The sequence below is a fragment of the Burkholderia sp. ABCPW 11 genome (genome assembly GCF_001523445.1).
In the GTDB taxonomy this organism is placed as follows: Bacteria; Pseudomonadota; Gammaproteobacteria; order Burkholderiales; family Burkholderiaceae; genus Burkholderia.
Genome location: NZ_LOVM01000033.1, coordinates 115343 through 229425 on the forward strand (window position 1 = coordinate 115343; position 114083 = coordinate 229425).

The 114083-nt window shown below is 67.7% G+C and carries 104 protein-coding genes, 1 tRNA gene and 1 riboswitch (2 of these 106 running past the window's edge); of the genes, 46 read left to right on the plus strand and 59 right to left on the minus strand.

Going from position 1 to position 114083, the window contains the following annotated elements; all coding sequences use genetic code 11:
* The 3 genes from WS61_RS15195 to WS61_RS15205 all read left to right on the plus strand — a co-directional run.
* A protein-coding gene (locus WS61_RS15195) for a catalase (RefSeq protein ID WP_059501187.1) crosses the window boundary here: on the plus strand, positions 1–2 show a 2-nt sliver of it. The gene continues 1534 nt to the left of window position 1, outside the view; only 2 of the gene's 1536 nt are visible here; its start codon lies beyond the left edge, outside the window; its stop codon straddles the left edge of the window (only 2 of its three bases are visible, at positions 1–2).
* A 77-nt stretch (positions 3–79) separates the two neighbouring features.
* Positions 80–691 (plus strand): ankyrin repeat domain-containing protein, encoded by a 612-nt coding sequence (locus WS61_RS15200; protein WP_059501188.1) that lies wholly within the window; start codon positions 80–82, stop codon positions 689–691.
* Positions 692–772: 81 nt separating this feature from the next.
* Complete coding sequence (locus tag WS61_RS15205) at positions 773–1243, plus strand: VirK family protein (protein WP_059501189.1); 471 nt, start codon at positions 773–775, stop codon at positions 1241–1243.
* 51 nt (positions 1244–1294) lie between these two features.
* Here the strand turns inward: WS61_RS15205 and WS61_RS35400 are convergent, their stop codons facing one another.
* Positions 1295–1519, minus strand: a complete 225-nt coding sequence (locus tag WS61_RS35400) for a hypothetical protein (RefSeq protein WP_059501190.1) — start codon at positions 1517–1519, stop codon at positions 1295–1297.
* 268 nt (positions 1520–1787) lie between these two features.
* Here WS61_RS35400 and WS61_RS15215 point away from each other — a divergent pair, with 268 nt between their 5' ends.
* The 5 genes from WS61_RS15215 (at position 1788) to WS61_RS15235 (ending at position 8959) form a co-directional block, all read left to right on the plus strand.
* Complete coding sequence (locus WS61_RS15215; RefSeq protein WP_034205219.1) at positions 1788–2945, plus strand: efflux RND transporter periplasmic adaptor subunit; 1158 nt, start codon at positions 1788–1790, stop codon at positions 2943–2945.
* 20 nt (positions 2946–2965) lie between these two features.
* Positions 2966–6109: an efflux RND transporter permease subunit gene (locus WS61_RS15220; protein WP_059501191.1), complete on the plus strand. Its 3144-nt coding sequence runs from the start codon at positions 2966–2968 to the stop codon at positions 6107–6109.
* A 4-nt stretch (positions 6110–6113) separates the two neighbouring features.
* A complete protein-coding gene (locus tag WS61_RS15225) occupies positions 6114–7544 on the plus strand; it encodes an efflux transporter outer membrane subunit (RefSeq protein WP_059501192.1) in 1431 nt (476 codons plus the stop codon).
* Between the two features lie 102 nt (positions 7545–7646).
* Positions 7647–8339, plus strand: coding sequence for a response regulator (locus tag WS61_RS15230; RefSeq protein WP_059501193.1), 693 nt, complete (start codon positions 7647–7649; stop codon positions 8337–8339).
* 62 nt (positions 8340–8401) lie between these two features.
* Entirely contained in the window at positions 8402–8959 is a 558-nt protein-coding gene (locus tag WS61_RS15235) for a histidine kinase (protein WP_257127270.1), read from the plus strand.
* 143 nt (positions 8960–9102) lie between these two features.
* On the opposite strand, the gene WS61_RS34870 is transcribed toward WS61_RS15235, so the two are convergent.
* Positions 9103–9525, minus strand: a complete 423-nt coding sequence (locus WS61_RS34870; RefSeq protein ID WP_157692736.1) for a hypothetical protein — start codon at positions 9523–9525, stop codon at positions 9103–9105.
* Positions 9526–9590: 65 nt separating this feature from the next.
* Between WS61_RS34870 and WS61_RS15240 the strand changes: the two genes are divergently transcribed.
* On the plus strand, positions 9591–11426 hold the full coding sequence (locus WS61_RS15240; protein WP_059501195.1) for a protease pro-enzyme activation domain-containing protein: 1836 nt from the start codon (positions 9591–9593) through the stop codon (positions 11424–11426).
* A gap of 142 nt (positions 11427–11568) precedes the next feature.
* Here WS61_RS15240 and WS61_RS15245 read toward each other — a convergent pair whose 3' ends face one another.
* Positions 11569–12219: a pyridoxamine 5'-phosphate oxidase family protein gene (locus WS61_RS15245; protein WP_059501196.1), complete on the minus strand. Its 651-nt coding sequence runs from the start codon at positions 12217–12219 to the stop codon at positions 11569–11571.
* Between the two features lie 236 nt (positions 12220–12455).
* Here WS61_RS15245 and WS61_RS15250 point away from each other — a divergent pair, with 236 nt between their 5' ends.
* The gene (locus WS61_RS15250; RefSeq protein WP_059501197.1) at positions 12456–13952 is read left to right on the plus strand and encodes a PLP-dependent aminotransferase family protein; all 1497 of its coding nucleotides are present in this window, start codon (positions 12456–12458) and stop codon (positions 13950–13952) included.
* 7 nt (positions 13953–13959) lie between these two features.
* Here WS61_RS15250 and WS61_RS15255 read toward each other — a convergent pair whose 3' ends face one another.
* The 7 genes from WS61_RS15255 to WS61_RS15285 form a co-directional block, all read right to left on the minus strand.
* On the minus strand, positions 13960–15510 hold the full coding sequence (locus tag WS61_RS15255; RefSeq protein WP_059501198.1) for a phospholipase D family protein: 1551 nt from the start codon (positions 15508–15510) through the stop codon (positions 13960–13962).
* A 315-nt stretch (positions 15511–15825) separates the two neighbouring features.
* Positions 15826–15904, minus strand: a tRNA-Ile gene (locus WS61_RS15260).
* A 138-nt stretch (positions 15905–16042) separates the two neighbouring features.
* Complete coding sequence (rpoD, locus tag WS61_RS15265; protein WP_082720396.1) at positions 16043–18460, minus strand: RNA polymerase sigma factor RpoD; 2418 nt, start codon at positions 18458–18460, stop codon at positions 16043–16045.
* A gap of 88 nt (positions 18461–18548) precedes the next feature.
* Entirely contained in the window at positions 18549–20426 is a 1878-nt protein-coding gene (dnaG, locus tag WS61_RS15270; protein ID WP_059501200.1) for a DNA primase, read from the minus strand.
* A gap of 70 nt (positions 20427–20496) precedes the next feature.
* A complete protein-coding gene (locus WS61_RS15275; RefSeq protein WP_059501201.1) occupies positions 20497–20943 on the minus strand; it encodes a GatB/YqeY domain-containing protein in 447 nt (148 codons plus the stop codon).
* Positions 20944–21137: 194 nt separating this feature from the next.
* On the minus strand, positions 21138–21350 hold the full coding sequence (rpsU, locus tag WS61_RS15280) for a 30S ribosomal protein S21 (protein ID WP_006479415.1): 213 nt from the start codon (positions 21348–21350) through the stop codon (positions 21138–21140).
* 104 nt (positions 21351–21454) lie between these two features.
* The gene (locus tag WS61_RS15285; protein WP_257127272.1) at positions 21455–22684 is read right to left on the minus strand and encodes an NAD(P)/FAD-dependent oxidoreductase; all 1230 of its coding nucleotides are present in this window, start codon (positions 22682–22684) and stop codon (positions 21455–21457) included.
* Positions 22685–22805: 121 nt separating this feature from the next.
* Between WS61_RS15285 and tsaD the strand changes: the two genes are divergently transcribed.
* Positions 22806–23846 (plus strand): tRNA (adenosine(37)-N6)-threonylcarbamoyltransferase complex transferase subunit TsaD, encoded by a 1041-nt coding sequence (gene tsaD, locus WS61_RS15290; RefSeq protein WP_059501203.1) that lies wholly within the window; start codon positions 22806–22808, stop codon positions 23844–23846.
* 91 nt (positions 23847–23937) lie between these two features.
* On the opposite strand, the gene folE2 is transcribed toward tsaD, so the two are convergent.
* From folE2 to WS61_RS15310, 4 genes are all read right to left on the minus strand, one after another.
* Positions 23938–24747 (minus strand): GTP cyclohydrolase FolE2, encoded by an 810-nt coding sequence (folE2, locus tag WS61_RS15295; RefSeq protein ID WP_006479422.1) that lies wholly within the window; start codon positions 24745–24747, stop codon positions 23938–23940.
* 155 nt (positions 24748–24902) lie between these two features.
* Positions 24903–26807 carry a 1-deoxy-D-xylulose-5-phosphate synthase gene (gene dxs / locus WS61_RS15300; protein WP_059501204.1) on the minus strand — a complete coding sequence of 635 codons (1905 nt, stop codon included), beginning with the start codon at positions 26805–26807 and terminating at the stop codon, positions 24903–24905.
* An 81-nt stretch (positions 26808–26888) separates the two neighbouring features.
* On the minus strand, positions 26889–27773 hold the full coding sequence (locus WS61_RS15305; protein ID WP_059501205.1) for a polyprenyl synthetase family protein: 885 nt from the start codon (positions 27771–27773) through the stop codon (positions 26889–26891).
* Positions 27770–28063 (minus strand): exodeoxyribonuclease VII small subunit, encoded by a 294-nt coding sequence (locus WS61_RS15310; RefSeq protein WP_006479428.1) that lies wholly within the window; start codon positions 28061–28063, stop codon positions 27770–27772. The genes WS61_RS15305 and WS61_RS15310 overlap by 4 nt, the downstream gene beginning before the upstream one ends.
* A 270-nt stretch (positions 28064–28333) precedes the next feature.
* Between WS61_RS15310 and WS61_RS15315 the strand changes: the two genes are divergently transcribed.
* Complete coding sequence (locus WS61_RS15315; protein WP_059501206.1) at positions 28334–29440, plus strand: aromatic ring-hydroxylating dioxygenase subunit alpha; 1107 nt, start codon at positions 28334–28336, stop codon at positions 29438–29440.
* Positions 29441–29556: 116 nt separating this feature from the next.
* Positions 29557–30426, plus strand: coding sequence for a sulfurtransferase (locus WS61_RS15320; RefSeq protein WP_059501207.1), 870 nt, complete (start codon positions 29557–29559; stop codon positions 30424–30426).
* 84 nt (positions 30427–30510) lie between these two features.
* On the opposite strand, the gene WS61_RS15325 is transcribed toward WS61_RS15320, so the two are convergent.
* The 3 genes from WS61_RS15325 to polA all read right to left on the minus strand — a co-directional run bounded on the left by WS61_RS15325 (position 30511) and on the right by polA (position 36121).
* A complete protein-coding gene (locus tag WS61_RS15325) occupies positions 30511–31386 on the minus strand; it encodes a dienelactone hydrolase family protein (RefSeq protein WP_059501208.1) in 876 nt (291 codons plus the stop codon).
* A gap of 368 nt (positions 31387–31754) precedes the next feature.
* Positions 31755–33089 carry an NAD(P)/FAD-dependent oxidoreductase gene (locus tag WS61_RS15330; RefSeq protein ID WP_059501209.1) on the minus strand — a complete coding sequence of 445 codons (1335 nt, stop codon included), beginning with the start codon at positions 33087–33089 and terminating at the stop codon, positions 31755–31757.
* A 278-nt stretch (positions 33090–33367) separates the two neighbouring features.
* On the minus strand, positions 33368–36121 hold the full coding sequence (gene polA / locus WS61_RS15335) for a DNA polymerase I (protein WP_059501210.1): 2754 nt from the start codon (positions 36119–36121) through the stop codon (positions 33368–33370).
* Position 36122: 1 nt separating this feature from the next.
* On the opposite strand from polA, the gene WS61_RS15340 reads away from it, so the two are divergent.
* Positions 36123–36881: a TIGR00730 family Rossman fold protein gene (locus tag WS61_RS15340; RefSeq protein ID WP_059501211.1), complete on the plus strand. Its 759-nt coding sequence runs from the start codon at positions 36123–36125 to the stop codon at positions 36879–36881.
* Positions 36882–37261: 380 nt separating this feature from the next.
* Complete coding sequence (locus WS61_RS15345) at positions 37262–37552, plus strand: hypothetical protein (protein WP_059501212.1); 291 nt, start codon at positions 37262–37264, stop codon at positions 37550–37552.
* Positions 37553–37666: 114 nt separating this feature from the next.
* Here the strand turns inward: WS61_RS15345 and WS61_RS15350 are convergent, their stop codons facing one another.
* Positions 37667–39193 (minus strand): AMP nucleosidase, encoded by a 1527-nt coding sequence (locus WS61_RS15350; RefSeq protein WP_034205241.1) that lies wholly within the window; start codon positions 39191–39193, stop codon positions 37667–37669.
* 129 nt (positions 39194–39322) lie between these two features.
* Between WS61_RS15350 and WS61_RS15355 the strand changes: the two genes are divergently transcribed.
* From WS61_RS15355 to WS61_RS15375, 5 genes are all read left to right on the plus strand, one after another.
* Positions 39323–39718 (plus strand): hypothetical protein, encoded by a 396-nt coding sequence (locus WS61_RS15355; protein WP_059501213.1) that lies wholly within the window; start codon positions 39323–39325, stop codon positions 39716–39718.
* 98 nt (positions 39719–39816) lie between these two features.
* Positions 39817–40815 (plus strand): homoserine kinase, encoded by a 999-nt coding sequence (locus tag WS61_RS15360; RefSeq protein ID WP_059501214.1) that lies wholly within the window; start codon positions 39817–39819, stop codon positions 40813–40815.
* Positions 40806–41615, plus strand: a complete 810-nt coding sequence (locus WS61_RS15365) for a BPSS1780 family membrane protein (RefSeq protein ID WP_059501215.1) — start codon at positions 40806–40808, stop codon at positions 41613–41615. The genes WS61_RS15360 and WS61_RS15365 overlap by 10 nt, the downstream gene beginning before the upstream one ends.
* A 192-nt stretch (positions 41616–41807) precedes the next feature.
* Entirely contained in the window at positions 41808–42260 is a 453-nt protein-coding gene (locus tag WS61_RS15370) for a MarR family winged helix-turn-helix transcriptional regulator (protein WP_059501216.1), read from the plus strand.
* A gap of 156 nt (positions 42261–42416) precedes the next feature.
* A complete protein-coding gene (locus tag WS61_RS15375) occupies positions 42417–42836 on the plus strand; it encodes an organic hydroperoxide resistance protein (protein WP_048988685.1) in 420 nt (139 codons plus the stop codon).
* Between the two features lie 109 nt (positions 42837–42945).
* Here the strand turns inward: WS61_RS15375 and WS61_RS33475 are convergent, their stop codons facing one another.
* Complete coding sequence (locus WS61_RS33475; protein ID WP_080747669.1) at positions 42946–43122, minus strand: DUF3563 family protein; 177 nt, start codon at positions 43120–43122, stop codon at positions 42946–42948.
* Positions 43123–43196: 74 nt separating this feature from the next.
* Positions 43197–44306, minus strand: coding sequence for a PHB depolymerase family esterase (locus WS61_RS15380; RefSeq protein ID WP_059501217.1), 1110 nt, complete (start codon positions 44304–44306; stop codon positions 43197–43199).
* Positions 44307–44565: 259 nt separating this feature from the next.
* On the opposite strand from WS61_RS15380, the gene WS61_RS15385 reads away from it, so the two are divergent.
* From WS61_RS15385 to WS61_RS15400, 4 genes are all read left to right on the plus strand, one after another.
* On the plus strand, positions 44566–45264 hold the full coding sequence (locus tag WS61_RS15385; RefSeq protein ID WP_059501218.1) for a phosphatase PAP2 family protein: 699 nt from the start codon (positions 44566–44568) through the stop codon (positions 45262–45264).
* A gap of 117 nt (positions 45265–45381) precedes the next feature.
* Positions 45382–46176, plus strand: a complete 795-nt coding sequence (gene modA, locus WS61_RS15390; protein WP_059501219.1) for a molybdate ABC transporter substrate-binding protein — start codon at positions 45382–45384, stop codon at positions 46174–46176.
* 10 nt (positions 46177–46186) lie between these two features.
* Positions 46187–46864, plus strand: coding sequence for a molybdate ABC transporter permease subunit (gene modB / locus WS61_RS15395; protein WP_059501220.1), 678 nt, complete (start codon positions 46187–46189; stop codon positions 46862–46864).
* 64 nt (positions 46865–46928) lie between these two features.
* Complete coding sequence (locus tag WS61_RS15400; RefSeq protein ID WP_059501221.1) at positions 46929–47630, plus strand: sulfate/molybdate ABC transporter ATP-binding protein; 702 nt, start codon at positions 46929–46931, stop codon at positions 47628–47630.
* Positions 47631–47795: 165 nt separating this feature from the next.
* Here WS61_RS15400 and WS61_RS15405 read toward each other — a convergent pair whose 3' ends face one another.
* The 3 genes from WS61_RS15405 to WS61_RS15415 all read right to left on the minus strand — a co-directional run bounded on the left by WS61_RS15405 (position 47796) and on the right by WS61_RS15415 (position 50825).
* A complete protein-coding gene (locus WS61_RS15405) occupies positions 47796–48632 on the minus strand; it encodes a TOBE domain-containing protein (RefSeq protein ID WP_059501383.1) in 837 nt (278 codons plus the stop codon).
* Positions 48633–48685: 53 nt separating this feature from the next.
* Positions 48686–50302, minus strand: a complete 1617-nt coding sequence (locus tag WS61_RS15410; RefSeq protein ID WP_059501222.1) for a CHAD domain-containing protein — start codon at positions 50300–50302, stop codon at positions 48686–48688.
* A 139-nt stretch (positions 50303–50441) separates the two neighbouring features.
* Complete coding sequence (locus WS61_RS15415; protein ID WP_034205254.1) at positions 50442–50825, minus strand: tautomerase family protein; 384 nt, start codon at positions 50823–50825, stop codon at positions 50442–50444.
* A 113-nt stretch (positions 50826–50938) separates the two neighbouring features.
* On the opposite strand from WS61_RS15415, the gene WS61_RS15420 reads away from it, so the two are divergent.
* The 5 genes from WS61_RS15420 to WS61_RS15440 all read left to right on the plus strand — a co-directional run bounded on the left by WS61_RS15420 (position 50939) and on the right by WS61_RS15440 (position 55639).
* Complete coding sequence (locus tag WS61_RS15420; protein WP_059501223.1) at positions 50939–51796, plus strand: LysR family transcriptional regulator; 858 nt, start codon at positions 50939–50941, stop codon at positions 51794–51796.
* Positions 51797–51838: 42 nt separating this feature from the next.
* Complete coding sequence (locus WS61_RS15425; RefSeq protein WP_059501385.1) at positions 51839–52762, plus strand: DMT family transporter; 924 nt, start codon at positions 51839–51841, stop codon at positions 52760–52762.
* Between the two features lie 67 nt (positions 52763–52829).
* Positions 52830–53609, plus strand: a complete 780-nt coding sequence (locus WS61_RS15430; protein WP_059501224.1) for a sensor histidine kinase KdpD — start codon at positions 52830–52832, stop codon at positions 53607–53609.
* A 76-nt stretch (positions 53610–53685) separates the two neighbouring features.
* Positions 53686–55029 carry a hemolysin family protein gene (locus WS61_RS15435; RefSeq protein WP_059501225.1) on the plus strand — a complete coding sequence of 448 codons (1344 nt, stop codon included), beginning with the start codon at positions 53686–53688 and terminating at the stop codon, positions 55027–55029.
* Positions 55030–55054: 25 nt separating this feature from the next.
* Complete coding sequence (locus WS61_RS15440) at positions 55055–55639, plus strand: thiamine phosphate synthase (RefSeq protein WP_059501226.1); 585 nt, start codon at positions 55055–55057, stop codon at positions 55637–55639.
* Positions 55640–55707: 68 nt separating this feature from the next.
* On the opposite strand, the gene WS61_RS15445 is transcribed toward WS61_RS15440, so the two are convergent.
* Positions 55708–57360, minus strand: coding sequence for a DUF3459 domain-containing protein (locus WS61_RS15445; protein WP_059501387.1), 1653 nt, complete (start codon positions 57358–57360; stop codon positions 55708–55710).
* A gap of 301 nt (positions 57361–57661) precedes the next feature.
* On the opposite strand from WS61_RS15445, the gene WS61_RS15450 reads away from it, so the two are divergent.
* Together WS61_RS15450 and WS61_RS15455 are read left to right on the plus strand one after the other, a co-directional pair.
* Entirely contained in the window at positions 57662–58369 is a 708-nt protein-coding gene (locus tag WS61_RS15450; RefSeq protein ID WP_059501227.1) for a class I SAM-dependent methyltransferase, read from the plus strand.
* A gap of 94 nt (positions 58370–58463) precedes the next feature.
* Positions 58464–59132, plus strand: a complete 669-nt coding sequence (locus WS61_RS15455) for a glutathione S-transferase (protein ID WP_059501228.1) — start codon at positions 58464–58466, stop codon at positions 59130–59132.
* Positions 59133–59138: 6 nt separating this feature from the next.
* Here WS61_RS15455 and WS61_RS15460 read toward each other — a convergent pair whose 3' ends face one another.
* A complete protein-coding gene (locus tag WS61_RS15460) occupies positions 59139–59792 on the minus strand; it encodes a DUF1345 domain-containing protein (protein ID WP_059501229.1) in 654 nt (217 codons plus the stop codon).
* Positions 59793–59914: 122 nt separating this feature from the next.
* Here WS61_RS15460 and WS61_RS15465 point away from each other — a divergent pair, with 122 nt between their 5' ends.
* Positions 59915–60646: a metallophosphoesterase gene (locus WS61_RS15465; protein ID WP_059501230.1), complete on the plus strand. Its 732-nt coding sequence runs from the start codon at positions 59915–59917 to the stop codon at positions 60644–60646.
* Positions 60647–60665: 19 nt separating this feature from the next.
* Here the strand turns inward: WS61_RS15465 and WS61_RS15470 are convergent, their stop codons facing one another.
* Complete coding sequence (locus WS61_RS15470; RefSeq protein ID WP_059501231.1) at positions 60666–61367, minus strand: RES family NAD+ phosphorylase; 702 nt, start codon at positions 61365–61367, stop codon at positions 60666–60668.
* Positions 61364–61783, minus strand: coding sequence for an MbcA/ParS/Xre antitoxin family protein (locus WS61_RS15475; RefSeq protein ID WP_059501232.1), 420 nt, complete (start codon positions 61781–61783; stop codon positions 61364–61366). The genes WS61_RS15470 and WS61_RS15475 overlap by 4 nt, the downstream gene beginning before the upstream one ends.
* Before the next feature lie 235 nt (positions 61784–62018).
* On the opposite strand from WS61_RS15475, the gene WS61_RS15480 reads away from it, so the two are divergent.
* Positions 62019–62801: an ABC transporter substrate-binding protein gene (locus tag WS61_RS15480; RefSeq protein WP_059501389.1), complete on the plus strand. Its 783-nt coding sequence runs from the start codon at positions 62019–62021 to the stop codon at positions 62799–62801.
* Between the two features lie 242 nt (positions 62802–63043).
* Here WS61_RS15480 and WS61_RS33480 read toward each other — a convergent pair whose 3' ends face one another.
* The 3 genes from WS61_RS33480 to WS61_RS15490 form a co-directional block, all read right to left on the minus strand.
* Entirely contained in the window at positions 63044–63292 is a 249-nt protein-coding gene (locus WS61_RS33480; RefSeq protein WP_080747670.1) for a hypothetical protein, read from the minus strand.
* Positions 63293–64050: 758 nt separating this feature from the next.
* Positions 64051–65523, minus strand: a complete 1473-nt coding sequence (locus tag WS61_RS15485) for a sigma-54 dependent transcriptional regulator (protein WP_059501233.1) — start codon at positions 65521–65523, stop codon at positions 64051–64053.
* A 476-nt stretch (positions 65524–65999) separates the two neighbouring features.
* Positions 66000–66917 carry a metal-dependent hydrolase gene (locus WS61_RS15490; protein WP_034205266.1) on the minus strand — a complete coding sequence of 306 codons (918 nt, stop codon included), beginning with the start codon at positions 66915–66917 and terminating at the stop codon, positions 66000–66002.
* Positions 66918–67498: 581 nt separating this feature from the next.
* On the opposite strand from WS61_RS15490, the gene WS61_RS15495 reads away from it, so the two are divergent.
* Together WS61_RS15495 and WS61_RS15500 are read left to right on the plus strand one after the other, a co-directional pair.
* Positions 67499–67840 carry an FKBP-type peptidyl-prolyl cis-trans isomerase gene (locus WS61_RS15495; RefSeq protein WP_059501234.1) on the plus strand — a complete coding sequence of 114 codons (342 nt, stop codon included), beginning with the start codon at positions 67499–67501 and terminating at the stop codon, positions 67838–67840.
* 26 nt (positions 67841–67866) lie between these two features.
* Complete coding sequence (locus WS61_RS15500) at positions 67867–68640, plus strand: AraC family transcriptional regulator (RefSeq protein WP_059501235.1); 774 nt, start codon at positions 67867–67869, stop codon at positions 68638–68640.
* Positions 68641–69104: 464 nt separating this feature from the next.
* Here WS61_RS15500 and WS61_RS15505 read toward each other — a convergent pair whose 3' ends face one another.
* A complete protein-coding gene (locus WS61_RS15505; RefSeq protein ID WP_059501236.1) occupies positions 69105–69575 on the minus strand; it encodes a helix-turn-helix domain-containing protein in 471 nt (156 codons plus the stop codon).
* 155 nt (positions 69576–69730) lie between these two features.
* On the opposite strand from WS61_RS15505, the gene WS61_RS15510 reads away from it, so the two are divergent.
* Positions 69731–70966: an MFS transporter gene (locus WS61_RS15510; RefSeq protein ID WP_059501237.1), complete on the plus strand. Its 1236-nt coding sequence runs from the start codon at positions 69731–69733 to the stop codon at positions 70964–70966.
* A gap of 62 nt (positions 70967–71028) precedes the next feature.
* On the opposite strand, the gene WS61_RS15515 is transcribed toward WS61_RS15510, so the two are convergent.
* The 10 genes from WS61_RS15515 to WS61_RS15560 form a co-directional block, all read right to left on the minus strand.
* Positions 71029–72195: a glycosyltransferase family 4 protein gene (locus tag WS61_RS15515; RefSeq protein WP_059501391.1), complete on the minus strand. Its 1167-nt coding sequence runs from the start codon at positions 72193–72195 to the stop codon at positions 71029–71031.
* Entirely contained in the window at positions 72195–73379 is a 1185-nt protein-coding gene (locus WS61_RS15520; protein WP_059501238.1) for a glycosyltransferase family 4 protein, read from the minus strand. Before WS61_RS15520 ends, WS61_RS15515 begins: the two co-directional genes overlap by 1 nt.
* Positions 73376–74842, minus strand: a complete 1467-nt coding sequence (locus WS61_RS15525) for an O-antigen ligase (protein ID WP_059501239.1) — start codon at positions 74840–74842, stop codon at positions 73376–73378. The genes WS61_RS15520 and WS61_RS15525 overlap by 4 nt, the downstream gene beginning before the upstream one ends.
* 10 nt (positions 74843–74852) lie before the next feature.
* Positions 74853–75998, minus strand: coding sequence for a glycosyltransferase family 4 protein (locus WS61_RS15530; RefSeq protein WP_059501240.1), 1146 nt, complete (start codon positions 75996–75998; stop codon positions 74853–74855).
* Positions 75999–76041: 43 nt separating this feature from the next.
* On the minus strand, positions 76042–77001 hold the full coding sequence (locus WS61_RS15535) for a glycosyltransferase family 2 protein (RefSeq protein ID WP_059501241.1): 960 nt from the start codon (positions 76999–77001) through the stop codon (positions 76042–76044).
* Between the two features lie 62 nt (positions 77002–77063).
* On the minus strand, positions 77064–79289 hold the full coding sequence (locus WS61_RS15540; protein ID WP_059501242.1) for a polysaccharide biosynthesis tyrosine autokinase: 2226 nt from the start codon (positions 79287–79289) through the stop codon (positions 77064–77066).
* A 50-nt stretch (positions 79290–79339) separates the two neighbouring features.
* Positions 79340–80518 (minus strand): polysaccharide biosynthesis/export family protein, encoded by a 1179-nt coding sequence (locus WS61_RS15545; RefSeq protein WP_059501244.1) that lies wholly within the window; start codon positions 80516–80518, stop codon positions 79340–79342.
* Positions 80512–80955, minus strand: a complete 444-nt coding sequence (locus WS61_RS15550) for a low molecular weight protein-tyrosine-phosphatase (RefSeq protein ID WP_059501246.1) — start codon at positions 80953–80955, stop codon at positions 80512–80514. The genes WS61_RS15545 and WS61_RS15550 overlap by 7 nt, the downstream gene beginning before the upstream one ends.
* Before the next feature lie 30 nt (positions 80956–80985).
* Complete coding sequence (locus WS61_RS15555) at positions 80986–82398, minus strand: UDP-glucose/GDP-mannose dehydrogenase family protein (RefSeq protein ID WP_059501249.1); 1413 nt, start codon at positions 82396–82398, stop codon at positions 80986–80988.
* Positions 82399–82472: 74 nt separating this feature from the next.
* Entirely contained in the window at positions 82473–83846 is a 1374-nt protein-coding gene (locus WS61_RS15560; protein WP_059501393.1) for an undecaprenyl-phosphate glucose phosphotransferase, read from the minus strand.
* Positions 83847–84277: 431 nt separating this feature from the next.
* Between WS61_RS15560 and WS61_RS15565 the strand changes: the two genes are divergently transcribed.
* The gene (locus WS61_RS15565) at positions 84278–85813 is read left to right on the plus strand and encodes a mannose-1-phosphate guanylyltransferase/mannose-6-phosphate isomerase (protein ID WP_059501251.1); all 1536 of its coding nucleotides are present in this window, start codon (positions 84278–84280) and stop codon (positions 85811–85813) included.
* Between the two features lie 141 nt (positions 85814–85954).
* Here WS61_RS15565 and WS61_RS15570 read toward each other — a convergent pair whose 3' ends face one another.
* From WS61_RS15570 to WS61_RS15605, 8 genes are all read right to left on the minus strand, one after another.
* Positions 85955–86896: a transposase gene (locus WS61_RS15570; RefSeq protein ID WP_059501253.1), complete on the minus strand. Its 942-nt coding sequence runs from the start codon at positions 86894–86896 to the stop codon at positions 85955–85957.
* A gap of 717 nt (positions 86897–87613) precedes the next feature.
* Positions 87614–88195 carry a DUF3501 family protein gene (locus tag WS61_RS15575; RefSeq protein ID WP_059501255.1) on the minus strand — a complete coding sequence of 194 codons (582 nt, stop codon included), beginning with the start codon at positions 88193–88195 and terminating at the stop codon, positions 87614–87616.
* 26 nt (positions 88196–88221) lie between these two features.
* Positions 88222–89559, minus strand: a complete 1338-nt coding sequence (locus tag WS61_RS15580) for a heterodisulfide reductase-related iron-sulfur binding cluster (RefSeq protein WP_059501257.1) — start codon at positions 89557–89559, stop codon at positions 88222–88224.
* Positions 89560–89670: 111 nt separating this feature from the next.
* Entirely contained in the window at positions 89671–90093 is a 423-nt protein-coding gene (locus WS61_RS15585) for a rubrerythrin family protein (protein WP_006497294.1), read from the minus strand.
* Positions 90094–90321: 228 nt separating this feature from the next.
* A complete protein-coding gene (locus WS61_RS15590; RefSeq protein WP_059501259.1) occupies positions 90322–91590 on the minus strand; it encodes an RNA polymerase sigma factor in 1269 nt (422 codons plus the stop codon).
* Entirely contained in the window at positions 91587–92003 is a 417-nt protein-coding gene (locus tag WS61_RS15595; protein WP_059501261.1) for a VOC family protein, read from the minus strand. The genes WS61_RS15590 and WS61_RS15595 overlap by 4 nt, the downstream gene beginning before the upstream one ends.
* A gap of 26 nt (positions 92004–92029) precedes the next feature.
* Positions 92030–92449, minus strand: a complete 420-nt coding sequence (locus WS61_RS15600; RefSeq protein ID WP_011548204.1) for a YciI family protein — start codon at positions 92447–92449, stop codon at positions 92030–92032.
* A gap of 125 nt (positions 92450–92574) precedes the next feature.
* A complete protein-coding gene (locus WS61_RS15605; protein ID WP_027782496.1) occupies positions 92575–92928 on the minus strand; it encodes a YciI family protein in 354 nt (117 codons plus the stop codon).
* Positions 92929–93135: 207 nt separating this feature from the next.
* On the opposite strand from WS61_RS15605, the gene WS61_RS15610 reads away from it, so the two are divergent.
* The 5 genes from WS61_RS15610 to WS61_RS15625 all read left to right on the plus strand — a co-directional run bounded on the left by WS61_RS15610 (position 93136) and on the right by WS61_RS15625 (position 97615).
* Positions 93136–95007, plus strand: coding sequence for an ExeM/NucH family extracellular endonuclease (locus WS61_RS15610; protein ID WP_059501263.1), 1872 nt, complete (start codon positions 93136–93138; stop codon positions 95005–95007).
* Complete coding sequence (locus WS61_RS34875) at positions 94982–95287, plus strand: hypothetical protein (RefSeq protein WP_156440270.1); 306 nt, start codon at positions 94982–94984, stop codon at positions 95285–95287. Before WS61_RS15610 ends, WS61_RS34875 begins: the two co-directional genes overlap by 26 nt.
* Before the next feature lie 5 nt (positions 95288–95292).
* The gene (locus WS61_RS15615) at positions 95293–95679 is read left to right on the plus strand and encodes a YqjD family protein (protein ID WP_059501266.1); all 387 of its coding nucleotides are present in this window, start codon (positions 95293–95295) and stop codon (positions 95677–95679) included.
* Between the two features lie 64 nt (positions 95680–95743).
* Entirely contained in the window at positions 95744–96328 is a 585-nt protein-coding gene (locus WS61_RS15620) for a YSC84-related protein (protein WP_059501268.1), read from the plus strand.
* A gap of 234 nt (positions 96329–96562) precedes the next feature.
* Positions 96563–97615 (plus strand): AI-2E family transporter, encoded by a 1053-nt coding sequence (locus tag WS61_RS15625; RefSeq protein ID WP_034205290.1) that lies wholly within the window; start codon positions 96563–96565, stop codon positions 97613–97615.
* A 46-nt stretch (positions 97616–97661) separates the two neighbouring features.
* On the opposite strand, the gene WS61_RS15630 is transcribed toward WS61_RS15625, so the two are convergent.
* From WS61_RS15630 to WS61_RS15655, 6 genes are all read right to left on the minus strand, one after another.
* Entirely contained in the window at positions 97662–98174 is a 513-nt protein-coding gene (locus tag WS61_RS15630) for a hypothetical protein (protein ID WP_059501270.1), read from the minus strand.
* A 196-nt stretch (positions 98175–98370) separates the two neighbouring features.
* Positions 98371–99387 (minus strand): NADP-dependent oxidoreductase, encoded by a 1017-nt coding sequence (locus tag WS61_RS15635; protein WP_059501395.1) that lies wholly within the window; start codon positions 99385–99387, stop codon positions 98371–98373.
* A 37-nt stretch (positions 99388–99424) separates the two neighbouring features.
* Entirely contained in the window at positions 99425–100213 is a 789-nt protein-coding gene (locus tag WS61_RS15640) for an SDR family oxidoreductase (RefSeq protein ID WP_059501272.1), read from the minus strand.
* A 508-nt stretch (positions 100214–100721) separates the two neighbouring features.
* Positions 100722–101312: a phosphatase PAP2 family protein gene (locus WS61_RS15645; protein ID WP_059501274.1), complete on the minus strand. Its 591-nt coding sequence runs from the start codon at positions 101310–101312 to the stop codon at positions 100722–100724.
* An 80-nt stretch (positions 101313–101392) separates the two neighbouring features.
* Positions 101393–102709 carry an Nramp family divalent metal transporter gene (locus WS61_RS15650; protein WP_059501275.1) on the minus strand — a complete coding sequence of 439 codons (1317 nt, stop codon included), beginning with the start codon at positions 102707–102709 and terminating at the stop codon, positions 101393–101395.
* On the minus strand, positions 102658–103719 hold the full coding sequence (locus WS61_RS15655) for a helix-turn-helix domain-containing protein (RefSeq protein ID WP_059501277.1): 1062 nt from the start codon (positions 103717–103719) through the stop codon (positions 102658–102660). The genes WS61_RS15650 and WS61_RS15655 overlap by 52 nt, the downstream gene beginning before the upstream one ends.
* A 507-nt stretch (positions 103720–104226) precedes the next feature.
* On the opposite strand from WS61_RS15655, the gene WS61_RS15660 reads away from it, so the two are divergent.
* A complete protein-coding gene (locus tag WS61_RS15660) occupies positions 104227–105150 on the plus strand; it encodes a LysR family transcriptional regulator (protein ID WP_059501279.1) in 924 nt (307 codons plus the stop codon).
* A 96-nt stretch (positions 105151–105246) separates the two neighbouring features.
* Positions 105247–105648, plus strand: a complete 402-nt coding sequence (locus WS61_RS15665) for an OsmC family protein (RefSeq protein ID WP_059501281.1) — start codon at positions 105247–105249, stop codon at positions 105646–105648.
* Between the two features lie 94 nt (positions 105649–105742).
* On the opposite strand, the gene WS61_RS15670 is transcribed toward WS61_RS15665, so the two are convergent.
* On the minus strand, positions 105743–106624 hold the full coding sequence (locus WS61_RS15670) for a Dyp-type peroxidase (RefSeq protein ID WP_059501283.1): 882 nt from the start codon (positions 106622–106624) through the stop codon (positions 105743–105745).
* A gap of 485 nt (positions 106625–107109) precedes the next feature.
* On the opposite strand from WS61_RS15670, the gene WS61_RS15675 reads away from it, so the two are divergent.
* Both WS61_RS15675 and WS61_RS15680 read left to right on the plus strand, forming a co-directional pair.
* The gene (locus WS61_RS15675; RefSeq protein ID WP_059501285.1) at positions 107110–108972 is read left to right on the plus strand and encodes an ABC transporter ATP-binding protein; all 1863 of its coding nucleotides are present in this window, start codon (positions 107110–107112) and stop codon (positions 108970–108972) included.
* Between the two features lie 213 nt (positions 108973–109185).
* The gene (locus tag WS61_RS15680; RefSeq protein ID WP_059501288.1) at positions 109186–109899 is read left to right on the plus strand and encodes a riboflavin synthase; all 714 of its coding nucleotides are present in this window, start codon (positions 109186–109188) and stop codon (positions 109897–109899) included.
* Positions 109900–110083: 184 nt separating this feature from the next.
* On the opposite strand, the gene WS61_RS15685 is transcribed toward WS61_RS15680, so the two are convergent.
* From WS61_RS15685 to WS61_RS15695, 3 genes are all read right to left on the minus strand, one after another.
* Positions 110084–111325 carry a voltage-gated chloride channel family protein gene (locus WS61_RS15685; protein WP_059501289.1) on the minus strand — a complete coding sequence of 414 codons (1242 nt, stop codon included), beginning with the start codon at positions 111323–111325 and terminating at the stop codon, positions 110084–110086.
* Positions 111326–111403: 78 nt separating this feature from the next.
* A riboswitch (Fluoride riboswitch) is annotated at positions 111404–111509 on the minus strand.
* 79 nt (positions 111510–111588) lie between these two features.
* Positions 111589–112608 (minus strand): chemotaxis response regulator protein-glutamate methylesterase, encoded by a 1020-nt coding sequence (locus tag WS61_RS15690; protein WP_034205305.1) that lies wholly within the window; start codon positions 112606–112608, stop codon positions 111589–111591.
* Positions 112605–114083 carry the 3' portion of a hybrid sensor histidine kinase/response regulator gene (locus WS61_RS15695; RefSeq protein ID WP_034205306.1) on the minus strand. Its footprint extends 831 nt past the window's final position, so 1479 of the gene's 2310 nt are visible here — the last part of the coding sequence; its start codon lies off the right edge, out of view — the gene reads right to left on this strand; it ends in the stop codon at positions 112605–112607. The genes WS61_RS15690 and WS61_RS15695 overlap by 4 nt, the downstream gene beginning before the upstream one ends.

Consider the following 114083-nt stretch of genomic DNA (forward strand, 5'->3'; position numbering starts at 1 on the left):
GATCCCGCGACGACGGTCGCTGCCGACGTGTGCGCTCGCCCCGCGCACGTCGGCCCGGCCACCTCATCAGGACATCCTCATGCGATCCGAACGCTTCACCCACGCGATCCGCGCGGCCGCGGCGTCGCTCGCGCTGGCCGCGCTCGCTGGTTGCGCGCACCTGCCCGAACGGCCTGCATACGGCAAGGCCGACCCTGCCGCGCTGCGCCGCTATGACGACGACTGGTTCGACGCCGCGCGCGTCGGCCGCGTCGATATCCTGCGCGCGTTGCACGACGCCGGCTATCCCATCGACGCCACCGACAGCCACGGCTATACGGCCGTGATCCTCGCGTCGTACGATGGGCAGCCTGCGGCGCTCGACTACCTGTTGTCGGCGGGCGCCAATGCGTGCATTGGCGATCGTCACGGCAATACGGCGCTGATGGGCGCCCTCTTCAAGAACGAACCCGACATCGCGCGGCGCCTGATCGACACGCACTGCCCGATCGACCAGACGAACGGCGCCGGCGAAACCGCGCTCGGGTTCGCGACGCTGTTCAACCGCTTCGAGCTGATTCCGCTGCTCGTCGCGCATGGCGCGAATCCGAACCATGTCGACCGGCGCGGCCAATCGCTGCTTCAACTCGCGCTGACGCACGACAACACGTATGCCGCGGACGCACTGCGGGATGCCGGCGCCAAACGGTAGTGCGACTACGGATCGACCGTCTGAACGATGCGGATGCACCGTGCTATCGTGCCGTTGGTTTCATCGCACGGAGACGGGAAAATGCTGAATCGCTTCGCCATTGTTCTGGTTGCCGCCGGCGCGACAACCAGTCTCGCTGCCGCCGCCGCGAGCCCCCAGCCGGACAGCGCCAATTCGTATCGTCAGTTGCGCACGCGGCTCTTTGCCGGCGCGACGGTCACCGCGATCTTTTCGCCGAACCAGTGCCAGCACGCGCAGCAGGCGGCTACCCAGGCAGCGGCGCCCACCGTGTCCGGCGGCTTCGCGATACGCGACTTCATGGAAGTCGGCGGCAATACGCTCGCGTTCGCCAACCAGCACCTCACCGTCCAGCCGAGCGGCGCGACCGTACTCGAGCTGATCCAGTACCGCGTGATGCAGGACGAAAGCGCGACGGTGACGGTACGCTCGCTTTCGCCCACCACGTACCAGCCCGTCGCACCCGCGCAGGTTTTCCAGTGCACGCTCGGCGACGGCCTTCGTTTCGCGTACGCGTGGCGGGATCGCGACTGACGCCGGAACTTCGTAGCGAATTCGGAAATTCGCACGGAAACAGCAGGAGTACTACGAAATTCGGCTGACGTACGGAACAGGAAAAATCGATCCGTGCGTCGTCCGCGCCCACGTTCCGACTCGAAAATACTCGTCGAGCAGACGATAGAATGCGATCCGCTCCGGATCGGGATGGTCGATCCCGTACTGCATGAAGAAAGGCGCAGCCCATTCGCTGGCCGGGTCCGCTTCGATATCGCGCGATGCCTGCGCCGGGTCCCGATAGCGATCGGCCAATGGCGCGCTCGTCGCCACGCACCGCTTTCGGCAGCATCCACGCGCGCCCCGCCGCCGACACGACGCCGGGCACCCGCGCACCCGGCAGACCCGTCGTCCCCAGCCAGCGTGCCGCCAAGCGTCGTCCGCCCCCGCCGCCATCGTTTTTCGGTGCCCTTCGCCACCTCCATCGAATCTCCATCTTTCCGCATCAAAGACACCAACTACGCGCGTCAGACTCCGGTCCGTCAAAGCAGGCAGTGGGCTGCCTGCGCTTCCTGGAGTCGCTATGAAGAATCAGAAACGATGCTGCCACGGCGCCGTATGCGCGCTGGTGGCGGCAATGCTGGCGGGTTGCGGGCCGTCCGAACAGCAGGCCGCCGCGCCGGCCACACCGGTGGCGGCCATGACCGTGGCCGCCACGCGCGTCGACGTGACCGAAGACTTGCCCGGCCGCGTCGCGGCCGTGCGCGTGGCCGAGATCCGGCCGCAGGTGAGCGGCATCGTGCAACGCCGGCTGTTCGAACAGGGCACCGAAGTTCGTCCGGGCCAGCCGCTGTTCCAGATCAATCCGGCGCCGTTCAAGGCGGAGATGGACACGGCCGCCGCATCGCTGCAGCGCGCGCAGGCCGCACTCGAACGCGCGAAGGTGCAGGCCGCACGCTTCAAGCCGCTCGTCGAGGCCGATGCGATCAGCCGCCAGGTGTACGACGACGCCGTATCGCAACGCGACCAGGCCGCGGCCGACGTCGCGCAGGCCCGCGCGACGCTTGCGCGACGCCAGCTCGACCTGAAATTCGCAACCGTGGAAGCGCCGATCGCCGGCCGCATCGACCAGGCGCTCGTGACCGAAGGTGCACTGGTGTCGAGCAGCGACAGTCAGCCGATGGCGCGCATCCAGCAGATCGACCAGGTATACGTGGACGTGCGCCAGCCGGCCGCCTCGCTCGACGCGCTGCGCGGCGCGCTCGCGGCTCAACCGCAAGCGTCCGACGGCAACGGCCTGCCGGTCGACGTGCTGCGCGACGACGACACGCGCTACGACGTCAAGGGCCGCATGCTGTTTTCGGGCGTCAACGTCGATCCGGGCACCGGTGACGTGCTGCTGCGCGTGCTGGTCGACAACCCGAAGCGCCAGTTGCTGCCGGGCATGTACGTGCGCGCCCGCATTCCGCGCGCCCACTACGCGAACGCCGTGATGGTGCCGCAACAGGCCGTCGTGCGCGCCGGCGGCAAGCCGCAGGTATGGGTGCTGGACGCGAAGGGCAACGCGCACCTGAAGGCCGTCGAAGTCGGCGAGCTCACGAACCGCAGCTACCGCATCAAGTCGGGCCTGCAGGCCGGCCAGAAGATCGTCGTCGAAGGCATGGAACGCCTGACCGACGGCGCGCCGGCTGCCGCAACCGACTGGAAGTCGCCTGACGCGGCCGCCGCGTCCGCGCACTGAGTCACGAGGAGCCTCCCGCCATGGCTGAATTCTTTATCCGCCGCCCGGTGTTTGCGTGGGTGATCGCCCTCTTCATCATCCTGATGGGGCTGATCGCGATCCCGCAGTTGCCGGTCGCACGCTACCCGTCGGTCGCACCGCCGTCCGTCACGATCACCGCGAACTATCCGGGCGCCACGCCCCAGACGATGAACGACGGCGTGCTGAGCCTCATCGAGCGCGAGCTGTCCGGCGTCAAGAACCTGCTCTACTTCGAATCGTCGGCCGACACGTCCGGCAGCGCGCAGATCACCGTCACGTTCAAGCCCGGCACCGATCCGGAGATGGCGCAGGTCGACGTGCAGAACAAGATCAAGTCGATCGAGCCGCGCCTGCCTGCCGCCGTGCGCCAGAACGGGCTGATCGTCGAATCCGCGTCGTCCGGCTTCCTGATGCTGATCGGCCTGCGCTCCGACAGCGGCCGCTTCGACGAAGGCGCGCTCGCCGACTACATGGCGCGCAGCGTGTCCGAGGAATTGCGGCGCATCGACGGTGTCGGGCGTGTGCTGCAGTTCGGCTCCGAGCGCGCGATGCGCATCTGGGTCGATCCGCAGAAGCTGATCAATTTCGGTTTGTCGATGAGCGATCTGACGACCGCGATCGGCCAGCAGAACGTGCAGATCGCGCCGGGCAGTCTCGGTGCGCTGCCCGCGCTGCCGGGCCAGCGCGTGACCGTGCCGCTCACCGCGCAGGGCCAGCTCACCACGCCGGAGGAATTCGCGAAGGTCGTGCTGCGCGCGAACGCGGACGGTTCGAAGGTCGTGCTCGGCGACGTCGCGCGCGTCGAACTCGGTTCGCAAAACTACATGTTCGTGAGCCGCGAGAACAACCGGCCGGCCACGCTCGCCGGCGTGCAGCTCGCACCGGGCGCCAATGCCGTGAAGACGGCGGACGCGATCCGCACGCGCATGGCCGAACTGAGCAAGTCGATGCCGTCGGGCATGACCTACTCGATCCCGCTCGACACGTCGCCGTTCGTCAAGATCTCGATCGAGAAAGTGCTGGCCACGCTGTTCGAGGCGATGGTGCTCGTGTTCCTCGTGATGTACCTGTTCCTGCAGAACGTGCGCTATACGCTGATCCCGGCCATCGTCGCGCCGGTCGCGATGCTCGGCACCTTCTCGGTGATGCTGCTGACCGGCTTCTCGATCAACGTGCTGACGATGTTCGGCATGGTGCTCGCGATCGGCATCATCGTCGACGATGCGATCGTCGTCGTCGAGAACGTCGAACGCCTGATGGCCGAGGAGGGACTGTCGCCGAAGGACGCGACGTCGAAGGCGATGAAGGAAATCACGGGCGCGATCGTCGGCATCACGCTGGTGCTGACCGCGGTGTTCCTGCCGATGGCGATGGCGAGCGGCTCGGTGGGCGTGATCTACAAGCAGTTCACGCTGTCGATGGCCGTGTCGATCCTGTTCTCCGCGCTGCTGGCGCTGACGCTCACGCCGGCCCTGTGCGCGACGATGCTCAAGCCGCTCGCGCCGGGCCACCACGAGAAGCGCGGCTTCTTCGGCTGGTTCAACCGCCGCTTCGACCGCCTGACGAAATGGTACGAGACGCGCGTCGGCCGCCTGGTCGGCCGCACGGGCCGCGTGATGCTGGTGTTCGTCGCGATTGCGGGCGCGCTGGTGTTCGGCTTCCGCAGCCTGCCGTCGTCGTTCCTGCCGGACGAGGATCAGGGCTACTTCATCACCAGCTTTCTGCTGCCCGCGGACGCTACCGCCGAGCGCACGCACGACGTGGTCAGGACGCTGGAGCGGCATCTTGCTTCGCGTCCGGCAATCCAGTCGAGCATTTCCGTGATCGGCTACGGCTTCTCGGGCCAGGGCCCGAACGCGGCGATCAACTGGTCCGTGATGAAGGACTGGAAGAATCGCGGCGGCGCGTCGACGCTCGAGGAAGGCATGCTCGCGCAGCAGGCGATGGCCGGCGTGACCGAAGGTACGGTGATGAGCCTGCTGCCGCCGGCCATCGACGAACTCGGCAACAGCTCGGGCTTCTCGATGCGCCTGGAAGACCGCGCCAACCAAGGCACGGCCGCGCTCAAGGCTGCGGAAGCCAGGCTGCTCGAACTCGCCGCGCAAAGCAAGGTCGTGACCGGCGTGTACCCGGACAGCCTGCCCGCCGGCACGAGCATCCGCCTCGAAATCGATCGCGCGAAGGCGCAGGCGCTCGGCGTGTCGTTCGCGACGCTCAGCGACACGCTGTCGACCGCGATGGGCTCCACCTACGTGAACGACTTCCCGAACGCCGGCCGCATGCAGCAGGTGATCATCCAGGCCGACGCGCCGGCGCGCATGCAGATCGACAACGTGATGAAGCTGTACGTGCGCAACGCGGCCGGCGGCATGGTGCCGCTTTCCGAAGTGGTGCGCCCGGTGTGGACCGAGACGCCGCTGCAGATGGTGCGCTTCAAGGGCTACCCGTCCGCGCGGATCTCCGGCACCGCCGCCCCCGGCCAGTCGAGCGGCGCGGCGATGGCCGAGATGGAACGTCTCGCCGCGCAATTGCCGCCGGGCTTCGCGGTCGAGTGGACCGGCCAGTCGCTGCAGGAACGCCAGTCGGCGTCGCAGGCGCCGATGCTGATGGTGCTGTCGATGATCGTCGTATTCCTGGTGCTCGCCGCGCTGTACGAAAGCTGGTCGATTCCGCTGTCGGTGATGCTGGTGGTGCCGCTCGGCCTGATCGGCGCGATCGGTGCGGTGCTGCAGCGCGGCTTGCCGAACGACGTGTTCTTCAAGGTCGGGATGATCACCGTGATCGGCCTGTCCGCGAAGAACGCGATCCTGATCGTCGAGTTCGCGAAGCAATTGCGCGAGGAAGGCAAGGGATTGATCGAGGCAGCCGTGCAGGCGTCGAAGCTGCGCCTGCGCCCGATCCTGATGACCTCGCTCGCATTCGGCCTCGGCGTCGTGCCGCTGATGATCGCGACCGGCGCCAGCGCCGAAACGCAGCACGCGATCGGCACCGGCGTGTTCGGCGGCATGGTGACCGCCACGGTGCTGGCCATTTTCTTCGTCCCCGTTTTCTTTGTGTTCGTGATGAGCATCCAGGAGCGCATCGGCGCGTGGCGGGCTTCCCGCAAGCAGCCGGCGGCCCCGACTCACGGACAGGAAGGTTGATGCCATGCGACTGCTTATTCTTCCCCTCGTCCTCGCGCTGTCGGCCTGCTCGCTCACGCCGACGCTGGTCAAACCCTCGATGCCGGTGCCGACGGCCTACACGGCCGCCGCTGCCGCCGATCTCCACGCGAACGCCGCCGATCTCGGCTGGCGCACGATGTTCGGCGACCGTCGCCTGCAGCGCCTGATCGAGCTCGCGCTCGACAACAACCGCGACCTGCGCGTGGCGGCGCTGAACGTCGAGGCCGCCGAAGCGCAGTACGGCATCCAGCGCGCCGCGCGTCTGCCGTCGATCGGCGCCGGCGCGAACTTCACGCGCCAGCGCACGTCGGACGACACGCAGTCGAATCCACCGCTGTTCGGCACGACGCAAAACCAGTACGGCGTGAACGTCGGTATCAGCGCGTTCGAGATCGACCTGTTCGGCCGCGTGAAGTCGCAATCGGATGCCGCGTTCGCGCGCTATCTGGCAACCGATCACGGCCGCCGCGCGGTGCAGATCTCGCTCGTCGGCGGCGTGGCGGACGCGTATTTCGCCGAACGCCTCGCGCACGAGCAGCGTCAGTTGTCCGAGCGCACGCTCGCCGACTGGCGACAATCGCTCGATCTCGCGCGCCGCCTGAAGGAAGCGCATCAGGCGAGCGGCGTCGACATCGCGCAGGCCGAAGGCCAGGTCGCGAGCGCGACGGCCGACCTCGAAGCGCGCACGCGCGCCGTCGAGCAGGCGCGCAACGCGCTGCGCCTGCTGGTCGGCGCCGAGCTGCCCAAGGATCTGCCCGAGCCGCTGCCGCTTCAGCAGCAACCGGTGATGACGCAATTGCCGGCCGGCCTGCCGTCCGAGCTGCTGTTCCGTCGCCCGGATATCCAGCAGGCCGAACAAAATCTCGTCGCCGCGAATGCGGACATCGGCGCCGCGCGCGCCGCGTTCTTTCCGCGCCTGTCGTTGACGTCGTCGATCGGTTTCCTCAGCCCCGCGATGGGCAGCCTGTTCGACGGCGGCCAGCGCGTGTGGAGCTTCGCGCCGCAGGTCACGGTGCCGATCTTCCAGGGTGGCCGGCTGCGTTCCGAGCTGCGTCTCGCGCAAGTGCGCAAGTCCAGCGCGATCGCCGAATACGAACGCGCGATCCAGGCCGCGTTCCGCGAAGTAGCCGACGGCATCGCCGGGCGCGAAACCTTCGGCCGCCAGATCGACGCGCAGACGCGCGTGGTCGCTTCGGCCGAACGCCGCACCGACCTGTCGAACCTGCGCTATCGCGCGGGTGTCGAGGGGCGGCTGGAGTTGCTCGATTCGCAGCGGCAGCTCTATGCGGCACGGCAAACGCTGCTCGACCTGCGCCGCGACGAGCTCGGCAATGCCGTTGCGCTGTACAAGGCGCTCGGCGGCGGTCTGACGGACCAGGACGTCGCACCGTCGAAGCGCCTGGCGCAGAACTGAACGAACGACGCCGTGGCGCCCCGTGCGGCAAGCGTGGCGCAACGGCGTGCCCCGGCCCGGCCACGGGCCGCCCCGACTGTTCGACATCGCACGGTACACTCCATGACGAATTCCCTGATACTGATCGCGGAAGACGAGCCCGACATCTCGGACATCCTCGATGCATACCTGAAGCACGACGGTTTTCGCACCTACCGCGTCGCCGACGGGCAAGCGGCGCTCGACGTGCAGCCGCGCCTGAAGCCCGACCTGATTCTGCTCGACGTGAAGATGCCGCAGAAAAACGGCTGGGACGTGCTCGCCGAGTTGCGACGGCGCGACAATACGCCCGTTGTCGTCGTTACCGCGTTCGATCGCGACCTCGACCGGCTGCAGGCCCTGCACGCCGGCGCGGACGACTACATCGTCAAACCGTTCAACCCGGCCGAAGTCGTCGCGCGGTTGCGCGCGATCCTGCGCCGCTCCGCCGCGCCGCCGACCACGCGCATGCTGCGCGTCGGCGACCTCGAGGTCGACACCGACAGCTATCTGGCCCGCGTGCGCACGGCGGGCACCGAGGTGCCGATCACGCTGACGCTGACGGAGTTCCGGCTGCTCGCGCATCTGGCGAGATCGCCGAGCCGCGTATTCACGCGCGGCGAGTTGCTCGACGCGTGCATGGCCGACGTGAGCGCACTGGAGCGCACGGTCGACAGCCACATCTGCAGGCTGCGCAAGAAACTCGAACAGGCCGGCGCACCTGGCATGCCGGAAGTGATGCGCGGCGTCGGCTACCGGCTGCGAGGCGTGCGGTGACGTTGTCGGCACGGCCCGGCCGGCAGATCGGGCGGGCGTTCGGCCTCGCCGCGAGCGTCGTCGTGCTGCTCGCCTGCACCGTCGCGTTCTTCGTCCACGCACTGCATGCGCCGGCCGCGTTGCTGCGCGACGCGACGGCCGACGTCATGCTCCGCAGTGCGTCCACTTACCTGGTGCCGGCGACGGCGCTGTTCGTCTGCCTGCTGGCCGCCGCGTTCGACCTGCTCAGGCTGATCCACCGTATGCTCGCGACGCTCGACGCCATGGCGGACACCGCCGCCCGGACCGTCGCCGGCGATTCGTCGGCGCGCACGGTTTCCCGTGCCGGCTGTCCGGCCGACCTGTCGCGCTTCATCGAGCATTTCAATGCGATGACTCATTCAATGAAACCTGCGAATTCATCCGATGCGACGGCCACCTTCTCCGGCAACAGTCGCGTCACGCGCACCCGGCTCGCCGAACTCGAAACTCGGCTCGACGCCATCAGGACGCTCGCCACCGATGCCGACGCGTCCTCGCGCGATGCGCTGCTTCGGCATGTCGACGCGCTGTTCCGGATCGTCGACGACCTTCAGGTCGCCGAACGACAGGCCCCGCCGATTCGAGCATTTCCTCGATAACGACTGGCCATTGCAACACGCATCGGAAAGGATCGGCGAGTCGCTTTCGGCATTACCTGCGTTGCCGGTTTCGAACATTACAAAATACCGCCGATCTTTTCAAAATCATTGCGCTTTATCAGCTTTAACTTTGTTTCATATAATCAAAAAAAGTTTGACATCATACTTTCGTTCTTGATACCGTCCGATGCAAGCAATCCGACGGATTGCCTGCCACGCAAACGATTCCGCTCCACGTTTTTTTCGCTTCCGCTGCACCGAAGTACGCGCCGCCGAATGATGCGTTCGCCCGCCGGCGCGTGCAGCATCCCGATGCATTTCACTGGACGGCTGCCATCCGGCAGCGGGCCGAAGGATCGAATCAAATGAGCAGGACAACGAAGCTGTTGCTCTAGCATTCCCGCCCGCGCCGAATCCGGCGCGACTGCGCCGCCTTGCGGCGCAGCCTTTCCGTTACCGCGTTTTTCGTATTTCGCCCCCGGAGAAAAAACCGCTTTCCGGATCGGGCGAAAGGCCCTGTCGCGTCCGTGCCACCCGCCCGCATGCGACAGAAAGCGGCGGTGCATGACCCGCACCGCTGTCGACCATCGTTGTTCGTGCCGTTCGTTGTTCAACCGGAGGGGTAATTCAAATGAATCAGGTTGCAAACAAGAAACAAAAGCACATTCGCACCGTCAATCTCGCACTCGCCGCCGCGGCCGCAGCCGCGTCGTTCGGCATGGCGACCGCCCATGCCGCGCCCGCGGCCGGCTGGACGGAAACGCGCACCAAGGGCTTCCTGCCGCTCGTGCAGCAGAACGAAGCCGGCACGGCCGGCGCGCCCGCGGCGAGCACGGCTGCCGCAGCCGCAGCCGCGATCGACATGGCGCCCGGCGAATCGGTGGACATCGTGCTCGGGCTGAACCTGCGCAACGAAGCACAGCTCGACCAGTACCTGCGCGACCTGCATACGCCCGGTTCGCCGCACTACCGGCAGTTCCTGACGCCTGCACAATTCGCCGCGCAATATGCGCCGACCGACCAGCAGGTCGCGTCCGTCGTCGCGCATCTGCGCAAGGCCGGCTTCGTGAATATCGTGGTCGCGCCGAACCGGCTGCTGGTCTCCGCGTCCGGCACCGCGGGAACCGTCCAGTCCGCGTTCCGCACGACCCTCAAGCGCTTCACGCGCAACGGCCGCAGCGTTTATGCAAATACCGACGCCGCGCAAGTGCCGAACGCGATCGGCAACATCGTCGGCGCGGTGCTCGGCCTGCAGAACGTCGAGCTCATGCATACGGGCGCGGGCGGCAAGCCGCAAGGCAACACCAGCAACCTGACGATCCCGGCCGGCGCGTCGGCGGTGCCGCACAACCCGACCGAATTCTCGTCGATCTACGGCGGCGACGGCACGCCGACGGCCTCGCAGACCACGGTCGGCATCATCTCCGAAGGCGATCTGTCGCAAACGGTGAGCGACCTCAATACGTTCGCCGCGAACAACGGCCTCGGCACGATCAGCAGCAGCATCGTGAAGACGGGCCCGGCCGGCAGTTCGTACACCGACACCGACGGCACCGTCGAATGGAACCTCGACAGCCAGTCGATCGTCGGCACGGCCGGCGGCAGCGTGAAGCAGGTCGTGTTCTATACCGCGCCGTCGATGACGCTCACCGCGATCACGGCCGCGTACAACAAGGCCGTGACCGACAACGTCGCGAAAGTGATCAACGTATCGCTCGGCGTATGCGAATCGTCCGCGTACAGCACCGGCTCGCAGGCCACCGACGACACCATCTTCAAGCAGGCGGTCGCGCAAGGGCAAACCTTCTCGGTTTCCGCCGGCGACCACGGCGCGTACGAATGCGCGAGCGGCAAGCCGTCGCGTTCGACCTACACGGTGAGCGAGCCGGCCACGTCGCCGTACGTGATCGCGGTGGGCGGCACGACGCTGTTCACCAATACGTCGACCAATGCGTACAACAGCGAAATCGTCTGGAACGATCCGAGCTGGCAGCCGGGCACCGTATGGTCGACGGGCGGCGGCTACAGCAAGTACGAGGCCGCGCCGACGTGGCAGTCGTCGACCCTCACCGGCTCGACCAAGCGCGCGCTCCCCGACGTCGGCTTCGACGCCGACCTGCGCACGGGCGCGATTCTCGTCGTGAACGGCCAGACGTCCGACACGCTGTGGGGTTCGGGCTACCTGAACAACGAAGGCGGCACGAGCCTCGCCGCGCCGATCTTCACGGGCATCTGGGCGCGGCTGCAGTCGGCCAACAACAATACGCTCGGGTTCCCCGCGTCGAGCATCTACAAGTACTTCCCGAGCAACGCGGCGCTGCTGCACGACGTCACGTCCGGCAACAACGGCAGCGGCACTTACGGCTACAAGGCGAAGGCAGGCTGGGATGCGACGACGGGCTTCGGCAGCGTGAACATCTCGAAGCTGAACGCGTTCATCCAGAGCACGTCGGATTTCGCGCGCTGACGAGCCATTGACCGAACCGGATGCGCAAGCGCGACGTCTCGTACGCAACCGCATCCGACGACCCGCGAAGGCTGCGCAGCCTTCGCGGGTCCTCTGCGAGCCGTGCCGTCTCGCCTCTTCCGATGCGGCCTCGTCGCGCCGCTCAATCGGCCCAGTTCCGGACATAATCCGGCACCGGCACGTTACCGTCGGCATGCACCGGCGCGCCGCGCGTCGTCTTCAACGGCAAGATTCCGGCCCAGACCGCCAGCCCGAGATCCTCTTCCTTGTCGGACGGCAGCGAATCGCTGATTTTCACGGCCGCTTCCGCCATCGAAATCCGCAGCACGCCGGTCGCATTGATTTCCTTCGAATTGCCCGGCCGCGCTTCGTGCTTGCGGCCCGGCGCGATCTTGTCCATCAATGCATCCAGCGCGGCGAGTTTTTCCTCGCTGCCTTCCACCACGTCGAACTGCCCGTAGATCACCGCGGATCGATAATTCATCGAATGATTGAACGCGGATCTGGCCAGCACGAGGCCGTCCAGCAGCGTCATCGCGATGCAAGCCTGCGCGCCGGCCGACAGCGCCTTGATCATCCGGCTGCCGTTGGACCCGTGGATATAGAGCTCGTCGCCCTTTCTCCAGTGCGCGGTCGGGATGCAGTGCGTGTTCTGCCCGTCGCCGAACGCGATGTGACAGACGTACGCGTCGTCCACGATGCGGTAGAGCATCGTGCGATCGTGGCTCGCCAGCTCGGGCAGGCGGCGAACCGTCGTACGTGGCGTGGAAGAGAGAGGAGTCCGGTCGTTCATAGATCTGTAGTGCGAAATGAATGGTATCGGCATCGTGCCGTATCCGGGCGTGAGCGCGCGGTTGTCCGCCCCATCGACAGTCGCTTGCCGAATCGAGCAAAATACGCGCGTATCGCAAAGCCGCGCCGATCGCCAAGAATGCGCGTGCACCGGCCTGCCCCGCGAGAACATGAACGATACGATGCGTGCGGCATCTTCGAAAGAACCAGCACAAGGAAAATTTCTGGAACCAGCCCATGGATCTCGCGCTGCTCATCTCATCGCTTTCCAGACAGGACGGCGCGACAACACATAGCCAGCAAGAAGCCCTCTACCGGAGCCTGCGCGACATGCTGCTGGACGGGCACCTGCCGCCCGGCACGCGGCTCGCGTCGACGCGCGTGCTCGCTGCCGAACTTGGCATCGCGCGCAATTCCGCGGTCTATGCGTACGAGCGCCTGGCCGAGGAAGGCTTCGTCGCGGCCACGCGCAACGGCACGATCACGTTATGGGACGGATGCAGCCGGCCGAGCGCCGTCCATGAGGACGGCCCTGCACCGGTTCACCTGTCGGCGCGCGTGCAGGGGCTGGAGAACGCCGACCCCGAGCCCGAACGCATGCTGCCGTTCGTTCCCGGCCTCCCTTCCCTCGACGAATTCCCGGTTGCCCAGTGGCGCCGGTGCATCGAGCGTGCATGGAAGACCATCACGCCCGCCCGGCTCGCGTACGGGCCGGTCGAAGGGCTACCCGAACTGCGGCGCGCGGTGGCCGCGTACATTCGCGTCTCGCGCGGCGTGCGCTGCGACACGGGCCAGGTATTCATCACCGACGGCACGCAGAGCAGCCTCGAACTCTGCGCGCGCATGCTCGCGAATCCCGGCGACTACGGCTGGCTCGAGAATCCTTGCTACAACGGCGCGAGGACCGCATTCCGGTCGACCGGCCTGAATCCCGTGCCGATCGAGGTCGATCGCGAAGGCATGGCGCCGACCGACGAGCAGTGGCGCACCCGCCCGCCGCGGCTGATCTACACGACACCGTCGCACCAGTACCCGCTCGGCGCGCTGATGAGCCCCCGGCGACGCGCGGCGCTCGTCGAGCGCGCCCGCGCATGCGGCGCGTGGATCATCGAGGACGACTACGACAGCGAATTCCGTCACGGCGGCCAGCCGCTGCCCGCGATCCAGGGCCTGCATGCCGATGCCCCGGTGTGCTATCTCGGCACGTTCAGCAAGACGATGTTTCCCGCTCTTCGGCTCGGTTTCATGGTGGTGCCGCAGGTGCTCGTCGAGCGCTTCACCGGCACGCTGCGCGAACTCGTCCATCGCGGTCACTCGGCCGACCAGCTGGCGATGGCCGAATTCATCGACAGCGGCCTGTTTGCGCGGCACCTGCGGAAGATGCGGGCGCTCTACGCCGCCCGGCGCAGCAGCCTCGAAGCGGCGCTCGCGCGCCATCTCGGCACGTCGCTGAGCGTGCGGGAAAGCCCGGGCGGCATGCATCTTTCCGCGGATCTCGCGGTGCCGCTGCGCGATACCGACGTCGCGCGTGCCGCAGCTGCCCACGGCTTGCTGCTGCAACCGTTGAGCCACTACTGCATCGGCGACGGCCACCGCGGCAACGGCCGCCGCGGCGACGGCCGCCGGTACAACGGCTTCGTCCTCGGCTATTCAGGGCTGAGCGACGCGACGATCGAGACGGCGGCAATGCAATTCGCCGACATCATCGACCGGCACCGCCGCGCGCGGCGCTGAACGTCGCTCACAGTTGCGATTCGATCGGAAACAGCCCGAGAAACCACACTTCCATGCGCCGCGGGACGGATACCTCCGGCTCGTGATCGATCTCGGTGATCTTCCCGTCCGCGTCCGTCTGAATCCACTTGAGCCGCCCTCTGCCGGCCGGATCGGTTCTCGCGTCGACACGCCATGCAATCTGGTCGAGCCGCGCCTCCAGATCGTTGGCGACCTGCGACGCAATCGCCGGGCTCTCGCAGTAAACGCCGATCTCCGTATTGAGGTTCAGCGAGCGCGGATCGAGATTCATCGACCCGATGAAGATGCTCGTGTGATCGAACACGTAGGTCTTGGCGTGCAGCGACGCGCGCGACGAGCCGACGATGACCTGCTTCGAAATGCTCTTGTCGCCCGATGGCCGGCGCTCGTAAAGCCGCACGCCCGCGTTCACCAGATCGCTTCGATAGCGCCGGTAGCCGGCATGCACGGCCGCCACGTCGGTCGACGCGAGCGAATTGGTCAGCACCGTCACGCGCACGCCGCTCGCCACGAGCGCGCGCAACCGCTCGACCACCTCCTTGCCCGGCACGAAATACGGCGACACGATCAGCAGGTCGTGCCGGGGCTGCAACGCAAGCGCGCGCAACTGCGGCATCAGGTGCCCGTCGCTGTCCTTCGGCGCGTGCGCGATCTTCGATGGATCGTCGTACAACACCGTCGCATGCCCCCACGACAACTCCGTGCCCTGCCCGTGGACGATCCGGTCGAGTCGCTGCCGGGCCTCGAGCACGTACGGATTGTCCTCCATCGCCCTCAGGTAGTCGCGCAACCGCTCGCGTTCGCGATCGAGCCCGCCCGGCGCCGCATCGTGCCCGACCAGCGTATCGATCGGATACGCATACGGCGAATTCCAGAACGTATCGAATTCCGTCGAGATGTCCTTCACGACCGGGCCGTGAACGACGACGTCGAGATCGCCGAACTCCAGCATCGACGATGCGCCGAAATATTCGTCGCCGATATTGCGGCCGCCGACGATCGCCGCCTGGTTGTCCGCGATCATCGCCTTGTTGTGCATGCGCCGGTTGACGCGCGAGAACTCGAACACGGTGCCGATCTTCTTGAACCGGCGCGTGGCCACCGGATTGAACAACCGGATCTCGATGTTCGGATGCGAGCTGATCTCGAGCAGCTTGCGGTCGTCCGCGTTGGTGCCGAGATCGTCGAGCAGCGCGCGCACGCGCACGCCGCGATCGGCCGCGCGAATGATCGCATCGGCCAGTTCGTGCCCGGTCAGGTCGTCGTGCCAGATGTAGTACTGCAGGTCGAGCGAGCGGTCGGCACGGTCGGCGAGCAGCACGCGCGCATCCAGCGCATCGACCGGATCGGTCAGCAAATGAAACGCGTCCTGCCCCGGATGAGCGGCGGCCTGCTGCTGGAACGCGACGCCCAGCCGCGTATTGTCCGTATCGGTGAATGCATGCGTCGGCGTGCGATCGGCCTGCGGCGGCAGGCTCGCGCACGCAACGAGCATCAGCAACGACAGAATCGCACCCCACGAACGCAGCATGATCATGTTGGCCGCCCCCAAGGTCGGGCGAAGTCGGATTGTGATTGTTCTGGCTTCCGGCTGCCGGACGAAGCGCGGCACGGGTCCACGGTACGCGCGCTGCGGACCAGCGTGCGACCGGATCGCGCTACAGCATACTTCGATTGATATCGGGGCGGCACGCTTTCGGTGTTTCCGCGGTGGCGAAGATGCGACAGGCGGCGCCGGCACGAACGCGTTCAATACGTTCGACACATTCAGGCGGCGCACCAAAGAAAAACCCGCGACGCCGTGCGGCATCGCGGGTTTCGAGGCTTCCCCGGACAACCGTGGAAGCGAATCTGGTGGGCCCCCCGGGAGTCGAACCCGGCACCAACGAATTATGAGTTCGCTGCTCTAACCAAGCATGAGCTAGGGGCCCAGACGAGAAGCAAAGCGTGCTACACGCCACCCCGACAACGAGGCCGGGCCGGCATTGTAACAACAAAGACGACAAAGGGAACGAACGCCACCGGCATCATGCGGATACCGGCGGCGTTCGCGGCACGGAGGCTGGAAATCAGTTCCCTTCGAGGAACGACTTCAGCTTGTCGGAACGGCTCGGGTGACGCAGCTTGCGCAGCGCCTTGGCCTCGATCTGACGGATGCGCTCGCGCGTGACGTCGAACTGCTTGCCGACTTCCTCGAGCGTGTGATCGGTGCTCATCTCGATACCGAAACGCATCCGCAGCACCTTCGCCTCGCGCGGCGTCAGCGAATCGAGCACGTCCTTCACGACGTCGCGCATGCTGGCATGCAGCGCGGCATCCGCCGGCGCGACCGTGTTGGTGTCCTCGATGAAGTCGCCGAGATGGGAATCGTCGTCGTCACCGATCGGCGTTTCCATCGAGATCGGCTCCTTCGCGATCTTCATGATCTTGCGGATCTTGTCTTCCGGCATCTCCATCTTCTCGGCGAGCGTGGCCGGATCCGGCTCGAGGCCGGTTTCCTGCAGGATCTGCCGCGAGATGCGGTTCATCTTGTTGATCGTCTCGATCATGTGAACCGGAATACGGATCGTGCGCGCCTGGTCGGCGATCGAGCGCGTGATGGCCTGACGGATCCACCACGTCGCATAGGTCGAGAACTTGTAGCCGCGACGGTATTCGAACTTGTCCACCGCCTTCATCAGGCCGATGTTGCCTTCCTGGATCAGGTCGAGGAACTGCAGGCCGCGGTTCGTGTACTTCTTCGCGATCGAGATCACGAGACGCAGGTTGGCCTCGGTCATTTCGCGCTTCGCCTGACGCGCCTTCAGTTCGCCGGCCGCCATCTGGCGGTTGGTTTCCTTCAGGTCCTTCAGCGGCAGCACGACGCGCGCCTGCAGGTCGAGCAGACGCTGCTGCTGTTCGCGGATCGCCGGAACGTTACGCGACAGCACCGCGCTGTACGGATGGCCTTCCGCGGTGATCTTCTCGGCCCAGTCGAGATCCGTCTCGTTGCCCGGGAAGCGCGCGATGAATTCCGAGCGCGGCATGCCGCACTTGTCGACGACGATGTGCAGGATCTGACGCTCGACCTGGCGCACTTCGTCCACCTGCGCACGCAGCGTGTCGCACAGGCGTTCGACGGTGCGCGCGGTGAAGCGGATCGTCATCAGCTCGCTCTGGATCGTTTCCTGCGCCTTCAGGTAGGCCTTCGACTTGTAGCCTTCCTTCTCGAACGCGCGGCGCATCTTGTCGAACCACTCGCTGATCTGCGCGAACTTCTCGAGCGACGCGCGCTTGAGGGCTTCGAGCTGGGCGGCGTTGGCCGATGCCTGCGCGGCACCGTCGTCTTCCTCCTCTTCCTCTTCTTCCTCTTCCTCTTCGGCTTCCTCGTCCTCGTTCTCGATGGCTTCCGCTTCCTTCGCGGAGAAGCCGTCCGTATCGGTGGAGTCCGAAGCATTCGGATCGAGCAGGCCGTCGACGAGCTCGTCGACGCGGATCTCTTCGTTCGCGACGCGTTCGGCCATCGCGAGGATGTCGGCGATCGTGGTCGGGCACGCGGAGATGGCCATCACCATGTGGCGCAGGCCGTCCTCGATCCGCTTCGCGATCTCGATTTCGCCTTCGCGCGTGAGCAGCTCGACGGTGCCCATCTCGCGCATGTACATCCGGACCGGATCGGTCGTACGGCCGAATTCCGAATCGACGGTGGACAGCGCGACTTCCGCTTCCTCTTCGACTTCATCGTCCGACGACGCGGCGGGCGCGTTGTCGTTCAGGAGCAGCGTTTCCGCGTCCGGCGCCTGCTCGTATACCGCCACGCCCATGTCGTTGAACGTGCCGATGATGCCCTCGAGGGCTTCGGTCTCGGTGAAGTTGTCCGGCAGGTGGTCGTTGATTTCGGCGTACGTGAGGAAGCCGCGCTCCTTGCCGAGCTTGATCAGCGCGCGCAGCTTCACGCGGCGCTCTTCGAGCTCCTCGGCCGTGCCCGGCGTGCTCGTCGCGAACGCTTCCTTCAGCAGCGCCTTTTCCTTGGCGCGACGATCGCGCACCTTGGATTTGCCCGGTGCAGCCGCGGCTGCGGGCTGCTCGTCGCTCTGATTTGCGTCGTCTTCGACGGATACTTCGTTCAGCTTTTTGGTCATGGAGTTCGCCGTACCGGCTATATCGACTCGCGGCTGCTGGACGACAGCCGGTTGAACCGTGGGTGCATGAGTAGTACGTACTGCCGTTTCGTCCGCGTCGGCAGTCGTGTCCCTTGCGCTTTTCGCACTTGCCCGCTTCGCCGCCGGCTTGGCCGGCCCGGAGTCGGGTCTGGCGGCAGCCCGTGTTCTGGCTGCCGGCGCCGGCGCAGCCTGAGCAGTGCCGGCCGCGGTTTTCTTTCCCGCAGGAGCTGACGTGGCTGAAGACGTTGTCCTGGCGGAAGAAGCAGACTTGGCCGCTGTGACCTTCTTGGTCGGCTCCGTCGAGCCCTTGCCTGTTGCTTTCTTTCCGCCTGTCGTCTTTGCCATCGCGATTCTCGCCTCTGCTTGGAAAACAAACCGCTGGAAACCTTATATTATAGCACGCTGGGGAACCCTCTCTAAGCGCCCCGGCCGCCTACAGCCCGAGCCGACGCTTCATGTCGGTTCGCTGCTGGTTCAATTCCGTCAATTCGGCCAATTCCTCGGGGGTGAAGGTGGATTGCCGCGCCAGCCTGTCCAGCCGGTCGCAGCAGGCGTCATAGCGCATCTTGAGCACCGCTGCCTGCAGCTCCTCCCCCGCAATCCGCTCCTGCTCACGCTGCCGCTCGGGCACCGTCTCGTCTTCCGGATTCTGTAACAGCAAATCGCGGACGTTTTCATCATAGTCCAGAATTTCGCGGAAGATTTCCTCGTAAGTCGCCGCGTTCGAGGACGTCCTCAGGACATCCGACAGCAGCCGGAACTCCGCGCCGTCGCCCAGCGCACGCGCATGATCGACGACTTCCGCGAACAGCTCGCCGATGCGCGGCAGCGCGCGCAGGGTCGCAATCTGTTCGTCCTCGAGCTGCGATGCGACGCGCGGATGCATCACCAGCGTGCGCAACGCGCGCTTTTCGCTGTCCGTCACGCGGCGCCGCTCGCTGCGTGCAGGCGCCTGGCGCGGCGCCGCCGCGATACGCGTATCGACGTCCGACAGCGCCGCGACCTCTTCGAACGGGATGTCGAGGCGATCGGCGAACATGTGCATGATCTGCGCGCGCAACGCGTTCGCGGGCAGCGCCTGCAACAGCGGCTTCGCATCGAACAGCGCCTTCGCGCGGCCTTCCGGCTGATCGAGCGCCTTGCCTGCGATTGCTTCGTTCAACAGAAATTGGGACAGCGGCATCGCGCGCTCGACCTGCTCGGAGAACGCGTCCGCGCCGAACTCGCGCACGTAGCTGTCCGGATCGTGCTCGGTCGGCAGGAAAAGGAACCGGATCGTGCGGTTGTCGCCTGCATGCGGCAGGCATGCTTCGAGCGCGCGCCGGGCCGCGCGCCGCCCGGCCGAATCGCCGTCGAAACTGAAAATGACCGTGTCGGTCTGACGCAGCAGCTTCTGCACGTGAATCGGCGTGCACGCGGTGCCGAGCGTCGCGACCGCGTTCGGAAACCCGAGCTGCGCGAGTGCGACGACGTCCATGTAGCCCTCGACGACCAGCACGTACTTGCGCTCGCGAATCGCGAGCCGCGCCTCGAACAGCCCGTACAGCTCGCTGCCCTTGTTGAACAGCGGCGTTTCCGGCGAGTTCAGGTACTTCGGTTCGCCGCTGCCGAGCACGCGGCCGCCGAAACCGATCACCTGCCCCTTCACGTTGCGGATCGGAAACATGATCCGCTCGCGGAACCGGTCGTAGCGGCGCGCGACGCCCTGCGCATCGGTTTTCTCGCTGACGATCACGAGCCCTGCCTCGACGAGCGACTCGTCGCGATAGTCGGGGAACGCGGCCTCGAGGTTCTGCCAGCCGTCCGGCGCATAGCCGAGACCGAAGCGTGCGGCGATCTCGCCGGTCAGCCCCCGGTTCTTCAGGTACTGGATCGCAACGGTCGCGCCGCGCAACTGCTTGCGGTAGTAGTCGCACGCGGCCGTCATCGCGTCGGACAGCGCGGTCGCCACCGATTTCGACACGGGCGCCGGATAGTCGCCGCCCCCGCCTGCGCCCCCACCGCCGCCGCGCATCGACGGCTCGTGCGGCACGGTCAGGCCGACGGATTGCGCGAGCTCCTGCACGGCTTCCGGGAACGTGAGCCCCGCGTGTTCCATCAGGAAGCCGATCGCGGTGCCGTGCGCGCCGCAACCGAAGCAGTGATAGAACTGCTTGGTCGGGCTGACGGTAAACGACGGGCTTTTCTCGTTATGGAACGGGCACAGCCCCATGAAATTGGCGCCGCCCTTCTTGAGCTGCACGTACCGGCCCACCACGTCGACGATATCGACGCGGTTCAGCAAATCCTGCAGGAACGAATGCGGAATCACCGTGGGATCGAGCGAAAAAAGAGGATACGGCGCCCGGCGCACGCATCGCTGGGCGCGCCGGGAACGGGTCTTACTTCGTGAGCGCGGCCTTGACCTGCGCGGAAACGGCCGTCATGTCGGCACGGCCGGCGAGCTTGCCCTTCAGCACGCCCATCACCTTGCCCATGTCCTGCGGGCCGGCAGCGCCGGTTTGCGCGACGGCCGCCTGGACTTCGGCCGCCACCTCGGCGTCGGACAGTTGCGCGGGCATGTAGCCGCCCAGCACGGTCAGCTCGGCCTGCTCCTTCGCGACGAGATCGTCGCGGCCGGCCGCCTGGAACTGGCTGATCGAATCCTTGCGCTGCTTGATCATCTTGTCGATCACGGCCGTGACGCCCGCGTCGTCGAGCGTGACCCGATCATCGACTTCGCGCTGCTTGATCGCGGCCATCAGCAGGCGAATCGTTGCCAGACGCTCGCTTTCCTTCGCGCGCATCGCGGCCTTCATGTCTTCGCTGATCTGCTCTTTCAAACTCATCTTTCACCCGGGATGGAAACGTGAATCCGACGCCCGCGAACGGACGTCAACACAAAAACCCGCTTGGGACAGTGTCTCAAGCGGGTTGCTCGAATCCGGCATCGGCGACTCGCCGCCTGATCGGCTGCGCGATCGCACCCGATCGCGCGGAGTCGCCGGTGCGCCGCTCAGCGAACCGCGCGGCGCCCAATCGTTCAGTACAGCTTCTTCGGCAGCGTCTGGCTGCGAATACGCTTGTAGTGACGCTTCACCGCCGCGGCCTTCTTGCGCTTGCGTTCCGCGGTCGGCTTCTCGTAAAACTCGCGCGCACGAAGCTCGGTCAGCAGCCCGTTCTTCTCGATCGTGCGCTTGAAGCGACGCATTGCAACTTCGAACGGCTCGTTCTCTTTAACGCGAATGATCGTCATGATCCGACACGAATAAAGGTTTGCAGGGAAAGACTACCGAGTATAGCAGAGCGACTGCCCAAAGGCACGGAGCCGCCCCCGGCGCAACGGCGCGGGCCGGTGCGTCAGGCGCCGCGCGCATACTCGGCCGCAGCCTGCCCGGCCGCCGTGCCGGACGCCCACGCCCACTGGAAGTTGTAGCCGCCGAGCCAGCCCGTCACGTCCACCGCCTCGCCGACGAAGAACAGCCCCGGCACGCGCGCGCTCATCATCGTCGCCGACGACAGCTCGCGCGTATCGACCCCGCCTTTCGTCACTTCGGCCTTCTTGTAGCCTTCGGTGCCGTTCGGCGTGAGCGTCCAGCCGGACAGCGCGTCGCCGATCTGGCGCAGCGTCTTGTCGGGCAGGTCCGCGAGCCGCGCGTCGGCCGCGACGCGATGCGTGTCGAGCCACGCATGCGCGAGGCGCGACGGCACCCAGTCGGCGAGCAGCGAACCGATCTGGCGCTTCGACGTGCGCTTCGCGTCGAGCAGGTCGGCCACCGTGTCGCGCTGCGGCAGCAGGTCGACGCGGATCGGGTCGCCGGGCTGCCAGTAGCTCGAGATCTGCAGGATGCCCGGCCCGGACAGCCCGCGATGGGTCAGCAGCAGATCCTCGACGAATTCGCCGCCGCGCTTTTTGTCGCCGGTCGATACGCGCACTTCGAGCGATACGCCCGACAGCGGCGCGAACGGCGCCCAGTCCTGCGGCGCGAACGTCAGCGGCACGAGGGCAGGCCGCGTATCGACGAGCTTGTGGCCGAACTGCTTCGCGAGCCGATAGCCGAAGTCGGTCGCACCGATCTTCGGGATGGACAGGCCGCCGGTTGCGACGATCAGCGCACGCGCACCGATCGGGCCGGCCTGCTGCGTATCGAGCGTGAAGCCGTCGGACGGCGTATGGCGCACTGCGTCGACGACGACGGGCCGGCGCCACGCGATGCCGCCCGCGTCGCACTCGTGCTTCAGCACGTCGATGATCGCGTCGCTGCCGTGGTCGCAAAAGAGCTGACCCTTGTGCTTTTCGTGCCAGGTCACGCGATGGCGCTTGAGCAGCCCGAGGAAGTCGCGCGGCGTATAGCGCGCCAGCGCCGAGCGCGCGAAATGCGGATTCGACGACAGATAGTTGTCGGGCCCGGCATACAGGTTCGTGAAGTTGCAGCGGCCGCCGCCCGAGATGCGGATTTTCTCGGCGAGCCGCGGTGCGTGATCGATCAGCACGACGCGGCGGCCGAGCTGCCCGGCGACCGCGGCGCTCATCATGCCGGCAGCGCCCGCGCCGATCACGGCGATGTCATAGGTTTCCATGGCGCGGATTGTACCTGCCCGGCATCGTGGCCGGGCCGCTGCCAGCGCCGACCTGCCCTCGCCTGCTATACTTTCCGGTTACGTCGACCTATCTGCGGCGCGTCCAAAACGGCGCGCCCCGCCCGTACCCATGCTCGTTCTCGGCATCGAAAGCTCCTGCGACGAAACCGGCCTCGCGCTCTACGACACGCAGCGCGGCCTGCTCGCGCACGCGCTCCATTCGCAGATCGCGATGCACCGCGACTACGGCGGCGTCGTGCCCGAGCTCGCGTCGCGCGACCACATCCGCCGCGCGCTGCCGCTGCTCGAGGACGTGATGGCGCAAAGCGGCACGCGCCGCGAGGACATCGACGCGATCGCGTTCACGCAGGGCCCCGGCCTCGCCGGCGCGCTGCTGGTCGGCGCGAGCATTGCGAATGCGCTCGCGCTCGCCTGGAACAAGCCGACCGTCGGCATCCACCATCTCGAAGGCCATCTGCTGTCGCCGTTGCTGGTCGACGAGCCACCGCCGTTCCCGTTCGTCGCGCTGCTGGTTTCCGGCGGCCATACGCAACTGATGCGCGTGACCGACGTCGGCGTCTACGAGACGCTCGGCGAAACGCTCGACGACGCGGCTGGCGAAGCGTTCGACAAGACGGCGAAGCTGATCGGCCTCGGCTATCCGGGCGGCCCCGAAGTCTCGAAACTCGCGGAAACGGGCACGCCGGGCGCGGTCGTGCTGCCGCGCCCGATGCTGCATTCGGGCGATCTCGACTTCAGCTTCAGCGGCTTGAAGACCGCCGTGCTCACGCAGATGAAGAAATTCGAAGCGGCGCAGCTCGAGGGCGAAGCACTCGAACGGGCAAAGGCCGACCTCGCTCGCGGCTTCGTCGATGCGGCCGTCGACGTGCTCGTCGCGAAGTCGCTCGCCGCACTGAAGAAGACGAAGCTCAAGCGCCTCGTGGTCGCGGGCGGCGTCGGCGCGAACCGCCAGTTGCGCGCGGCCCTGTCGGCGGCCGCGGCCAAGCGCGGCTTCGACGTGCACTATCCCGATCTCGCGCTCTGCACCGACAACGGCGCGATGATCGCGCTCGCGGGCGCGCTGCGGCTCGGCCGCTGGCCCGAGCAGGCGAATGCCGACTACGCGTTCACGGTGAAGCCGCGCTGGGATCTCGCGTCGCTCGCACGCTGAATCGCGCAACACAACGCCGCAAGCCGGAAAACAGAAAGGCAGCTCGATTCCGAGCTGCCTTTCTCATTGGCGCGACGAAACGCCGCGGCGTTTATGCAGCGTGTCGCTTGTCGCGCTCGATCAGCGCATACGCGCTGTGATTGTGGATCGACTCGAAGTTCTCGGCTTCGAGCACGTAGGCGACCACCCGCTCGTCCGCATCGAGACGCTGCGCGACATCGCGCACGAGATCCTCGACGAACTTCGGGTTCTCGTAGGCACGCTCGGTGACGAACTTCTCGTCCGGACGCTTCAGCAGCCCCCACAGTTCGCACGACGCCTCTTCCTCGGCGATGCGGATCAGCGCCTCGACCGGCAGATCGGCGGCCAGCTCCGCATCGATCGTCACGTGCGAGCGCTGGTTGTGCGCGCCGTATTGCGAAATCTTCTTCGAGCACGGGCACAGGCTCGTCACCGGCACGAGCACCTTCAGGAACAGGCGCGTGTCGCCGTTGCGGCTTTCGCCCGCGAGCGTCACTTCATAGTCGAGCAGGCTCTGCACGCCCGACACCGGCGCCGTCTTGTTCACGAAATACGGAAACGTGACTTCGATGCGGCCGGCCTCGGCTTCGAGCTTCACGAGCATCGACGCGAGCATCGCGCGGAAGCGCTCGACCGTCAGCGGCGCACGATTCTCTTCGAGCAGCGCGACGAAGCGCGACATGTGCGTGCCCTTCTGATCGGCCGGCAGACGGACGTCGAGGTTCCAGACGCCGACGGTCGGTTGCACGTCGCCGCTTTCGGTGCACACCGTCAACGGATGCCGGACCGCCTTCACGCCCACGCGCTGAATCGGGATCTGACGGGTATCCACCGTGCTCTGCACGTCGGGCATCACGAAGGCGGGGTTCATCTGGTTCATCTTGGTTCAATCCTTGTAAGCCGCGCGTCCGACGACGCGCACGCCGCGTCACGCGGCAGCCGGAAAAGCAACATGGGCCCGCAGGCCCATGTTTTCCGCATCAATGAAGACCGGTTACGCCAGTCGCATCGGCACCGCCCGCGGGCGGTGCCTGCTCATGCGACGCGCTTTGCCTGATCGGCGACATCGGCCGCCGGGCTCAGAAAGCGTTCGCGAATCGATTTCGCGATGCCCGCGCCGTCGAGGCCGCATTGCGACAGCAGCTTCGCGGGGTCGCCGTGATCGATGAACTGGTCAGGGAGGCCCAATTGTATTACGGGTCGGATAACCCCACTCTCCATCAGGGCTTCGACGCAGGCCGAGCCCGCGCCGCCCATCACGCAGCCTTCCTCGACCGTGACGAGATAATCGTGCGTCTCGGCCAGCTCGCGCACGAGCGCCGCATCGACCGGCTTCACGAAGCGCATGTTCGCGACCGTTGCATCGAGCTCCTCGGCGGCGGCGAGCGACGGTGCGACCATCGTGCCGAACGCGAGGATCGCGACGCGCTTGCCTTCCGGCTGCGACGTCCGGCGACGCACTTCACCCTTGCCGAGCGGGATCTCGGTGAATTCCTTCACCGTCGCCACGCCCGTGCCCGCGCCGCGCGGATAGCGCACCGCGGTCGGGTTAGGTTGCTGCAGCGCCGTGTGCAGCATCTGGCGGCATTCGTTTTCGTCGGATGCGGCCATGATCGTCATGTTCGGGATGCAGCGCATGAACGCGAGATCGTACGCGCCGGCGTGCGTCGCGCCGTCCGCGCCGACGAGGCCCGCGCGGTCGATCGCGAACACGACCGGCAGATTCTGCAGCGCGACGTCATGGATCAACTGATCGTAAGCACGCTGCAGGAACGTCGAGTAGATCGCGACGACGGGCTTCAGCCCCTCGGTCGCGAGACCGCCCGCGAACGTCACCGCGTGCTGCTCGGCGATGCCGACGTCGTAGTAGCGATCCTTGAAACGCTTCTCGAATTCGACCATGCCCGAGCCTTCGCGCATCGCGGGCGTGATGCCGACCACGCGCGTATCGCGCTCGGCTTCGTCGCACAGCCACTCGCCGAACACCTGCGTGTAGGTCTTCTTCGCGGGCGTGGCCGACGGCTTGATGCCTTCGGCCGGATTGAACTTGCCGGGGCCGTGATAGAGCACCGGATCGGCTTCGGCGAGCTTGTAGCCCTGGCCTTTCTTCGTCACCACGTGCAGGAATTGCGGGCCGCGCAGTTCGCGGATGTTCTGCAGCGTCGGGATCAGCGAATCGAGATCGTGACCGTCGATCGGGCCGATGTAGTTGAAGCCGAATTCCTCGAACAGCGTGGCCGGCACGACCATGCCCTTCGCATGCTCCTCGAGCTTGCGCGCGAGTTCGAGCACCGGGGGCGCGACGCTCAGCACGCGCTCCACGCCTGCGCGCGCAGCCGCATAGAAGCGGCCCGACATCAGGCGGGCGAGATGGCGATTCAGCGCGCCGACCGGCGGCGAGATCGACATGTCGTTGTCGTTCAGGATCACGAGCAGCTTCGCATCTTCCGACACGCCCGCGTTGTTCATCGCCTCGAACGCCATGCCGGCCGTCATCGCGCCGTCGCCGATCACCGCGATCGAGAAGCGGTCGTCGCCGTTCAGCTGGCTGCCGATCGCCATGCCGAGCGCGGCCGAGATCGACGTGCTCGAGTGCGCGGTGCCGAACGTGTCGTATTCGGATTCGCTGCGGCGCGGGAAGCCCGAGATGCCGTCGTACTGACGCAGCGAATGCATCTGGTCGCGGCGGCCCGTCAGGATCTTGTGCGGGTAGGTCTGGTGACCCACGTCCCAGACGATGCGATCGTTCGGCGTGTTGAACACGTAGTGCAACGCGATCGTCAGCTCGACCGTCCCGAGGTTGGACGACAAGTGGCCGCCCGTCTTCGACACGCTGTCGAGCACGAACGCGCGCAGTTCATCCGCGAGCGGTTGCAGTTGGCGACGATCGAGGCGGCGCAAATCCGCCGGGTCGTCGATGGTTTTCAGCAAGTCGTACATCGTCGTTCCATTGTAGGAAATCAAACGCGCCCGCATTCTTTTGCGCGCACCGTGGCATGTGCGCGGCGGCGGGCTTTCGCGTCAGCTGACCCGGTTCACTACCAGGTCGGCAAGTTCGGCGAGACGCTGTGCGCGTGCGCCGAACGGTTTCAGCGCGTCATGCGCTTCGGCGCGCAGCTGCGCTGCCAGCTCGCGCGACGCCTCGAGACCGAGGATCGATACATAGGTCGGCTTGTCGTTCGCCGCGTCCTTGCCGGCCGTCTTGCCGAGCGTCGCCGAATCGGTCGTGACGTCGAGAATGTCGTCGACGACCTGGAAGGCCAGACCCACGGCCCCCGCGTACACATCCAGCGCGGCCATCGTTTCCGCCGACGGCGTCTCGCCGGCCAGCGCGCCCATCCGCACGGCCGCGCGCAGCAATGCGCCCGTCTTCATCCGGTGCATCGTCTCGAGCTGCTCGCGCGTCAGCTTCAGGCCGACGCTCGCCAGATCGATCGCCTGCCCGCCGGCCATGCCGATCGAGCCGCTCGCGAGCGCCAGCTCGCGCACGAGCGCCGCCTGCTGCACCGGCGACAGCGCAGCGGCGTCGGTCAGCGCCACGAACGCCTGCGACTGCAGCGCGTCGCCGACCAGCAGCGCCGTCGGCTCGTCGTACTGCACGTGCACGGTCGGCTTGCCGCGACGCAGCGCGTCGTCGTCCATGCACGGCATGTCGTCGTGCACGAGCGAGTAGACGTGGATCATCTCCAGCGCCGCCGCCGCGGCGTTGCGCGCCGCCTCCGTCGCACCGGTCAGCTCGCCTGCTGCATGGCACAGCAGCGGGCGAACGCGTTTGCCGCCACCGAGGACCGCGTAGCGCATCGCCTCGTGAAGTTTCGCGGGCGTCGCGGTTTCAGCCGGCAAATAGTGGCCGAGTGCGTCCTCGACACGGTCAAGCACGGACCGCATCCATTGTTCGAATGTCATAGATCGTCGTCTTCGCCGTCCGTGGCGGCCGTTCCGGACGAAAGCGGCTTCAGCGTCGCGCCGTCGAGCACGCGAACCTGCTGCTCCACTTTCTCGAGCTGCTGTTGGCAAAACGCAACGAGGGTCGCACCGCGACGATACGCCGCCAGCGAATCCTCTAGGCTCAACGCGCCGCCTTCCATCCGGGCAACCAGCGTCTCGAGCTCCGCGAGCGCCATCTCGTAATTGTCCGGCAACGGTTCGGTGCCATTGCCGGGCGGCGTGGCGCCTGGGGATGCGGTTTTCGCCATGGACGAGGGTGTCAAATTTCAAAACAAGTCGGACATTCTACGGCAAAAGAGAATTTTCCGACCTGCCGTCGTGGGCGCCCGCGCACAATTCCGGCCCCATCTCCGACGCACAGTGTGCGCCTTTCGACGGTCGTCCGACAAAAAATTGACACAAATCAGGCACTTAATCCTAGCCTTGCGGGGCGAACCGGGTATAATTCTCCGTTTCCCTAAATCGATTTTTCGATGGTTGGGTTGTTCACTGCTTTCACGCTAACACCGGGAGTGGGAATGTCCAATCTGAGCGATGCGCTTCAGTTGAAGTCGGCTCACAGCCAGCTTCCAGTCACTGCATATTTCGATGAGGCGCTACTCGAGCGCGAGATCGAAACCCTCTTCAAGAAAGGACCTCGTTACGTCGGGCACGAGTTGATGGTGCCCGAGGCGGGAGACTATTTTGCGCTGCCGTCCGAGAAGGAAGGCCGCGTGCTGGTCCGTAACCAGACGAACCAGATCGAACTGCTGTCGAACGTGTGCCGCCACCGGCAGGCGATCATGCTCAACGGGCGCGGCCATGCGCAGAACATCGTGTGCCCGCTGCACCGCTGGACGTACGATCTGGAAGGCCAGTTGCTCGGCGCGCCGCACTTCCCCGACAAGCCGTGCCTGAACCTCGGCAAGAGCCCGCTGCAGAACTGGCAGGGGCTGCTGTTCGAGGCCGAGGGGCGCAACGTCGCGCGCGACCTCGCCCATCTCGGCACGAAGCATCACTTCGACTTCTCCGAATACCAGTTCGATCACGTCGAAGTGCACGAGTGCGATTACAACTGGAAGACGTTCATCGAGGTCTACCTCGAGGATTATCACGTCGTCCCGTTCCATCCGGGCCTCGGCAGCTTCGTGTCGTGCGACGATCTCAAATGGGAGTTCGGCGACTGGTACAGCGTGCAGACGGTCGGCGTGCACAACGCCCTCGCGAAACCGGGCAGCGCGACTTACCGGAAATGGCACGAGCAGGTGCTGAAGTTCCGCAACGGCGTGCCGCCGGAGTTCGGCGCGATCTGGATGGTCTACTACCCGGGCCTGATGATCGAGTGGTATCCGCACGTGCTGGTCGTGTCGTGGCTGATTCCGCGCGGGCCGCAGAAGACGACCAACATCGTCGAGTTCTATTACCCCGAGGAAATCGCGCTGTTCGAACGCGAATTCGTCGAGGCCGAGCGTGCCGCGTATATGGAAACGGCCGTCGAGGACGACGAGATCGCGATGCGGATGGATGCAGGCCGCCGTGCGCTGATGGCCCGCGGCGAGTCGCAGGTGGGCCCGTACCAGAGCCCGATGGAAGACGGCATGCAGCACTTCCACGAGTTCCTGCGCCGCCACCTCGGCGAGCTCTGACGCAGGTGCGGCGCGTTGGCGCCGCACGGCCGCCGGCAAACGAAAAGACGGGCTTCGGCCCGTCTTTTTTTGTTTAGACTTGGAGTGTCAGGCCATTTGCACTCCAGGGAGCCGTCATGCCACACACTCACTACACCACGCTCATCTCCGCCGCCAATCTCGCCGAGCGCCTGGCCGCGGCGCCCGGCAGCGTCGCGCTGTTCGACTGCCGTTTCGATCTCGCCGATCCCGGCGCCGGCGAAGCCGCCTACGCGGCCGGCCACCTCCCCGGCGCGCACTATCTTCATCTGGACCGCGACCTGTCGGGCCGCAAGACGGGCACCAACGGCCGCCATCCGCTGCCGACCCGCGACGCGCTCGCCACGCTGCTCGCCAGCCGCGGCCTCAAGCAGGGTCAGCAGGTCGTCGCGTACGACGCGCAAGGCGGCGCGTACGCGGCGCGCCTGTGGTGGCTGCTGCGCTGGCTCGGCCATGATTCGGTTGCCGTGCTCGACGGCGGCCTGCAGGCCTGGGAAGCGGCCGGCCAGCCGCTGACGACCGACGTGCCGCAACCGGCCGCCGGCGACTTCCGCTCAGCCACGCCGCTCGAATCGACGGTCGATGCAGCGGCCGTGCTCGCGAACGTGTCGTCGCCCTCGCGCGTCGTGATCGATGCCCGCGCACCGGATCGGTATCGCGGCGAAAATGAAACGATCGATCGGGTGGGTGGCCACATTCCCGGGGCGCGCAACCGCTTCTTCAAGGACAACCTGACCGCCGACGGCCGCTTCAAGACCGGCCATGAATTGCGCGAGGCATTCACGACCGTGCTGGCCGGCACCGAGCCGAACCGCGCGATCCTGCAATGCGGCTCCGGCGTCACCGCATGCCACAACGCGCTGGCGCTGGAAGTGGCGGGCCTGCACGGCGCGTCGCTGTACCCCGGCTCGTGGAGCGAGTGGAGCGCCGATCCGTCGCGACCGATCGCGACCGGCCCGAATCCTTGAGCCCCCGCGCTGCGCGACGAGGATGAAGCGGCGGCCGGTGCCGCGGCGGCCGATGCCGCGGCGGCAGTTGCCGCCGCTCGCCGCTTACATCACGCCGTACTTGTGGAACCACTCGATCGCGCGCTTCCAGCCGTCCTCGGCATCACTTTTCACGTAACTCGGCCGGTAGTCGGCGAAGAACGCGTGACCGGCATCCGGATACACGACGATCTCCGATTCGCGCGCGAGCTTCGAATCGCTCGCCTGGATCGCCTTGCGCATGTCCGCGAGCGACGCCTGCGTGATGTTCTGATCCTTCTCGCCGTACAGCCCGAGCACGGGCACCTTCAGCAACGACGCGTGGTCGACCGGGTTGAACGGCGTCATCTCGTCGGTCTTGCCTTCGACGAATCCGTACCACGCCACGGCCGCCCGCACGTGCGGATTGTGTTCCGCATACAGCCACGCCTGGCGGCCGCCCCAGCAGAACCCGGTCACGCCGAGACGCGTCAGGTCGCCGCCGTTCTTGCCGGCCCACGCGACGGTCGCATCGAGATCCTCGGTGACCTGCCGGTCCGGCACCTTGCTGATGATGTGGTCGTAAAGCTCCTTCATCGTCGGATACTTCGCCGCGTTGCCCTGCCGGGCGAACAGGTCGGGCGCGATCGCGAGATAGCCGAGCTTCGCGAAGCGCCGGCACACGTCGGCGATATGCGCGTGCACGCCGAAAATCTCGTGAATCACGATGACGACCGGCAGGTTCGTCTTGTCGACCGGCTGGGCGCGATAAGCCGGCACGCTCGCATCGCCCGAGCGGATCTCGATGGTGTCGACGTCCAGCCCTGCGCTGTCGGTCGTGACCGTCTGCGCCGACACGGGCAGCACGGCCGCCGCGAAGGTGCCGCCCAGCGCGGCCTGCATGAACTTGCGGCGCGAGAACGGGACATGGGGGACCAGGCTGTCGACTTCGGGTTTCAACATGAATGCACTCCTCGATTGGGCGCCGCCGTCACGATCGCGGATACGCCATGACGGGGCATCGCACCGGCGCACGGCGCGGATGTCGCGGCGGTTGGCACTCCGCCGCAAACGAAAACCCGGACAAGATGCCCAATAATCCGTTGTCGCGTCAACTGTCGGATGTGTAAGACTCGATTACGACGCGTGGCGGCGATCGAATCGACACCGCGTGGCAGCCTGCCAACGGCCTGCCGAATCACCGCGCGGTTGCGCCTATCGACGTGCATCGCGCGACCGAATCCTTGCGAATCGAAAAGAAAAACGGGCGGCGAACACGCACGACGTGCGCATTCTCCACCCGCTCCGCATGCGAGTACACGAGTACGCGCTCAGTGCAGCTTCACGCGCGGCAGCGTCGTGCGCCGCAGCCAGTGCGCAACCGTGTCGAGCATCATCCGCGGATAACCGTGCAGCGCCGCGACGTGCAGCCGGTACAGCGACATGTACATGAAGCGCGCGAACAGCCCTTCGATCAGCATGTTGCCGCCGATCAGCCCGCCCATCAGATTGCCGACCGCGCTGAAGTGACCGAGCGACACGAGCGAACCGAAATCGCGATACGTGAACTCGGGCAGCGGGCGCCCCTCGAGCCGGCAGCCGATCGCCTTCAGCAGGAAGCTCGCCTGCTGGTGCGCCGCCTGCGCGCGCGGCGGCACGTTGCGCTCGTTGCCGGGCCATGCGCAGGCCGCGCAATCGCCGAGTGCGAACACGTTGTCGTCGGTGAAGGTCTGCAACGTGCGGCGCACGTCGAGCTGCCCGAGCTTGTTGACCTGGAGGCCGTCGAGGTGCGACAGCACGGACGGCGCCTTGATGCCGGCCGCCCAGACCGTCAGGTCCGCGCGCACGACCTTGCCGCTCGCGGTATGCACGAACCCGGGCGCCACCTCGGTCACGCGCTCGCCGAGCATCAGCCGCACGCCGAGCTTCTCGAGCAGTTCGGCCGTCGCCGCCGACACGCGCTCCTGCAGTGCCGGCAGAATCCGCGGCCCCGATTCGATCAGCACGATGCCGACGTCGTTGCGCGGATCGAGCTTGTGCAGCCCGTACGCGGACAGCACCTGCGCGGTATTGCGCAGTTCTGCCGACAGCTCGACGCCCGTCGCGCCGCCGCCGACGATCACGACCTGGATGCGCGGCTCGGCCGCCCCGCCGGGCGCGGTCGGCACCGGCGCCTGGTGCTCGGCACGCATGCATGCCGCGATCAGCCGCTTGCGGAAGCGTTCGGCCTCCCCGACCGTATCGAGTGCGATCGCGTTTTCCGGTGCGCCCTGCACGCCGAAGAAGTGGGTCGTGCTGCCGATCGCGATCACGAGCGTGTCGTATTCCAGCTCGCGCGCCGGCAACAGTTCCGCGCCGTCGCTGTCGTTGAGGGGCGACAGCATGAGACGCTTCGCCGCGCGGTCGAGCCCGGACAGCTCGCCCTGCTGGAACTCGAAGCCGTGCCAGCGCGCCTGCGCCGCATATTCGAGCTCCTGCGTGAACGGGTCCATGCTGCCGGCCGCGACCTCGTGCAGCAGCGGTTTCCAGATGTGTGTCGGATTGCGGTCGACGAGCGTGACAAGCGCACGCGCGGGACGATTGCCGCGCGCGCCGTAACGATCGCCGAGCCGCGTCGCCAGTTCCAGGCCGCCCGCGCCTCCGCCTACGATGATGATCCGATGCATCCGATTCCCCCTTTGCGATTCGAAACTGCTGCCGCCGGATGAAGCAAACGCGATGCATTCGCGCCGTCCGGTGGATTAACCGGTTCGGACATCATCGATGTGCAGTTCGAAACACCTCGATGCGGCCGATCCGGAACGCGGGGCGCGCCGCCCCGCGTCAATGACATGACTGACATGCATTGTCCGGGAGCTTGCGCGTTGACCACAAGCAAACCATCTCGATATTTGGCATCCCTGCAACAATATGCCGCGGGAAACGGGGCGCGCTCGGGGGTGCGTCAGTGTGCCTCTTCCCAGTTCGCGCCGGCGCCCACTTCGGCAACCAGCGGCACCTTCAGCTTCGCGACGCCGCACATCATTTCCGGCAATTTCTCGCGCACCAGCGACAGCTCGCTTTCGGGCACCTCGAGCACCAGTTCATCGTGCACCTGCATGATCATCCGCGACGCAAGCCGGTCACGCGTGAGCCAGTCGTCCACCGCGATCATCGACAGCTTGATCAGGTCGGCCGCCGTGCCCTGCATCGGTGCATTGATGGCCGCGCGCTCGGCCGCCTGGCGGCGCGGCCCGTTGCCGCCGTTGATCTCGGGCAGCCACAGGCGGCGACCGAAAACGGTTTCGACGTAGCCCTTCTCCTTCGCGGTCGCGCGCGTGTCTTCCATGTACTGCGCGACGCCCGGATAGCGGGTGAAATAGCGGTCGATATAGAGCTTCGCCGCGTCGCGCGTGATGCCGAGGTTCGACGCGAGCCCGAACGCGCTCATCCCGTAGATGAGCCCGAAGTTGATCACCTTCGCGATCCGGCGCTGGTCGGAATTGACCTCCAGCGGCGTCACGCCGAACACTTCGGCGGCCGTCGCGCGGTGGATGTCCTCGCCCTGCGAGAACGCGCGCAGCAGCGACGCGTCGCCCGATATATGGGCCATGATCCGCAATTCGATCTGCGAATAGTCGGCCGACACGATCCGGTGGCCCGGCGCGGCGATGAACGCCTCGCGGATGCGCCGACCTTCGGCCGTGCGCACCGGAATGTTCTGAAGATTGGGGTCGTTCGACGCCAGGCGGCCCGTCACCGCAACCGCTTGCGCATAGTTCGTGTGCACGCGGCCGGTGGTGGGGTTCACCATGCGCGGCAGCTTGTCGGTATAGGTCGACTTCAGCTTCGACAGCCCGCGATGCTCGAGCAGCAGCTTCGGCAGCGGGTAGTCCTCGGCCAGCTTCTGCAGCACTTCCTCGTCGGTCGACGGCGCGCCGCTCGGCGTTTTCTTCACGACCGGCAACTGCAGCTTCTCGAAGAAAATCTGCCCGATCTGCTTCGGCGAGCCGAGATTGAATTCGCCGCCCGCCAGTTCGTACGCCTGCCCTTCGAGCTCGATCAGACGCGTCGCAATTTCGGTGCTCTGCGCCTGCAGGCGCGCATCGTCGATCAGCACGCCCGTACGCTCCATCTTGCGCAGCACGAGCGACACCGGCATCTCGATCTCGCGATACACACGCTCGAGGCCCGGCTCGCGCGCGACCTGCGGATACAGCGCGTGATGAAGCTGCAGCGTGATGTCGGCGTCTTCGGCCGCGTATTCGGCGGCCTGCGCGAGCGCCACTTCGTCGAAACCGATCTGCTTCGCGCCCTTGCCGGCCACGTCCTCGTACTTGATCGTCTTGACGCCCAGATGACGCAGCGCGAGGCTGTCCATGTCGTGCGTGCGATGCGATTCGACCACGTACGATTCGAGCAGCGTGTCGTGTTCGATGCCGTTCAGTTCGATGTCGTAGTTCGCGAGCACCTGTGCGTCATACTTCAGGTGCTGGCCGACCTTCTTGCGATCGGCCGATTCGAGCCACGGCTTCAGGCGCGCGAGCACTTCGTCGAGCGGAAGCTGCTCGGGCATGTCGGGGCCGCGGTGCGCGACCGGCAGGTAGGCCGCCTTGCCCGGCTCGACCGAGAACGACAAGCCGACGAGCCGCGCAAGCATCGGGTCGAGCGCGGTGGTCTCGGTGTCGAACGCGGTCAGCGCGGCCGCATCGATCTTCGCGTACCACGCGTCGAACTGCTCCCACGTCTGGATCGTGTCGTATTCGCGCACGACGTCGGTCGCGATCACCGGTGCCGGCTCGCCTTCCGGCGCATCGGCGCCGCCGCCTTCCGCGGGTGCGCTGTCGACTTCGCGCAGCCAGGTCTTGAAGCCGTAGCGCGCGAAGATGTCGCGCAGCAGCTCGCGCGCCTCGCCGTCGCTCTTCAGCGATGCTTCGATCGATTCGAGATGCGGCGCGAGATCGCAGGCCGTCTCGACCGTCACGAGCTTGCGACCGAGCGGCAGGAAATCGAGTGCGCGGCGCAGGTTGTCGCCGACCACGCCCTTGATCTCGGCCGCGTGTTCGATCACGCCGTCGAGGCTGTCGTATTGCGACAGCCATTTCACGGCCGTCTTCGGCCCGCATTTCTCGACGCCCGGCACGTTGTCGACGGTGTCGCCGATCAGCGCGAGGTAGTCGATGATCCGCTCGGGCGGCACGCCGAACTTCGCGATCACGCCGTCGCGGTCGAGCGTCTCGTTGGTCATCGTGTTGACGAGCGTGACGCGCTCGGTCACGAGCTGCGCGAGATCCTTGTCGCCGGTCGACACGATCACGTTCATTCCGTGCTGCTCCGCTTCGCGCGCGAGCGTGCCGATCACGTCGTCGGCCTCGACGCCTTCGACCATCAGCAGCGGCCAGCCGAGCGCGCGCACGGCGCCGTGGATCGGCTCGACCTGCAATGCGAGGTCGGGCGGCATCGACGGACGGTTTGCCTTATAGTCGGCATAAAGGTCGTCGCGGAACGTCTTGCCCTTTGCATCGAACACGCAAGCGCTATACTCTGCACTGACTTCCTTGCGCATACGGCGCAGCATGTTGATGATTCCGTAGAGCGCTCCGGTCGGCTCCCCGCCAGGGCCACGCAAATCAGGCATCGCATGGTAAGCCCGATACAGATAGCTCGAACCGTCAACCAATAGCAGGGTCTTACCTTCCAGATTTCGTTCTTCAGGCATTATGAACAAGAGAAAAGTGATTCCGAGTCTGCGTTCGCTCGCAGATCAAGAACGCGCGACGGCCAAGAAGGCGCGCGCATCGTGGCAGATGTTCACGATTATGGCAGAGTTTATCGAGGCGACCGAGTACCTGTCGGAGATCCGCCCGGCCGTCAGCATCTACGGTTCTGCCCGCCTCAAACCCGACACGCCGCACTACAAGCTCGCCGCGCAGATCGCGCGCAAGCTGTCGGACGCCGGCTTCGCCGTGATCTCCGGCGGCGGCCCCGGCATCATGGAAGCCGCGAACAAGGGTGCGCACGCCGGCAAGGCGCCGTCGGTCGGCCTGAACATCGAGCTGCCGCACGAGCAGGCGGGCAATCACTATCAGGACATCTCGCTGCGCTTCCGCCACTTCTTCACGCGCAAGGTCACGTTCGTGAAGAATTCGGATGCGGTGATCGTGATGCCGGGCGGCTTCGGCACGCTCGACGAGCTGTCCGAAGTGCTCACGCTGATCCAGACGAAGAAGTCGCGCCTCGTGCCGATCATCCTCGTCGGCAGCGAGTTCTGGCAGGGGCTGCTGCAATGGTTCCGCGATCAGTTGATTCCGATGGGCCTGATCAATCCGGAAGACATGGATCTGATGCAGGTGATCGACGATCCCGACCAGGTGCTGGATGCCGTGCTCGCGTTCTACGAGGACAGCGGCGAGGAAGAAGGCTCGGATGACGAAGATCATCCGCCGCGCCCGGAAGAAGACCGGATGTTCTATTTGTAACCGGTCAATGACGACAGCCGGCCCGACGGCCGGTGTCGTGCTTTTCAACTATGGACCTCGCGATCCGGCGGCCCGCCGGGCGTGATTTTGTAACGCGAGGTTAATGCCCGTTCGCCGCCGCGCGCGGTCGAATGTCAAATCCCTGCAGTCGGCGCTGCGCCATGTCGCGGGATCGCCCATACCGGCGGCCCGTCACTGTCAAATGGATGACCGGTCGCGCGCCTGCGCACCGCCAATCCTCCGTAATAATCACGACTCGCCTTTTCCATCGCGCGCCAGCACACTTCATCGTGTCGGCGCGGCGATCCCCCGGTGGAACGGTCCCCCTCGCTTCCATCGCGTCGCGCCGGCCCATTCATCACCCCACCACGGAAAAGAACATGCAACGCTCGCTGATCGCCCTCGCCTTCGCCGGCCTCGGCCTTTCGCTGTCCGGCCTCGCTCACGCCGTCAACGTCGACGTCAACATCGGCACGCCCCCGCCGGTCGTCGTCGCGCCCGCGCCCGTCGTGGTCGCACCGGCGCCGGCGGTCATCGTCGGCTGGCACGGCGACCGCTACTGGGATGGCCGCCGCTACTGGGAACGCCGCGAGTGGGAAGATCACGAGCGTCATCGCGGTCATGGCGGCTATCACTGCCCGCCGGGGCACGCGAAAAAGGGCGAGTGCTGAGCGCCCAAGTACGGGGCCATCCGGCCTTCGTATCGAAACGAAAAGAACGAGGCCGCACGCGAACCCAGGTTCGCGTGCGGCCTTTGTCGTGACGGACGCCGTTGCGCGGTGTCGTTACTGGAACGCCACTTCCGCGAAGCTTCTCAGCTTGCGGCTATGCAGCTTGTCGAGCCCGTTCGTGCGCAGGATCTCCATCGCCTTCACGCCGATCTGCAGATGCTGGTCGACCTGCCCGCGATAGAACGTGTCGGCCATGCCCGGCAGCTTCAGTTCGCCGTGTAGCGGCTTGTCCGACACGCACAGCAGCGTGCCGTACGGCACCCGGAAGCGGAAGCCGTTCGCGGCGATCGTCGCGCTTTCCATGTCGAGCGCGATCGCGCGGCTCTGCGACAGCCGCTGCACGGGCTCGCGATGGTCGCGCAGCTCCCAGTTGCGGTTGTCGACGCTCGCGACCGTGCCGGTGCGCATCACGCGCTTCAGTTCCGCGCCTTCGAGCCGCGTGACCTCGGCCACGCCGCGCTCGAGCGCGAGCTGCACTTCGGCCAGCGCCGGAATCGGCACCCACAGCGGCAGGTCGGCGTCGAGCACGTGATCCTCCCGCACGTAACCGTGCGCGAGCACGTAGTCGCCGAGACGCTGCGTGTTGCGCAGCCCCGCGCAGTGACCGAGCATCACCCACGCGTGCGGACGCAGCACCGCGATGTGATCGGTGATCGTCTTCGCGTTCGACGGGCCGACGCCGATGTTGACCATCGTGATCCCGCTGCCGTCCGCGCGCTTCAGGTGATACGCGGGCATCTGCGGCAGGCGCGGCGGCGCTGTGCCCTCGGCCGGTTCGCCGCCGAGGTTCGCGTTGTACGTGACGACGTCGCCCGGCTCGACGAACGCGCTGTACTCGCTGCGGTACGCGCGCACCTCGGGGTCGTCGCTTTCCGTCATCAGCGTACGGCCGAGCTTCACGAACTCGTCGATGTAGAACTGGTAGTTCGTGTACAGCACGTAGTTCTGGAAGTGCGTGGGCGACGTCGCCGTGTAGTGGCGCAGCCGGTGCAGCGAGAAGTCGACGCGTGCGGCCGTGAACAGCGCGAGCGGATGCGGCTCGCCCGGGGCCGGTTCGAACGTGCCGTTGACGATACGATCGTCGAGATACGACAGATCGGGCGTGTCGAAGATGTCGCGCATCGCGAGCAGGCGGTCGCGATCGAGTTCGCCCTCGAGATGAATGCCTTCCGGAAAGGCGAAATGGATCGGAATCGGCTGCGACGACACGCCGATCTCGATCTTCACATGATGGTTCTTCGACAGCAGGCGCAGTTGCTCGCGGTAGTAGTTCGCGAAGAGATCGGGGCGCGTGACCGTCGTCTCGAATACGCCGGGGCCCGCGACGAAGCCGTACGAGCGGCGCGAATCGACGTGCGTGTTGACGTCGGTGCGGATCCGCACGAACGGATAGCACGCGCGCACGTGCTCGGTGATCGGTTCGTGGCGGCGATAGCGCGCAAACGCATCGCGCAGGAAGCCCGTATTCGTGTCGTAAATGGCGGACAGCCGCGCAACGGCGGCGATCGGATCGTCGAAAGCCTCGACCGACGGGCTTTCGGGCGACAGCACACGGTGCCGGCGGCTCAAATCGTTCTTCATTTTCATCACCTCGTCTGATCCGACGACATTACCACGGAACCCCGTCGCCTTTATGGCTGCCCCTGCGCGCGCCAGGGCCGGATGGCGCGCAGTATTTGCTAAAATCGGTGGGTTCACTGGAGACTCATCATGAAGCCGCTCATTTTCGTCGCCGCTGCCGTCGCGTTTGCCGCCGCCAGCGTCGCTCACGCCGCCGGCGGCACGCCCGACACCGACGCGCAGGCCCGGGCCGAGGCCAACGAAGCCGCCGGCCTGCCCGATCTCCGCAAGATCAACCGGCCGGGCGCCGAAGTCACGTCGAAAGTCGACTTCGCCGACATCCGCCGCACGCCGAGCTTCCACGAAAAGAGCAAGAACGGCACCGAAGTCACCGAGTACCGCGACCGCGGCAAGCCGGTCGAGATCGACGTGAAGTCGAACTTCGGCACGCGCTACCAGATGAGCTCGACGCCCGACACGTCGCCGAAGCCGCACGACGCGGGCATCCCGATCACGCGCCTGCCGTCGCTGAACCTGCGCTACTGATTCCGTGGCGCCGCGCACCGACCGCGCCGCGCCGCCCCTTCACCTGCTGTCGCGATGCACGCCGCCCGCGTGCCGACACCCTGACTGACGTATCCCGCATGGCCGTTTTCACCGCTGTTTCCGACTCCGATCTCGCGCAATGGATGCGCCACTACGAACTGGGCGACGTGCTTGCGTTCCGCGGCATTCCGTCCGGTATCGAAAACAGCAATTTCTTCCTGACGACGACGCGCGGCGAATACGTCCTCACGATCTTCGAAAAGCTCACGGCGCAGCAACTGCCGTTCTATCTCGACCTGATGCGCCATCTGGCCGCCCACGGCGTGCCGGTGCCGGACCCGGTCCCGCGTGACGACGGCGCGTTGTTCGGCGAACTGCACGGCAAGCCGGCCGCGATCGTCACGAAGCTCGACGGCGCGGCCGAACTCGCGCCGGGGGTCGAACACTGCATCGAGGTCGGGCAGATGCTCGCGCGTCTGCATCTGGCCGGGCGCGACTACCCGCGCAGCCAGCCGAACCTGCGCAGCCTGCCGTGGTGGCAGGAGAACGTGCCGGCCATCGTGCCGTTCATCACGGACGCGCAACGCACGCTGCTCGAAGGCGAGCTCGCGCACCAGGCCGGCTTCTTCGCGTCGGACGACTATGCGGCGCTGCCGGGCGGGCCGTGCCATTGCGACCTGTTCCGCGACAACGTGCTGTTCGCCCATGCGGCGCCCGGCACGGGCCACGAGGTACGCCTCGGCGGCTTCTTCGACTTCTACTTCGCGGGCTGCGACAAGTGGCTGTTCGACGTCGCGGTGACCGTCAACGACTGGTGCGTCGACCTCGCGAGCGGCGTGCTCGACGTCGCGCGCGCCGATGCGCTGCTGCGCGCATACCAGACGGTCCGGCCGTTCACGGCCGAGGAACGGCGCCACTGGAGCGACATGCTGCGCGCCGGCGCGTACCGCTTCTGGGTGTCGCGCCTGTACGACTTCTACCTGCCGCGCGCGGCCGAGATGCTCAAGCCGCACGACCCCGGCCATTTCGAACGCATCCTGCGGGAGCGTATCGCGCATACGCCCGCGCTTCCCGAGATCCAAACCGCATGCAACTGATCGAAGTGCCCGCGAAAACGGGCTATGTCTGGTTCCGTCAAGGCATCTGGCTGTTCCGCCGGAATCCGCTCGCGTTCATCACGCTGTTCTTCACGTACCTGCTCGCCATTACGCTGGTGTCGAAGGTGCCCGTGATCGGCTCGGCGCTGCCGCTGGTGTTCATTCCCGGCATCGCGGTCGGTTTCATGGCCGCGTGCCGCGACACGGTGGCCGGCAAGACGGTGATGCCGACGATTCTCGTCGACGGCTTTCGCTCGTACGGCACCGTCGCGACCCAGCGGCTGCTCGCGCTCGGCGCGATCTACGTCGCGTCGATGGTGCTGGTGTTCGCCGCTTCGTCGTTCGTGGACGGCGGCGCGCTGTTCCACGTGATGATGGGCGCGGCCGACGAAGCGAACACGACGCCCGAGACGCTGGCCGCGCAAGGCACGCTCGGCGCGCTGTTCTTCGCGACGCTGCTCTATCTGCCGGTCTCGATGCTGTTCTGGTTCGCGCCGGTGCTGGTTGCGTGGCATGACGTCCCGCCCGCGAAGGCGCTGTTCTTCAGCGTCGTCAGTTGCTGGCGCAATCGCGGCGCGTTCGTCGTGTACGGCGCGCTGTGGTTCGGCGTCGCGCTCGGCACGTCGCTCGCGCTGTCGCTGCTGCTGCAGGCGCTCGGCGCCGGCGCGTATGCGCTGACGATCATGATGCCGGTGACGATCATCATCGTCACGATGCTGTACTGCTCGTTCTACGCGACCTATCGCGGCTGCTTCGGCGTGCAGGAACCGGGCGCGACCACGACGATGTCGGGCCGCTGACCCTTCTCCCGGCCGGTGCATGTCGCCGGCCATCTCGCCGTTTCTCGCGCCGGCTCGTCGCCCGGCGCGCCTTGACCTCTCCCCTTTTCCGCTATCGACCCGCATCCGGCCGCCCCTGTTCAGTCCGGTCTTTTGGGGGCAAAATAATTTGCGTACAAATCGTTCGCGCATCCGCCGCGTCTCCCCCGAATCATGGATCGCCTGCCTCCGCTGCCCCAGACGCTCGACGAGCAACTGTGCTTCGCGCTTTACTCGACTTCGCACGCGATGACGAAGGCGTACAAGCCGCTGCTCGACAAGCTGTCGCTGACCTATCCCCAATATCTCGCGATGCTCGTGCTATGGGAACGCGACGACATGGCCGTGAAAGACATCGCCGCGCGGCTCGATCTCGATCCGGCCACGGTCACGCCGCTGCTCAAGCGGCTGGAAGCGCTCGGCTACGTGGAACGCGTGCGTAGCGCGGCCGACGAGCGCGTCGTCAACGTGCGCGTGACGCCGGAAGGCCGTGCGCTGAAGGATCGCGCGCGCTCGGTGCCCGCCGATCTCTTTTGCGCGATGCAGCAAACCCCCGAGTTCCTGATCAGGCTGCGCGCCGATCTCCAGCAATTGCGCGACGCGTTGTCGGCAGCCAACGAACGCTGACGGTCGAGCGCCGAGCGACCTGAGCGGCGCCGATCGGGTTTTTCTTTCAAATTTCATTTGCGCACTAATGATTTGTGTTCTATATTTTTCTCGTGGCCGGCGACACCCCGTCTTGCCGGACCGCTTTTCTCCCCTTTTCCCGACAGGAGCTGCACGATGAACATTCTGTACAAGACCAGCGCCACGAGCACGGGCGGCCGCGACGGCCGCGCGGTATCCGCCGACCACAAGCTGGAAGTGAAGCTCGCCGCGCCGCGCGAACTCGGCGGCACGGGTGCGGAAGGCACGAATCCGGAGCAACTGTTTGCCGCAGGTTACTCGGCCTGTTTCCTGAGCGCGATGAAATTCGTCGCGGGCCAGAACAAGCAGACGCTGCCGGCCGATACGCAAGTCACGGCGGAAGTGGGCATCGGCCCGAACGATGCCGGCGGCTTCGGGCTCGACATCGAACTGCGCGTATCGCTGCCGGGGCTCGACAAGGCCGACGCGCAGGCGCTGGTCGACAAGGCCCACCACGTGTGCCCGTATTCGAACGCCACGCGCAACAACGTACCGGTGCGCCTGACGGTCGTCTGACGCGACGCAGGTTCAGCAGAATGCAAAAAGGGCGCGTGCGGCACCATGCCGCACGCGCCCTTTTGCGCGAATCGTCGAAATGGCGGGCCGGCAGGCCCGCGTGCGCCGCTTAGCGCGCGCCGAACGAATACGGGCGGTTCAGTGCCGCGTCGCGATCGATCTTGCGCATGCGGAATTCGAGATCGTAGATGTCGGTAGCTTCGGCCAGGTACGCGTCGGCGCGCTCTTTCGCGGCCTTCTCAGCATTCTTGGTCAGCATCAGGAAGAGGTGGCTCAGCAGGTACATGTTCGATCTCGCAAAGGTCTGGACTAGGGTTTTCCCGAATTATAGGGAAAACCCTAGTCTTTGACCAGCATCGATCAAACGGTGCGTCGTTCGGTCGCCACAGTGCGACGATTGGTTTCGAAAAAGGCCCAGATCATAGCGCTTGCGTCGGGGCCGACTGCCGCGTGAAACGGCACGGCTTCGTCGCCGCCGGCCCATGCGTGATCGAGCCCTTTCACGTGGCAAAGCCGCACGACCGGCTCGCCGTCGCGGCATACGTCGGTAATCCGGGCGCCCGTTTCGCGCGTCTCGACCCGCTCGCCGCCGCGCAATGCACCCCGGCTGTCGGCGAGCCCGTTCAGGCGCATGAACTGCACGGCCAGTTGGTCGGCATTCTTCGGCGCGACGACCCGATCGCCGTCGCCCTGGACGATCAAGGCCGGCATGCCCGGATACGCGCCGGCGTCGACCAGCGTATCGACCGCCGCCGCCGGGTTCTGCCGCAGGCCGCGCCGCATCACGTCCATCGCCGTGATGCCGGAATTCGCCTCGCCCAGCGCGGGGCCGGAGTGCAACGCGACCGCCGCGAAGCGGTCCGGATGGTGCAGCGCAAGAAGCGACGCGAGGCCCGCGCCAGCCGACAGCCCCGCGACATAGACGCGCGACGCGTCGAAGCCGTGCTCGTCGACCAGCGCGTCGACCAGCGACGCCACCGCGTCCGCCTCGCCCCGCCCCGCGCGGTCGGTGTCCTCATACCAGTGCCAGCAACCATGCGCGTGCGCACGCAGCGACTGCTCCGGATACAGCACCGCGAAACCGTGCTTGTCGGCCAACAGGTTCATCCGCGTGCCCTGCGCGAATTCGTCGACGGACTGCTTGCAGCCGTGCAGCATCACGACGAGCGGCATCGCGTCCCGCCGGCGGCCGGGCGGCACATAGAGCCCGTACGCGAGGTTCTGGACGAGGCGGCCGAGCGCCGGCGCCATCGGATGTTCGCCGCGCGTCCATTCGCCCGCCGCCCAGGCAGCCGCGCGCGGCCGCACGCGCGATTCGCGCGGCTGGGACGGATCGGGCACGGCAGGAGAGGCCACGGCCTCGAGTGCATCGCGGGTGATGCGCTGCGCATCGCGCGCCGCTCGCTTGGCGACCGGAGACAGCATGCGTTTCATGCCGCCCAGCCACACCTTGGTCAGACTTTTGGTCATCGATCGGGCTCGCAGTCAGGAAAAATAGGGGCGCCATCAGAGCACCGCAACGGATGCATCGTTCGACTTTGTGCAATGCACCATAGCATTGTTTCCAGGATTTTTCCTGCACGCCGATCGTTCCCGATGGTGCAAAAAACGGGCCTCATGCGGACGCGGCGCTATACTGAGGCTTCGTCGCTTGTATCCGTTGTAGTCGTTCTTCCCGGCTCGCGCGTTGATTTAAGCATTGTCCCCGCCTTCGTCCGCCCCCTTCCCGATGTTCGACCTGCCCGCTCACCTGTGGATCATGATCACCGCGTTCGGCGGCGCCGGCCTGACCTTGCCGCTCGCGATCACGATCGCCGTCTGGCTCGCGCTCGGCTACTCGTGGCAGCGCGCGGCCGCATGGCTCGGCGTGCTCGCGGCCGCGATCGGCGTGGTGGCACTCACGAAGATCGCGTTCCTCGGCTGGGGCATCGGCATCCGCGCGTGGGATTTCACCGGGTTCAGCGGGCATGCGATGCTGTCGACGTCGGTATATCCGGTGGCGATTTTCCTCGCGCTGATCCGCACGCGCACGCCGGTGCGGATCGCCGGCATCGCGCTCGGGCTCGCGGCCGGTGTCGCGGTCGGCGTGTCGCGGGTCGCACTCGCCGCGCATTCGCCGTCCGAATCGATCACCGGCTGCATCGTCGGCGCGATCGCCGCGCTCGCGTTCATCGCCGGCTCGTGGCGCGCGGCGCCGCACCGCTGGTCGGTGCCGGCGGTCGTCGCGAGCCTCGCGCTCGTCACCGTGGCGCTGCACGGCCTCACGGTGCCGTCGCACCGCTGGGTCACCAAGGTCGCGCTGCAACTGTCGGGCCACGAGCGCCCGTTCGTCCGCGCGCGCTGGAAGGCCAATCCGAACTACCATCCTGCGTCGCAGCCGTCGTCGCTGCAGCGCACCCAATCGGCGCCGCATACGCTTCACGCGTGACGGGCGCCGCTTTCCACGTCTGACCGTTTCATGCGCACCTTCGCATGAGCAGTATGCCGAGCGTTATAACCCGCCCTATATTACGATTACGGTTTCCATCCATTCGAAACGAATCCCATGCGCTCAACCGTCCGTCCGCTTCGCCGCGCCCTGCTTCGCCTGCTGCCGATCGCCACGCTTGCCGCCGGGGTCGCGTTCAGCGCGCCCGCTTCCGCCGCCGACGAACTGGTCGTGTCGGCGGCCGCCAGCCTGACGAATGCATTCAAGGCCGTCGGCGACGCGTACGAGAAGCAGCATCCCGACACCAAGGTGCTGTTCAATTTCGGTGCATCGGACGTGCTGATGCAGCAGATCGCCAAGGGCGCGCCGGCCGACGTGTTCGCGTCGGCCGACCAGAAGGCGATGGATCGCGCGGTAAACGAGAAGGTGATCGTGCCCGGCACGCGCCGCGATTTCGCCGCGAACTCGCTCGTGCTGATCGTGCCGGCGGATAGCCGCGCGGCCGCGCCGACGTCGCTGAACGACCTCGCCGCGCCCGGCGTGAAGCGCATCGCGTACGGCGACCCGGCCTCGGTGCCGGTCGGCCGCTACACCGAGGGCGCACTGCGCGCGGCCGGTGTGTGGGACGCCGTCAGCGCGAAGGGCGTGCTCGCCGCCAACGTGCGCCAGAGCCTCGACTACGTCGCGCGCGGCGAGGTCGACGCGGGCTTCGTGTTCGGCACCGACGCCGCGATCATGCCGGGCCGCGTGAAGGTCGCGCTGACGGTGCCAACCCAGACGGCCATCACCTATCCGATCGCCGTGGTCAAGGACAGTCGCCACGCCACGCAAGCGCAGTCGTTCATCGATTTCGTCGCGTCGCCGCAGGGCCAGGCCGTGCTGTCGACGTTCGGCTTCAAGCCCGCCAAGTGAGCGTATCGCGATGCAAGACGCCTGGGTCCCGCTGCTGCTGTCGCTGAAGGTGGCCGGCTGGGCGACCGCGCTCGACATCGTGCTCGGCGTCGCGGCCGCGTTCGTGCTTGCGCGCTGGCGCTCGCCGCTGCGCGACGTCGTCGATTCCGTGCTGACGCTGCCGCTCGTGCTGCCGCCGACGGTGCTCGGCTATTACCTGCTCGTGCTGCTCGGCCGGCGCGGCGTGTTCGGCGCGTGGCTCGACACGCTCGGCATCGCGCTGGTGTTCACGTGGCAGGGTGCGGTGATCGCGTCGATGGTCGTCGCGTTTCCGCTGATCCTGAAATCGGCGCGCGCGGCGTTCGAGGGTGTCGATCCGCATCTGGAGCGCGCCGCGCGCACGCTCGGGCTCGGCGAAGGGGCGGTGTTCTTCCGTGTGACGCTGCCGCTCGCCGCGCGCGGGATCCTCGCGGGGGCGCTGCTCGCGTTCGCGCGTGCGCTCGGCGAATTCGGCGCGACGCTGATGATCGCCGGCAACCTGCCCGGCCGCACGCAGACGCTGTCGGTCGCAATCTACGCAGCCGTGCAGGCCGGCGACGACGCCACGGCCAACTTCCTCGTGCTGGTGACGTCGATCACCTGCGTGCTCGTGCTGCTCGCGACCGGCTGGCTCGTGCCGTCGCGCGCCCGGCGGAGCCAACTGACATGAAGCACCCGTCCCGTCCGTATCGCCGGCGTCGTCCGGCAGCGTGCCTGCCTCGGCGGAGGGTCGAATGAGCCTCGTCGTCGATATCCGCAAGACCTATGCGAACGCCGAGCGGCGCTTCACGCTCGACATGTCGTTCACGGCGGCGACGCAGCGCGTCGTGCTGTTCGGACCGTCGGGCGCGGGCAAGAGCATGACGCTGCAAGCGATCGCCGGACTGCTGACGCCCGACGAAGGCACGATCGTGCTGAACGGCGAACCGCTGTTCGACGCCGCGCGCCGCATCGACGTGCCGACCCGCGAACGCCGTGTCGCGTACCTGTTCCAGGACTACGCGCTGTTTCCGCATCTGAACGTGCGACAGAACATCGCGTTCGGGCTCACGTCCGGGCTGCGCAACCCGCGTGCGAAAACGGCGCCGCCGGAGGTCGCGTACTGGCTGCGCGCGTTCGACCTCGAATCGCTCGCGGGGCAGTACCCGTCGCAGTTGTCGGGCGGGCAGAAGCAGCGCGTGGCGCTCGCGCGCGCGCTGGTCGCGCAGCCGCGCATCCTGCTGCTCGACGAACCGTTCGCGGCGCTCGACGGCGCGATGCGCCAGCGCATGCGTCATGAGCTCGCCGAACTGCAGGCGCGGCTCGACATCCCGATGGTGCTGATCTCGCACGACCCCGACGACGTCGCCGCCTTCGGCGACCAGGTCGTGCAGTTGAGCGAAGGACGCGTGCAGGCGAGTGCGCCGCACGCCGAGTGGCCGACGCGCGTCACCTGAACGCGCGACGCCGTGGTCGTGACCGTGGCGCTGGCCGCCACGTTGAAGCCTGAGAGACGCCGCGCCCGCGGCACATGCTGAAAGCGGAAACGAAGCCGGTGCGATGCAGACGAATGCGGCACCGGCTTCACCCCGCCCCTGCGGCGAGCCGCGCTGCCCGCCCGGTCAGCCCGTCACCGCCAGAATCACGCTCGACGCCTTGAACAGCGCGATCGCGCGCCGGCCGGCTTCGAGCTGCAACGCGTCGACGCTGTCGTTGGTCACGACGGCCGTCAGCGTCCCGCCGCCGTCAAGCGCCAGCGTCACCTCGCTGTTCACCGCGCCCGCCGCGACAGCTTCGACGCTGCCGCGCAGCCGGTTGCGCGCGGACACCTTCAGCTCGGCCCCGTCATCGTCGACCGCGAGCACGACCCACGACGCCTTCACCAGCGCGCACGCGCTCGCGCCTTCCCGCAGCCCGAGCGCCTCGGCGCTTTCGTGCGTGAGCACGGCGACGACGGATTGCCCGCCCGGCAGCGCAAGCGTCACCTCGTCGTTGACGGTGCCGCGCACGATCGACGCGACCTTGCCGAACCACTGGTTGCGCGCGCTCGTCTTCATCCCGATCCGGCCGATCAGCGCCCAGTCGACGTCGAAGCCGGCCACGGCCGCGCTCGCGGCCTCGATGAAGCGGCGATGCTCGCGCTCGATCGTGCGAAATGCGGCGATCAGCGACGTCGCGCGCGGCGTCAGCGTCGTGCCGCCGCCGCCCTTGCCGCCCGTCGAACGCGCGACCAGCGGCTCGCCGGCAAGATTGTTCATCGTGTCGACCGCGTCCCACGCGGCCTTGTAGCTGAGGCCGACGGCCTTCGCCGCGCGCGTGATCGAACCGGTGTCGCCGATCGCCGCGAGCAGCGCGATGCGCGTCGCGCCGCCGAGCGTCTGTTCGCCGGCGCGCAGCCACAGCTCGCCGCCCAGTTCGAGCGGCCCGGCGGACGAGGAAGAATGCGGTGCGTCGGTCATCATCGGCATGCGTGCGGGAAACGGGCGGCCATTATAGGGGCGACGCGCGGTGCTCAGCCCGGCTTGCCGCCGAGCTTCGGCGCCCGCAGGCTGGCCAGTAGCGCCTCGGCGTCGCGTGCCGCCCGCTGTTCGAGCGCGGCGCCGTAGCCGCGCACGAAACCGAGCTGGTACGGCGGCGCCGCGAGTTGCTCGAGATGATGCAGCGCGACCATCGCGTCGTTCGCCTCGCCGAGCACGCTCTGTACGCGCGCCAGCGTCTTGACCGTCTCGTTGCGCGTGCGGCGCGACGCGAGCGACGCGAAGAATTCGAGGGCATAGCGCAGCCGCTTCGCATCGATCCGCACCCGATGGCGTGCCGCGGTGTCGAGCGACGTGAGCGACGGCGATGCGTAGAGATGACCGAACAGCCGCCGCACACGCTTGGTCGCGTGACGCCGCAGCGACGGCGCGTCGTCGCCATCGGCCGCCGGCAGCGCGAGCGCGCTCAGCCATTCGAGCCAGCCGAGCGTCAGCCGCGCATAGCGGGCCGAATGCAGCGCCTGCCGCAGCTCGACGCGCGCGGCCATCGACTGCGCGCGGGCGGCGTCGAGCGTGCCGCCCCAGTCGCTGCCGCCGCCGTCGGCCGCGATCAGCGCGGGCAGGCTCTCGGTCGCGAACACGTCCCAGTCGCGCACCGTGCCGAGCAGCGCGGCGAGCCAGCGCAGGTCGACGCCGAGCGTGTCCCTCCATTGACGGCCGGTGAAGCGCGGGAAGAAGCGCATCAGCGTGCGCAGGCGGCGCAGCGCGACGCGCATCTGGTGCACGAATTCGGGATCGTCGCGATCGAGCACGCCGCATTCGTTGCCGAGCCACTGCGCGGTGATGTCGCCGGACAGCGCGAACAGCGCGGCGCGCTGGGTGCGGATGCCGGTCAGGTCGACGGATTGCGCCTTGACCAGCGCGGGAGCCAACGGGCCGCCCGCACAGGCGCGGTCGATCACGCTCGTCAGTTGCACGAAGGCAGGCCACGCGCCGCTCAGTTCGCGCGCCGCGGCAAACAACGCGCGCAGCGCGGCCGTGCGCGCGGCCACGGTTTCCCAGTCGGGCGCGGCCAGGCGCAACTCGACGTGGCGGCGCGGCGGCTCGCCGCCGCCGTGCAGCGTGATGTCGTCGAGCGTCATTTCGACCACGACGCCGCTGTCGTCGGCCCAGCGCCCGCGCCGCCGTTCGCTGACGAGGCGCAGCGCCGACGCCTGGGACCGCGCTTCGTCGGTGTCCGGTGCAACGCCGCCGACGGCGGCCGGTGCGTCGGCACCGGCTGCGGCACTCGGCGTGGGTATCGGCAGCGGCGTGGCGACCGCGATCCCCGCGTGCTCCGCGTCGAACAGTTCGCGCTGCGTGACGCCGGGAGCGAACGTCGCGGTGCGCGAGGCGACGACCCGCGTGCCATGCGCGTTCGATTCGACCCACGTCCACCAGTTCGCGCCGGGACTCCGCTCGGCCTCCTCGATCTGGCACGGCGCGATCGTCACGCGCTCGTGGCCGCGTCGCATCCGGACCTGCGGGCAGATCCGCCACGCACGCACGAGTTCGGCGCCGAAGTCACGCTGCGCGCCCCGGGCGCGGCTTGCGCCCTTGACCGGCCAGCCTTCCAGCGACAACGACAACACGATTTCCAGCACACGCGACATGGAGGCTCCTGCACATGAAGGATCGCCGGCGCATCGACCGCGCCGGCGTCGCTCGTGAAGCAGCTTCCATAGTACACGGCCCAAAACGGCGCAGGCGACGATCCGGCCCTGTCTCCCTGCGGCCGGTCAAGCCGGCACGTCAGACGGCGTATTGCGCGATGCCGTTGCCGAACGACCAGTTCTCCTTCAGCACCTCGACGAGACTGATGAATACGTCTTCCCGCCGCACGCCGGGCTGCTGCGCGAGGTTCTCGACGATCGTCCGGTACAGCGCCCGCTTCTGCTCGAGCGTGCGTGTGTTGTTCGCGGTGATCTGGATCATCACGAGATCGTCGCTGCGCTCGATATCGTAGTAATGACGGCCGAACACGAAATTCTCGGCCGCATGCTCGGTCACGACCATGAAGATGTCGTCCTCGGGTACGTTGAACGTCTGCATCAGCGCGCGGTGCACGCCGTCGACGAGGGCCCTGCGGTAGGCGGCCGGTTTGCCTTCGCGTACGGCGATACGGGTGAATGGCATGGTCTTGCTCCTGTCGGTAAGTGACGTTGAAGAACGAAAACACAGCGTCAGGTTAGGCGCGCCAATCTATAATGAACAGTCATTGATGAATATTTCATTCATTTTCATTTGAAATGAAAGTACTCGATCTCGATGCCGTCCGCGCATTCGTGCTGGTCGCCGACCTCGCCAGCTTCACGCGCGCCGCCGATGCGCTCGGCACCACGCAATCGGCCGTCAGCCTGAAGCTGAAGCGGCTGGAAGCCCATCTCGGCAAGCCGCTGCTGGCGCGCACGCCGCGCGTCGTCAAGCTGGCCGCCGACGGCGAAAATTTCCTGCCGGCCGCCCGCGCGCTGCTCGACGCGCACGAGCATGCGCTCGGCGCGATCTCGACCGGCACGGTCCGCCTGTCGCTCGGCGTCAGCGAGCACGTCGCGGTGCCCGACCTGCCGGCCGTGCTCACGAGCCTGCACCGGCAGGATCCGGGGCTGTCGCTGGAAATGCATCTCGGCGCGTCGACGAGCCTGCTCCCGCAATACGACGAACGGCGGTTCGACGCGGTGATCGTCCGTCACGAGCCGGGCGAGGATCCGCCGCGCGACGACGGCACCCCGCTGTTCACCGAGCCGCTGGCCTGGCTCGCCGCGCCCGACTGGACGCCGCGCGCCGGCGAGCCGCTGCCGCTCGCGGTGCTGGCCGGCCCCTGCGGCGTGCGGGCCGCCGCGCTGCGCGCGCTCGACCGCGCGGGGCTGCCATGGCGCGAGCGCTTCACGGGCGGCGGGGTCGCGGCGGTCACGGCGGCGGCCGCGGCGGGGCTTGCCGTCTGCCCGCTCGCGCGCCGCGTCGCCCCACGCACACTGGTCGACGTCGGCACGAAATTCGGGCTGCCGCCGCTGCCGCAATCGCAGGTCGTGCTGTATTCGCGCGTACGCGACGCCCGGGCCGCCGCCGCGCTGCGCAGGTTTGCCGACAGCCTTGCAATCTCGGCGTAAACTAGCGGGCTTCGCCGCCCCGCAATCTCCAGACGAATGCCGATGAAGCCCGACGCCCGCAAGCACCTCCGCGCCAATCTGCTGATGCTCGCCGCAGCCGCGATCTGGGGTTCCGCTTTCGTCGCGCAACGCCTGAGCCTCGACGTGATCGGGCCGTTCTTGTTCACCGGGCTGCGCTTCCTGCTCGGCGCGCTCGTGCTGGTGCCGCTGCTGACGGTGAATGCGGCGTCGCGCGCGCAGCTCGCGGCCATCCGGCGCGAACCGGCCCTGCTGCTGCCGGGCCTCGCGCTTGGCGGTCTGCTGGCCGTGTCGATCTCGCTGCAGCAGTTCGGCCTGCAATACACGCGGATCGCCAACGCCGGCTTCATCAGCTCGCTGTACGTCGTGATCGTGCCGCTGATGGGCGTGTTCGCGCGCCACCGGATCGGCGCGGGCACGTGGTTCGGCGCGTTGCTGGCCGCGATCGGCCTGTATTTCCTCAGCATCGACGAACACTTCGCGGTGCTCGACGGCGACTGGTTCCAGCTCGCGGGCGCCGTCATCATCGCCGCGCACGTGATGGCGGTCGGCCATCTCGCGAAACGCCACGATCCGCTCGTGCTCGCGTTCCTGCAATTCGCCGTGTGCGGCATCGCGTGTCTCGCGGTCGGCCTGGCGGTCGAACCGGTGAGCGTCGCGATGCTGCGCGGCGCGCTGCCGACGCTGCTGTACGGCGGGCTGCTGTCGGTCGGGGTCGGCTATACGCTGCAGGTCGTCGCGCAACGCGACGCGGCGCCCGCACACGCGGCCGTGATCTTCAGCATGGAAGGCGTGTTCGCGGCGATCGCCGGCTGGGCCGCGCTCGGCGAAACGCTGACGCTGCGCGCGCTCGTCGGCTGCGCGCTGATGCTGGCCGGCCTGCTCGCGTGCCAGTTGCTGCCGAACGGCGACGCACGGAAAAAGGACGAGGACGCGCTGCCGGCGTGACACCCACCGTCCCTATAATGGCGATTCGCGTGACTTCCACGCCAACCGCTTCCGACAGGCCTGCTCCGTGACGTCCACTTCCGCCGATCCCGCCGCCGACCTGCTGCGCGAACGCGCAGCGCACTACGCCGCCCAGGCGGCGCTGTTCCTGCGCGACCAGGCGCTCTCCATCGCGTCGCACGACCTGCGCAGCCCGCTGAATGCGATGCACAGCTGGGCCTACGTGCTCGAGCGCCAGCTCGCCAATGCCGATCCGAACCTGCAGCGCGCGCTCGCGGGCATCCGCACGGGCATCGACCAGCAGGTCGCGCTGATCGACGGCGTGCTCGACGCGCCGCGCGCGGAAACGCGCATGCTCGCGCTCGCGCCGCGGCCGTTCGCGCTGCGCGCGCTGCTCGACGAGACGATCGCGCTCGTGCGGTTCGCGCTCGCCGACGCACGGCAGGTCGCGCTCGACACGACGCTGCCGGACGGCGAACCGTCGCTCGCCGTTGATCGCGAACGCGTCGCGCAGGCGCTCTGGACCATGCTGACGACGGCCGTCGAGGCCAGTGCCGCGGGCAGCCGCGTCGCGTTCGCCTGCACGCGCGACGGCGCGCAATTCACCGCGCGCGCCACCTGCACCGTGGACGCCGGCGTGCTCGTCGATCCCGCGCAGCCGCACGCGTTCGAATCGTTCGCCCGGCGCGAAATGCTGCGCGAGCGCGATACAAAACGCAGCGCGTGGACGCTCGCGCTGTGCCAGCGCGTCGCACTCGCGCATGGCGGCACGTTCGCTCACGACGTGTTCGCCGATGGCGCCGCCGCCACCCTCACGTTCTCGATTCCCTGCGAGGCGCCGGTGTAAGCCAGCGGCCAGCCGACACATTACAAATTCCTTTCCGGCTCTATACTGATGGGCCTGTCATAACCGGAGCGATTCTTTGTTACAGATCTTCGCGCTCATCGGCGCGTTGTTCCTGGTGGCCCTGAACGGGTTCTTCGTTGCGGCCGAATTCGGCCTCGTCAAACTCCGCGCGACGCGCGTCAAGACCCTCGCCCGCAAGCGCGGCCTGCGCGGGCGCATCCTCGGCATCGTGCATGGCCGGCTCGATGCGTATCTTTCCGCGTGCCAGCTCGGCATCACGCTCGCGTCGCTCGGCCTCGGCTGGGTCGGCGAACCGGCGTTCGCGCAACTGATCGGCCCGCTGCTCGACCTGATCGGCGTCCACTCCGAACGCGTCGTGCACCTGATCTCGCTCGTGTTCGCGTTCTCGCTGATCTCGTTCCTGCACATCGTCGTCGGCGAACTGGCGCCGAAATCGATGGCGATCCGCCAGTCGGAGAAGGTCGGCCTGTGGGTCGCGCTGCCGCTCTACGCGTTCTACTGGGCGATGTACCCGGCGATCTGGGTGCTCAATACCAGCGCCAACGCGGTACTGCGGCTTGCGGGGCTGTCGGCCGACCACGGCGGCGATGCGCACTATTCGACCGACGAGCTGAAGCTGATCCTGCGCAGCCGCCGCAGCGCGGCCGGCAATGCGGCCCAGCCGGCGCGCGGCACGTACAGCAACGACGAGTGGAACACGCTCGCGCACTCGCTCGATTTTTCGTCGATGACGGTGTCGGACCTGATGCGGCCGGCCCATGAAATGATCGGCCTGCGGCGCGACCTGCCGCTGCCCGACAACATGGAGATCGTCGCGCGGCACCGCTTCAGCCGCTATCCGCTGTTCGAGGATGCGTCGCGCGAACAGGTGAGCGGGCTGATCCACCTGAAGGACCTGTTGCTCGCACGTCACGCGGGCGCCGCGCTCGAGGACCTGTCCGATTACGTGCGCCCGGTCCAGTACGTGAAGCCCGACACGCCGGCGCTCGAGCTGTTCCGCCGCTTCCGCAAGGGCGCCCCGCACTTCGCGCTGGTGGGCAACAAGGGCGAGAAGCCGATCGGCTTCCTGACGCTCGACAACCTGCTCGGCGCGCTGGTCGGCCAGATCCACGACGAGTTCCGCCAGGGCGATGCCGACTGGAGCCGCCTCGACGACGGCACGTTGATGGGCAAGGGCAGCCTGCCCGTCGTGTCGCTCGAACAGGCACTCGGCATCGACATCGACGAAGGCCGCGCGGAATCGGTCGGCGGCCTCGTGATCCAGGCGCTCAGCGACCTGCCGACCGAAGGGCAGCGCGTGTCGTTCGACCGCTTCGACGTCGTCGTGAAGAAGATGAACGGGCCGCGCATCGTGCTCGTGCGCGTCTATCCGAAGATCGCGAAAGAGGCCGACGAATGACGGCCGCGCGTCGCGTCATCGCGCGATGAACGCGCCGCTGCCGCGCTGCTGCGTGATCACGCCGGAACCGGCGTCCGCGTCGGCGGCCGATCGGGCCGCGTTTCTCGACCGGCTGTCGGCCGTGCTCGCGCGCGGCGAAACGCTCGTGCAACTGCGTGTGAAATCGCTCGACGCGGCCGCGTTCGCCTCATTGGCAGCCGCAGCGCTCGCGCGCTGCGACGCAGCCGGCGCATCCCTGATGCTGAACGGCCCGATCGATGCAGCCGGCGTGATGCGGCTCGACGGCGCCGGCTGGCATCTCGACGGCGCCGCCTTGCGCGCCGTCGCGCAACGGCCGCTGCCGGCCGGCCGCCGCGTGTCCGCCGCGTGCCACTCGCGCGACGATCTGCTGCTGGCCGCGCGCGCGGGCGCGGATTTCGTCACGCTGTCGCCGGTGCTGCCGACGCTCAGCCACCCCGGCGCGCCGACGCTCGGCTGGGCGCAATTCGACACGCTGGCCGCCGAGGCCACGATGCCCGTGTTCGCGCTCGGCGGCATGACGCGCGCGCATCTCGACGAGGCGCGCCGTCACGGCGCGTACGGCATCGCGGGCATCCGCGGGTTCTGGTAATTCTGCGCCTTCGGCAGCGCTGCCGGGCCGGACCGCGCCCGGCTCCGGCGCGTCACGCGTTCATCGCGTCACGCGTTCAGGTTCGGACGCATCCCGCGCCACGAACCGTCGTCGATGCGACGCACATCGTGCGTCAGCGCGTAGCGATTGACGTCGCCCGTCAGCCACGCGACGAGCGAATACGGCGGCAACTCCCCTTCATCGACCCGGTCGCGCGCACGCGCCGGCGTCTCGAACACCACCCGCCCTCGCGGCGCGTCGAACGGTACCGCCTCGGGCGACAGGTTCAACGCGATCGTCAACGTTTCGTCGTCGGCAAGCCGCCAAGATGCGCACAGCGCGTCGGCATCGCCGTCGCCGTCCGCTTTCAGCGCACGTGCGTCCTGCGGCCGGCAATCGGACAGCCTTGGCGCGATCAGCTTCGCGCGCACCGCGAGCGCCGACTGCACGAAATGCGCACGGTCGATGTCGCGCGCGGTTTCGTCGAAGATCAGCGGGATCTGCGGCGTGAGCAGCGACAGCGCCAGCCCGGCCAGACCGGCCGCCTGCCCGCGATCGCCCGGGGCGCCGTCGCGCCATGCGCCATCGGACAGGACGAGCGACGTCAGCGACAGGCCGCCGTCGGCGGCCATCCCGTCAGCCGGCGCGGCCGGCCGGTACGCCGCGCCGGCCGCGGTCAGCGCGCGGGCGAGCGTGTGAATCGACTGGTGCATGGAAATGCCTTCATGCGCCGACGTGTCGCGCCCCGTGAGCCGGTGCAGCGCGCGTTCGCCGCAGCCGTTCCACTGTGCGTCGAAATGGGTATCGGCGAGATGGGCCGGATGCCGCTCGCTGCCGAGTACGAGATGGATCAGCCGGTCGGCCGGCACGGCGGCGCGCACGCGATCCGCGATCTCGCGCAGCCACGACACGCCGATCCGGTCGGCTTCGCGCAGGCGCAGCCCGTCGCAGCGGTATTCGTCGATCCAGTACAGCGCGTTGTCGCAGAAGAAATCGCAGACTTCCGGATGGTCGAGCGCGAGCGGCGCGGCCTGCAACGGATCGTCGCGCGTGTGGAAGAATGGCCCCGCGTAGTGGCGCAGCGCATCGGTGCCGCTGCCGAAGCGCGCGTAGTCGAGCTCCAGCAGCACCGCGAGACCGTGGCCGTGCGCGTCGTCGATCAGCGCCTTCAGCGCGTCGGGGCCGCCTTCGGCCGCGAGCGGCGCGAACGGCAGGCTGTCGTGCGGCGACGCGAGCAACTCCAGCGCGGTCACGCCGAGGCGCGCGAGCTGCGGCAGGCGGCGGCGCACGCCGTCGAAGCCACCCACCGCGTGCGGGCGGATCGCATACAACGCGATGTCTTCCCACGCGCGCCCGTGCCAGAACGTATTGCGCCATTTGAACGCACGCGGATCGACGACCTCGCTCGGGCCGTTGAGCCCCTCGGGTTGCGAGCGTGACGCGGGATCGGGAATCGACACCGTATCGTCGAGACGATAGCGGTAACGTGCACCCGCGCCGCAGTCGACGAAGACTTCGAACCAGTTCGGGCCGGCGCTCGTCATCGGGACGAGCGTCGGGCCGTAGCCGGTATCGAGTTCGAGCTGGACGTGGGTGCTGCCGGGCGCCCACACGCGGAAATGCGTGCGCGGCGTCGTGCTGAGCGCGCCGCAAGGCTGCGCGCCAAACGGCAAACAATGGATGTAGTGCTGCGCGTACGGATCGTGCGGACAATCGGACATCATGCGCTCCTCGTGCGTACCGAGCGGCATGGCCGCGCCGATGGCGCAGCGCATCGGGCCCGGCATGCGACGGCCAGGCGGGAGAGAGAAACGAGTATGCGCCGGATTCGCCATCGCGATGCATCGTGATCAGACATTTTTAAATGCGAATCGACCCCGGGAAACCGGCCGGCGCGGGCAGACGAGTCGGGTAGTCGGCATACCGGAATGATCGCTCGCCTTGTTGCGCCGGCCGCGCGCCCCTACGCTCTGCGTCATGCCTGCGGACACGCCGTCCGCCCCCACTCCGAGGAACTCCGCCATGTCGCTTCCCGCCAGCGCCGCGAAATTCGATCCGTCGCGCGCGCACGAATATGCCGAGCAATCGCGCATCGCGCTCGCCGGCTACGATGCCTGCCACGAACTCGCCGCATGCATGCTCGCGTCGGCGATCGGCGTGCCCGATGCACGGATGCTCGTCGCAGGCGCGGGCGGCACGGGACAGGAAATCTGCGTCGCGGCCGCGCTCGAACCGGGCTGGCAGTTCACGGCCGTCGACCCGTCCGCACCGATGCTAGCGCTCGCGCGCTCGAACGTCGAAGCCGCGGGTTTCGGCGCGCGTACGACGTTTGTCGAGGCCGGCGTCGACGCGTTGCCCGACGCGCCCGCGTTCGACGGCGCGACGCTGATCGGCGTGCTGCATCACGTGCCGGGCGACGACGCGAAAGCCGCGCTGCTGCACGCGATCGCACGACGCCTGAAGCCCGGCGCGCCGCTCGTGCTCGCCGGCAACCATCGACGCTACGCGGACCACCCGCGCCTGCTCGACGCCTGGCAGCAGCGCTGGCGCATGAAAGGCGCCACGCCGGACGCCGTGCGCGCGCAGCTCGCGAAGATCCTGCAGGGCGCCGATCCGCCCGCGTCCGAGGACGCCGTGTTCGCGCTGCTGCGCGAAGCGGGCTTCGATGCGCCGCTGCGTTTTTTCGCGAGCCTGTTCTGGGGGGCGTGGATCGCGGTGCGGCGCGCATGACGGTTCGGGCGCGCAACGGCACGCGCCGTGCGATTCGCGAACGCGCCGCATGCGCTCGGTATGATGTCGTTCCCGCTCCCTTCTCGGCCTCGACATGCTCACCGTCCATCATCTGAACAACTCGCGTTCGCAGCGCGTGCTCTGGCTGCTCGAAGAACTGGATGTGCCGTACGAGATCGTGCGCTACGAACGCGATCCGAAGACGATGCTCGCGCCGGCCGAATTGCGCGCGATCCATCCGCTCGGCAAGTCGCCCGTCGTGACCGACGACGGCCGCACGTTCGCCGAATCGGGCGCGATCGTCGAATACCTGGTCGAACGCTACGCCGACGGGCGCCTCGCGCCGCCGCCCGGCTCGCCCGAGCGGCACGACTACACGTACTGGCTTCACTATGCGGAAGGGTCCGCGATGCCGCCGCTGCTGCTCAAGCTCGTCGCGCAGCGGATCGCGCAGGCGCCGATGCCGTTCTTCGCGCGGCCGATCGCACGCAAGATCGCCGCGACGCTGCAATCGGGCTTCGTCGATCCGCAGATCGCGCTGCATCTCGGCCATGTCGACGGCGCGCTGGCACGCACCGGCTGGTTCGTCGGCGACGGCTTCAGCGCGGCCGACATCCAGATGAGCTTTCCGCTCGAAGCCGCGACCGCGCGCGGCGGCGGCAGCCGGTATCCCGCGATCGCGCGCTTTCTCGACACGATCCATGCCCGGCCGGCCTACCGGCGGGCGCTGGAACGCGGCGGCCGGTACGACCTGCTCAAGTAGCCGGCGTCAGTTCAGCAACCCCGCCGCGACGTTGATCGACAAGCCGAGCACGGCCATGTTGAAGTAGAACGACAGGACCGACTGCGCGAGCACCGAGCGCCGCGCGGAGCGGTTCGCGAGCGACACGTCGGCCGTCTGCGACGCGACCGCGAGCGTGAACGCGAAATACAGGAAATCCCAGTAATCGGGCTCCGGGTTCCGGTCCGGGAAACGGAGCGCGCGATCGCTGCTCGGCGAGCCGTAGTAGAGCCGCGCATAGTGCAGCGTGAAGATCGTCGGAATCAGGAACCACGCGCCGAACAGCGTCGCGCCCGTGATCGCGTAGTGGCTGAGTCCCGCGCTGAAGCCGACGCTCTTCGCGGTCGCGAGTTCGATCGCGATCGCGGCCACGCTCGCGACGGTCGCGAGGCACACGACGGTCAGCACGGTCGTCGCGTTTTCATCCTCGCGGATCGCGACTTCGCGCACCTTGTGATGATGCGCGGTAACCATGCGCACCCACATCAGCACCAGATACAGCCAGACCGCACAATCCCAGCCGATCAGCGCCCGCGCGGTCGGGCGCAGCGGAAACGGCAGCAGCACCGCGCACAGCACGCCGGCGACGAACGCCGCGACCATGCGCGGCCGGTTGCGTAATACCTGCGGATAAAACGTCATCGTGTGATTCCGAAAGCAGATGGAAAGGGTTCGGCCGGTGCACCGCATCGGCGGGCAACGCGCCCCGATTATCGCCATTCCGTCGCGGCGTGGCGATGGGCGGGAGCGCCTAAGATAAGGGGATGACCGCCACCGCCCTGCTCTGCCGCCATCCCGCGAATACGACCGGCCGCGACTTCGTCGTCGGCGACCTGCACGGCTGCGTCGACGTCCTGCGCGCGCTGCTGCACGACGTCCGCTTCGATCCGGCCCGCGACCGGCTGTTCTCGGTCGGCGATCTCGTCGATCGCGGCCCGGCCTCCGACATCGCGCTCGACCTGCTCGACCGGCCGTGGTGCCACGTCGTGCGCGGCAATCACGAGGAAGTGCTGAGCCTCGTCGCGCGCGGCAAGCTGCCGCCCGACGCGTGGCGCGGCATCGGCGGCGACTGGGGCGCCGACCTGCCGCCGGAACGACTGCGCGCGTATGCGGCGCGCGTCGACGCACTGCCGCTCGTGCGCGTGATCGGCGACGGCCCGGCGCGCTTCAACGTGCTGCATGCGGAATTCTTCGGCTCGGACGCGGATCTCGATACGGGCAATTATTCGCACGACGTACGCGAGCGGCTGATGTGGGGCCGCGACCTCGTCCAGGGGCTCGCGGATCCGGCGCGGCAGGCCGGATTGTCGCTGACCTGCACCGGACACACGCCGGTGCGTGCGCCGCAACGGATCGGCGCGCAATGGTTCATCGATACGGGTGCGTTCGCGCCCGCCGGCCGGCTCACGCTCGCCGAGCCGCGCACCGGCCGCACGTGGTCGATGACGCAGGCCGAAGCGCGCGAACGCCACGCGGGCGACTGGCCGCTGCCCTGACGCGCCGGCCAGGCGAACGCTAGCCGACCTGGTTCAGTTCGAACACCGCATCGACGGCCGAACCGTTCCAGTTGTACTCGAGATAGGCCGCATGCTGGCAGTCGCGCAGCAGCGTCGTTCGGAACGCAGCGAGACACTCGCCGCGCGGGTCGCGCACCGACGGATAGACGATCCCCGCGCCACCTGCACGGCGCACCGCACGGCCGAATGCCTGTCCCGCGCTGTAGTCGACCGGGTCCAGCAACGCGGGATCGCGCTGCGGCCACGTACGCACGTCGGCGACGTCGCCGTGCGCGAACACGGTATAGAGCCGCATCTGCTGACGCATCGGCGGCTCCTTCGTCGCGGCGAGGAATAGCCCGCTGTGATAGCGCGTTTCGGCGATCGCCGTGTCGCGCGCGCGCGTGCAGTAGAACACGCCGTAGCTGCCGTCCGAAAAGCGGCTGCCCAGCGGATTCAGATGCGTGAACGCCGCCATGATCGGCCCCCAGCCCTGCCCGTAGCGGCGCTCGGCGGGCGGCACGAGATCGAGGGTGCCGACTTCGTTGCGAATGCGGTCGTTGGTCAGCGATTCGAGCGCGTAGAGCGCGTCGAAGTCGTCCGCCGACGCGACGCGGTCGAACAGGTTGATGGCCGGAAAACGGGTGGGAATCACGCGATAGGCGGGCGCCCAATCGACGGTGGTCGTGGGCCACCGGCCGACTTCGATCGGTGTCGTCACGCCCAGCCACCCCGCATCGCGTCGAGATATTGCCGGACCGCCACCAGATCGCCGACGTTGCCGGCCAGCATTCGGTCGAGTGCGCGCTTGCCGCCGAACGGCGCCGCATCGTTCGGCCGCTTGACCCATGCATCGGCCGCGGCGGGTTGCGGCAGCAGGATCTGCAACCCCTTGTAGATGCCGAGTAGCAGCGACAGCCGCTCGAGCGTATCGCGCGGCAGGCGCGCCGATTCGGGCGCGGCCTTCCATTTGAAGAACGTCGAGCGGCCCGGCGACCCGAGCAGCACGATCTGCTCGTCGATCGTCAGTTCCCAATCGCGCGCGATGTTGAAAAACGCGCGCAGGCCGGCCGCCGACATCTGCGCGACCGAAGCGTGCGGCACGGCGGGATGCGAATGGTACGCGGGCTGTGACATGATCGTTAGTCTCGAAACGAATTCACTAACAAGATTAGTCCATTCTCGTATTTTTGCAAGGGTCGCACCCATCGGTCGCGGGCATGCATCCGGCAAATCGATATTTTTTGTCCATTCTGGACTCGTATTTTATTTTCTGCGTTAATGGCCGTGCGGACACCGCGTCACGGCGCGGATCGTGTCCGTGGAGACCGTGCCGCACAGAAACCGGATGCACCACGCCAAGGAACGCACCATGAAGAGACTGATTGCCGCCGTTTCGATCGCCCTGCTCGCGGTATCCGCAGGCCCCGCCGTCGCGAAGGACTGGACCACGATCCGCTTCGGCACCGACGCCAGCTATGCGCCGTTCGAGTCGAAGGCGCCCGACGGCAAGCTCGTCGGCTTCGACATCGACCTCGGCAACGAGATCTGCGCGCGCCTGAAGGCGAAATGCGTGTGGCTCGAGAACGACTTCGACGGGATGATTCCGGCGCTGAAGGCGAAGAAGTTCGATGCGGTGCTGTCGTCGATGTCGATCACCCCGCAGCGCGCGCAGCAGATCGGCTTCACGACGAAGATCTACAACCAGCCGACGCGGCTCGTCGTGAAGAAAGGCTCGTCGCTGCTGCCGACCGCCGAATCGCTGAAGGGCAAATCGATCGGCGTCGAACAGGGCACGACGCAGGAGACGTATGCGAAGGCCTACTGGGGCAAGCAAGGCGCGAACGTCGTGTCGTACCAGAACCAGGACGGCGTGTATGCCGACCTGATCGCCGGTCGCCTCGACGCGGCGCTCCAGGATGAAGTGCAGGCCGCGATCGGATTCCTGAAATCGCCGCGCGGCGCGAACTATACGTTCGTCGGGCCCGAACTCGTCGACGAAAAGGTGCTCGGCATCGGCGCCGGCATCGGCTTGCGCCAGGAGGACACCGACCTGAAGGCGAAGATCGACCGCGCGATCGTCGACATGGTCAAGGACGGCACCTACAAACGGCTCGCATCGAAATACTTCGACTTCGACATCTACGGCGGCTGAAAAACGGCGTCGCGCGCGTACGGATGACCGCTTCCGTCGCGCGCGTCCGACCGCCCCTCCCCTTCAACCGGATGGCAACGGCGTCGAGCGGTGCGCCGTTGCATCGAATGCGCGTCATGTTGCGTGGTTTGTCGTGTTCGTCGTACGCGGCCCGCGGCACGACGCTTCGTCGATCGTTCGAATTCCCGATCAATCGCGTGAGGCAACAACGGGCAACGCGAGCGGACGCCGTACCGTTCGAATCAATAGGCGAAGACCGGGCGTCGCGGTACCGGCGCGCGTGTACACATGCCCATGCGGATCGGGTTCGCGTGCAGGAAAGTACCGACCCGGCGCGGATGACCGGCAACCAGCCGGATCCGCCTCGCGCCGGGCGCGGAGAGATGGCCTGTCGAGGCATGCCTGTCGGCCGCAAGCGCGACGTTCGAGCGGCGATGTCCCGAATCACGGCGATCGCGGCCTGCGGGCCGCGGCGTGTGACGATCGATCATTTTTCTACCCCGTTTGCTGTCTGATGTTTGTTCCGGCAACCGGACGATGCCGATGCCCCGGCGATCAGACGACGACGCGCCGTGCTCGCCGCGACGCGGCCGCTGCACCGCGCGCGGCCGCCGCATCCCCGCGGACTGCGTCCTGGCCGGTACTGGAAGCTTTGGTTGCCTGACCGGACGGACCTCGCGTCGTCGACTCTCGCACGCCCTTCTTCGCAAGGACCGGGCCAGCGCTGCGCGAGCCCGGCCGGACAAGGGGGCGACCAGGCCGGCTCGCGGCCGCAGCGGGCGTGACGTACCGGAAGTTACGAAACTGAAACATCGGGGTCGCGGCACGCGTCGGCCGTATCACGGCGGGGCCTTGCGGAATAAGGCTGAACAATGGAGCACGGAATTTTTACCGGCGACGGACCGGCCGGTCGGCCCGATTCGCCGCGGAAATCCGCCTGGCGGCCGACGCGAAACGTTTCATGCGCTTTACATGCCGCCGGCGGCAAGGCGCACCGCACGTCGCGGCTGGACGCCGGACGCGGCGGCCGATCGCATGGCCATACTGCGGCACCGCTTCACGCGCCCTCACGCTGCCCGCGCGACCCGCCCACGACGATCGGCCCAGCGCGCCGGGCCGATCCGCTTCGGCGTGCCGGCCCAGGGCTCGCCAGCGCATGGAGCGTCGTCGCGGTCGTGCCGTGCGTGCCGCCCATCACGTTCGGGCCGCACCGTCTGTGAACCGCTCGCCGAGCCGATTCGCACGCCGCTCAGCCGACCCGCTGATGCCCGGCGTCGTCCGACGGCGCGCCGTCGCTGCCGCCGTTGTCGCCGTTGTGATCGCGATCGTTCAGCCCGTGCTCGATCATCATCCGATAGAGCGTCACGCGTGAAATGCCGAGTTCGGCGGCTGCCTTGTTGATCCGGTGGTCGTTGCGCAGCAGCGCGTTCTCGATTGCGGTGCGCTCGGCCAGCGCCCGCGCCTGTTCGAGCGTCACCGGTTCGGTTTCGCCGGGCGTGTCGAGCCCGAGATCGTGCGGCGTCAGCAACCGGCTCTCGGCCATCACGATCGCGCGCCGCACGCGGTTGATCAGCTCCCGCACGTTGCCGGGCCACTCGTAGCGCCGCATCGCGTCGAGCGCGGCCGACGTGAAGCCGCTGATCTTGCGGCCGCTGTCGGCCTTGAATTTCTGCAGCACGTAGTGCGCGAGGATCTCGATGTCCTTGCCGCGTGCGCGCAGCGGCGGCTCGTGGATGCGCAGCACGCACAGCCGGTGATAGAGATCCGCGCGGAAGCGCCCGGCCTCGACCGCGCCGTCGAGATCGACGTGCGTGGCCGAGATGATCCGCACGTCGACCGCGATCGATTCGTGCCCGCCGAGCCGCTCGATCTTGCCTTCCTGCAGGAAGCGCAGCAGGCTTGCCTGGCTTTCGACCGGCATGTCGCCGATCTCGTCGAGAAACAGCGTGCCGCCGTTCGCCGATTCGATCCGGCCCGCGCGCCGCTGGTTCGCGCCGGTGAACGCGCCGCGTTCATAGCCGAACAGCTCGGACTGCAGCAGGTGATGCGGAATCGCTCCGCAATTGATCGCGACGAACGGCCCCTTGCCGCGGCTGGAGCGCTCGTGAATCGCGAGCGCGGTCAGCTCCTTGCCGGTGCCCGACTCGCCCGAGATGAACACGCTCGCGTCGGTCTTCGCGACCTTGCGGATCGTGCTGAACAGTTGCTGCATCGCCTCGCAGTTGCCGATCATCCCGTGTTCGCCGATCGACGCCGCATAGGCGGCGCCGTCGACGCGATCGAGCGCGGCCATCCCGCGCGCATGGCCCAATACGTGCGAAATCCATTCGGACGGCAGCGGCAGCGTCACGTAATCGAAACAATAGCTGCGGATCAGTTCGCGCACGGCGGGGCCGATCATGATGCCGGCCTGCGCGATGGAAATCCAGCCGATCGCCGGCTGGCTCAGACACATCTTCAGCGCGGGATAGTCGCGCGACGTGAATCCGGTGAAATCGACCAGCCCGGCGGCCACGCTCACGCCGGAGGTCATGTTCTGCGCGGCGCCAGCCGTCTTCGCGACCGCGATCTCCCAGCCGAGCCCGCGCAGTTGCGCCAGCAACGGCTCGTCGGGCGTGCGCATGATCACGAACAGCTTGCGGCCGGCCTCGGGAGCGGTGACGGACACGTCCGTCATCTCGGGCGCCGCGTGCCCGTTTGCGTCGGGTGACCTTGCAACCATCGTTGTTCCCCGCTTGGCGTTGGTATCGCGCGCCGGCTCACGGCCGCGTACGACGGACACGATCGAATCGACATATTGGGCGTATTTCCGTCCGAATAAAATCCCCCTGCGCATGAATCGCGCCGGCGTCGACGTCGACGTCGACGTCGTCATGAACGGTATATCGATGCGGCCGGCCTCCGGCTAGATGGGTGTTATCCCTGTGGCGGGCGCCGCACGCGGCCGGAAAGGACCGGCGCCGCGCGCGCAAAGCCGCGCCGGTGCTGGCGCGAGGCATGGGTGTGGGACGGGCGCACGCCCGTTCGGCGCACTGGCGCATGCGCGTGCAACCGGTGTGCCGGGCATGCGAACGCGAAACAACCGGTTCCGGTTGATTTTCGTCAATCGTCGGAACAAGCCGGCCGATGCACGAACGCAACATGCGCGGCGCCCCGCCGCGCGACGAGCGGCGGGCGACGGGCGACGGGCGGCCCGGATCAGCGACCCGACGCGAGCGGCGCCGGCGCGTTCGCGCGGCCGCGGCCGGCCGGCGTGCCGCCGTGTTCGCCGTAGGTGGCGGCCAGTGCGTCGACCCGCGCGAGATGGTGGCGATTGTCGTGATCCCACGGGTGGAAGCCCGGCCGGAAAAAACTCAGCCATTCGCCGGCGATGCGCGGGAACAGCCCTCGGCGCGGCCCATACAGGAACGCGATCGTCCGCAGCAGGCCGCGCACGTGATGGCCGGCGCCGCGATCGCGCCACAGCAGCGTCGCATGCATCAGGAACACGGTCGGCCAGAACGTCAGCGTCGTCAGCAGATACACGCCGATGCGGATCAGGTAGCGGCGCAGTCCCGGCTTCATCGCGGCGTTCCACACGTCGAACGACACGGCCTTGTGCTCGGTTTCCTCCAGCGCATGCCAGATCCACATCTGCCGGTAGCCTTCGACCGAGCCGTCGAGGCGCGTCGGGTCGCGCAGCAGCCAGTCGGCGAGCATCGCCGTGTAGTGCTCGGCCGCCACCGTGTGCGCGAGCTGCACCGAATGCGGCAGCGTGCGCTTCATGTAGCCGAGCACGGCCCACACGCGCCGGTCGAGCTTGCGCGCGGGCAGCCGGTTCGCCTGCATCAGCTCGTTGTATTCGACGTGCTCGCGCGTGTGCATCGCCTCCTGGCCGATGAAGCCCAGCACCTGCTGCTTCAGCACGGGATCGTCGATCCGGTCGCGGTAGTTGCGCACCGAATCCATGAAGAAGCGCTCGCCGGCCGGAAACAGCAGCGACAGCGCGTTGAAGAAATGGGTCACGTGCGACCCCAGGCCATGCCAGTCCTTCGCGCGTTCGACCGGCAGGTCGAAGCGCAGGTCGCGGCGCACCGGCATGATCCCGGCTGCGGTGACGGAAGCGGCTGACTTCATGTGCATCGTTCTCCTGTTGCCGAGCGGCCCGGCGCATCGTCGGACGCGGCCGGCGCAAGCCCGGGCGACGCGTCGCGCGCCGCCAAAATCCTGACATCGACAGATGTAACGATAGGCCGCGCGCGCCGGCGCACGCAAGCCGCACGGTAGATGCGCGCTTCCAAACAGGGCACGGTCGGAAAGGCGGAAAAAACGGCGCTCGAACGACGCTCGGCCGGGTGGCGATTCGAACGCGCCGGCGCGCGAACGGGCGAGGTGGCGCGTGCGGCGCAGCGCCCCGCCATCGGCCCGCCAGCCCCGTGCGCCGGGCATCTCGCCGCGTCCGGCAACGGTCGCCCGGCATGCGGCAACACGTGCCGGGAGCGTCGATTCATACGCGTGGCGCACTGCCGTGGTGCAACCTCGGCCCCGCGGCTCGCGGAAAATTCAAACGCGCGTTCCAATTGCGGATCGGTTGATCGCGCGCGCGGCGCCCGCCGCGCTCGCCGACACGCGTACGACGGCACGAAATCCACGCGCGCCGGGCCGCTGCGCGCTCGCCTACAATAGCGGTTTCACGCAACGCTCTTTCAGGAGAAATCATGTCCGTCATCACGACCGAATCGGGCCTCAAGTACGAAGACCTGACCGAAGGCACCGGCGCGCAAGCGCAAGCCGGCAAGACCGTCAGCGTCCATTACACCGGCTGGCTGACCGACGGTCAGAAATTCGATTCGAGCAAGGATCGCAACGACCCGTTCGCGTTCGTGCTCGGCGGCGGCATGGTCATCAAGGGCTGGGACGAAGGCGTGCAGGGCATGAAGGTCGGCGGCGTGCGTCGCCTGACGATCCCGCCGCAACTCGGCTACGGCCCGCGCGGCGCAGGCGGCGTGATTCCGCCGAATGCGACGCTCGTGTTCGAAGTCGAACTGCTCGACGTCTGACCCCGCCTCCGGCCGTTTCCCTCCCGATGGAACGCATCGCCTCGCCTGCCATCGCGCTGCGCCGCTACGCCACGTGCGAAGCGTCGGACGTGCACGACTTCCACCAGGTCGTGCTCGGCGTCGATGGCGCGATGGTGATGGCGGTGGACGGCATCGGCCGGCGCATCGACCGGCACGCGGCCTGGCTGATTCCGGCCGGCGCGCGCCACGACTACGCGGGCCTCGGCGAGAATCGCCAGCTCGTGATCGACCTGCCCGCCGCGTCGCTCGCGGTACCGCAGCGGCTGTTCGACCATGCGCGCGCCGTGTCGATCGACCCCGCGCTCACGTCGCTCGTCGCGCAGATCGCGGCGGCCGCCGTACAGCACGATGCTCCGGCCGGCGACGCACGGCAGGCCGCCGCGCACCGCTTTCAATGGCAGGCCGCCGCGCGCCTGTGCGACGCGCTGCTCGACGATGCGGGCATCGCCGCGCCGGCGTCGGGCCTCGATTTCGCGCGCATCGACCGCTGGCTGCGCGCGCGGCTCGCCGAACCGCTGCGCATCGCCGATCTCGCCGCGCACTGCGGCTACGGGATGCGCCGGTTTCATCAACTGTTCGTCGACGCGTTCGGCGAAACGCCGCATCGCTACCTGCAGCGGCTTCGGCTCGACGCCGCGGTCGTGCTGCTCGCCGACGGCCGGCATTCGCTCGTCGACATCGCGGGCAGCGTGGGCTTCGCGGATCAAAGCACGTTCACGCATGCGTTCACGAAGCGCTTCGGCGTGGCGCCCGGACGCTGGCGCGGCGAACGGCATTGAGCGCAGTGGCGCGCTGAATACGCATCGACGCACGTAGCCGGCGGCACGCGCGGCATCCGTATCGACGCTTCACGTCCCGCTGAAACGTCGCCTGTCCGTCGCCGCCTACGATGGGCGCATGGATACGACCGCACCATCCCCCGCTTTCCCGCCCGCGCTGGCGCGCGTCGTCGCCACCGTCAACATCGTTGCGGATCGAAACCGCCGTGTCGGTCATGCTGCTGCTCGCGGCCGCGCTGCTCGCGCCCCGTGTGCGGGCCGCTGCGCGTCGCGGCGCGTCCCCGGCAACTCGTGCGACGCCGCCGGCCGGTCGCGCGCGTGCGGCCATGCGTCGCCGGGGCGAGGTCGGATCGGGTAACGCCAACGAAAGAAGATCTTCGTGAATCGACTCGCGTAGCCGGCCGGACCGCGCTCGTGTTTCCACGCCGAATGCCATCCGACGGCGCAACCGGCGCGCATGACGCTCACCGACGCGCCGTGCCCGCTTCGTCACCGATCTTCTTCACGACGGTCTCGGCCGCCTTCAAAGGCCGGCCGTCGTCGTGCCGCAGCGCGAGCTTGCGAATCGCGCGCCCGGTGCCGCGGTCGATCAGCACCGAATGCGGCTCGCCGCGCGCGAACAGGTTGGCCTCGCCCCACTGCCGCAGCATCACGATGACCGGAAACAGCCCTTCGCCTTTCCTGGTCAGCACGTACTCCTGATACGCGGTGCCGTCGGAGGCCGGCACGACGTCGAATACGCCCGCGTCCACCAGCATCTTCAGCCGGTCGGACAGGATGTTGCTCGCGACGCCGAGGCTCGCGCGGAAATCGCCGAAGCGGCGCACGCCGTCGAACGCGTCGCGCACGATCAGCAACGCCCAGCGATCGCCGACGATATCGGTCGCGCGCGCCACCGGGCACGGCGAATCCGCAAGACTTTTCTGCCTGGCCATGTTCCTCTCCGCAATCGCGCCGGCCCGCCTTCGCGGGCCGGCCGACCATCCGTGCACGGGCCCCACGCCCGCCGTCAAACAGGTTGCATTTTAAAACTACTTTCCCTACACTCCAAACCAGTTTCAAATTGCAACTACATTGCATGAGGAAACCCATGGAATCGTCCTGCCATTCCGGCACCGTTGCATCGAACGCGCCAACCGGTACGAGCCATCCGACCGAGGGCGGCCGCCTGTCGTCGGCGCGCGTCGCGCTCCTGGCCGTCTGCTGCGCGGCGAGCGTTGCGAACGTCTACTACGCGCAGCCGCTGCTCGATTCGATCGCGCGGGATTTCGGCGTGTCGCAAGCCGCGGTCGGCGGCGTCATCACCGCGACGCAGCTCGGCTGCGCGCTCGCGCTGCTGTTCGTCGTGCCGCTCGGCGACCTGCTGAACCGCAAGCGTCTGATCGCCGTGCAGCTTGTACTGCTGAGCGCCGCCTGCATCGGCGTGGCCGTGGCGTCGACACGCGTCGCGCTGCTGGCCGGGATGGTCGCGGTCGGGTTGCTCGGCACCGCGATGACGCAAGGGCTGATCGCCTGCTCGGCCACCCTCGCCGGCGCAGGCGAACGTGGGCGCGTGGTGGGCGCCGCGCAGGGCGGCGTCGTGGTCGGGCTTCTGGCCGCGCGCTCGCTGGCGGGCGTCGTCACCGACATCGCGGGATGGCGGGCGGTCTATCTCGTGTCGGGCGGGCTCGCGATCGCGATGCTGGTCGTGCTGTCGCGGCTGCTGCCGGACCGGCACGAACCGCGCGAACGCATCGGTTATGCGGCGCTGCTGCGCTCGATGGTGTCGCTGCTGCGCGACGAACGCGTGCTGCGCGTGCGCGGCGCGATCGCGCTGCTGATGTTCGCCGCGTTCAGCATCTTCTGGAGCGCGCTCGTGCTGCCGCTGAGCGCGCCGCCGCACGCGATGTCGCACACGCAGATCGGCGCATTCGGCCTCGTCGGCGCACTGGGTGCGGCGGCCGCCGCCCGCGCGGGCCGGCTCGCGGATCGCGGGCGCGGCGAAGCGACGACCGGCGCCGCACTCGCGCTGCTCGCCTGCTCATGGCTGCCGCTCGCGTTCGGCAATACGTCGATTGCGCTGCTGATCGTCGGCATCGTGCTGCTCGACGTCGGCGGACAGGCCGTGCACGTCGTCAATCAGAGCATGATTCTCGGTGCGCGGCCCGACGCGCATGCGCGGCTCGTCGGCTGCTACATGCTGTTTTATTCGGCCGGCAGCGGGCTCGGTGCGATTGCGGCGACGATGATGTATGCGCGCGCCGGATGGACGGGCGTCTGCGGGCTCGGCGCGGCGGTGAGCGCGGCCGCGCTCGGCGTATGGGCCGCGACGCTGCGGCGCGCATGATGCGCGCGGGTTATGCGGATCGAACGGGAAAAGCCGGCGCGCGCGGGGCGCGCCGCAGACGTTCAGCCCGCCGCCCGGATCGCCTCTTCGTAGACGCCGGCCACGCGCCGCGCGATCACCGCGTTGTCGAAATGATCGCGCGCATAGCGCTTGCACGCGGCCTCGTCGGGCAGCGCGATCGCACCCGACAGTGCACCGCCGAGCCCTTCGGCGATCGCATCCGCGCCCGTCGACGGCAGCACGAGATCGTTCGACAGCCCGGCGACCGCCTCCGGCAGCCCGCCGACCGGCGTAACCAGCACCGGCGTGCCGGATGCCAGCGATTCGACGGTGATCAAGCCGAAGCCCTCCAGCGCGACCGTCGGCACGACGCTGACCGTCGCCGCGCGGTACAGCGCCGCGAGATGGTGGTCGGGCACGAAGCCGAGCAGCTTCACGTTGTCCTGCAACCCGGCTGCGTCGATGCGCTGCTGCAGTTCCTCGCCGATCTTGCCCTTGCCGGCGATCAGCAGCAGGATGTCCGGGTGACGGCGCTTGACGAGGCCGATCGCGTCGATCAGGTCCTCCAGTCCCATGCGCCGCACGAGCCGGCGCACGGCCAGCACGATCGGCCGGTCCTGCGGCAGTTGCAGCTTGTGCCGCGCCTCGGCCGGCGTGAGCGGCGTGTCGAACTGCGCGGTATCGACGCAGCCGGGAATCACGCGCACGCGCGACGGATCGATCCCGTAGCGGTTCGTCAGGATCTGGCCGAACGCCTGCGACAGCACGATCAGCCGCGACGAGCGCGTATAGACGGCCTGTTCGAGATAGCGCTTCGCGCGCTGTCCGAGCGACGCGGCGCCCTCGACCTGGCTTTCGTCGGCCCACGGCCCCTGGAAGTGCGAGACCTGCGGAATCCCGCGCGTCACGTCGAGGCCCGGAAACGTGTACAGCGCGAAGTGCGACGAAATCACGTCCGGCCGCTCGCTGCGGATCTCGTCGCGCAGCGCGCGCCGCGCGGCGAGCATCCGCCGCGCGAGCGGCTGCGACGCAGGCCCGAAGCCCTGGATCGCCCCGCCCGTGTCGTCGGCGACCTTCGGCGAGCCGGCGACGAGCCCGCGCACCTCGACGCCCGCGCCTGGCAGCGCGCCGACGAGCGAGTAGTACATCCGGTCGAGGCCGCCCGCGCGTTCGGGGAACCAGTGCATGCCGATCTGCAACGATTTGATCGGCCGGGAAGATTGGGACATCACGGTTGCTCCTGCGTGATCGCATGCTCGGCCCGCTCGAAGGCGGACGGCTGCGTGGGTTGGCCGATGCGCCGGTAAAGCGCGACGTACTGGGCGCCCATGTGCGCCCAGCCGAAACGGGTCATCAGTTCGCGGGCCGCGTCGCCCATCGCGCGACAGGTGTCGCGCGACGCCGCGAGCGAGCCGATCGCCTGCGCGAGCGCGGCCGGATCGTCCGGATCCTCCAGCACGATTCCGCATTCGCGCGTGATGATTTCCGCGCCGCCCGCCGTGCGCGCGGTGACGACCGGCAGCCCGGCCGCCATCGCCTCCAGCAGCGACAGGCTCATCGCTTCGTAGCGCGACGGAAAGACATATGCGTCGACCGAGCGCATCAGCGTCGGCATGTTCTTCACGAGACCGAGGAAATGCACGCGCGAATCGATGCCGAGCGCGCGCGCTTCGTCGGGATACGGGCTGCCGGGCAAGTAGCCGGCCACCGCGAGATGAACGTTGGGCGGCAGCTTCGTCAGCGCCTTCAGCACCGTGCCGAGGTTCTTGCGCGGCGTGCGCAGGTCGCCGACGAACAGCAGCAGGAACGCGTCGTCCGGCAGCTTGAACGACGCACGGTCGGCCTGCGCGCCGGCGAACGCGCTGCCGTCGACGCCGTTGTAGATCACGCTGATCTTGCGGCTGTCGATGCCGAGCCCGGCGATTTCGTCGGCCACCTTCTGCGACACGGCCGTGATCGCGCTCGAGCGCCGGTAGGCCCAGCGCTCGAGCGCGGTGTTCACGCGCGTATAGACGTACTGGTAGGCCGACCACATCCCCTTCGTCAGCCCGAACGGATAGTACGGACTCTTGAACCAGCCGCCGTGCACGAAGTGCGCGGTATTCACGTCGGCCTTGATCCATGAAATGAAGCCGTTCACGTGCAGCACGTCGTATTCGCCGCGGTGCGCGCGCAGCCATGCCGCGCTTTTCAGCGCGAACACCTGCTGCTTGACGAGATTCGACGGCCAGAAGCCGCCGACCTTCACCGGCACCCAGCGCACGCGCGGGTCGGCCAGCAGCTCGGGCGCGACATGCGACGCGACCAGCGTGACCTCGTAGTTTTCGGCCAGCGCCGCGCGCGCGATTTCGTAATTGACGCGGCCCTGCCCGTCGTTATGTCGCACGACGTGCGTGACGATCGCGATTCTCAATGGTCGCCTCCCCGTGAACGCGCGGCGGCCAGCAGGCGTTGCGCCTTCTGCCAGTGCGCCGCGGCAAGTATCGAAAAAATGGCCGTGAACATCAGCAGGCCGCCGGTGCCGATCAGCGAGTTCGTGAACACGAGCATCGCGAAGGTCGACAGGCACAGGCTCAGGCACGCGCCGACGAACTTGTCCTTGCGCAGCTTGAACGCCGCGCGCAGCGTGCGGCCGAACAGCATCACGACGCCCGCGAGATACAGCAGCGTGCCGGGCCAGCCGAGCACGAACGGCACGTTCATCACGCCGCTGTCGAAGCTGCCGTACTTGCCGAGCTCGCCGCTGTCGCTCGACAGCTTCGTGGACGCACCGGTCGCGCCCATCCCTTCGCCGGCGACGTCGGTGAATGCCGTCTGCGCGAAGGTCGCGTAGAACTTGTTGCGGTCGTCGTAGCTGCGGTCGTCCTTCAGGTTCGCGATCGACTGCAGGCGCTGGCCGAGCCGGTCGGCCACCGGCCCGACGGTCAGGAGCGGCACGCACAGCCCGACCAGCACGACGCCGCTGATCAGGATCCGCATCCGCACGCGGTTGCTCGATTGCACGAGCTGGATCGCGAGGGCGATCACCCAGCCGCCCCAGGTCGAGCGCACGAGACACAGCGCGAACGACACGAAGCCCGCCGCGCCCGCGAACCAGCGGATCTTCTGCGGCGCGACCAGCACGAACACCAGCGCGCCCATCATCGCGAACGCGAACGGCCCGGACGAATTCATCGTGCTGAACACGCGCACGCCGTACGGCACCGGCTCGCCCTGCGAACCCATCTGCGAGCCGACCATCCACAGCACGTCCCACTGCGGCATCACGAAATACTGCACGACGCCGTACACGCCCATCACGAGCATGCCCCACATGAAGGTGGAGAGCAGCACGTCGCGGTACTCCGGATAGTTGCGCGCGTTCACCATGATGTGAAAGCCGATCAGGATCGGGTACAGCCAGTTCGCGAGGTCGTAGGTCGCGGCCATCACGCCGCTCGACACGATCCCGACGAGATACGCATACACGAGCCCGAACAGGATCAGCAGCACCGGAATCCCGCGTCGCTGCGCGAGCACGCGGTAATGCCTGAGCAGCCCGAAGCCGGCGATCATCGTCACCGCGAGCGGCGCGACCTGGATCAGGCTCGTCGGCGTGAACGCGCCCTTCGACCAGTCGGCCAGGCGCCGCACTTCGGGGCTCAGGAACCACACCCACCACATGAAGCCGACATAGCGCGCCGGGCTCTTGAAATACAGCCAGACGCCCACTCCGATGGCCAGCACCGGGAACGCGAGCGTCAGCACCTTGCCCTGGTGGACGGCGATCAGCGCGGCGGTGAACGTCCACAGCCCGGCCTGCCCGGCCCAGTGCTTCGGCTCGGCGAACCGGCTGCGGGTGCGCGACGGCGCGCGTTCGGCGGCAATCGTACTCATCGATGCGCGCTCACTGCGACGAAGGACGCGAATCGGCGAGCGGCATCGCCACGCCAGCCGCCGCGGGTGTGCGGCGCCGGCGCAGCATGTCGCGCGTGATCCGCACGTGCTGCTCGGCGAACGCCTGCGTGGTCAGGTCGCGTTCGCGCAGGCACGCGGCGGCCGCACGCGCGCAGTCGAGCGCCGCCACCGGATCGGCGACGAAGCGATCGGCGGCCTGGCGCATCGCCTGCGCGTCGAACGCCGGCACATAGGCGGCCGTATCGTGCGGAAAGTAGTCGCTCAGGCCGCCCACGTCGGACACGATCATCGGCTTGCCGACGGCCGCCGCCTCGAGCATCACCGTGATGCCCGACGCGTGGAAATTCGGCCGCAGCGGCACGACGATCACGTCGGCCCACGCGTACAGTTCGTGCTGCTTCGCGAGCCCCGCCGCCGGGCCGATCTTCACGTTCGGCGCGTGCCACTCGCGCGGCACGCGACGGCGCGTCGCGAGCCGCACGTCGTAGCGTTCGTCGCCGCCGAACGCGGCGAGGAACGTGCGCCAGTCGCGGTCGCGGTCGTTGCCGATCGCCGCGATCCGCAGCGGCCGGTTCGGCTTCCATTGCTGCGGCTCGACCGGCGGGAAATCCTGCGTGTTCAGCCCGTAATAGACGAACTCGGCTTCGCGCCCGAGATAGCGTCGGCACAGGTCGGCGTTGTCGCGAGCCAGCGTGGTCAGCACGTCGGCGCGCGCGAGCAGCTTGCGGTAGAGCCAGCGGCGCGGGCCGCCGAAGCTGTTCCATTTGTCGAACAGCCACACGCTCTGCGCGAGCAGCAGCGGGCGCTTGCCCTGCGCGCCGGCGAGCTTCAGGATCAGCGCGGCGGCCAGATGCTCCTGCTCGGTGTGGGTCCAGATCACGTCGGTATCGAGCAGCGCCGCGCGGTTGCGCCACGCATGCACGACGTCGAAGCCGAGCGCCGCCTTCAGCGCACGGCGCGCGACGCTCACGACGCGGTTCTCGCCGCCGTCCTGCGAATAGGTCAGCCGGAATTCGTCGGATTCGGCGTGGTGATAGCCGTACAGGCAGCCGATGTTGTCGCCTTTCCGGTAGGTACGCGGATCGGCGCCATAGAACAAATGGACGTGAACTTTCGTTGCATCCTTCGTGGTCATGCGAGCCCTCCGGGCGTGGCCGCGCGCATTGTGCGCAGGCCGTTCAAGACGTCACCGGCGGCATCGCCGCACGATGGGGGGCGAGATTCGTGCGGCGCGCATCGCGTGCGCCGCGGCGCACCGCGCGCCAGTGCGCGAGCACGCGAGCACGCCGCGCGGTGGGCAGCGACAACAGCACGTGCGCGAAGCCCGGATAGACGCGCGTGCCGATCAGCGTCCACCACCACCACGCGATCTCCCGCCGTACCGGCGGCAGATGCTCGCGCAGCGTCAGCTGCAGGTTGTACGCGCCGTTGCTGATCGCGTTCAGCGAGGCCGCATCGCGACGGTCGTCGTCGAAGCGCTCGGCCGGAAAATGATCGACGGCGATCGCCGGGTCGTACAGCAGCGTCCAGCCCGCGCGCTGCACTTCCATGCTGAACGCCATGTCGTTGTGCACCTGCGCGCCGGCGCCGCGCAGCCGCGTGTCGAAGCGCAGCCGTTCGATCGCCGCGCGGCGGTAGCTCATGTTCGCGCCTTTCAGCATGTCGACCGTGCGCGCGCCGCCGACGCCGAGGTGATGATTGCCGATGATCTTGCCCGACAGCGAGAGCCGGCCGACCTGCTCTCGCGATTCGTCGAGCAGGCGGCCCTTCTCGTGCACCCAGTCGCGGCCGCCGACCGCGCCCACGCGCGGGTCGGACAGGAACGCGGCTTCGATGCGCGCGAGCCAGTCGGGGTGCGGCGCCGCATCGTCGTCGGTGATCGCGACGATGTCGCCGGTCGACGCGTCGAGCCCCTTGTTCAGCGCGGCCACCTGCCCCGCCACGTCGACCGGCACGATGCGCAGCGGCAGCGCGCCGCCGACCGCCGGATCGGCGAGCCGTTCGTGCGTGGCGTCGTCCTCCGGGCGCGCGACGACGATCACCTCGTCGGGCAGCCGCTGCTGCCGCTGCAGCGCCAGCAGGCAGCGCGCGAGGTCGGCGGGACGCCGGTAGGTCGGAACGAGCACGGAAATTTTCATCGAGGGTTCTCCATTCGGCCAGGCCGTTGCGGCGCGCGCCGGCCCGGTGTCGTGCAATGCGATCAAGCGCTCAGGTATTCGTGCACGGCCGCATAGCCGCGGCCGTAGCCGCGTGCCTTCGGCGGCACGCCATTGAAGATCCCGCCTTCCAGATCGACGCCCGCGGTACGCAAGCGCTTGATCGCGTCGGCGATCTCGCCTTCCGTATGCATGCCCGAGCGCAGCACCAGGAAGGTGGCGCCGGCCATGCGGCCGATGATGGTCGCGTCGGTCACCGCGAGTACCGGCGGCGAATCGATCAGCACGACGTCGTAGCGCTTGCCGAGGCCTTCGAGGTATTGCGGCAGGCGCGTCGACATCAGCAGCTCCGACGGGTTCGGCGGGCGCGTGCCGGCCGCGATGAACGACAGGCCCTGCACCGGCGTCTCGCGGATCGCGTCCTCGAGCGAGGACTGGTCGCTCAGCAGCTCCGACAACCCCGGCTGCGAGGTGAGGCCGAAATAGCGGTCGAGCATCCCGCGGCGCATGTCGGCGTCGATCAGCAGCACGCGCTTGCCCGAATGCGCGAGCAGCACCGCGAGGTTGACCGTCAGGAAGCTCTTGCCGATGCCCGGCGTCGGGCCGGTCAGCACGATCACGCGATTCTTCGCGTCCATCATCGCGAACTGCAACGCGGTGCGCAGGCTGCGCATGCTTTCGACGCTCAGGTCCTTCGGACGCAGGCTCGCGAGGATCGGCCGGGCGCGACCGCCGCCCTTCTCGGCCGCGGCATCGAGCTTCACCTGCTCGGCGCTCTGCGGGACGAGCCCGTACAGCGGCAGGTTGAACGTACGCTCGACGCGGTCCGGATCCTCGATGCCCTGGAACAGGTTGCGGCGCAGGAACACGACGCCGGTGCCGAGGATCAGCCCCAGGAACACGGCGGCCGACAGGATCAGCGCCTTCTTCGGCTTGATCGGATCGCCCGGGCGCAGCGCCGAATCGACGAGGTGGATGTTGCCGCCCGTGCCGGCCTTCTGCACCGACAGCTCCTGCACGCGGTTCAGCAGCAGCACGTAGATGTCCTCGGCGACCTTCGCGTCGCGCTGGAGCTGGACCGCCTTCACCTCGGTCGCCGGCAGGCTGCGGAAGCGGTTGCTGAACTTGTCCTTCTCGCCCTGCAGCTCCGCGAGCTGCTGCTTCGCGGCGATCACCATCGGGTGCGAATCGGTGAAGCGCTGCGCGAGCGACGCGAGCTGCAGGCGCTGCGCGGCGATCTGCTGTTCGTACTGCACGCTGCCTTCGAGGTAGACCTTCGCCTCGTCGCTCGCGTTGATCGACCCGGAGGTGCGCTGGTACTGCGTCAACGCGGCTTCCGCACGTTCGAGATCGGCCTTCAGGCGCGGCTCCTCGCCCTTCAGGAAGTCGAGCATCTTGGTCGCTTCCGCCTGCTTCGCGATCACGTGCTGGTTCAGGTACGACTGCGCGAGCGCGTTCGCGATCGCGGCGGTCTGGTCCGGGTCCTTGCCTTCGAGCGAGATCTGCACGACGCCCGTCTGCTTGCCCTGCTCGGTTACCTGGATGCCCGACTGGAAACCGGTGATCGCGTCGAGATCGTTGTAGCGGACCACCGTGAACTGCGTGCCGGGACGCGCGACGAGCTTCTGCACGAGCAGCGTCACGCCGCCGCCCTGCGCCGATTCCCCGACGCGGCCCGCCAGCAGCCGCGTGCCGTTCGCGTCGACCAGCGAATAGGTGCCGTTCGGGCCGGCCGTCAGCGTCAGCTTCTTGCCTTCGAGCGCCGGCACGACGCTGATCGAGTCGACGTCGGCGAGCTCGCCGCCCCACGCATACGACTTCAGGCCGAGCCACGGCCGCGACGGCTGGCCCGGCGTCGCGAGGCGCGCGGCGAGGCTGCCGAGCACCGGCAGCGTCTTCGGCGCGACCGAGAAGTTCAGCTTGAACTGCTCGACGACCGGCGTGACGACGCCGCGGCTCTTGATGATCTCGATTTCCGCATCGGTCGGCGCCTGCTGCGGGCCGCTGTTGATCGACGCGCCCGTCTGCGTCTGCGTGAGCGCCTGCGACGTGTTGTCGTTGCCCTCGACCCGCACGTGCACGTCCGCCTGGTAGACCGGCTTCGCGATGAAGCAATAGAGGCCGGCGAGCGCGACGACCATCACCGCGATACCGAGCAGCAGCCAGATGTCGTCCATGATGACCTGGAGCAACTGGCCGAGAACGACGTCCTCTTCCTCGGTTTTCGCGGTCAGGTCCGCGTAGGAGTGTTTCGCTTGCGTGTTCACCATTCGTTCCCGCTTGAGTGGTGCCGGGGGGCGGACGCCGCCCCGGCGGGCTATCAGCGCGTGATTTGCCGCATGTAGAAGATCGTCTGGATCGTCGGCAGCACCTGCTGCAGCACACGGTTGAACTGCACCGAGCCGGCCGTGCTGACGTAGACGACGTCGAGCGGTTGAAGCGGGAAGCGGCTCGACAGCATCAGCGCATCGGGCTGCGTCATGTCGAGACGGAACACTTCGGGCTTCGTCGGGTTGTCGCGCATCCCGCGCATCACGTAGATCTTGCGCGGGTTCGCGTCGGTGTCGAGAATCCCGCCGCCGGCCGTCAGCGCGTCGGCGATGGTCAGCTTGCCCTTGAGCATCGGCACCGTGACCGGCGTCTTGACCTCGCCCATGATGAACACGCGGCTGTCGCTGCGGTCCGGCACGTTGACGATGTCGCCCGGCTGCAGCATCACGTTCTGCTTCACCTCGCCGCGATCGAGCACGCCGTTCGCATCGAGCGTGTACAGCTTGCCGTCGCGCGTGAGCCGCACGCGCTGCAGGTCGGCCTCGGCGGTCGAGCCGCCCGAGCGCGAGATCGCGTCGACCAGCGTGAGCGGCACGTCGCTCACCGCGAGCGGGCCCGGCTGCTTCACCTCGCCCGTCACCTGCACCTTCTGGCTGCGGAACGACAGCACGCGCACGTCGAGCTGCGGGTTCTTCACGTAGCGCGACAGGCTGGACGCCATCTCGTCGCGGATCTGCGCGACCGTCTTGCCCGCCACGCGAATGCGGCCGACGAACGGGAAGAAGATCGTGCCGTCGGCCGCCACGGTCTGGCCGTACGGATCGGCCTGACCCGGCAGCGCGGTCGTATACGGCTGCTGCAGCGCGCCCGCGACCGATTGCGTCGTGTTGCCGCCGCTCGAGAACGACTGGCCCTGCGGCGTCGTCAGCTCCGGGTGGTCCCACACGGTGACGCCGAGAATGTCCTGCGGGCCGACGCGATACGTGTACTGCGACGGATCGGTAAAGCGCCCGGGCGGCAGCGGATGGTCGACCTGCGCTTTCTGCAGCTGATCCATCACCACTTTGGCGTCGATGTAATGAACCGGATAGGTCTCGGCCGCTTCCTGCCGGCCGTCGTCCTTCAGGTTCGACGAGTCGAGGTAGTTGCCGGGCGCGGTCGCACACGCCGACAGGAATGTCGTCAGCGCGACGGCGAGCGCCAGCGGGCGCATGGGACGTTTCAGCATAGTTTTTGCAGCCATCCTTGAACCAGACGTTCGATCAATGAGTAGCTCTCGCGATAGTCGGCCTCGGGGCCGCCATGCGGATCCGCGATCTCGGCGTCCTCCCACTTGCCCAGCAGGTGGACCTTGCCGCGCGCGAACGGATCGACCGATTCGACGGCCTTGATCTGATCGCGCTCGCTGACGAGAATCAGGTCGGCGTCGCGCACGATCCGGCGCGACAGCCGCCGCGAGCGATGGGTCGTCGCATCGACGCCCCGCTCCGCCAGCAGTTGCCGCATCACCGGATCGATGCCGTCGCCGTCGTTCGCGTGCACGCCGGCCGAATGGAACGTCGGGCGCGGGCCGCCGCGCGACGCGGCGTGCGACTTGAACAGCATTTCCGCCGCCGGGCTGCGGCAGACGTTCGCGTGGCAGACGATCAGGATGTTCCGGAACATGGCGTCTCGTAACGAGTGACGGAAAACGGGTTACGCGCCGGCGCGCGCGGCGCCCGGCACGCGGGCGGCGACGGCCTGGCGCGAGCCCGGCCGGCCGATCGGGTGGTACTCGATGCCCTGCTCGCTCATCGTCTCCGGCTCGTACAGGTTGCGGCCGTCGAAGATCACGGGCGTCTTCCACAGGCGGCCGAGCGCGACGAAGTCGGGGCTCTTGAACGCCTTCCATTCGGTGACGATCACGAGCGCGTCGGCGTCTCGCGCGGCCTGCGCCTCGTCGTCGACGAAGGTCAGGCGCTCGAGCCAGCTCGGGTGATCGGCGAGATCGAGCGCGATCACGCGGCGCGCTTCCTGCTGCGCGACCGGGTCGTAGGCGGCGACGCGCGCGCCGCGCGAGAGCAGCTCGGCGATCAGCTCGCGGCTCGGCGCCTCGCGCATATCGTCGGTGTTCGGCTTGAACGCGAGGCCCCACAGCGCGAACGTGCGGCCGCTCAGGTCCTCGCCGAAGCGCGCGACGATCTTGTCGGCGAGCACGCGCTTTTGCGTCGCGTTGACCGACGACACCGCCTTCAGGATCTGCAGCGACTGGCCGTGCTCGTCGGCCGTGCGGATCAGCGCCTCGACGTCCTTCGGGAAGCACGAGCCGCCGTAGCCGCAGCCGGCATACAGGAAGTGATAGCCGATGCGCGGATCGGAGCCGATCCCGCGGCGCACGGCCTCGATGTCCGCGCCGAAGCGGTCGGCGAGGTTCGCCAGTTCGTTCATGAACGAGATGCGCGTCGCGAGCATCGCGTTCGCCGCGTATTTCGTGAACTCGGCCGAACGCACGTCCATGTACAGCGTGCGCTCGTGATTGCGGTTGAACGGCGCGTAGAGCTTCTTCATCAGCTCGCGGGCGCGCTCGCCCGGCACGTCGTCGTCGCAGCCGATCACGATACGGTCCGGCCGCGTGAAATCGTCGACGGCCGCGCCTTCCTTCAGGAATTCCGGATTCGACACGACCGAGAACATCTGGTCGCCGCCGCGCTTCGCGAGCTCCTCGGCGACCGCCGCGCGCACGCGCTCGGCCGTGCCGACCGGCACCGTCGACTTGTCGACGATCACCTTGAAGCCGGTCATGTAGCGGCCGATGTTGCGCGCCGCCGCGAGCACGTATTGCAGGTCGGCCGAGCCGTCCTCGTCGGGCGGCGTGCCGACCGCGATGAACTGCACGTCGCCGTGCGCGACCGCGGCCTCGATGTCGGTCGAGAAGCGCAGGCGGCCGGCCGAGCGGTTGCGCGCGATGACTTCCTTCAGGCCCGGTTCGTGGATCGGCACACCGCCGCCGTTCAGGATGTCGATCTTCGCCTGGTCGACGTCGAGACAGAACACGTCGTGCCCGATGTCCGCGAGACAGGCGCCGGTGACAAGCCCTACGTAACCGCTGCCGATGATAGTCAGATTCATGATGTGTCGGACCCCTTGACCAATGATTCGAAATTCGGAAAACCGGAATGCCTGCGTGACGCAGCGCGTCGGTGTCAGTACGCGTTGCTGCCGGTGAAGCCTTTCCACAGCGTCAGCACGACGATCTTGATGTCGAGCCAGAACGACCAGTTCTGCATGTAGTACAGATCGAGCTTCACGCGGCCCATCATCTTCTCGATCTGGTCGGTCTCGCCGCGAAAGCCGTTGATCTGCGCCCACCCGGTGATGCCCGGCTTGATCCGATAGCGGAACATGTAGCCCTTGACCAGATCCTTGTAGATGTCGTCGTGCGCGAGCGCATGCGGGCGCGGACCCACCACCGACATCTCGCCCTTCAGCACGTTGATGAACTGCGGCAGCTCGTCGAGACTCGTGCGCCGCAGGAACCGGCCGACCGGCGTCACGCGCGAGTCGTTCTTCGTTGCCTGCGTGACCTGCCCGGCCACTTCCTGATGCACCTTCATCGAGCGAAACTTGTAGATCTCGAATTCGTGCCCGTCGATGCCCTTGCGCTTCTGCCGAAAGAACACCGGCCCGCGCGAGGTCAGCTTGATCAGAACCGCGATCAGCACCATCACCGGCGCGAGCGCCATGAGCGCCGCCAGCGCGAACAGCCGGTCGAACACGAACTTCGGCAGGATCCGCACGTCGGTGATCGGCGACGCCGCGAGGTTGATCGCCGGCACGCCGAGCACCTCGACCACTTCCTGGTTGAAGAACGACAACGTGCGCACGTCCGGAATGAAGCGGATGTTCACGAAGTCGTGCCGGAACACCGTCACGATCTCGTGAATCCGACGCTCCTCCGTGATCGGCAGCGTGAGCCACAGCTCGCTGATCGCGCGGCTGCGCACCAGCCACACCAGCGATTCGAACTGCCGCTCGATACGCACGTCGTCGAGCGCGACTTCGCCCGGCGCCTCGCTTTCGTCGTACACGCACACCGGGTTGAAGCCGGCTTCCGGCCGCGCCCGCATCTGCGCGATCAGCCGCCGTGCCGCCGGCGTGCCGCCGACGATCGCGACCGCCTTCAGGTTGTAGCCGCCGCGGCGCAATTGCCGCAGCACCACGTGCACGCAGGCTTTCGAGCATGCGAGCAGCGCCATCGTCGCGAGCGCCCAGTAGCCCAGCCACAGCCGCGACAGGTCGCCCGACTGGTGAAAGCTGAAACTCAGCAGGATGCCCGCGAGCTCCACGGCGAGCCACGCGAACGCAACGCGGACCACCAGCCCGACGAGACGCTTGCCGCGCCACGACTGGTAGATGCCCACGGCCGGAAAGAACACGACGACCAGCAGGCAGTCGAACAGCACCGTCGTGCGCTGCAGGTCGCTGAGCCCGATGCTGCCGTCGTGCAACGCGGCCGCGATCAGCGCACCCGTCACGACCATCGCGATATCGATGACTCTCGCCAGCACGCTCAACATGTCTGTTTCCTCTTCTTTGAACAGGCGTTTGCCGAACAGCGCCTTGCGCAGCCCATGCCGCACATTCGATTCAAACGTTGCATGACGCTATTGAAGCGACAAGAAAATTCCTCCTCAAGCGCACAAGTATTTCGAAAAATAATCGGAAATTCTTGCCGCGATCTTTTTTAATTAAATCGGCAGGTTTTCCCGAATCGGTCGGGAATGGGGATTTTTTCGGAATCGTTACGCTTCCCGGTCGGCCTTTGCGGGCGGTCGTGTCCGGCCGGCACCCGGAATTATTTTTTATTTTTTTATTGCCGGCCGGTGCTATCGCGGAAAATTCTCCCGGACGAATGCGCGGCGGATATCCGGCATTGGGTCCGGTTTTATTGTCGATTTACTTCATGCTACAACGACAGGCACTGACTTCAACCGTGGAGAGTGTCATCATGAATGCTCCGGCAGTGGTCGCCGAAACGCGCCCTTCTACTTCCGTCGCACCCGCCGCACCCGCTGCCGGCACGCGTCTCGCCGTGCAGCCCGTGATTCTCGCCGGCGGTTCCGGCACGCGCCTGTGGCCGATGTCGCGCGAGCGTTTTCCGAAACAGCTGATCGGCCTGCTCGGCGATCACTCGCTGCTGCAGTCCACCGCGCTGCGCCTCGACGGCCTGACGGCCGATCATCCGCTCAACGACGACGTGCTGATCGTCTGCGGGGAGGATCACCGCTTCACGACCGCCGAGCAACTGCGCCTGACGGCCAAGCACGCGACGATCATGCTCGAACCGCTCGGTCGCGACACCGCACCGGCGCTGACGCTCGCCGCGCTGCGGCTCGTCGCCGGCGGCAACGACGCGGTGATGACCGTGATGCCGGCCGACCATGCGGTCGCGGACGTGCCGCGCTTTCACGCGGCCGTCGCGGCCGGCGTGCACTGCGCCGCGCAAGGCAAGATCGCGACGATGGGCATCGTGCCGAAGCACGCGGAAACCGGCTACGGCTACATCCGCGTCGGCGCGCCGCTCGGCGACGCCGGAACCGGCCCCCTCGACGTGCGCCGCCTCGACCGTTTCGTCGAGAAGCCGCACCTCGAACTCGCGCAGCAGTACGTCGCTTCGGGCGAATACTGGTGGAACAGCGGGATCTTCATCGTGCGCGCGTCGGTCTGGCTGAAGGCGATCCGGCAGCTCGAACCCGCGATCTACGCGGCCTGCGAACGGGCCGTCGCGCAGGGCAAGGAGGACGGCGACTTCTTCCGCGTCGATCGCGACGCATTTGCCGCATCGCCGTCGAACTCGATCGACTACGCGGTGATGGAACCGCTCGCGAGCCTGCCGCAACTGTGCGAGAGCGTCGTCGTGCCGCTCGACGCCGGCTGGTCGGACGTCGGTTCGTGGGATGCGATCTGGCAGATCTCGCCGAAGGACGAAACCGGCAACGTCGGCCGCGGCCACGTGCTGTTCGAAGGCGCCGAATCGACGTTCGCGCATTCGGAAAGCCGGCTCGTCGCGTGCGTCGGCACGCAGAATCTGGTCGTCGTCGAAACGCCCGACGCCGTGCTCGTCGCGGATAAATCGCGCGTGCAGGACGTGAAGAAGATCGTCGGGCACATCAAGGCGCGACAAGGCTCCGAAGCGACCGATCACCGCAAGGTGCATCGTCCGTGGGGCCACTACGACTCAGTCGACATGGGCGAGCGCTTCCAGGTGAAACGCATCGTCGTGAAGCCGGGCGCACAACTGTCGCTGCAGATGCACCACCACCGCGCCGAGCACTGGATCGTCGTGCGCGGCACCGCGCGCATCACGCGCGGCGACGAAACGTTCCTGCTGTCCGAAAACGAATCGACGTACATTCCGCTCGGCGTATCGCACCGCCTGGAGAACCCGGGCAAGATGCCGCTCGAGCTGATCGAAGTGCAGTCGGGTGCGTATCTCGGCGAGGACGACATCGTCCGCTTCGACGATACCTACGGCAGACAGTAACGCGTCGCCGTCATGCACGAAAGGGCGCCGCCTCGACAGCGGCGCCCGGGCAAGGCAGACATGGAGACACCGAAGGAGACACCGGACTTGCGCGCGGGCGTCGTGGCGCACGACGGCCCGCGCGTTGCACGGCAACGGCGATCAGCCCACGCGGTACTCGTATTCGCGACGTTCCGACTGCACGGGATCGTTGCGGCTCTCCGACAACGCGCCCGCGCGACGCTCGGCGATGAAGCGCTTGATGTCCGACTCCGCGCGCGCCAGGGCCGACAAGCCGGCCAGCACTTCGCCCTGCGGCTCGCGCGCCGGCGCGTCGCTCGCACCGTGGCGATCGATCCACTGGCGCGCCCAGTCGAGCGCGTACTGCTCGGCTTCCTCGGCGTCGGTGAAGCGCGGGCCGATCAGGCCCGAGCGCTCGACGCGCCGGTCGTCCTGCGAGATCTCGGCCCATGCGCGATACATCAGGTTCTGCACGGGCTGCGCGATCCCGCTGATCGTGTAGCCACGATATTCGTCGACCTGCGGCTCGGCCGCGGCGAAGCTCGCCGCCGACGCCCGCACATGGCGCAACTCCGGGGCCGGCGCGCCGGGCACCGTGAACGACACGTCGGAGCGGCCGTCCACCTGGTCGTCCCGCATCGTGCTCAGCGACGCACCCTCGCCCGGCCAAACGTTTGCCTGCGCAACCGGCAATTGCCACGACTCGGGGTTCTGCCAGAACACGCCGCGCAGACGGTCGTTGTCGGGCACGGGCTCCGCGCGGCGGGCCGGCGCGACCGCGACGGGCGGCGGCGGAATATACGCGAACGTGCGCCCGCTGAACTGGGTCAGCACGTCGATCATCTTCAGCAGCGTGCCGTTCGCGAGCCACTCTTCGTAGCGGCGGCGGCACGTCGGCCCGGATGGATAGCGACCAGGCAGCTTTGACCAGGCTTCCCCGGTCGTCAGGATCCAGAGCACCGCGTTGGCGACGACGCGCGGTTCGGCGCGCGGACGCCCGCGACGGTTCAGCCGGATGGGTTCATCGGCGATCAGCGCTGAAAGGCGAAACCACTCTTCATCGTTAAGCTCATCGAAGAACATAGTCGATCTCTCCACGCAGCCAGGCCGGGGCTGCGATTGGCGGCGCCGTCGCGACACATCGCGTCGCGGGGCGGCCAGGTTGCACATTATGGTTATCCGGCGTTGTGCATACCGGGCGACACCGCACTTTCACGGTGCCGCGATTCCCGGCAATGGCGCACAAATCGCGGTCTCACTCCAATGTGGGAATTTTTGTGCACGAAGCATACCATCCTCAGGGTTTATCTCAATATGACAATGACTTAATGTTACGCACTGAAACAACCTGCCATGGGCGAGCAATCCATTTACGCTTGAATTTTTTTGCGAGATCTTTATGCCGGCGGCTGCAAAGGCCCGTCTGGCGGGGCTTCGCAGCGTCTGAAGAATGCCGTGAACGGGCCGCTGCGGCCTGCTCCGACCCCACGCGCGACACTCCCCGAAATGGCTTCCCGAGATCGGTAAATCAGGGAAAAATTCGTAACAAGATATTCACGAATCGGTAAATCATTCGATTTTCGGAGAATCGAATTATCTCCATGCACAATCTTTTTATTGTTTCTCTGCGAGTAATGAAAATACGCTGACGCAGCGCGCCCACTATGTCCCCGCATGCAAATCCGTCACGGTTGTTACATTTTCGGGGAAACAGGCGAGCAGCCGCCCCCCAGCGCGTGCGGCGCGCCGGTTTCGGGTCGGAACGGAAAGGCGGGAGCCGGCAGGCGCGGCAGGCGCCCCTCAGCGCAGATCGCCGGCCAGCGCCGCGGCCACGTCCGCGTCGATACGCTGCGGCGGCATCGTATAGGCCGGATGATCGCAGCCGATCGACAGCGCCGCCCCGCCCTTGAGCGCAGCGCGCATCGGCGCATCGAACTCGAAGCGGACGAAGTGCACGGCCGACGTTTTCTCGGCGTTGTCGCGCTCGAGATCCTCGTCGGCGATCGCGTAGACGCTCGCGTGCCCGTCGACCCGCAGGTACACGCGATCCTCGACCCCGATCAGCCGCGCGAGCGCCGCGCGCCGTTCGACCTCGTGCTCGTACTCGATCTGCATCGTCGCCTTCAGGTTGGTACCGTCGGGCACCAGCGGCAGATACGCGTCGAGCTCCGCTGCGATGCCGGCTTCGTCGAAGATCTTCTCGATGTGCAGCATCTCGTGGATCTGGTAGCGGATCGTCGTCTCGTCCTCGAACAGGAAACGCAGGTGATTGCCGAGCGCCACCGCGCGGCGGCGCTTGTACGCGACGAGCCGCGCGTGTTCGGCCTTGCGGATCTTCGCGTACGCTTCGAGCGTCAGCAGGGAGTCGCGGGTCAGCGTCATGGATGTCCTCGTGGGCGGCCGGCGGCTCAGATGCCGTACGCGCGGCGCAGCAACGTCAACGGATGCGCGAGCGGCGCTTGCGGCAGCCCCTTCTCGTCGATGCCCTGCACGATGTGATGGCCGGCGAGCGCGCAGTCGGACGACACGACGTCCGGCTGCGGCTCGGCCATCGCCTTGAACACGGGCGCGCCGATCCGCATCGCATCCGCATGGAACGCCTTCTTCACGCCGAACGTGCCCGCGTGGCCGGAGCAGCGCTCGACGACGTTCACGCGCGTATCGGGCACGAGCGACAGCGCATCGGCCGTCTTGCGGCCGATGTTCTGCACGCGCGCATGGCACGGCACGTGATACGACACGGTGCCGAGGCCGGTTTTGAAATCGGTCTTCAGCAGCCCGTCGCGATGTCGCGCGATCACGTACTCGAACGGATCCCAGAATGCGTCGGCCACCGCGCGCACGGCCGCGTCGGCTGGGAACATCAGCGGCAGCTCGCTCTTGTACATCAGCACGCAGCTCGGGATCGCGCCGATCAGCGCATAGCCTTCACGCGCGTAGCGTTCGAGCACGGGGATGTTGACCGCCTGCTTCGCGGCGACGCCCTCGAGATTGCCCTGCTCGAGCAACGGCATCCCGCAGCACGCTTCGCGCGTGACGAGCTCGTACGGGATCTCGTTGTGCGCGAGAATCGCGAGCAGGTCGTGGCCGATCCCCGGCTCGTTGAAATTCACGTAGCACGTCGCGTAGATCGCGACCTTGCCGGGCGTGCGTTCGCCGTCGCGCACGGGCGGCGTGTCCGAGCGCCTGGCGGCGCGCCGGAACGTGCGCGGCGCGAATTCCGGCAGCCACGCATGGCGATCGACGCCGAGCACCGCTTCGAGCGCGTGGCGCGCAGGCGGCGTGCGGTTCACCGCGTTGACCGTCTGCGTGACGACCGGAATGCCCGCGAAACGGCCGAGCGCATCGGTATTCGACAGCACCTTGTCGCGCAGCGGCGCTTCGCCGCGCTTGTAACGCGCAGCCTTGCCGCGCAGCATCAGGTGCGGAAAATCGACGTTCCAAGCGTGCGGCGGCACGTACGGGCATTTCGTCATGTAGCAGAGGTCGCACAGATAGCACTGGTCGACGACCTTGCCGAATGCGGCCTTCGGCACTTCCTCGATGTCGCCCGTCGGCGTGTCGTCGACCAGGTCGAACAGCGCCGGAAACGCGCCGCACAGCGACACGCAGCGCCGGCATCCGGCGCAGATGTCGAATACGCGCGTCATTTCCGCATCGATCTCGGCCTGGTCGTAGAACGCTTCGGACTGCCAGTCGAGCGGATGCCGGGTCGGGGCTTCGAGACTGCCTTCCTTGTGGGGCATGGGGCGCTCCCGCGTGGCGTACGTGTGCGCAGGCGCACCGCCCGCGCGGTGCGGGCGGCGATGAACGAACCGCCGGCCGCGCGGCGCTGCCGTGCGACCTGCGGCGGCCCGTCAGTCGACGAGACTGTCCAACGCCTTCGTGTAGCGGTTCGCGTGGCTGCGTTCGGCCTTCGCGAGCGTCTCGAACCAGTTCGCGATTTCGTCGAACCCTTCGTCGCGCGCGGTCTTCGCCATGCCCGGATACATGTCGGTGTATTCGTGCGTCTCGCCGGCGATCGCCGATTCGAGATTCAGCCGCGACGAACCGAACGGCAAACCCGTGGCCGGATCGCCGACGGCTTCCAGATATTCCAGATGGCCGTGCGCATGGCCGGTTTCGCCTTCGGCCGTCGAGCGGAACAGCGCGGCGACGTCGTTCTGCCCCTCGACGTCGGCCTTCGAAGCGAAATACAGATAGCGCCGATTCGCCTGCGATTCGCCCGCGAATGCGGCCTTCAGGTTCTCTTCGGTTTTGCTGCCCTTGAGTTGAGCCATTTGCGCCTCCGTTCGAGTCGGCGCGGCCGCGTGCGACGCCGGGCCGATCAGATATGTGGGGAACGATGCGTGCGCCGGGCGCGCATCGTGCTCTTCAATCTAGGCGCTCGCGTTCGCATCCCCCAATAGGCTTTTTCAATGCGGGCGATAGTGTCGGGTTGTCGGGTGCGGAACGCAGCACATGGCCGGGAAGACGCGCGCCGCGCCGCGCGGGTCGTGCGCCATGCGTCATGCATCCATCGCCCGCTTGAGCAGCAATTCGCGCTCACGCTCGTTGCGCGTCAGTTCCGCCGCGCGGCGGAACTCCCGCTTGGCCTCGTCGGCGCGGCCGAGCTTCGCGAGCAGATCGCCGCGCACGCTCGGCAGCCAGTGATAGCGCGCAAGCGCCGGATCGTCGCGCAGCACGTCGACGAGTTCGAGCGCCGCAGCCGGCCCGAACGCCATCCCCACCGCGACCGCGCGATTCAGCTCGACGACCGGCGACGGCGCGACTTCGGCGAGCGCGTCGTACAGCGCGACGATCTGCACCCAGTCGGTGTCCGAAGCCTGCCGCGCACGCGCGTGGCACGCGGCGAGCGCCGCCTGCAGCGCATACGGCCCGCGCACGCCGCCGAGCTTCGTCGCCCGCTCCAGCGCCGCGAGGCCGCGCCGGATCAGCAACGGATCCCAGCGGCTGCGGTCCTGGTCGAGCAGCAGCACGGGCCGGCCCTGCGCGTCGACGCGTGCATGCATGCGCGACGCCTGCAGCTCCATCAGCGCGACGAGCCCGAGCACTTCGCTTTCGTCCGGCGCGAGCCCGGCGAGCACGCGGCCGAGCCGCAACGCCTCGTCGCATAGCGCCGGACGCATCCAGTCGTCGCCTGCCGTCGCCGCATGGCCTTCGTTGAACACGAGATAGATCACTTCGAGCACCGATGCGAGCCGCGCAGGCCGCGCATCGGCGGCCGGCACCTCGAACGGCACGTGCGCCGCCGCGAGCGTGCGCTTCGCGCGCACGATCCGCTGCGCGATCGTCGGCTCGGGCGTCAGGAACGCACGCGCGATCTCGCCCGTCGTCAGCCCGCCGAGCAGCCGCAGCGTCAGCGCGACGCGCGCGTCGGTCGACAGCACCGGGTGGCACGACGTGAAGATCAGCCGGAGGAGGTCGTCGCCGATGTCGTCGTCGCGCGCGTCGGCGAGTGCGTCCGCGATATCGGGGACGACATGCGCTTCGAGCGCGTCCATCTCGTGACCAAGCTGGTCGCGCTTCGCCGCATGAAGCGACTCCTGCCGGACCCGGTCGAGCGCGCGACGCTTCACGGCCGTCATCAGCCAGGCGGCCGGGTTGTCGGGCACGCCGTCGACGGGCCAATGCTCGAGCGCCGCGACGAGCGTGTCCTGCGCCAGCTCCTCGGCCACGCCGACGTCGCGCACCACGCGCGCGGCGCGCGCGATGATCTTCGGCGCCTCGATTCGCCAGACCGCTTCGATCGCACGATGAGTCGCTTCATGCGTCACGACGCCTGCCCCTGGGCGGACGCATCCAGCGGCATGGCCATCAGTTCCCACGTGTGACCGTCCGGATCGGTGAACCCGTGGCCGTACATGTTCGGGTACTCGCGCGGCGCCTGCGGCGCGGCCCCGCCTGCCGCCAGCGCCTTCGCGACGATCGCGTCGACTTCGGCACGGCTGTCGCACGACAGGCACGACAACACCTGAATGTGCGTCGCCGGATCGATGATGGTCTTGTCGGTGAAGGTCTGGAAAAACGGCCGCACGAGCAGCATCGCGAAGATCGCGTCGCCGATCCGGATGCAGGCGGCCTGATCGTTGGTATAGGCCGGCACGACCTCGAAGCCGAGCGCCTGGTAGAACGTCTTCGCGCGCGGCAAGTCGGCTACCGGCAGATTGATGAAAACCATCTTGTGCATGACGGGTGCTCCCGGTGAGGTTGGATTCAGGCGTGGCTACGACCGACGTGGAGATCGCGGAACCGCTCGACCGCGTCGCTCGGCGTCAGGTCGTCGAGCTCGAACAGCGGCCGCACCTCGATCTCGCAATCGAGCTCGGCGCCGAACGGCGCGGGGAACCGGCGCGTCCATTCGAGCGCTTCGTCGCGCGAACGCACCTGGATCAGCGTATAGCCGGCGATCAGTTCCTTCGTTTCGGCGAACGGGCCGTCGATCACCGTGCCCTTGCCGCCCGTGTAGCGCACGCGCCAGCCATGGGCGCTCGGCCTCAGGCCGTTGGCGTCGAGCAGCACGCCGGCCTTCGCCAGTTCCTCGTGATAGACCGTCATGGCCTCGACCAGCCGGTTATCCGGCAACGCGTCGGATTCGCTGACGGCGTTCGCCCGGATCATGATCATGAATCGCATCGTTTACTCCTTGTCGTCGGTGGAAGGCGGCGCCCGTTCCGCGGCGCCTTATCCGGACGACGGGCGGAAGACGGCCGGATCGACACGCGCCACGACAAATCAGGGTAAATACCGAGTCGCGACGCTCAGAGGAAGCACGGGCCGACCGCGCGCACCTCGACCGTGCACCATTGCGCGGCCGGGCACTGGCGCGCGATCTCGATCGCTTCCTCGCGCGTGTCGACGTCGACGAGGAAGAAGCCTCCGATCATCTCCTTCGCCTCCGCGAACGGGCCGTCGAGCAGGCGCGTCTCGCCGTCGCGCACCTGCACGCGCGTACCGCGCTCGGACCGCTCCAGCGACTCGACGCCGCGCAGCACGCCGCGCGCCTTCAGCGACTCGGCGAAATCGACCATTCGCGCATAAAGCGCCTGACCTTCGTCGAGCGTGCGCTCGGCGCGCTGTTCGGTCGGTTCGACAATCAACAGCATGTAAGACATGGATTTCTCCTGTGGGGGACGGGGCGCCGCGGCATGCGCCGGGCGAGCGGCATGCGACGGCCGATGCGAAAGCGTAACAGCCGCGGGACGGCTTGCCGCATCGTTGGCCAACCGGCACTGGCCGGACGGCCATTTCGGTCGCAGCCTGACAGTTTGCCTTCAGGATGCGGTCCCGAACTGTCGGATTTTCATCCTGTGGACCGTCTCATGTCACGCCCGCTCCTCCTGTTCGCCGTTGTGCTGTTCGCGGCGTTGTCCGTCGTGCCCTGCGCGCCCCTCTTCGCCCGGCCGGCCGTCGCCGCGCTGCCGGTCAGCAGCGGCTGCGGCGGTGCGGTCACGGCGATTGCCGAGATCCGCCGCGCCGGCCGCCCGTCGCCGTTCGCCGGGCAAACGACGTCGATCGAAGCGGTCGTCACCGCGGCGTTCGGCGGCCCCGACGGCCTGGGCGGCTTCTTCGTCCAGCAGGCCGACGCGCAGCGGCAGCGCCGGCCGGGCGTTCCGGAAGGCCTGTTCGTCCATGCACCGAACGCGCGCGCCGAACCCGGCGATCTCGTGCATCTGACCGGCAAGGTCGACGAAAAATACGGCCGGACACAGTTCACCCTGTCGGGCCGCGTGACCGTCTGCGCGCGCGGCCAGACGGTCACGCCGGCAACGCTCGTGCTGCCGGTCGCGTCGCCCGCCGTGCTGGCCGCGCACGAGGCCATGCGCGTACGCCTGCCGCAAACGCTGACGGTCAGCGATACCTACGAACTCGGCCGCTACGGCAGCCTCGTGCTGAGCCTCGGCCGGCTGCGCGTACCGACCCAGGTCGCATTGCCGGCCGATGCTGCCGCACTGGCGGCAGCCAACGCACTGAACCGCATCGTGCTCGACGACGGTTCAAGCCGCCGCGACCCGGCGACCGTCCGCTATCCGCCACCTGCGCTGAGCGCGGCCAACACGCTGCGCGCGGGCTACACGGTACGCGGCGTCGAAGGCGTGCTCGAGTGGCGCCACGGCGCATGGCGGCTGCAACCGGTGGCTGGCACGGCACCGGTGTTCGATGCCGCCGCGAACCCACGCACCGCGGCACCGGCCCGGCATCCCGAGGCCGACGTGCGCGTCGTATCGTTCAACGTCTTCAACTATTTCAACGGCGACGGCCGTGGCGGCGGATTCGACGCGCCGGCCGACCGCGGCGCGAAAACGCCCGCCGCGTTCGCGCGGCAGGAAGCGAAGATCGTCGCGGCGTTGCGCGCGCTGCGCGCCGACGTGATCGGGTTGATGGAAATCGCGAACAACGGCCACGGCGACGCGAGCGCCGTGACGCGTCTCGCCGCGCAACTCGGCGCGGGCTGGCGCGCGGTCGATCCCGGCACCGCGCGGCTGGGCCGGGACGCGATCGCGGTCGCGCTGCTGTACGACAGCCGCACGGTCGAGCCGGTCGGGCGCGCCGCCACGGTCGCACTCGGCGGCCGGCACCGCCCGCCGCTCGCGCAGACGTTCCGGCGCATCGGCGGCACGCGCGCGTTCACGGTCGCGGTCAATCACCTGAAGTCGAAGAACTGCCCGCATGCGAGCGGCGCCGATCTCGACCAGTCCGACGGCCAGGGCTGCTGGAATGCGGCGCGTACCCAGGCGGCCGCGCGCGTCGCCGACTGGCTCGCCACCTCGCCGACGGGCGTCGCGGCCGACGGCGTGCTGTTGATCGGCGATCTGAACAGTTATGCGAAGGAAGACCCGGTTCGCACGCTCGAAGCGCGCGGCTATGCGAACCTGGTTGCGCGCTTCGTCGGCGATGCTGCGTACAGCTACGTATTTCGCGGCGAAGCCGGCAATCTCGATCACGCGCTTGCCACGCCGCCGCTCGCCGCACGCGTGAAGGCCGTGCAGTTCTGGCACATCAACGCGGACGAACCGCTCGTCCTGCAACCCGTGCCCGATTACAAAACGTCCGCGCGACGGTCGGCTTATTACGCGCCCGACGCGTACCGCTCGTCGGACCACGATCCCGTCGTCATCGACGTCGCGCTGGACGGCAGCGGTGGGCGATCGGCTCCGGGCACGAATCATGCGCCTCGATCTGTCGTCGATTAGTGCAATTGCATCAGTACGCGACCTGCAACGGCACTATTTACCCGATGGCCCGGCAACGCCATATTTACCGGGCTTTCACTGCGATCCGCTGCTCGACATGCTGCGTCGGCCGAGACGCGAAATTTTTTCAACCGCCGCCCCGCCCCGCGTGACGGGGCTTTCGGGCGATCCCGCCGACGAATTGAAAATTTGTCTCGAAACTCAAGCGGATCAGGTGAATCACACTAGTTGCTGGGATTCGTCTTATCTTCAAATTAGCCCTGGAATCGAAGGAGGATAAACACCATGGCGCTTACCGACTCGATCGAACACAAGCTGGATCGCGGCCTGTCCGACATCCGCCGCACCGGCCGACGCGTTGGCCGTACGACCCGCTCCGCCGCCCGCGACCTGCACGCCGACGTGAGCGACGATCTGCGCGGGCTGGTCGACGAACTGGAAGATTTGCTGAAAAACGACGGCGATGGCGATATCGCCGCCCTGCGCAAACGCATCCAGTCCCGGATCGACGAAGCACGCGGCGCGCTCGACTACGCGTCGGGCAGCGCGGCCGCCCGGCTGCGCGATTCGGCCGAACGCATGTCGCAGGTGGTGCACGACAATCCGTGGCAGACCGCCGGCGTCGTCGCGGGTCTCGCATTCGTCGCGGGGCTCCTCCTTTCCCGCCGTTGAACGAGGCCACCCGCCCCCCGCCCGCCCCGTTCGCTCTCAATCAGACAACGAAGGAGAAACCGCCATGCAGAAATCCCTCGCCATGAAAGCCGCCGCTGCCGTGATGCTCGGCAGCCTCGCCCTCGCCGGCTGCACGACCACCTCCGACAAACCCGATAGCGCGGCAGCCAGCGCGTCGAAACGCCAGTCGATCGACGCCAGCGTGAATGCCACGCTGTCGCGCCTGTATTCGACGGTGCCGGGCTCGCGCGATCTGGTCTCGAAAGCACGCGGCGTCCTCGTGTTCCCGAACGTGCTGCAAGCCGGCTTCATCGTCGGCGCCCAGTCCGGCAACGGCGCGCTGCGCGTCGGCGGCAGTACCGTCGGCTACTACAACACGTCGTCGCTGTCGGTCGGGCTGCAGGCCGGCGCGCAGTCGAAGGCGGTCGTGTTCCTGTTCATGACGCAGGATGCGCTCGACTCGTTCCGCAAGTCGGACGGCTGGTCGGCCGGCGCCGACGCGTCGGTCGCGGTCGTGAAGGTCGGCGCGAACGGCGCGGTCGACACCACCACGGCCACCGCCCCGGTGGAAGTGCTGGTCCTGACCAACGCGGGCCTGATGGGCGACCTGTCGGTGAACGGCACGAAGGTCACCAAGCTCCACATCTGACGACGCGGCACGCGGCCTCGCACCGCGTTCGCTTCCCGGCAGCGCCGCGGCCCCGGCCGCGGCGTTTTCGCATGTCTCTCACGCAGCGGCTATGATGGCGGCATCTTTGCGGGCATACTCCGCGTGGGCCGCCCCGCAACGCGTTTCGCCGCGAACCGCGACGTTCGCGAATCGATCGCGCACAGGGCAACGAAATTCAATCAAACCACGCATCAATCTGCGCGAATGTCACCCATGGATAGCGGACAAGATCACCAAAAATTCTTCTATTTCCTGCTGTTCGCGGTCACCGTCGGACTCTGCTGGATCCTCGCGCCGTTCTTCGGTGCCGTGTTCTGGGGCACCATTCTCGCGATCCTGTTCCAGCCCGTGCAGCGCTGGCTGGCCGCGCGCTTCGGCAAGCGGCGCAACCTGGCCGCGCTCGTCACGTTGTCGTTGATCATCCTGATCGTGATCCTGCCGCTCGTGTTCGTGGCGGGCACGCTCGTGCAGGAAATCGCGTACGTGTACCAGGAAATCAAGACCGCGCAGCCGAACTATTCGCAGTACTTCCAGGACATCGTTCACGCACTGCCGTCGTCGATCCAGCATCTGCTGCAGAAATACGGGCTGACCAACATTCCGGGCATCCAGAAGAAGCTCACCGATGGCGCCGCGCAGATCAGCCAGTTCGCGGCGACCCAGGCGCTCAGCATCGGCCAGAACACGTTCCAGTTCATCGTGAGCTTCGGCGTGATGCTGTACATGGTGTTCTTCCTGCTGCGCGACGGCGGCGAGATCGGCCGCCGCGTGCGCCGCGCGCTGCCGCTCGACGACGAGCACAAGAACCTGCTGCTCGCGAAATTCACGACGGTCGTGCGTGCGACCGTGAAGGGCAACATCGCGGTCGCGCTCGTGCAAGGCGCGCTCGGCGGCCTGATCTTCTGGATCCTCGGGATCGAGGGCGTCGTGCTGTGGGGCGCGCTGATGGCGTTCCTGTCGCTGCTGCCCGCGATCGGCGCAGGCCTCGTGTGGGTGCCGGCCGCACTCTACCTGCTGATGATCGGCTCGGTCTGGAAGTGCGTGATCCTCGTCGTGTTCTGCGTCGGCGTGATCGGCCTCGTCGACAACCTGCTGCGCCCGATCCTCGTCGGCAAGGACACGAAGATGCCCGACTGGGTCGTGCTGATCTCGACGCTCGGCGGGATGGCGTTGTTCGGCATCAACGGCTTCGTGATCGGGCCGCTCGTCGCCGCGCTGTTCATGGCGAGCTGGGACATCTACGCGCGCGCCGAACAGGGCGAATGACGCGCGTGCGGCCGCCGGCGCGCCGCACGCGTGCGGAAACCGTCGGTCACGGATGACGGATATGGATCAAGACGGGCGCCGCGGCGCCCGTTGCTTCATCCGCCGCGACCGTCATCACGCCGCCATACGGGCCGACGCGATGAACCCGGCCCGGCGCCAGCGGCACGCTTCGTTCGTCGCGCGCATCGCGCCACGTCACCCGCACCGCCGCGCCGCCGTCCGACGCGAACGGCGCGCCGTCGAGCCCGACCAGCGCCACCTGCGCACCGGCCAGGCGCCGGCCATGCGCATCGAACCGGAGCGTGGCCGTTGCCGCGCCGCCGGCCGCGTCCCGCGCGTCGACCTGCACGGCCGCCGGAGCATCGAGCGTCACGTCGTAGAGATCGACGAGCGACCCGACGAACCGCACGACGCCATCCGACGCGGGCTGTCCGGCCGCCATCGCGTTCGGCATTGCATTCGACGTCGCGAGTACGACACCGAGCGCGAACACCATCGTTCGCACGACGCCGGCGCCCACTGCCGCCGCCGATGCCGATCGCTTCGCGTTGTTGCGCATGTTCCCTCTCCTCTGCCGCGTTACCGGAAAAACGGGCGGCGTGACGCGTCGGTCACGCCGCCCGTGTGCTGGCGTTCACTGTAAGGAGAGCGGCCCGGACAATATATGGGACAAGTCCTAAACTGCAGCCGGATTGATCGAACTCAGCGTAGTCGACACGGCCCAGCAGCCCGATGCGACCGGTGTCGCGCGCCCGTCACGCGTCCGGATCGACGCGCAGCACGAGCTTGCCGCGATGGTCGCCGTCGAACAGGCGGTTCAGCACGTCGGGCGCATTTTCGAGACCGTCGGCCACGGTTTCCTCGGCCTTGAGCCGGCCGGCGCGCAGCCAGCCCGCGAGCGTCTGCACGGCTTCGCGGCTCTTGCGGTAATCGAGGATCAGGAAGCCGCGCATCGTCAGCCGCTTCGAGATCAGCACGCCGACGTCGTCGGCCGCGCGGCCGCTGTTGTAGTTCGAGATCACGCCGCACAACGCGACGCGCCCGCCGATCACCATCCGCGACAGCACCGCGCGCATCACCTCGCCGCCGACGTTCTCGAAGTTCACGTGCACGCCGTCCGGCGTCGCCGCCTTCAGTTGCTGGCGGAAATCGTCGGCCTTGTAGTCGACGGCCGCGTCGAAGCCGAGCGTCTCGGTCAGGTAGCGGCACTTGTCCGCGCCGCCCGCGATGCCGACCACCCGTGCGCCGTGAATCTTGCCGATCTGCCCGGCGATCGAGCCGACCGAGCCGGCCGCCGCCGACACGACGAGCGTTTCGCCCGGCTGCACCGGCGCGATGTCGGTCAACCCGTAGTACGCGGTCAGCCCGCTCATCCCGCACGCGCCGAGCAGCGTCGGCAGCGGCAGGCCCGACTGCGCGGGCAGCTTCACGAGCTGCGCGGCCTGCTCGGCCGGCACGACCGCATAGTCCTGCCAGCCGACGAGCCCCTGCACGAGCTCGCCTTCCGCGAACCCCGCATGGCGCGACGCGACCACGCGGCCGATACCGAGCGCGCGCATCACCTCGCCGATCGCGACGGGCGGCAGGTACTGCGGCACGTCGCTCATCCACACGCGGTTGGTCGGGTCCATCGACAGATACAGCACGCGCACGAGCACCTCGCCGTCGGCGAGCGCCGGCACCGGCATCTCGACGAGCGAGAAGTGTTCACGGCCGACCCGCCCTTCCGGGCGCGTCTTCAGCAGCAGTTGGCGATTCACGGGTGTCGACATGATGTTCTCCTCCAATCGTCGTGGTTCGGGATGCGCGTCAGACCGCGCACATGCCGCCGTCGATCACGAGTTCGGCGGCCGTCATGAAGCGGCTCTCGTCGGATGCGAGATACACGGCCGCGTGCGCGACGTCGTCCGGCTCGCCGAGCCGGCGCAGCGGAATGCCGCGCGCGAGCTTGCGCGTCGCGTCGCGTTCGCCGAGCGACTGGAACAGCGGCTCGACGATCCCTGTGCGGATGAACGCCGGGTGAATCGAATTGCAGCGCACGTCGATCTCGCGGCGCGCGCAATCGATCGCGACCGACTTCGTCAGCGACGCGACCGCCGCCTTCGACGCGTTGTATGCGGTGAAGTCCGGCTCGACCTTGAACGCCGCGACCGACGAGATGTTGATGATCGACGCGGGATGGCTCTCGGCCAGGTACGACAGCGCATGCTTGCAGCCGAGCACGATGCTCTCGACGTTGATCGCCATCACGCGCCGCCATTCGTCCAGCTCGATTTGCGCGGGCGAGCCGATCGAGCCGACGCCCGCGTTGTTGACGAGCACCGACAGCCCGCCCATCGCATCGGTCGCCTGCGCGAGCAGCGCCTGCCAGCGCGCTTCGTCGCGCACGTCCTGGATTGCGGCGAACGCGACCGGCGCCGCACGGCCCGCATTGAGTTCCTGCGCGAACGCATCGAGCACCGCCGCTTCCGCGATGTCGGTCAGGAACACGCGCGCGCCCTGCTCGACCATCCGGCGCGCGATCGCACGGCCGAGGCCGCCCGCGGCGCCCGTGATGTATGCGCACTTGCCGGCGAGGCGCGGAGCAACGATTGTCATGTGACCTCCTCCTGTCGTGAATCGTCGTCGTCGCGGAACGCTGCCGCGACGGGGTTTCCGTGCATGGTCCATGCCGACCTGTGCCGGTCGCCGGTGCGCCGACACGGCGACGCAACGCACGGTTTTCCCGCGAGTATATCGAGATGGCCGCGACGCACGCCGGACCGGCCGCGCAGCTTGCCTGCGATGAAACGACAGCCAGCGTACGCGAATGCTGCCGATCGATGAAATGAATATTCGTTATACCCGGTCATAGGCATGGCTCATGACTTGCACGTACCGGCGCCCCTGCGCAAGCAGCCCGGCGCAGCCGCCCGGATGGATTGCGTCGGCAGTCGATCATCGGGAGAACGGGCGTTGCGTTCCGCACGGACGAGAACGCAATCGGGAAGACGATCCGGCGTGGCATCGTGCAATCCGCCGGAAAACGCCGGACGAACGCCGGACGAACGCCGGCGGCAAGAAGGCGTCAAGCAGGCGGCGCCGGAGCGCCCGCCATCGGCGACCGTCAGAATCCGTCGCCCGACGGCGCGCGCACGAACGCGCAGAGCTGCGGCGAGTGCGTGTCGATCATCCGCTGAAACGGTGCACGGTGCCCGTACGCGATGCCCGACACGAGCAGCAGGCAAACCGCCGCGACGCGCGGCGAAAACGCGCGCTGCCGCGCGCCGTCGTAGCCGCGCAGGAACACCAGCGCGACCAGCGCGCCGAGCATCCAGCCGACGACGACTTCCGGCACGGTGTGCGAATGATCGAACACGCGCGCGACGGCCGTGACCGCGCCGATGGTCAGCCCGGCCGCGATACCGGGCGCCTTGCCCGGCCGGAACGCCTGCCACAGCATCGACAGCGCGACCGTCCACACGGACGTCGACAGCATCGTATGGCCGCTGATCACGCGGAAGTCGAATTGCGGCAGCTCGATGCCGCATCCGGCATAGAGGATTTTCGTGGCGCCGACGACGCCCATGCCGGCGGCCAGCAGCACACCCCAGCGGGCGGCGAGGCGCCAGTCGGTCAGCGCGAGCCATGCCGCGCAGGTCAGCGCGATCGGCAAGGTCAGCGCGGCATCGCCGATGTTGCTGATTTCACTCCACATAACGGACTTCGGGGACGATCGAAAGGCCGCAGTTTACCGCAAGCGCGCAGCGCACCTGTGTCAGCCTGTGACAGGCTGTATCAGCCCGCGACACCGGTAAGCAACAGCAGGTTCGTGCCGGTGATCACGACGAACAGCGCCCATGCGGCCACCTGCATCCCGCGGCCGATCGCATGTTCGCCCATCGTGCCGCGGTCGCTGACCGAGCGGATCAGCGGCCACATCGCGAACGGCAACTGCAGGCTCAGCAGCACCTGGCTCCATACGAGCAGTTGCCCGACCGAGCCGTCGCCGAGCCACAGCACGCCGATCAGTGCCGGCACGAGCGCGAGCCCGCGCGTGATCAGCCGGCGCTGGTAGCACGGAATCTTCGTATGCAGGAAACCGTCCATGATGACCTGGCCGGCGATCGTGCCGGTCAGCGTCGAGCTCTGCCCCGACGCGAGCAGCGCGATGCCGAACAACAGCGCGGCCGCGCCGCCCGCGATCGGCGTGATCAGCCGGTACGCCTGCTCGATGTCGGTCACGTTGTGCTGGCCGGTCGCGTGAAATGCCGCACCCGCGACGACGAGGATCGCCGCATTGACGAGCATCGCGACGAACAGCGACACGCAGGTATCGATGCGCACGAGTGCGAGCGTGTCGCGGATCACGCCGCGCGCGCCGCCGACGACGTGCCGCGTCTGCACGACCGACGAATGCAGGTACAGGTTGTGCGGCATGATCGTCGCGCCGACGATGCCGAGCGCGAGCACGATCGCGTCCTTGCGGTCGTGGCCGGGATCGCCCGGCACGAGCCCACCGACCACCGCATGCCAGTCGGGCGGCGTGATCGCCACCTGCGCGACGAAGCAGAACGCCATCGTCGCGATCAGCCCGAGCACGATCGCCTCGATCTGCCGGAACCCCTTGCCCTGCAGGCCGAGCACGATCACCGTGTCGAGCGCGGTCAGCACGACGCCCCACGCGAGCGGCACGCCGAGCAGCAGCTTGAACGCGAGCGCGCAGCCGAGCACTTCCGCGATGTCGCACGCGACGATCGACACTTCGGCGGTGATCCACTGCACGACGCGGCCGAAGCGCCCGTAGCGGTCATAGCTGGCTTGCGCGAGATCCTTGCCCGCGACGAGGCCGAGCCGCGCCGCGAGCATCTGCAGGAAGATCGCCGCGAGGCTCGAAAACGCGACGACCCACAGCAACGAATAGCCGAACTGCGAGCCGGCCTGGATATCGGTCGCCCAGTTGCCGGGATCCATGTAGCCGATCGCGACCAGCAGGCCGGGGCCGAAAAAGCGCCTGAGCTTGCGCCAGCGCGGCGCGGCGGCGTCGATCGTGATGCTGCCCTTTACTTCCGACGGGCAGAAAGGGGCGGTGGCGGTAGTGGGGAGGAAGGGCATGGAAACCGGGAATCGAGATCGCGACACGACGATTCTACGGGTATCCGGCCCGTTTTCCCGCGCTCGGCCGCGCACGCGTCGCAACCCGGCCCGTCGCCGTCGCAACATGCGGCGGCGGCCCCGTCGTCCGACCCGGGCGACGCCGTGCCGTGGGCGAGGATTTTTTCCCGCCCGGCGACGCGGAATTCGGTCGGCGACATCAACAGGCGCTGGCGAAACAGCTTCGCGAGCCGCTCGCCGCTGCCGAACCCGGTGCGCCGCGCGACCTTGTCGGCCGGCAGCGTCGTATGGATCAGCATGTGGCACGCACGTTCGAGCCGCACGTGCTGGACGAACTCGGTCGGCGTCACGCCGATTTCCTTCTTGAAGCGCCGCAGGAAATTGCGCTCGCTCATCGCGGCCGCCTGCGCGGCGTTCGCGATCGAGACGCGGTTCACGCTCTGCGCGCGCAGCCGCTGCGCGGACATCCGGATCGACGGGCTCGCGCTGAGTTCGCGGAACGCCCACATCGACTGCACATAGCGCTGCTCGACCGGCCGCATCATGTTGCTGGCGATCTCCTGCGCGGCGCTGTCGCCGAGGTCGGCGCGGAACATGTCGAGCGCGGCGGCAAACACGTCGGTTTCGCCGGCCCGCGATTCGATCGTCGTGGGGGCCCGGCGCCCTGCCCGGCCCGGCCGCACGTCGATCGACGACGGCCGCCGCGTGGCGGCGAGCGCGGGCAGATCCATCGCGTCGACGATCCAGCGCGCATGCCGGCGAATGTCGGTCAGGCGCCGTTGCAATGCGTCGTCCCAGTTGACGGCCACCAGGTCGCCATGAAGATGAAAGAACGCGAGCGCACGGCGGCTGTGTTCGTCGCCGAGCGGCTCGGCCGCGATTCTCACGCCGGACGACGACTGCAACAGTCCCCCGCTTTCGGATACGTACTTGAGCTGATAATCCGCGCCGTACCCATGCAGGCGATTCGCCAGGTTGAAGGCTTCGCCGAGACGCGCGGCCTGGGCCAACGAAAACCCCGTACTCAAATAGATAACGACCCACCGCTGATCTGCTGCATTCACTGGCCAAGCCCCCGACTTGTTCGACTTCTTCTAATACCGTCGAACTGTCAGGCTTATATTTGGTTTGAATGCGTGCGACAGTTGGTTTGAATGCGTGCGACAGGACGGCTATCCCGAAATATGAAGCGACGGCATCTTAGCCGAACGGGTAGTGCCTTTGGCGCCAAATGGCCGACGGGGACAGCATGATGGCGGATTACTACAGGCTGCCGTGCGCCGCCGGTATGCCGGCATGGAATTGCGTATGCGATGCGGCCGGCCATTGCGGCCGTCATGCGTCATGACGTGCGTGTTCGATGGCGTTGCGCAGCGGTCGAGCGGGCGCTCGCGTATCGGCGCGAACGGCGTCGACACGCATCGAACGCGTGCGATCGGCGCGTATGCCGACCCGCGCATCGGTTGTCTGCGCATCCTTTAGAATCGATCCGTTCTTCACCACGCCGCCCGCGCTCCGTGCCCGCCGATCACCGTCTCGACCTGAACCTGTTTCGCGTGCTCGACGCCGTCTACGTGCATGGCGGCATTGGCGCGGCCGCCCGCGCGCTGCATCTGACGCAACCGGCCGTCACGCATGCGCTCAACCGGCTGCGCGCGCATTTCGACGATCCGCTGTTCGTGCGCCAGGGCAATCGCGTCGTGCCGACCGAACGCACGCGGTCGATCATCGCGGACGTGCAGCGGCACCTGAAGGGCCTGCAAGGCACCGCGCGCGATCCGTCCGCCTTCGATCCCGCGACGCTCGACCTGAGCATCGCGGTCGGCATTCGCGACGTGCTCGAATCCATCGCATTGCCGCGCATCGTCGCCGCGTTCGCCGACGAAGCGCCGGGCTTGCGGCTCGTCAGCCGCCGCATCGCGGTGCCCGACATCGAACGCGAACTGGCGTCGGGCAACCTCGATCTCGTCGTCGATCGCCGCGTGCCGACCGGCCCGCGCATCGCCACCGAACACCTGCTCGACGATTCGCTCGTCGTCGCGATGAGCCGCGATCATCCGCTGGCGCGCGACCCGCTGCGACGCGGCGACTATTTCGCGGCGCAGCATATCGCCGTGTCGTCGCTCGGCGCGCCGCAATCGCTCGACGTCCTGCTCGGCAACGACGGGCGCTTGCGCGACATCCGGCTCACCTGCCAGCACTATTTCGCCGCCTGCCAGATCGCCGCGGCCGGCCATCTGCTCGTCACGCTGCCGCACACCTATGCGCGGCGCATGGCCGCGCTGCTGCCGATCGCCGTGCGGCCGCTGCCGCTGCGGCTCAAGCCGTTCCCGCTGCTCGCGTACTGGCACGAGTCGCGCGACACCGACCGCGCGCATCGGTGGGTGCGCGAACGCATCGCCGCGCTCGTGCGCAGCAGCGCCGGCAGCGCCGACACGTAGCGGCGCAGCACGCAAGCGCGCGACCGCGACGGTATGCTGGCGGCTGCGCGCCGCCACACGGCGCCCTCTTCCCTCATCCGCTACCGGAGACTTGCCATGTCCCTCATCCACGCCGCCGCCGTCCTCGATGCCGACGCGCCCGACTACGTCGTCCGGTTGCAGGCCGGCACGCATGCGCTGACCGGCGACGAAGCGCCGCGCGAAGGCGGCCAGGATCGCGGGCCGGCGCCGTACGAGTTCGTGCTGGCCGGGCTTGCGCAATGCACGGCCGCGACGCTGCGCATGTACATGCAGCGCAAGGCGTGGCCGGCCGTGCGCATCACGGTGCGCACCGAGCTGCATGCCGATCGCGAAGGCGTGCAGTACGTGCGCCGCGTCGTGACGCTCGACGGCCCGCTCGACGACGCGCAACGCCAGCGTCTCGCGGAAATCTGCGAGAAGACGCCGGTGACGCAATTCATCAAGCGCGGCACGCGGATTGACACGACGTTGAACTGACGCACGCGGCAGGCCGCACGGTCTGCCGCGTGAAACGGAACGGGCGGGCCGCGCATCCGGCGCGACCCGCCCGTTCGTCGATCCAGCCCGGCGCTTACAGTCCGAGCGCGGACAGGTCCAGCTTGCCGTCCTTCATCGGCGGGCACCAGAAATACGCGCCCGTCAGCGGCCGCGTGAAGCGGAACAGGCCGTCGACGATCCCGTCTTCCGCGCCGCTCATCCGGCGCATCTGCACGTCGAACGCGCGGAACGAGCAGCCGAACGCGACGAAATAGAGGCCCGCGCGGCGCGTGTCCGACCACGGCGACGAACGGCGCAGCATGAACGCCTCGGGCGCGAAGCTCTCTTGCGCGGTGCGCTTCACGTGCGCGAATTCGGGCGCGTCGTCGAGTTCCTCGTTGTCCGAACGGCGACGCCCGATGATGTGATCCATCTCACCCGACGGAATGCGCTCCATCCGGTCGAAATCGTGCACCCACTGCTGCACCGCGACGAAGCTCGAACCGTCGAGCCCCGCGCCCTGCCCCGTCACGATCGCCGCGGCGATCGCGTCGTCGCCTTCCGGGTTCTCGGTGCCGTCCTCGTAGCCTGACAGGTCGCGATCGTTCGAATAGCGGAAGCCGTCGACGGCCTCCTGCAGCGCGAACGCCGGCGCGAGCGCGCGTTCGATCGCCCGCGCGCGCAGCACGATCTCGCCGCGGTCGTCCGAGCGCAGCCAGACCCACACGTCGGCCGGCGTGGCCGGCAGCGTGCGGTCGTTCACCGCGAACGCCGGATAGTCGGTCAGGCCCGGCACCGGATGTCCGAGATAGGCAGCCAGCGTGTGCCCGAAGCCGACGACCGTGTCGCGTCCGTCGACGATCTCGCGCAGCGCGGCCAGCGCCGCGGCGATATTGCCGTCATTCGACATCGTGAAAGTGAGGTATCGCGCTGCCGTATCGATCGGAGCCAGGATGCCTTGCTGAACGTCGCTCATCGTTTCCTCGGGAATGGTTCGGAATGGATCCGGGTAGGCGCGCCTCGTCGCGCGCCGCGGACGCCGAAGTGTAATCGATGCGTCCGCCGCAACCCGTGCCCGCCATCGCGAAACGTACGCGAAAAGGGGCCAAAACCCTGAATACTAACCGTATCGACGCTGCAACGCCGCATTCGTCAGACGTTGCGGCGCGCGCGACACTCCTGATAAAATCGCCACACGTCTTTTCGGCGTCCTTTCAACCGTTCACTTCAGGGAGGTGCAGATGTTCCGAATGCCAGCAACCTTCCCGAACGTGGTCTCACGGCGCAGTTGATCCAGCCCGCCGTCCGCGCCGGCTCCCGAGTTTTCCGCTGACCCGTCAGCCGCGCTTTTCCCGACAGCCCGTTTCGTTCCGCCCGCGTGTTTCGCGCGGCCCGGCTGTTGCGTTTTCGACGTTCTCCGAACCGGAAAGTCCCGTCGCGCGACGCGCCGGGCAACGATACATGACCAGAAAAACCTCCCATCTGGGCGGCCATGCATTCCAGGCCGTCTTCGGCTTCACCCTCCGTTACTGGCGCAAGCAGCCGGTGCGCATCGCCGCGGTCGCGAGCCTCGCGCTGCTCGCCGCGCTCGCCGACGTCCTCACGCCGCTGTTCGCCGGCCGCCTCGTCGACGCGCTGTCGAGCGGCCTGACCGACCGTGCCGCCGCGTGGCATTCGGCCCTCGTCGCGTTCGGCACGCTCGCCGCGCTCGGCATCGGCGCGACGGTGCTGCGCCAGGGCGTCTACCTGAACATCATCACGCTCACGCTGAAGATGATGAGCGAGATCGCCGCCGCGTCGTTCCACCGCGTGCAGCGCTTCTCGACCGACTGGCACGCGAACAGCTTCGCGGGCTCGACCGTGCGCAAGATCACGCGCGGAATCTGGGCGCTCGACCTGCTCAACGACACCGTGCTGATCGCGCTGCTGCCGTCGGTCGCGATGCTGGTCGGCGCGACCGTGCTGCTCGGCACGCACTGGCCCGTGATGGGGCTCGTCGTCGGCGCGGGGTCGCTGCTGTACATCGCGGTGACGGTCGCGGTGTCGCTCGGCATCGTCGCGCCGGCCGCCCGGCTCGGCAACCTGTGGGACACGCGCATGGGCGGCGCGCTCGCCGATGCGGTGAGCTGCAACGCGGTGGTGAAGGCGTTCGGCGCGGAAGCGCGCGAGGAAGCGCGGCTCGCGCGCGTGATCGGCAAGTGGCGGCAGCGCACGCGCCGCACGTGGGTGCGCGGCACGTTCAACGGCGGGTTGCAGGGCGCGATGCTCGTCGCGATGCAGGCCGCGATGATCGGTGTCGCTCTGCGGCTGTGGATGAACGACGAGGCGAGCGTCGGCGACATCGCGTTCGCGCTGACGATGTTCTTCATGCTGCAGGGTTACCTGCGCGACGTCGGCATGCACATCCGCAACCTGCAGCGCTCGGTGAACGACATGGAAGAACTCGTCGCGCTCGAACGCCAGCCGCTCGGCATCGACGATCGGCCCGGCGCGCCGGCCATCCGGATCGGGCAAGGCGAGATCCGCTTCGAGCACGTGACGTTCCGCTACGGCAACCATCCGGTGCCGCTGTACGACGATTTCTCGATGCGGATCGCGCCAGGCGAACGCGTGGGCCTCGTCGGGCATTCGGGGTCGGGCAAGACGACGTTCATCAAGCTGATCCAGCGCCTGTACGACGTATCGGGCGGGCGCATCACGATCGACGGCCAGGACATCGCGCAGGTGCGGCAGGATTCGCTGCGCAGCCAGATCGCGATCGTCCAGCAGGAGCCCGTGCTGTTCCACCGCACGCTCGCGGAGAACATCGCATATGCGCGCCCCGATGCGAGCCGCGCCGAGATCGAGCGCGCCGCGCGCCTGGCCAGCGCGCACGACTTCATCGCCGCGCTGCCGGACGGCTATGACACGCTCGTCGGCGAACGCGGGATCAAGCTGTCGGGCGGCGAGCGCCAGCGCGTCGCGATCGCGCGCGCGTTCCTCGCGGATGCGCCGATCCTGATCCTCGACGAAGCGACGTCGAGCCTCGACAGCGAAAGCGAGCTGCTGATTCAGCAGGCGATGGAGCGGCTGATGGTCGGCCGCACGACGCTCGTCGTCGCTCACCGGCTGTCGACCGTGCGCGCGCTCGACCGGCTGCTGGTGCTCGATCGCGGCAAGGTGATCGAGGAAGGCAACCACGACGCGCTGATCCGCATCGACGGCGGCATCTATCGCCGGCTGTTCGAGCGGCAGGCGCTGGAGCTGGCGAAGGGGCTCGCCGATTCGCCGCGACGCACGGCGGATCGCGATGCCGGGCCGCTGGGAGAGCCGGCTGAGGTCTGATGCAAGCGCGTCGCGATCCGGCGCGGCGGCGCAGTCGCCGCCGCCGCGCCATGCGGCGGCAACCGGTTCCGGATCGAGGCCGTGCCATGCGCACGGCCTTTTTTTGTGTCCGCGGCGCCGGCTCAGCGGCGCCGGACAACCGCGCGCCACGGCGTGTCTGCCGCCGGGATCACTTATCATGTCGGCCAGGCAATTCGCGACGAAAGGCAGACCATGTTTACAGGCATTGTTCAGGGTGTTGGCACCATCAACGCCATCAAGGATCACGGCGAGCTGAGGACCTTCAGCATCGCATTCCCCGAGCGGTTCACCGACGATATCGAGATCGGCGCGAGCGTGTCGGTCGATGGCGTGTGCCTGACGGTGACGACCATCCATTCGCCGACGCTGATCGACTTCGACGTCATGCTGCCGAGCCTGAGAATCACCACGCTGGCCGAGCTCGCGACCGGCGCGCGGGTCAACGTCGAGCGCGCCGCGAAGGACGGTGCGGAGATCGGTGGACATCCGCTGTCCGGTCATGTCGATTTCACCGGGACCATCGTGCACGTCGCATCGTCCGAGCACAACCGGATGCTCCGCATCGGCGTACCTGCCGAGTTCAAGCGCTACGTGTTCGCGAAGGGCTACATCGCGATCAATGGCTGCAGCCTCACCGTGTCGGACGTCAATCGCGACGAAGGCTGGTTCGACGTCTGGCTGATTCCCGAAACGCGCCGCGCGACCACGTTCGATGCGAAGGGCGTCAACGACACGGTCAACATCGAGATCGAGCGCAGCACCCAGGTCGTCGTCGATACGATCCGTGAATCGGTCAAGGAAACGCTCGGCGAATTGAACGGCGTCGTCACCGCGCTGCTGGCGGAAAAAGGCATCGATATCGAGGAACTGCTGGCGCGCAATGTCGCGCGGCTGCCGAAGCAGTAAAAAGGCTGATCGACCGCGTGCCAGGTGATCCGGTGGATCATCGAGTAGCGGCCGCCGTCGGAAAACACGTCGATCCACGGTTCCGATGCCTCGAACGTCCAGAGGACGAATCCGCGGGTAGCTCGCAATCAAACCTTGGATTGCGAGCACCCAGGATGCAACGAATCCGCTTTCCCCGCCCACCTCACTCCGCCCCCACCCGCGCCCCCTTCCCCACCGCCACGCGCTGCGCGCGATAAATCCCCGCGGGGCCGGAGAACAGATACGCGACGACACAGGCGACGATCGCATAGACGCCGATATCCGCGCCGAACAATTCGATCGCCATGATCGTCGACGCGATCGGCGTGTTCGCCGCGCCCGCGAACACCGCGACGAAGCCGAGCCCCGCGAGCACCGGCACCGGCAGCGCCAGCACCTGGCCGAGCGCGTTGCCGAGCGTCGCGCCGATGTAGAACAGCGGCGTCACTTCGCCGCCCTTGAATCCCGACGCGAGCGTGACGACGGTGAACGCGAACTTGCCCGCGAAATCGTAAAGCGGCAGCGGGCCATGAAACGCGGCCTCGATCGTCGGGATGCCGAGGCCGAGATACTGCGGCACGTTCAGCACGGTCGCGGCCACGGCGACCAGCAGGCCGCCGAGCACCGGCTGCAACGGCGCATGGCGGATCGCGCGGCGAAACCACGCGGTCAGCGCATGCGTCGCAAACGCGAACAGCCTCCCGACCACGCCGAACGCGATGCCCGCGACGACCGTCGCGGCCAGCCTCGTCGCCGATACGGTCGGCACGAACGGAATCGCATAGGCGGTGTGATGGATGCCCCACGCACGGCACACGGCGTCCGCGACGATCGCCGACGCAACGCAGGCCAGCAGCGCGTCGTATCGCACGCGCCCGATCGCGAGCACCTCGAGCCCGAACACGGCGCCCGCGAGCGGCGTGCCGAATACCGACGCGAAGCCGGCCGCGATGCCGCCCATCAGCAGCACGCGGCGATGCTCGCGATCGAGACGAAACAGGTGCGTGATGCGATCGGCGAGCGCGCCGCCCATCTGCACGGCCGTGCCCTCGCGGCCGGCCGACCCGCCGAACAGGTGCGTAACGACGGTCGCGACGAGCACGAGCGGCGCCATCCGCTTCGGCACGAGCGCCTTCGGGTCGTGAATCTCGTCGATCAGCAGGTTGTTGCCGCGCGCGACCGACTGGCCGAAGCGATGGTAGATCCAGCCGGTGGCAAAACCGGCGGCCGGCAGCCCCCACAGCAGCCACGGATGCGCGACCCGCGTGCCGGTCGCCCAGTCGAGCGCGATCAGGAACACGGCGGATGCCGTACCGGCCAGCGCGCCGAGCAGCGCTGAAAGCGCGAGCCAGCGGCACACATAGCGCAGGGTCGCGAAAAGATCGGCAGAAGTGGTGAAAAACATGATTTCCAGATTCGACGGAACATCAAACCTGGGCGGCAGAATGCCGGATGGACGGCCTGCGACCTCCTGACGACCCAGGAACACGCAGGCATCATCAGCCGGGCAAACCGGCGGTTGAGGGCCGCACCGCGCGCGCCACGCGCCGCGAACGACCGCAGGGAGGCATGCCATCTCCGCAGGCTGCGATTGTACGCGACGCCGCGCCACGCACGCAATGCAGACGCCGGCGCGCCGCGAAACGACGGCGCGTGGCCGGTGCGCCGTCAGTCGCGCGGCGCGAGCGCGATCCGCGCGATCAACTGCGGCGCGATCTGTTCGAGCGGCAGGATCGCCGACGCCGCGCCGATCGCCGCAGCCGCCTTCGGCATCCCGTACACGGCGCTGGTCGCTTCGTCCTGCGCGATCGTATAGCAGCCCTTCGCGCGCATCGCCTTCAGGCCGAGCGCGCCGTCGCGTCCCATGCCCGTCAGCAGCACGCCCAGCGCATCGCCCTGCCAGCCGTCCGCGACACTGTTGAAAAACACGTCGATCGACGGCCGGTACGGCGTTTCGGCCGGATGCCGCGTATAGCCGAGCACGCCGCGCGGCGACAGCATCAGATGGTCGTTGGTCGCCGCGAGCAGCACCTCGCCCGCTTCCGGCACACTGCCCTGTCGTGCGACGCGCACCGGCAGCCGCGTATAGCCGTCGAGCCATTCGGCCATGCCGTACGCGAATGCCTGGTCGACGTGCTGGACGATCACGATCGCGGCCGGAAAGTCGGCCGGCAGCGCGCGCAGCAGCGCGGTGAGCGCGGTCGGCCCGCCCGCCGACGCACCGATCGCGACGAGCGTCGGCTGTCCGCGCGCGGGCGCCGGCCCCGGCGGCACGAGCGCCGCGGTGCGGCTTTCGAGCAGCCGGCCGATCTGGTCGATCTTCGCGAGCAGCGCCTGCGGCGACGCATCGGTCGACAGCCCGAGCGCGAGCGTCGGCGTATCGACCGCGTCGAGCGCGCCCGCGCCCATCGCCTCGTACACCGACGACGTGTTCGCGCTGACGCTCGCCGTCACGATCAGGATCGCGCACGGCGCGCGCGCCATGATCCGGCGCGTCGCGGCGACGCCGTCTACCTTCGGCATCACGAGATCCATCAGGACGACGTCGGGCGGATGCGCGACGCAGAAATCCACGGCCTCGTCGCCATCGGTCGCCACCCACAGCACGCGATGGTCCGCGCGCAGCGCGATCACGCGGCGCAGCGCCTCCACGGCCAGCGGCAGATCGTTGACGATGCCGATGTTCATCGGTGCGCGTCCCCGATCAGGTCGTGCACGGCATCGAGCAGCGCCTCGTCGTGGAAGCTGCTCTTCGCGAGATAGTAATCGGCGCCGGCATCGAGCCCGCGCCGGCGATCCTCGTCGCGATCCTTGTACGACACGATCATCACCGGCACGCGCTTGAGCATCGGGTCGCTCTTGATCAGCGTGACGAGTTCGATGCCGTCCATGCGCGGCATGTCGACGTCGGTCACGACGAGATCGAACGCATCGCTGCGCACCGCGTTCCACCCCTCCATCCCGTCGACCGCCACCGTCACGTCGTAGCCGCGCTTTTCCAGGAGCTTGCGTTCGAGCTCGCGCACCGTCAGCGAATCGTCGACGACGAGCACGCGGCGACGCCGGTCGGCGAGCGCGAGTTGCGGATCGCGCGTGAGCCGCGCGAGCTGGCCGCCGCGCACGAGCTTGTCGACCGAGCGGATCAGGTCCTCGACGTCGACGATCAGCACCGGGTCGCCGTTCTCGAGCAATGCGCCGGCCGCGATGTTCTGGATCTTGTTCAGGCGGCTGTCGAGCGGCTGCACCACGAGCATCCGTTCGCCGAGGAAGCGGTCGACCGCGACGCCGTACAGCTCGGGTTCGCCGCCGACGACCACCACCGCGGTGGTGGCGCGCGCGACATCGGGCTCGCCCGCGTCGAGCAACTGGTGCGCGGCGACGAGGCCCGCGCGCCGGCCGTCGAACGGAAAATGCGGCTGCCCTTCGAGCACGTCGATGTCGTCGTGCGCGAGTTCGAGCGTGCGTCGCACATGCGCGAGCGGGAACGCATACGGCTCGCCGCCGACCTCGACGAGCAGGCTGCGGATCACCGACAGCGTGAGCGGCAACTGCAGCACGAAGCGCATGCCGGCCCCCGGCTCGTTGAAGATCCGCACCGCGCCGCGCACGCCGCGCACCATCTCCTGCACCGCGTCGAGGCCGACGCCGCGCCCCGACACGTCGGTCACCGCATCGCGCATCGAGAAGCCCGGCAGCAGCAGGAATTCGAGCAGTTCGGGATCGGACAACCGCGCGGCCGTCTCGTCGTCGGTCAGGCGCTGGCGCACGACGGCCGCGCGCAGCGCATCCATGTCGACGCCCGGCCCGTCGTCGATCACGCTGACGAGCAGCGAGCCGGCGCTGTGGCGCGCCTCGAGCGTGACGCTCGCCTCGGCCGGCTTGCCGCGCGCCTGGCGCGCGTCGGGCGAATCGACGCCGTGGTCGATCGCGTTGCGCAACAGGTGGCCGAGCGGCGCGTCGAGCAGGTCGAGGATGTCGCGATCGACCTGCGTGCCTTCACCGACGATCGAGAAACGCACCTGCTTGCCGAGCGAGCGCGCGAGATCGCGGACGATGCGCGGATACGCGCGCGTCGCGTCGCCGAACGGCCGCATCCGGCATTGCAGCGCCTCGTCGTACAGTTGCTCGGCGATATGCGTGCTGCGCCGCTCGAAGCGGTCGAA

Excerpts from the sequence above, each read along its gene's own strand:
- WS61_RS15545 (WP_059501244.1), bottom strand. The coding sequence starts at position 80,518 with ATGCTGAAACGTCCCATGCGCCCGCTGGCGCTCGCCGTCGCGCTGACG.
- WS61_RS15605 (WP_027782496.1), bottom strand. The coding sequence starts at position 92,928 with ATGTCTTACATGCTGTTGATTGTCGAACCGACCGAACAGCGCGCCGAG.
- WS61_RS15325 (WP_059501208.1), bottom strand. The coding sequence starts at position 31,386 with ATGTTGAAACCCGAAGTCGACAGCCTGGTCCCCCATGTCCCGTTCTCG.
- rpsU (WP_006479415.1), bottom strand. The coding sequence starts at position 21,350 with ATGACGATCATTCGCGTTAAAGAGAACGAGCCGTTCGAAGTTGCAATG.
- WS61_RS15240 (WP_059501195.1), top strand. The coding sequence starts at position 9,591 with ATGAATCAGGTTGCAAACAAGAAACAAAAGCACATTCGCACCGTCAAT.
- WS61_RS34875 (WP_156440270.1), top strand. The coding sequence starts at position 94,982 with ATGCGCCTCGATCTGTCGTCGATTAGTGCAATTGCATCAGTACGCGAC.
- WS61_RS15560 (WP_059501393.1), bottom strand. The coding sequence starts at position 83,846 with ATGTTGAGCGTGCTGGCGAGAGTCATCGATATCGCGATGGTCGTGACG.
- modA (WP_059501219.1), top strand. The coding sequence starts at position 45,382 with ATGCGCTCAACCGTCCGTCCGCTTCGCCGCGCCCTGCTTCGCCTGCTG.
- WS61_RS15360 (WP_059501214.1), top strand. The coding sequence starts at position 39,817 with ATGGCCGTTTTCACCGCTGTTTCCGACTCCGATCTCGCGCAATGGATG.
- WS61_RS15630 (WP_059501270.1), bottom strand. The coding sequence starts at position 98,174 with ATGCGCAACAACGCGAAGCGATCGGCATCGGCGGCGGCAGTGGGCGCC.
- polA (WP_059501210.1), bottom strand. The coding sequence starts at position 36,121 with ATGCCTGAAGAACGAAATCTGGAAGGTAAGACCCTGCTATTGGTTGAC.
- WS61_RS15385 (WP_059501218.1), top strand. The coding sequence starts at position 44,566 with ATGTTCGACCTGCCCGCTCACCTGTGGATCATGATCACCGCGTTCGGC.
- WS61_RS15510 (WP_059501237.1), top strand. The coding sequence starts at position 69,731 with ATGGAATCGTCCTGCCATTCCGGCACCGTTGCATCGAACGCGCCAACC.
- WS61_RS15685 (WP_059501289.1), bottom strand. The coding sequence starts at position 111,325 with ATGTTTTTCACCACTTCTGCCGATCTTTTCGCGACCCTGCGCTATGTG.
- WS61_RS15570 (WP_059501253.1), bottom strand. The coding sequence starts at position 86,896 with ATGTTCTTCGATGAGCTTAACGATGAAGAGTGGTTTCGCCTTTCAGCG.
- WS61_RS15625 (WP_034205290.1), top strand. The coding sequence starts at position 96,563 with ATGGATAGCGGACAAGATCACCAAAAATTCTTCTATTTCCTGCTGTTC.
- WS61_RS15440 (WP_059501226.1), top strand. The coding sequence starts at position 55,055 with ATGAACGCGCCGCTGCCGCGCTGCTGCGTGATCACGCCGGAACCGGCG.
- WS61_RS15485 (WP_059501233.1), bottom strand. The coding sequence starts at position 65,523 with ATGGTTGCAAGGTCACCCGACGCAAACGGGCACGCGGCGCCCGAGATG.
- WS61_RS15345 (WP_059501212.1), top strand. The coding sequence starts at position 37,262 with ATGCAACGCTCGCTGATCGCCCTCGCCTTCGCCGGCCTCGGCCTTTCG.
- WS61_RS15565 (WP_059501251.1), top strand. The coding sequence starts at position 84,278 with ATGAATGCTCCGGCAGTGGTCGCCGAAACGCGCCCTTCTACTTCCGTC.
- WS61_RS15350 (WP_034205241.1), bottom strand. The coding sequence starts at position 39,193 with ATGAAGAACGATTTGAGCCGCCGGCACCGTGTGCTGTCGCCCGAAAGC.
- WS61_RS15450 (WP_059501227.1), top strand. The coding sequence starts at position 57,662 with ATGTCGCTTCCCGCCAGCGCCGCGAAATTCGATCCGTCGCGCGCGCAC.
- WS61_RS15315 (WP_059501206.1), top strand. The coding sequence starts at position 28,334 with ATGTCCAATCTGAGCGATGCGCTTCAGTTGAAGTCGGCTCACAGCCAG.
- WS61_RS15405 (WP_059501383.1), bottom strand. The coding sequence starts at position 48,632 with ATGACCGACGCACCGCATTCTTCCTCGTCCGCCGGGCCGCTCGAACTG.
- WS61_RS33475 (WP_080747669.1), bottom strand. The coding sequence starts at position 43,122 with ATGTACCTGCTGAGCCACCTCTTCCTGATGCTGACCAAGAATGCTGAG.
- WS61_RS15690 (WP_034205305.1), bottom strand. The coding sequence starts at position 112,608 with ATGAACATCGGCATCGTCAACGATCTGCCGCTGGCCGTGGAGGCGCTG.
- WS61_RS15425 (WP_059501385.1), top strand. The coding sequence starts at position 51,839 with ATGAAGCCCGACGCCCGCAAGCACCTCCGCGCCAATCTGCTGATGCTC.
- WS61_RS15650 (WP_059501275.1), bottom strand. The coding sequence starts at position 102,709 with ATGCCCTTCCTCCCCACTACCGCCACCGCCCCTTTCTGCCCGTCGGAA.
- WS61_RS15460 (WP_059501229.1), bottom strand. The coding sequence starts at position 59,792 with ATGACGTTTTATCCGCAGGTATTACGCAACCGGCCGCGCATGGTCGCG.
- WS61_RS15275 (WP_059501201.1), bottom strand. The coding sequence starts at position 20,943 with ATGAGTTTGAAAGAGCAGATCAGCGAAGACATGAAGGCCGCGATGCGC.
- WS61_RS15550 (WP_059501246.1), bottom strand. The coding sequence starts at position 80,955 with ATGTTCCGGAACATCCTGATCGTCTGCCACGCGAACGTCTGCCGCAGC.
- WS61_RS15310 (WP_006479428.1), bottom strand. The coding sequence starts at position 28,063 with ATGGCGAAAACCGCATCCCCAGGCGCCACGCCGCCCGGCAATGGCACC.
- WS61_RS15465 (WP_059501230.1), top strand. The coding sequence starts at position 59,915 with ATGACCGCCACCGCCCTGCTCTGCCGCCATCCCGCGAATACGACCGGC.
- WS61_RS15215 (WP_034205219.1), top strand. The coding sequence starts at position 1,788 with ATGAAGAATCAGAAACGATGCTGCCACGGCGCCGTATGCGCGCTGGTG.
- WS61_RS15665 (WP_059501281.1), top strand. The coding sequence starts at position 105,247 with ATGTCCCTCATCCACGCCGCCGCCGTCCTCGATGCCGACGCGCCCGAC.
- WS61_RS15455 (WP_059501228.1), top strand. The coding sequence starts at position 58,464 with ATGCTCACCGTCCATCATCTGAACAACTCGCGTTCGCAGCGCGTGCTC.
- WS61_RS15675 (WP_059501285.1), top strand. The coding sequence starts at position 107,110 with ATGACCAGAAAAACCTCCCATCTGGGCGGCCATGCATTCCAGGCCGTC.
- WS61_RS15365 (WP_059501215.1), top strand. The coding sequence starts at position 40,806 with ATGCAACTGATCGAAGTGCCCGCGAAAACGGGCTATGTCTGGTTCCGT.
- WS61_RS15530 (WP_059501240.1), bottom strand. The coding sequence starts at position 75,998 with ATGACCACGAAGGATGCAACGAAAGTTCACGTCCATTTGTTCTATGGC.
- WS61_RS15615 (WP_059501266.1), top strand. The coding sequence starts at position 95,293 with ATGGCGCTTACCGACTCGATCGAACACAAGCTGGATCGCGGCCTGTCC.
- WS61_RS15620 (WP_059501268.1), top strand. The coding sequence starts at position 95,744 with ATGCAGAAATCCCTCGCCATGAAAGCCGCCGCTGCCGTGATGCTCGGC.
- WS61_RS15480 (WP_059501389.1), top strand. The coding sequence starts at position 62,019 with ATGAAGAGACTGATTGCCGCCGTTTCGATCGCCCTGCTCGCGGTATCC.
- WS61_RS15575 (WP_059501255.1), bottom strand. The coding sequence starts at position 88,195 with ATGACGCTGACCCGCGACTCCCTGCTGACGCTCGAAGCGTACGCGAAG.
- rpoD (WP_082720396.1), bottom strand. The coding sequence starts at position 18,460 with ATGGCAAAGACGACAGGCGGAAAGAAAGCAACAGGCAAGGGCTCGACG.
- WS61_RS15500 (WP_059501235.1), top strand. The coding sequence starts at position 67,867 with ATGGAACGCATCGCCTCGCCTGCCATCGCGCTGCGCCGCTACGCCACG.
- WS61_RS15370 (WP_059501216.1), top strand. The coding sequence starts at position 41,808 with ATGGATCGCCTGCCTCCGCTGCCCCAGACGCTCGACGAGCAACTGTGC.
- WS61_RS15585 (WP_006497294.1), bottom strand. The coding sequence starts at position 90,093 with ATGGCTCAACTCAAGGGCAGCAAAACCGAAGAGAACCTGAAGGCCGCA.
- folE2 (WP_006479422.1), bottom strand. The coding sequence starts at position 24,747 with ATGAACCAGATGAACCCCGCCTTCGTGATGCCCGACGTGCAGAGCACG.
- WS61_RS15410 (WP_059501222.1), bottom strand. The coding sequence starts at position 50,302 with ATGTCGCGTGTGCTGGAAATCGTGTTGTCGTTGTCGCTGGAAGGCTGG.
- WS61_RS15415 (WP_034205254.1), bottom strand. The coding sequence starts at position 50,825 with ATGCCATTCACCCGTATCGCCGTACGCGAAGGCAAACCGGCCGCCTAC.
- WS61_RS15555 (WP_059501249.1), bottom strand. The coding sequence starts at position 82,398 with ATGAATCTGACTATCATCGGCAGCGGTTACGTAGGGCTTGTCACCGGC.
- WS61_RS15535 (WP_059501241.1), bottom strand. The coding sequence starts at position 77,001 with ATGAAAATTTCCGTGCTCGTTCCGACCTACCGGCGTCCCGCCGACCTC.
- modB (WP_059501220.1), top strand. The coding sequence starts at position 46,187 with ATGCAAGACGCCTGGGTCCCGCTGCTGCTGTCGCTGAAGGTGGCCGGC.
- WS61_RS15400 (WP_059501221.1), top strand. The coding sequence starts at position 46,929 with ATGAGCCTCGTCGTCGATATCCGCAAGACCTATGCGAACGCCGAGCGG.
- WS61_RS15515 (WP_059501391.1), bottom strand. The coding sequence starts at position 72,195 with ATGTCCCAATCTTCCCGGCCGATCAAATCGTTGCAGATCGGCATGCAC.
- WS61_RS15200 (WP_059501188.1), top strand. The coding sequence starts at position 80 with ATGCGATCCGAACGCTTCACCCACGCGATCCGCGCGGCCGCGGCGTCG.
- WS61_RS15525 (WP_059501239.1), bottom strand. The coding sequence starts at position 74,842 with ATGAGTACGATTGCCGCCGAACGCGCGCCGTCGCGCACCCGCAGCCGG.
- WS61_RS15580 (WP_059501257.1), bottom strand. The coding sequence starts at position 89,559 with ATGCCCCACAAGGAAGGCAGTCTCGAAGCCCCGACCCGGCATCCGCTC.
- WS61_RS15250 (WP_059501197.1), top strand. The coding sequence starts at position 12,456 with ATGGATCTCGCGCTGCTCATCTCATCGCTTTCCAGACAGGACGGCGCG.
- WS61_RS15355 (WP_059501213.1), top strand. The coding sequence starts at position 39,323 with ATGAAGCCGCTCATTTTCGTCGCCGCTGCCGTCGCGTTTGCCGCCGCC.
- WS61_RS15330 (WP_059501209.1), bottom strand. The coding sequence starts at position 33,089 with ATGCATCGGATCATCATCGTAGGCGGAGGCGCGGGCGGCCTGGAACTG.
- WS61_RS15595 (WP_059501261.1), bottom strand. The coding sequence starts at position 92,003 with ATGCACAAGATGGTTTTCATCAATCTGCCGGTAGCCGACTTGCCGCGC.
- WS61_RS15220 (WP_059501191.1), top strand. The coding sequence starts at position 2,966 with ATGGCTGAATTCTTTATCCGCCGCCCGGTGTTTGCGTGGGTGATCGCC.
- WS61_RS34870 (WP_157692736.1), bottom strand. The coding sequence starts at position 9,525 with ATGCACCGCCGCTTTCTGTCGCATGCGGGCGGGTGGCACGGACGCGAC.
- WS61_RS15420 (WP_059501223.1), top strand. The coding sequence starts at position 50,939 with ATGAAAGTACTCGATCTCGATGCCGTCCGCGCATTCGTGCTGGTCGCC.
- WS61_RS33480 (WP_080747670.1), bottom strand. The coding sequence starts at position 63,292 with ATGATCGATCGTCACACGCCGCGGCCCGCAGGCCGCGATCGCCGTGAT.
- WS61_RS15445 (WP_059501387.1), bottom strand. The coding sequence starts at position 57,360 with ATGTCCGATTGTCCGCACGATCCGTACGCGCAGCACTACATCCATTGT.
- WS61_RS15505 (WP_059501236.1), bottom strand. The coding sequence starts at position 69,575 with ATGGCCAGGCAGAAAAGTCTTGCGGATTCGCCGTGCCCGGTGGCGCGC.
- WS61_RS15475 (WP_059501232.1), bottom strand. The coding sequence starts at position 61,783 with ATGTCACAGCCCGCGTACCATTCGCATCCCGCCGTGCCGCACGCTTCG.
- WS61_RS15670 (WP_059501283.1), bottom strand. The coding sequence starts at position 106,624 with ATGAGCGACGTTCAGCAAGGCATCCTGGCTCCGATCGATACGGCAGCG.
- WS61_RS15225 (WP_059501192.1), top strand. The coding sequence starts at position 6,114 with ATGCGACTGCTTATTCTTCCCCTCGTCCTCGCGCTGTCGGCCTGCTCG.
- WS61_RS15645 (WP_059501274.1), bottom strand. The coding sequence starts at position 101,312 with ATGTGGAGTGAAATCAGCAACATCGGCGATGCCGCGCTGACCTTGCCG.
- WS61_RS15640 (WP_059501272.1), bottom strand. The coding sequence starts at position 100,213 with ATGACAATCGTTGCTCCGCGCCTCGCCGGCAAGTGCGCATACATCACG.
- WS61_RS15375 (WP_048988685.1), top strand. The coding sequence starts at position 42,417 with ATGAACATTCTGTACAAGACCAGCGCCACGAGCACGGGCGGCCGCGAC.
- WS61_RS15380 (WP_059501217.1), bottom strand. The coding sequence starts at position 44,306 with ATGACCAAAAGTCTGACCAAGGTGTGGCTGGGCGGCATGAAACGCATG.
- tsaD (WP_059501203.1), top strand. The coding sequence starts at position 22,806 with ATGCTCGTTCTCGGCATCGAAAGCTCCTGCGACGAAACCGGCCTCGCG.
- WS61_RS15610 (WP_059501263.1), top strand. The coding sequence starts at position 93,136 with ATGTCACGCCCGCTCCTCCTGTTCGCCGTTGTGCTGTTCGCGGCGTTG.
- WS61_RS15305 (WP_059501205.1), bottom strand. The coding sequence starts at position 27,773 with ATGACATTCGAACAATGGATGCGGTCCGTGCTTGACCGTGTCGAGGAC.
- WS61_RS15680 (WP_059501288.1), top strand. The coding sequence starts at position 109,186 with ATGTTTACAGGCATTGTTCAGGGTGTTGGCACCATCAACGCCATCAAG.
- WS61_RS15320 (WP_059501207.1), top strand. The coding sequence starts at position 29,557 with ATGCCACACACTCACTACACCACGCTCATCTCCGCCGCCAATCTCGCC.
- WS61_RS15635 (WP_059501395.1), bottom strand. The coding sequence starts at position 99,387 with ATGTCGACACCCGTGAATCGCCAACTGCTGCTGAAGACGCGCCCGGAA.
- dxs (WP_059501204.1), bottom strand. The coding sequence starts at position 26,807 with ATGTACGACTTGCTGAAAACCATCGACGACCCGGCGGATTTGCGCCGC.
- WS61_RS15340 (WP_059501211.1), top strand. The coding sequence starts at position 36,123 with ATGAACAAGAGAAAAGTGATTCCGAGTCTGCGTTCGCTCGCAGATCAA.
- WS61_RS15495 (WP_059501234.1), top strand. The coding sequence starts at position 67,499 with ATGTCCGTCATCACGACCGAATCGGGCCTCAAGTACGAAGACCTGACC.
- WS61_RS15255 (WP_059501198.1), bottom strand. The coding sequence starts at position 15,510 with ATGATCATGCTGCGTTCGTGGGGTGCGATTCTGTCGTTGCTGATGCTC.
- WS61_RS15205 (WP_059501189.1), top strand. The coding sequence starts at position 773 with ATGCTGAATCGCTTCGCCATTGTTCTGGTTGCCGCCGGCGCGACAACC.
- WS61_RS15245 (WP_059501196.1), bottom strand. The coding sequence starts at position 12,219 with ATGAACGACCGGACTCCTCTCTCTTCCACGCCACGTACGACGGTTCGC.
- WS61_RS15490 (WP_034205266.1), bottom strand. The coding sequence starts at position 66,917 with ATGAAGTCAGCCGCTTCCGTCACCGCAGCCGGGATCATGCCGGTGCGC.
- WS61_RS15230 (WP_059501193.1), top strand. The coding sequence starts at position 7,647 with ATGACGAATTCCCTGATACTGATCGCGGAAGACGAGCCCGACATCTCG.
- WS61_RS15540 (WP_059501242.1), bottom strand. The coding sequence starts at position 79,289 with ATGGTGAACACGCAAGCGAAACACTCCTACGCGGACCTGACCGCGAAA.
- WS61_RS15600 (WP_011548204.1), bottom strand. The coding sequence starts at position 92,449 with ATGCGATTCATGATCATGATCCGGGCGAACGCCGTCAGCGAATCCGAC.